Genomic DNA, 110,361 nt, shown 5'->3' with positions numbered 1-110,361 from the left:
AGCGCGGATCGTGGCCAGGGTAACGTTCGTCTTCTTTGGTCAGCTCAGGTGGGGTCACCGCGAAGCCGCGACGCCATTGTTTCACCTGCTCGTCGCCGTATTTTTCCGCGGTTTCCGCTTTGTTCAGACCCTGCAGCGCGCCGTAGTGACGTTCGTTCAGCTTCCAGGATTTTTCGGTTGGCAACCAGGCCTGATCCAGCTCGTCGAGGATGTTCCACAGGGTGTGGATCGCGCGCTTCAGTACGGAGGTGTAAGCGAAGTCGAAAGTGAAACCTTCTTCTTTCAACAGCTTGCCTGCTGCTTTCGCTTCGGTGCGGCCCTTGTCGGACAGATCAACATCATACCAACCGGTGAAGCGGTTTTCTTGGTTCCACTGGCTTTCGCCGTGACGCACCAGAACCAGCTTGGTTACAGCCATAGCTTAACTCCTTAATAATCTGACATTTCAATGATAACGAAAATCATTATATTGCCGCGAGCCGGGGCTCGGCAATCGATAGTGTCTAACCATAGCCAATTTCTTGCCGCAAAGTAAGGGCTGGCGAAAGGAAAAAGCTGAATCGTTCAGGCTGAGGCGGAAGGGGGAGAAACGGCACGTCGGAATCGCTCCGGACGCGCCGTGGCGTAGGGAAAATCAGGCCGATTTTTTCAGGCAGTTGCTCATGAAGGTTTTACGCGCGTCGCCCTTCAGATCCTTGGTCTTGGCGTCGGCATTGCAGCTTTTCATTTTCTGCTGCTGCGGCGTCAGGGTTTTGCCGGACGCAGCGGCGCCTTCGGACTTCAGGCAGGTGCTCATAAAGGTGGAGCGATCGGCGCCTTTCAGCGACTTGGTGGATGCCTGCTGGTTGCAATCGGTCATGCGTTTCTGTTGGGCCGCCTGCGCCGGCGAAGGCGTTTTCGTCGCCGTCGTCGCGTCGGCCGCCATCAGATTGGTGCTCAGCATTAAGCCCGCCAGCAATGGAAGTGCAGTAATCAGACGCATAGGTGTTCCTTCAGCTATTGATTGGCCGCCATCGGCCGAAAATTGTGACGTTGCACAAGGCGTTGTGCTTATCACGGTAGCCTGAGTGTAGTGCGCGCTTTGGAATAAGGGAAGGTGGGCGCCGGTGGGGGGATGGCGCTAAAAGGTAAGCATTTATAACAAATTGCCCCCGGCCGCACGGCGAGGGGCGTAGCGGGTCAGATAGGATAAAACTGATAATGCGTGGCGCTGCGGTAGCGGCTCCCCGGTTGCAGCCAACAATCCGGCTGCGGCCACTCGGGGTGGTGCGGGCTGTCCGGCAAAAACTCGCTCTCCAGCGCCACGCCGGCATGGTTGGCGTAGCTGCCGCCATCGCGCGCCGGCGTGCCGGCCAGATAATTGCCGCTGTAGAGCTGCAGCGCAGGCGCGTCGGTGAACACGCTCATTTGCACTTGCCCGTCGGCGGACCACAAATGCGCCGCCGGGCTCTCCAGCGCCCCGCAGGTACGATGCAGCAGAAAGGCGTGATCGTAGCCTTTTACCCGCTGCTGGTCGCAATCGCGCAGGAAATCCTGCAGCAGCGTTTTCGGCTGGCGGAAATCCATGCCGCTGCCGTCCACCGGCGTCAGATCGGCGCAGGGAATGCCCTCGGCGTCAACGGGCAGATAGCGATCGGCGAACAGCTGCAGCCGTTGGGCGCGGGCGTCGGTGCCGGCGCCGTCCAGATTGAAATAGGCGTGGTTGGTCAGATTGACCGGGCAGGGGCGATCGACCTGCGCCAGATAGTTGATTTCCAGGCGATTATCCGAGGTCAGGCGGTAACAAACCTGCACGTCGAGATTGCCGGGGAAACCCTGATCGCCCTCCGCCGAATGCAGCGCATAGCAGACCTGCTGCGCATCATGCTGCACCCGGCGCCAGCGGCGGGCATGAAAACCGTCGGGGCCACCGTGCAGCTGATGGGCGCCCTGATTGGCGGCCAGCGCATGGGGTTTCCCGTCGATGGGCAGACTGGCGTTGGCGATGCGGTTGGCGTAACGGCCGACGGTGGCACCCAGATAGGCGCCCTGACGTGGGTAGTCCGCCGGGCTGTGGCAACCCAGCAACAGCTCGCGCTTTTCACCGGATTTGAGCGGCAAGACGGCGGACAGCCAGGTGGCGCCCCAGTCCATCAGCGTCATCGTCATGCCGCCGGCGTTTTGCAGCAGTGTCAGCTGGTAAGGTTGCCCATCGGGCGCCGCTTCCGTGCTCACCGTCAGCATGGGCCGGCCCCCTGCGAAGCCTGGCAGACATAGAAGGTTTCCTGCAATCCGCCGGTTTGCCGCGGATACTCGTGCGCCACGGCGGCACGCACCGTCTCCACGAGATCCTGCGGCATCAGCGCGACGATGCAGCCGCCAAAGCCGCCGCCGGTCATGCGCACGCCACCGCGCGGGCCGATCGTCGCTTTGACGATCTCGACCAACCGATCGATCGGTGGCACGGTGATTTCAAAGTCATCGCGCATCGAGGCGTGGGATTCTGCCATCAGCCGCCCCATGCGCTGCAGGTCGCCGGCCGCCAGCGCGTCGGCCGCCGCCAGCGTGCGGGCGTTCTCGCTGATGACGTGCCGCGCGCGTTTGGCCACCAACGGCTCCAACTGATGTTGACGCGCTGCAAACTGTTCGGGGCTGACGTCGCGCAGCGCCTTGACGCCGAAGAACCGCGCCGCTTCTTCGCACTGTGTGCGGCGGGTGTTGTACTCGCTGTCCACCAGCCCGCGCTGCACATTGGAGTTGACGATCACCACCGCGACGTTGTCCGGCATCGGCACCGCGCGGGTCTCCAGCGAGCGGCAGTCGATCAGCAGAGCGCTGTCGCGCCGGCCGAGCGCGGAGATCAGCTGGTCCATGATGCCGCAGTTGCAGCCGACGAACTGGTTCTCCGCCTCCTGGCCGTTCAGCGCCAGCGCCACGCCGTCCAACGGCAGCTGATAGAGCGCCTGCAGCGCCTGGCCCACCGCCACCTCCAGCGCGGCGGAGGAGCTGAGCCCCGCGCCCTGCGGTACATTGCCGGCGATCACCAGATCCGCACCGCCGAAATCGGCGTTACGGCGCTGAAGGTGCTTCACCACGCCGCGGACATAGTCGGACCAGCGCTGATCGGGGTGGCTGACGATCGGCTCGTCGAGCGAGAATTGATCCTGCTGATTCTGATAATCGGCGGCCAGCACGCGGATCTGGCGGTCGTCGCGCTTGGCGCAGGCGATGACGGTTTGGTAATCGATGGCGCAGGGCAGCACGAAGCCGTCGTTGTAATCGGTATGCTCGCCGATCAGGTTCACCCGCCCCGGCGCCTGGATGGTCAACGCCGGCGCGTAGCCGAAGTGTTCGGTAAACAGGGAATGGGTAAGCGGTTTCAGGCTCATGCTTGGGCTCCGGCTTCACGGTAATGAATATCGCTGACGGCGCGCAGACGCTCTGCGGCCTGTTCGGCGGTCAGATCGCGCTGGGTTTCCGCCAGCATCTCGTAACCGACCATAAACTTGCGCACGCTGGCTGAACGCAGCAGCGGCGGATAGAAATGGGCGTGCAGCTGCCAGTGCCGGTTGTCGGCACCGTTGAACGGCGCGCCGTGCCATCCCATCGAATAGGGGAAGGAACACTGGAACAGGTTGTCGTAGCGGCTGGTCAGCTTCTTCAGCGCCAGCGCCAGATCGCGGCTTTGCGCCGCACTGAGATCGGTAATGCGCTGCACCGCCGCTTTCGGCAACAGCAGCGTTTCAAACGGCCAGGCGGCCCAGTAGGGCACCACCGCCAGCCAGTGTTCGGTGTTCACCACGATGCGCTCGCCTACGGCCAGCTCGCGCTGCGCATAATCCAGCAGCAGCGGGGAGGCGTGTTCCCGAAAATAGTCGTGCTGCAGGCGATCTTCGCGTTCGGCCTCGTTCGGCAGAAAGCTGTTGGCCCAGACTTGCCCGTGCGGGTGCGGGTTGGAGCAGCCCATCGCCGCGCCTTTGTTTTCGAACAGCTGTACCCAGGGATAGTGCTTGCCCAGCTCATCGGTTTGCGCCTGCCAGGCGGCGACCACCTGTTCCAGCGCCGGCAGTGCCAGTTCGGGCAGGGTTTTGCTGTGATCGGGAGAGAAGCAGATCACTCGGCTGACGCCGCGCGCGCTCTGGCTGCGCATCAGCGGATCCTGGCTATCGGGCGCCGGTGGCGTATCGCTCATCAGCGCGGCGAAATCGTTGGCGAAAACATAGGTACCGCGATAATCCGGATTGCGATCGCCGGTGACGCGCGCATTGCCCGGGCACAGGAAACAGTCGGGATCGTGCGCCGGCAGCGTTTCCGTCGGGACGGCCTCTTGTTGGCCCTGCCAGGGGCGCTTGGCGCGGTGCGGTGAAACCAGCACCCACTGGCCGCTGAGCGGGTTGTAGCGGCGGTGCGGATGATCGATAGGGTTAAATTCCGTCATACGGTTCCTTTCTTGGCGCCGACGAAAGTGTAATCGCTTCCAATTACCGTCTTGAGACGCCCGTTGCTGAACAGGGAGAGGCTATTGCGCAGAAAGATAGCACGCCCGCGGCGGTAAAAAGGTGATCTAACGCGAAAAATGGAATCGTTTACACTTCATTGAAAAGCGCAGGAAGGGCGAAGAAAAGCGGGCGACAACGTGATTGAGGGCATTGCGGTGAGGTGCCGGTGATAGCGTTTTCACCCGACCAGCCGGCAGAGAGGGGGCTCTCTGCCGGCTTCAGCCGTTAAGAATGCTGGTACAGCGGATAGGTGAAGAACAGCAGATGGGTCAGGTTAAGCCCGAAATGGAACAGAATCGGCACCCACAGGCGGCCGCTCCACATCCACGCCAGGCTGTAGATCACCCCGGCGAGGGTCGCGAAGATCACCATCAGCGTACCGCCCGCCAGATGCGCGGCGCCGAACACCAGGGAGGCGACGATCAGCGCCGGCCAGGCGCCCAGCCACTGGCTGAGACGCTGTTGTAGGTAGCCGCGAAACAGAGCTTCTTCGGCCATGCAGACGAAGAACAGGTTTGCCATCACGAAAGGCAGGATCCAGGCGGGCGCATGCAACTCGATTTTTAAGCCGCCCAGCGCGACGGCCAGCAGCAACAGCGCCGGCACGGCCAGCAGCAGCGCAATCCAGCCCGCTTTGCCGGCGTTGCCGCCGCGTTCGGCGGAAAACAGCGTGGGCAAGCAGGCGAACAGCAGGAAGGGCACCATCGCCTTATCGAAGTTGTAATACATGGTGAACGGCGCGCTGAGCGGGCCGGCTTTTTCGCCGTCGATCATCAGCTGATTGTGGATGCCCGGCACCAGGTGCAAGAACAGCGCCACGCAGCCGGCGACCACCAGCCCTTCGAGCGCAATCGCCAGATTGCGTTGCGCGCGAAAATGGTGGCGCAGCCCCGCCAGTGCCACGATGGCCAACAGGCAACCCAGGCTGAGCGGCGTCAGTACCCCATGATAAAGCCCCATGCCCGCCGAGGCGGCCAGGATCACCCAGGCTATCAGCCGGTTAAACGGCAAGAAAAATAACGAAGCAGCCAGTACGCCCCACATAATATGTCCCTTTAAAATATGTACACGGCGCTCAGCGCCTTTGCGGCGTGCGATGATGGCGAAATTGAGCGCTAGAGCGGATAGTAGCACACCAAGATGACGCTAAAGGTCGGGGCAGTGATGCATTTGTGCATGATGCCGGCCCACACGACCGGCGGCGATGAGGGTTAGCCTTTCATCCATGCCTGCGAACGGGTGATTTCGGCCAGGTTTTGCAAGGTATCGAGGCTTTGCTGGTGGATCTCCTGCGTGGGGGCCGCGCACAGGTCTTGCAGCACGGTCACCTGGAAACCGGCGTCGTGCGCCTGACGCGCAGTGCTCTCGATGGCGAGCGGCGTGCTGACGCCCGCCAGCAGCAGATGGTGGCACCGATGTTGCCGCAGCCAGGCTAACAAATTGTTACCGGAGAAAGCGCTGACTGCCGTTTTTTCAAACTGCAGATCGGTCTCTTCCTGATGCAGTTCGGGCATCCAGCGGCAGCCCGGGCCGTTTAACCGCAGCGCGCCGATCTGCTTGAGATGGTTGAACAGCGGCGAATGGGGCGGAATGTCATGATAATCGTCGGCGAATCCCACCCGCACCCAAATCACCGGGATTTTTCGCACCCGGGCATAGGCCGCGGCGGCATTGACGTTGGCGAGCAGGTGGGTCGCCGCCACCTGTTCGCGGCAGTGGTTGGCGCGCCCTTTGGGCCCGATCAGATCTTCGATCAGGTTGATGATAATCAACGCAGCGGACATGGCGTCTCCAGAAATGGCCTTCTTCCTTTCTATGATAAAAGGCCAAATGTGATGTGCTGCGGTGAAGTGTTGCCGGATATGTTTACGCCGCGTTTCAGGCGGAGGCCGCCTCCAGCCGTTGCTGTTGGTAACCATAGCCGCCTTCACCGTCGGGCACGAAGCTGAGGCGGTGAGTGATGCACTGCGGCGCATCTTCGGCATGGTGCGAGACGAACAGCAGCTGGGTAGCGCCCTGGCCGATCAGCACGTCGATGAAGCGGCGCACCAGCTGGCGATTGAGCGGATCCAGCCCCTGCAGCGGCTCGTCGAGGATCAGCAGCGCCGGGTGTTTCACCAGCGCGCGGGCGATCAGCGCCAGCCGCTGTTGGCCCCAGGAAAGGCTGTGGAACGGGGCGTCACCGCGCGCGCCGTTGAGCCCGAGCAGCGCCAGCCATTGCTCTGTCAGCTGCCGCTGACGATCCGAAACCGCCTGATAAATGCCGATCGAATCGAAAAACCCTGACATCACCACGTTGCGCACGCTGGTGTTGACGCGATAATCCAGATGCAGGCTGCTGCTGACGTAGCCGATATGGCGTTTGATTTCCCAGATGGTTTCCCCGCTGCCGCGGCGGCGGCCGAATAGCGTCAGATCGTTGCTGTAGCCCTGTGGATGATCGCCGGTGATCAAGCTGAGCAATGTGGATTTGCCGGCGCCGTTCGGGCCGACGATCTGCCAGTGTTCGCCGGGATTTACCTGCCAGTCGAGGTGATTGAGGATCGGCCGATCGTTATAGCTGACCACGCCGTCACGCAGAACGATCAGCGGCCGATCCGCCGGCAGGGCTACTTTTTGCGTCGGATCCTCGGTTTCCGGCAGCGCCAGCCCGCTGAGATTTTCGCTGTGCGCCAGCTGCGCCACCAGCGCGTCCGCCATCACCTGGCTGCGCGGCCCGCGGCTGGTCAGGGTGCAGTCCGCCAGCACGCCCACCCGCCGGACAAAATCCGGGATTTCGTCGAACCGGTTGAGCACCAGCACCAGGGTCTGGCCCTGGGCGGAAAGCTCGCTCAGCAGCGTGGCGAGCTGCGCGCGTGAGTGCACGTCCAGCCCGTCGAAGGGCTCGTCGAGGATCAGCAGGTCGGGCTCGGGCATCAGCGCCCGGCACAGCAGGGTCTTGCGCGTTTCGCCGGTGGAGAGGTATTTGAAGCGGCGCGTCAGCAGGGCGGTGATGCCGAACTGTGCGGCCAGCCGCTCACAGCGCGCGGCGTCTTTCACCTCTTCCTGAATGATCTCAGCCGCGGTGCGGCCGGTGTCGTCTTCGTTCGCGCTGAGCAGATCGGTGTTGTTGCGTTGCCACTCGTCGCTGACCATTTTTTGCAGCTGTTCGAAGGAGATGCGCACCGCGTGCTGAAAGTCGCTGCGGCGCTCGCCGCTCAACAGAACCAGTTCGTCGGCCAGCGCCCGCGCCAGGGCGGATTTGCCGCTGCCGTTGGCGCCGACGAAGGCCCAGCTGTCGCCGGCCTGGATTTCCAGCGCGTCCAGCGTCAGGGTGCGGGTATCGCTTAAGCGGAATGAACCTTGCGAAATGTGCAACGACGACATCACCTGTTCCTTTTTTTGCAATTATTTGCCTTAGAAATAGGCGCATTGCAGGGGGATGTCAATCAACAAAAATGCAACGTTACGTTGCGCTTAACACAACGTGGCGACAATCACGTGGTCGGCGTTGAACAGGGCGTGTACGGCGGCGCCGACGCTCAGTTGCAGACGCTGCAGCTCCACCGTCGTCAGCGTGGCGCACAGGGTTTCGCCCCCCGCCAGCGTCACCAGCACCTCGCTGTGTTCGGCGCCTGGCTGAATGCCGGCCACCACGCCCGCCAGCGCGTTATCCGCGCCGGCATGTTCCGCCGTCTCGACGCTTAACCGCACCCAGGGCGCCTTGATCAGCGCCAGCACCTCTTTGCCTGGCGTCAGCTGCAGCCGGTCGGCGCTTTGCTGGGTAATGGCCGCCGTCAGGCGAGTGCTGCCGTCGTTCAACAAAATCGCCAGGTGCTGCTGCACCTGCTGATGATCGCGTTCGATGACGGTACCGAAGAATTGATTGCGCGCGCTGGTTTGCAGCGAGAAGCGCGAGATGGCCGCCAGCAGGCTGTCGAGCGGCAGATCGTCCTGCTGCAACACGTCGAAGGCCTTTTGCTGCACCTGGCCCAGCAGGTCATACAGCTGGATCAGCCGCTGGCCATAGTGCGTCAGCTGTGCGCCGCCGCCGCCTTTCCCGCCGGTGGCGCGGTCCACCACCGTTTGTTCCGCCAGCTGGTTCATCTCATTGATGGCATCCCAGGCGCTTTTGTAGCTGATGCCCGCCAGTTTGGCGCCCTGGCTGATGGAGCCGGTGTGCTGCACCTGTTTCAGCAGCGCGATGCGGCGCGGATCGGCGAACAGCTTTTGCTGGAGTTTGAGAGTCAGAAGAATTTCGGCCTGCATAGCGCATCCTGTCGGCGGCAAAAATCTTATTGTCGCCGATTTGGCGGTAAAGCGCCAAACGCAGTGCGCTGGAGAGCGGGGTAATAAAGACTGGCATTGCTTTGTTGTTATAATATAACATAACAGAAAAACGATAAGGCTTTACGCCGGCTGCGGCCGGTTTTTATTTCACCACAGGGATGCTCCACATGAGTACGACACGCCGGCGCTTTCGCGCGCTCAGAAAATCTTTATGCCTGGCCGCCACCTGGGTCGGTGGCGCACTGACGGCGCCGCTGGCTTTCGCCGCCGACTGCGATAAAGCCCGTAGTGCCACGGGATGCGAAGAACATCTCACCGTGGAGGCGGCGGCCCCCGCCGGGCGCTACGATGCGTTGAACGCCGTGAGCCGCAGCGCGTCACAGCTCGGGCTGACCGCTCGGGAGACGCCGCGCAGCATCGATATCATCAGCGCGCGGGCGATCCAACAGCGGGGCGATCGCTCACTGGCTGCCGCCGTCGAGCGCGCCACCGGTCTTTCCGGCGTCGCTTCGCCAACGTTGTCCAACAACTTTTCCGCGCGCGGTTTCCGGCCGATCGCCTGGCTGTATAACGGCGTAGAAATGCCCGGCAGCACGCTGCAGCTGGGCGATCCGGCGCATTACGACAGCATCGAGGTACTGCGCGGGCCGGGATCGGCCTTGAACGGCCTGAGCGCCGCAGGCGGCAGCGTCAACCTGATCTCGCGGCGGCCGACCTTCAGCCGCCAGCCGGTTGAACTCGACTATGGCTTCGGCAGCTACCGCAGCCAGCGTTTGCATCTGGGAGCCGGCGGCGCGCTGGTGGACGATGCGGTGGCGTATCGGCTGGACGTCAGCGGCAACGACAGCGGCAGCAACGTGCAGGACGAGCGCGATCGGCAGAAGCGGGTTTCCGGCTCGCTGCTGTTTAAGCTGACCGACGATGCGCTGTTGACGCTGAGCCTGGACCGCATGCTCAACCGCACCAACAACCCTTACTACGGCACGCCGCTGTTGGATGGGCGCATTGCCGGCGAGCTGCGCGACATCAATTACAACAACCTGACCGACAGCCGCATCCAGAGCAACGCCACCGCATTTCAGGCCAGTCTGGACTGGTTTATGACGCCTGAAGTGGAGTGGCATAACCAATTCTATTACTACAGCGGCTTTCGCGAATGGCGTAACGTCGAGCGTTTCCGCGTCGCGGCGGCGGCCCGGCCCGGCGACGTCAACCGCGACTCTTTCGGCGCCCTGGCGCACGACGACGATCTGATCGGCAACCGCAGTTCGCTGGTGTTCGATCGCGCCATTGTCGGTTTCGATAACCGGTTGCTGGTCGGCTTCGATCTGAGCAAGCGGCATTTTCAGTACTACTCCAACGGTTTCCCCGGTTCCGAAGACGTGCCGCTCGGCGAGCCGCCCAGAGAGCCGTTCGCGCAGGGCACCGATCGCCAACGCGCGCCGGTGCGCCACGTCATCCAGAATCAGTACGCCGCCTTTCTTGAAGATCGCTTCAGCCTGACCGAGCGTTTAGCGTTGCTGGGCCAGTTGCGCTACAACCATATGGACATGGACTGGCGCTTCCAGGGGCCGCAGGAAGAGAGCCGCGCGCACACCTATGTTTTCAGCACCTGGAGCCTGGGCCCCAGCTATGCATTGACCGATAACCTCACGCTCTACGCCAACTACACCACCGGCCAGGAGCCGGGCAACGATCTGTTCTTCCTCAGCCCGACGCAGATCGATCTGCCGCTGACGCGAGCGCGCCAGTGGGAGGCCGGTGCCAAAGGGCAATTTTGGGGTAACAAGGGCGAGGCGACGCTGGCGCTGTACGAACTGCGCAAGGACAACCTGTTTGTGCCCGACGCGCAGCGGCCGGATGCGTTGAACGCGGTAGGCAGACAGACGTCGCGCGGCATCGAGCTTGGCGTGGTGCTGCGTCCCGACGAGCGCTGGGAGCTGGCCGGCAACGCCGCCTACACGCACGCCCGCTACGACGACTATCGCGGCGGTAGCCCGCTGCGCAGCTACAACGGCAATCGCCCGGCCTATATCCCGGACTGGACCGCCAACCTCAGCGTGCATTATCAGGCGACGGAACGTTTGGGGCTGGCTTCTTCGCTGCGCTACGTCGGCAGCAGTTACAACGACGATGCCAACCGGCGCAAGATGCGCGCGTACACCACGCTTGATCTGGCGGCGGACTATCAGCTGACGCCGATCGTCGATGTCGGTTTCCGCATTCGCAACGCCACCAACCAGCTGTACGCCTATCAGCGCACCTATCCGGATCAGGCGCTGATTGCGCCGCCGCGCAGCTATGAAACCTTCGTGTCGGTCAGGTTCTGACGGCGTGAAACGTTCGCTTTACCTGTTGTTGTGCGTCCTGGGATTGGGCTGGGGCGCGCCGCTGCGTGCCGATGCCGTCAGCCTGCACAATTGCGGGGTAACGCGCGATTACCCGCAGCCGCCGCAGCGGGTGCTGGTTTACGCCAACCCGGCGCTGGAAAACCTGCTGGCGCTGGGGCTGGCCGGCCGTGCGATCGGCGTGGTCGGGTATGACCGCGCGCGCGATCCCACGCCGACGGCGCCGGCCGAGGCGCTGCGGGTGCCAGCCAGCCCGGCGCCGCCCACGGCGGAAGCGTTGCTGCTGATGCGGCCGGATTTTGTCTATTCGGCTAGCTATTACTGGCTGCACAGCCCGGAAACGCCCGATCGGGCGCGGCTGGCGGAATGGGGCATCGGCACTTATCTCTCTCCCGGCGCCTGCAGCGGCCAGCAAAGCGCGATCGCCGCCGCGCTGACGTTCGAAGACATTTTCACCGAGCTGCGGGAGCTGGCGCGTATCTTCAACGTCAGCCGCGCCGGTGAAGCGCTGATCGAACGGCTGCGCGGGCAGTTGAGGGCGCTTGAGCCGCAGCGCGCACAGCTGCCGCATTGGCGGCTGCTGTGGTGGTATGCCGGCGCGCAGACGCCCTATGTGGCCGGCTGCTGCGGCGCGCCAGGCTTGCTGAGCCGCAGCGTCGGCAGCGAGAACCTGTTCGGCGATCTGCCCGAGCTGTGGCCGACGGTGTCCTGGGAGATTATTGCCGCGCGCGATCCGGATGCGATCGTGCTTGGCGATCTGCCGCGCGGCGGCTTCGGGGACAGCGCGGCCGACAAGATCGCCTTTCTGGAGCATTACCCGCTGACCGCGACGCTGCGCGCCGTGCGTCAGCGGCGCTACGTGATCCTCCCCGGTTACGACATGGACCCTTCCGCCCGCACCGTGGCGGCGCTGGGCCGTTTGATTCGGGGCCTGGCGGCCTTGTCGCCGCAGGCTCCGACGCTTTCCAACAAGGAACCTTGATATGACTGCCGTTTCATTCTCTTCGCTGCTGGACTCCTGGGATCGCCAGCAGGCGGCCTACATCGCCGAACGCGAAGCGCGTTTTAACGCCCAGCTGGACGTGCTGGCGCTGGCCGTCGGCCAGGATTTTCACGTGCTGGATCTGGCCTGTGGCCCGGGATCGCTGAGCCTGCGTATTTTGCAGCGCTTTCCGCAGGCCAGGGTGACCGCCATCGATCTCGATCCGCTGCTGCTGGCGGTGGCGCGCGGCGCGCTGGCGGAGTATGGCGATCGGATCCGTATCCTGCAGGCCGATCTGGCGGATCCGGCCTGTTTTTCCGCGTTGTCCGGCCCCACGCCGCAGGCGGCGGTGTCCAGCACGGCGCTGCACTGGCTGATGCCGGAACAGCAGCTGGCGCTGTTCCGCAATGTCGCCGGGCTGCTGGCCGACGGCGGCGTGTTCCTCAATGCCGATCATCAGCGCTGTGACCATCGCCATCCGCGGTTGAAAGCGTTGGCGGAGCGGCACGACGAGCAGACCCAACAGCGCGCCTGGGACAGCGGCGTTGAGGATTGGGATCGTTGGTTCGCCGGTGCGCTGCAATCGCCGGCCTTGGCCGCTTATCAGGCCGAGCGCGAAGCGCTGTTCGCCGGCCGCCCGGTACCGCCGCCGACGCCGGTGGATTTCCAGCTCGCGGCCCTCAGACAAGCCGGTTTCAGCGAGGCGGGGACGGTATGGCAACTGTTGGACGACTATGTGATCGCAGGCTGGAAATAGCATGAGCCGGCGGTTACTGCCCGGCCGTGAGGCCGGCTGGTTGTTGCTGCTGGCGGCGGCGCTGCCGCTGGCCCTGCTGGGCGCCACCTTGTCGGGGCCCGCGCCGATCGCGTGGCGCGACGCCTGGCGCATTGTACTCGGCGTCAGCGGCGGCGCAGCGTCCGATGCCGAGGTGTATCAGCGCATCATCTGGTCGCTGCGGATGCCGCGCGCGCTGTTGGCGGCGCTGGCCGGCGCCGGGCTGGCGTTGGCGGGCACCGTGTTGCAGTCGCTGACCCGCAACCCGCTGGCCGATCCCTGGGTGCTGGGGATCTCCTCCGGCGCCGGCGTGGGGGCGGTGACGGTGTTGGTGTTGGGGCTGGGGGGCGGCCTGCTGTCGGTGTCCGGCGGGGCGTTTATCGGCGCGCTGGGAGCGTTTGCGTTGGTGATGCTGCTGGCCGGGCGTTCGCTGCAGGGGGAGTCCACGCTGTTTATTCTGGCCGGGGTGGCGGTGACGCAGCTGCTCTCCGCGCTGACTTCACTGATCACCCTCTGGCAGGCGGACGCCAACGCCACGCGCGGCGTGATGTTCTGGCTGCTGGGATCGTTCAGCGACGCGCGCTGGCCGCAGGTCGGGCTGTGCGGGCTGGCGATGGCGGCGGTGCTGCTGCTTTGTTGGCTGCGGGCGGGCGAACTGGACGCGCTGGCGTTTGGCGGCGTGACCGCCGCTTCGCTGGGGGTGGCGGTGGCCCCGCTGAAGCTGCTGCTGTATGTGGCGACCACCGCGCTGACGGCGGCGATCGTCGCGTTCAGCGGCGCGGTGGGGTTTATCGGGCTGACGGTGCCGCACGTCGCCCGGCGGCTGGTCGGTTCGCGGCATCGGCTGCTGTTGCCGGCCAGCGCTCTGTGCGGCGCCCTGTTCGCCGTGGCGGCGGACACGCTGGCCAGAACGCTGTTTGCGCCGCGCGAGCTGCCGGTCGGGGTGCTGACCGCACTGCTGGGGGTGCCGGTATTCCTGCTGTTGCTGTATCGGAAGGTCAATGCATGACGATTGAAAAAGCGCGATCCGGCCTGTGCGCCGAGGCGGTGAGCTGGCGAGCGGGCGCACGCACGGTGCTGGAAAATCTCAGTTTCTGCGCCTTGCCCGGTGAGGTCACCGGCGTGCTGGGCGTCAACGGCAGCGGTAAATCCACGCTGCTCAAGCTGCTGGCCGGGCTGCAGCCCGCCGCCGGGGGCCGCGTTTGGCTGGAAGGGCGCGAAATTACCGCGTTTTCCGGGCGGGAGCGCGCCAGGCGCATCGCCTTTCTCGAGCAATCCGCCCCCAGCGCCTTCGCGCTGCCGGTGAAGGAGGCGGTGCTGCTGGGGCGCCTGGCCCATACCGGCCGCTGGCGCGGTTTCGGCGCCGAGGATCGCCGCCTCGCCGGGCAGGCGATGGAGCAAGTGGGCATCAGCCACCTGGCCGATCGCGATTGGCAGCGGCTGTCCGGCGGCGAACGGCAGCGGGTGCATCTGGCGCGCGCGCTGGCGCAGCAAACGCCGTGGCTGCTGCTGGACGAGCCCGCCAATCATCTGGATATCGCCCATCAACAGCAGTTTATGGCCTTGCTGCGGCGGCTGAAACTCAGCGTGGTGGTGACGCTGCACGATCTTAATCTGGCGGCCTGTTATTGCGATCGGATCGCGCTGCTGCAGCGGGGCGGGATCTGTGCGGCGGGCGCGCCGCGGCAGGCGCTGACGCCGGAGAACATTCGCGCGGTATACGGTGTGGAGGCCAGGCTGGCGGCGCCCGCCGGCTATGCGCCGCCGTTGATCTATTACCCTGCGCCGGGATGAGGGCGGCTGAAAGGGCACGTTTGGCCGATCACAATTTCGCCTCGCTGGCTAAAATAACTCCGTTTTATCGATTTTTTTGGGTTAGAATAACCGGATATGCGGTGAAAGGTATTTGCCGCTCAATGGGCAGTTAAGCGAGGCTATCATGTTGGAATTATTGAAAAGTCTGTTGTTCGCCGTGGTGATGGTGCCGGTGGTGATGGCGCTTATTCTCGGCCTGATCTACGGTTTTGGCGAAGTGTTCAACGTCTTCTCCAAAGTGGGCCGTTCGAAAGAAAACCGCACCCAGCACTGACCGTTCCCCATCCCGATACCCGCCGGCATTCCCCGGCGGGCATTCCTCAAGTTATCTCACGCTTTGCCGATAAACCGCATGACAAGCTTTCGCGCAACGTTATATTATTTTTTATATAACGAAGAGTGATAATGCACGTTAACTTGCGGAGAAAAACAATGAAACAGCAATGGACCAAATGGGTTGGCGGGATCGTTCTGGCATCGGGCCTGGTGGCTCAGGCTTCGGCGGCGGAAAAGATCACCGTGTTCGCTGCCGCGTCGCTGACCAACGCGCTGCAGGACATCGCCACCCAATATCAAAAAGGCAAGGACGTGCAGGTGGTTTCCTCCTTTGCGTCGTCCTCGACGCTGGCGCGCCAAATTGAGCAGGGCGCTCCGGCCGATCTGTTTATCTCCGCCGATCAGCAGTGGATGGATTACGCCATCGACAAGCAGCAGATGGTGAAAGACACCCGTTACACGCTGCTGGGCAACGAACTGGTGCTGATCGCCGCCAAGAGCGATAAGCAAGACAAGATCGCCATCGACAAGCAGACCGACTGGGCCAAGCTGCTCAACGGCGGCCGCCTGGCGGTGGGCGATCCGGATCATGTGCCGGCCGGCATCTACGCTAAGGAAGCGCTGGAACACCTGGGCGCCTGGAGCGCATTGGAGCCGAAACTGGCACGCGCCAACAATGTGCGCAGCGCCATGGCGCTGGTGGAGCGCGGTGAAGCGCCGCTCGGCATCGTCTACGGCTCCGACGCGGTCGCCAGCGACAAGGTGAAAGTGGTGGGCGTGTTCCCGGAAGACAGCCACAAACCGGTTGAATATCCGATGGCGATGGTGAAAGATCGTCAAAATCCGACGGTCAGCGCTTTCTATACCTATCTGAAGAGCCCGGAAGCGGCCGCTATTTTCGAACATTATGGATTCACCCCGCGTAAATGATTCTGAGTGAGTACGAGTGGCAGGCGGTTGAGCTGAGCCTGAAAGTCTCCGGTTTGGCGGTGGTCTGCAGCCTGCCGTTCGGCATTCTGATGGCCTGGGTGCTGGTGCGTTGCCGCTTCCCCGGCAAGGCGCTGCTGGACGGCGTCATTCACCTGCCGCTGGTGCTGCCGCCGGTGGTGGTCGGCTATTTGCTGTTGATCGCCATGGGGCGGCGCGGCGTTATCGGCGAGTGGCTGTACGACTGGTTCGGTTTCAGCTTCAGTTTCAGCTGGCGCGGCGCCGCGCTGGCGTCGGCGGTGGTGGCGTTTCCGCTGATGGTGCGCGCCATCCGGCTGGCGCTGGAGGCGGTGGATACCCGGCTGGAGCAGGCGGCGCGCACGCTGGGCGCCAATCCGTGGCGGGTGTTTTTCACCATCACGCTGCCGCTGTCGCTGCCCGGCGTCATTGTCGGCGTGGTGCTGGCCTTCGCCCGTTCGCTGGGGGAGTTTGGCGCCACCATCACCTTCGTCTCCAACATTCCCGGTGAAACCCGCACCATTCCGCTGGCGATGTATACGCTGATTGAAACGCCGGGGGCGGAGGCCGCCGCCGCGCGTCTGTGCGTGATCGCCATCGTGCTGTCGCTGGCTTCGCTGATGGTGTCCGAATGGCTGGCCCGCTGGGGCCGCAAACGGATGGGGGTGTAAATGCTGGAGCTGGATTTCTCGCAGCAGCTGGGCGACCTCAATCTCAACGTCCGCGCCGATTTGCCGGCGCAGGGCATCACCGCGATTTTCGGCCTGTCCGGCGCGGGCAAAACTTCATTGATCAACGCCATCGGCGGCCTGACCCGCCTGCAGCAGGGGCGTATCGCGCTCAATGGCCGCACGCTGGCGGATACCGCCACCGGCCTCTGCCTGCCGCCGGAAAAGCGCCGTATCGGCTATGTGTTTCAGGATGCGCGCCTGTTCCCGCACTATCGGGTGCGCGGCAACCTGCAGTACGGCATGGCGGCCGGCATGCGCGCGCAGTTCAACACCATCGTCGAGCTGCTGGGCATCGGGCCGCTGCTTAATCGGCTGCCCCTGACGCTCTCCGGCGGTGAAAAACAGCGGGTGGCGATCGGCCGCGCGCTGCTGACCGCGCCGGAACTGCTGCTGATGGATGAACCGCTGGCCTCGCTCGATCTGCCGCGCAAACGCGAGCTGCTGCCGTATCTGGAGCGGTTGGCGCAGGACGTGAACATCCCCATCCTTTACGTCAGCCATAGCCTGGACGAGATCCTGCGCCTGGCCGAGCAGGTGATGGTGCTGGATCGCGGCGAGGTGCTTGCGTTCGGCGGGCTGGAAGACGTCTGGGCCAGCAGCGCGCTGCGGCCGTGGCTGCAGCGTGAAGATCAGAGCAGTGTGCTGCGCGTCAGCGTGATTGAGCATCATCAACGTTATGCCATGACCGCGCTGGCGCTTGGCGATCAAAGGCTGTGGGTCAGCGGCCTCGACGCCGAACTGGGCACCCAGCTGCGCATTCGCATCAACGCCGCCGACGTCTCGCTGGTGCTGCAGCCGCCGGTCAACAGCAGTATTCGCAACGTCTTGCCGGCCAAGGTGAGCGAGTGTCTGGACGTGGACGGGCAGGTGGAAGTGAAACTGGCGGTCGGCGAACACGTGCTGTGGGCGCGCATCACGCCCTGGGCGCGCGATGAACTGGCGATCCGCCCCGGGCAGTGGTTGTATGCGCAGGTGAAGAGCGTGTCTATCAGCCGCGAGAGCCGCTAAGGCAGGCCCTCCCGGCGGGAGGGCGAAAAGATTACAGCACGCGGGTGCGGATCACCTCGGCGATACCCGGCTGCAGGTTATCGGCGATCACCAGATCGGCGCGTTCCTTGATGGCGTCATCGGCATTGCCCATCGCCACGCCCAACCCGACCGCTTCCAGCATGCTGATGTCGTTGTAGTTGTCGCCGAACGCCACCACCTGATCCATGCTCAACCCCTGCGACTCTACCCATTGACGCAGGCGTTTGCCTTTGCTGTTGCCGCCTTTGGCGATATCCACCTGATCGTGCCAGGACCATTCGCACGCCAGCCCCAGCTCTTTCTCCACCGTGTCGGCAAACTCGCGCAGCGCGGGGATATCGGCATGCGAGGTGGCGAATTTCCAGATCGCCTGCGCGTCGTCGGCCGCCTGCGTCAGGCTGCCGACCTGCAGCAGCGTCGGGCGCTGCGCCGCCGGCAGGGTTTCGGCCCAGGCCAGCGAGCGAATCACATGGCCGCTCGGTTCCTGATACAGCATGGCGTCGTCAACGTACATCAGCCCGTGAATGTCGGTCTGTTTGAGCATCTGCAGCACCTGTTTGGCCTGCTCCTTCGCCAAGGGATCGGCGGCCAGCACCTTTTTCTGCTGAAAATCATACAGGTAGGTGCCGTTGCAGCAGATGGCCGGGGTATCTATCTGCAGCGCCTGGTAAAACGGATGGATGGCGACGTGGTGGCGGCCGGTGACCACCACCACCTGGACGCCGGCGGCGCGCGCCTGCGCCAGCGCTTCCAGCGACTGCGGTAAGATGCGTTTTTGGTTGTCCAACAGGGTGCCGTCAAGATCGAGGGCGATGACGCGGTAGCTCATAGGGTTCTCGTTATCGTTAGCCATAAAATTAATCCGATGGTACCTCTTCGCTCTGATGCAAACAATTCGGCCTGCCTGCTATCGCCGACCGATGACTTATTTGGACGCTGATGAGAACAGAGTTTTGAACATCGGTACCAGAAGTTTGTTGCCATATTCGCTAAGATGGTTATCGTCAAAATAGATGGGCCGCCCATTGTGAGTTCCCGCGCACTTGCCGTCTCGGCAGAGGTAAGGAAGCGGATCCAAAATTTTTACGCCACATTTTTTCGCCGCTTCATCTTGAGCTTGCCAGACAAAAGCATGACGTTGTCGGTAATCTGTTTCGGAGATGGATATGTCGGGCTCTGAACCGCCAAAACTCAGCAGGCGCGACAGTGTTTTTGGCACATTGACGAGCATTTCCGGCACCGGACGCACAACATAAATTTGCCGTTCTGTAGCCATTTCACACAGAGTGTCGACGAGTGAAGTTTTGAACTCGGACAAAAATCCCGGCTCAGGGGTACGATATACCTTCGAAAAATACACCGAGGGTTGGTTCAGCTTCGCGCCCGCAATTTGCTGGCCGAAGGCGTAAGCACTGGTTCTGTTAATCACGACTGCGGGGATATTGTTGTCCAGCGTGGATAGTTTTTCTTTTATCCACTGATTGAATGCGCTGCACTGAATATTATCGTCAAGCGCGCCGGGAACAACGTTGGCACCGAAGAGCGTTGGGCAGCCTGCATAAGTGAGATTGAGAAGCCCATCAGTTTGATTTGGTAGGGCGGACTCGACTGCAGAGATCATCGCATCGCCGTGGCTATCGCCAACGATGATAACCCGAATATTTTCGCCTCCATAGATACAGGATGGCGAGCTGATGCCGGACTTGGCGAAGCATTCATCTCTGTTGGCGAGCATGTTGGTACTTTCGTTGGCGATCAGATCGATTTGCTGCGGTAACCTGCCAGAGAAATTAACGGTAAACAGTGTGACACACAGCGCAGCAACCAGCATGGTAGCTATTCCGATTGTACACACTGATTGACGCGTTGTTTGCCTTGAAAGCCACTTGCGGGCAGGGTTTTCTATAAGACGAAGCGACAACTCGCCAAGCAACACGCTGGCCAGTAATCCCGCAACTACCCATTTCATCTCGGATTGAGCATTGGTGTAGACAAGCAGCACCGCAATCGGCCAATGCCAAAGGTAAATAGAGTAGGATGAAACACCCAGACGTGCAGCGACGGGGTTTGAGGTCAAGGGGGAATCCTGGCGGCCGGCGGCAAGCACCAACATGGCGCCGATAACCGGCAACAGGGCGTTATAACCGGGCCAGGGTTTACTGGCATCACATCCCACGATGGCTATCGCGATGCATAGCATCCCAAGCCATTCCGTATAAATACGTCTTTTTCCGCTGAGCGTTCGGTTTTGCGTTAACCGCCAGACGATTCCTCCGGCAAGCATTTCCCAGGCTCGGGTTGGGATAAGAAAAAAACCGGCGGAGGGCGCGAGGGAAGACATGATGATTGATAAGCCAAAGGAGACCACGCCGGCTAAAATGATGAAGCGCATGAAGCCGTTTTTGCCCCCCAATCGCCATATCAACATAAGGGCCAGCGGCAGGATAATATAGAACTGCCATTCTACGGATAACGACCAAGTATGCAGCAGCCATTTTTCATGGGATACGCTGTCAAAATAGCCGGCTTCTTTCCAAAACTTCACGTTAGACAGGAAGAGTATGGCGGTAAAGGCATGTTTTGCCAGTTGACGGTAATCCAGCGTTGGTAACCAGAACCATCCCAGGCACAGTAAGGTCGAACAGAGCGCAAGTAGGGCGGGAATGATGCGACGGGCTCGAGCCAGGTAAAAGCGCCAAAGTGAAAAACGATCTTGTTCCAGGCCGGTAATGATGATCTGCATCATCAGGAAACCGGATATGACGAAGAATACATCTACGCCGACAAAGCCGCCGGCAAAACCCGGGATGCCGAAATGAAAAAGTACGACAGCGATCACTGCCCAGGCTCTAAGCCCGTTGATGTCATGTCTGAAATTCTGTGAAGAAGAAAGCATATCTATTACTCAGTAAATGTATTTTGGGTTTTTTATAGTCATCCATAAGGAGTGCGGGCACGCTTTCCCATGGTGTTATTGCAATCGCGATTGAAGTTTTTATTAATCCCTCTTAATTATTTTCATTTTTATTTATGTAAGTAGCCAAATGCATTCATCATGAGAATTATTAAAGGGCACGCCACAGGCATAGGTGGCATGCCAGAACCGACATAACTGTTATGTCCAGCGAGTCATAGGCGTGTCTGTGTCTATCGTGGGATATAGATTAATTAATATTTATTATATTCTTAATTTTATTTATATTAATTATGATTTCTGCTTTGGTTATTTATATTAATTATGTTTCTAGTGATGCCAGGTGGTTATGTGTATTGCTAATGTAAAGAGGATTAACCGTTCGGCGGCAAATTCTATTTTAAATTTTGAGCAGGCCTTTTAATTTATCAATAATTCGTGAGTCTGTCTTCCATTCTCTATGACTGCTCGTTTCCGATAAGAAAATCGCAGCAGACGCTAGGATGATGGCTTTTGGCATTTTGAACGTAGATGTTGTCTGGGGGGAAAGTATGTGGCTTGGGGATTTAAGCGTAATGCGGTAGTGCCATGTGACGGATGTGCGGTAAGCTAGGGGCAAGCGAACGGCCTGAAACCGGTTCCTCTTTTACCCTTTGCAAGGAGAACACATGAAGCAAATCGTTTATGTCGCCAGCCCGGAGAGCCAGCAGATCCACGTCTGGCAGTTGGACGACGCCGGCGCGCTGGCGCTGCTGCAAACCGTTGACGTGCCGGGCCAGGTGCAGCCGATGACCCTTCATCCGGACAAGACTCACCTGTACGTCGGCGTGCGTCCGGCGTTCGGTATCGTCAGCTACCGCATCGAGGCGGACGGCACGTTGCAGCAGGCCGGCATGGCGCCGCTGCCGGGCAGCCCGACCCATATCTCGACCGATTTGCAGGGGCGTTACCTGTTCTCCGCCTCCTACAGCGGCAACTGCGCCAGCATCAGCCCGATCGGCCACGACGGCGTGGTCACGGCGCCGATCCAACAGATCGACGGCCTGAGCGCGCCGCACTCCGCCAACATCGATCCGACCAACCAGCTGGTGCTGGTGCCGTGTCTGAAAGAAGACCGCATCCGTCTGTTCAACCTGAGCCTGGCCGGGCAGCTGACGCCGCACGCGCAGGACGCGGTGGATATCGCCGCCGGCGCCGGTCCGCGCCATATGGCGTTCCACCACAACGACAAGTTCGCTTACTGCGTCAATGAGCTGAACGGCACGGTGGACGTGCTGGCCATTTCGGAAAACGGCGGCAAATACAGCGTGACGCAAACGCTGGACATCATGCCGAGCGATTTCGACGGCACCCGCTGGGCGGCGGACATTCATATCACGCCGAACGGCCGCTTCCTGTACACCAGCGATCGCACCGCCAGCATTCTGACCCTCTTCAGCGTCTCCGAAGACGGCGGCACGTTGAGCGTGGTCGGCTATTATCCGACCGAAGCGCAACCGCGCGGTTTCAATATCGATCACAGCGGCCGCTTCGTGATTTCGTCCGGCCAGAAGTCCGATCACATCGCGGTGCATGAAATTGATCAGGCCAGCGGCGAGCTGACGATGCTGGCGCGTTATCCGGTGGGCAAGGGCCCGATGTGGGTGAGCGTGCTGGCGAAGTAATTCGTCAGCCAGACTCGAGTGGAAAGCGCGGTGCGGTTGACCGCGCTTTTTTATTGGCGGGGGATCAGTTGAACATCACCGTCAGCGTGGCGCTGCCGAGACTGTGGAAATGGACGTTGAAGCCCACCAGCGCGCCGCTGGAACCCTCATCCACGTCAATGCGCTCCACGTCCAACGCATGCACGGTGAACTGATAGCGGTGGCTTTCGCCCTTCGGCGGCGCGGCGCCGCCGTAACCGGCCGAGCCGAAGTCGGTGCGGGTTTGCAGCGCGGCGCTCGGCAGCGGCGCTTTGCCGGAGCCTGCGCCCTGCGGCAGCTCACGCACGTCGGCCGGAATATTGGCCACCACCCAGTGCCACCAGCCGGAGCCGGTAGGGGCATCGGGATCGTATAGGGTGACGACGAAGCTCTTGGTGCCCTCGGGCACGCCGTCCCAGGCCAGGTGGGGCGACAGGTTATCGCCGTGGTAGCCCATGCCGTTGAAGACCTGCGTCTGCGGCATTGTGCCGCCGTCCTGCAGATCGTTGCTGTACAAACGAAAAGCCATAATGACTCCCAGTTGTGATAAAAGCAGAGCCCTTAAGCTAGATCTTTTCGGTGGAACAATACAACCCCTTGCGCCAGCGGCGGGCGGTTGATCTCGACGGTGACATGCACCAGTTCGGGATGAACGGCCAACAGTTGGCGCACCCGGTCGGCGGTGAGGGCGCGATCGGCGCTGCTCAGGGCGAGGATGCAATGATATTTTCCTTTACCGATGCGGCCTAAATGCAAATCGGTCAGCGTGAGTGGGTGGCCGGAGGTGGCCAGGGTCTGACGTATCTCTTGCGCCACGGGGGCGTCCATTTCGGCATCCAGCAAAATCTTCCCGCTATCGCGCATCAGGCTATAGGCCCAGGTGGCCACCATCATCGCGCCGACGATGCCCATCAACGGATCGAGCCAGGCGGCGCCCCAAAGCTTGCCGCCGAACAGCGCGACGAGGGCCAACACCGAGGTGGCGGCGTCGGCGATGACGTGGATATAGGCGGAGCGCAGGTTGAGGTCATGATGATGGTCATCGTGGTGATCCTCGTGGTGGTGATGGTGGCCGCCGCCGCGTAACAGCCAGGCGCAAAGCAGATTGACGGCCAGCCCGATCGTACCGATGGCGATGGCTTCGTTGTAATGAATCGGGCTGGGATTCAGCAGCCGCTGCGCTGACTGAAACAGCATCAGCGCTGCCACCAGCACCAACAACACCGCGCTGGTGTAACCGGCCAGCACTTCTATCTTCCAGGTGCCGAGGCTGAAGCGGCGATCCTTGGCCAACCGGCGTGCGGCGCCGTAAGCCAGCAGCGACAGGCCCAGGGCCAGCGCATGCGAGCTCATGTGCCAGCCGTCGGCCAACAATGCCATCGAGTTAAACAGCCAACCCCCGGCTATCTCGATGACCATCATACTGGCGGTGAGTATCACCGCCCATCTGGTGTTTCTTTCGGCCAATGGGTTACCATCGTCAAAAACGTGGCTGTGCTCGCGGTGCAAAGCGGGCGCGTGAGACGTCATGGTGAAGTTCCTCAGCAAAAGGTAGTGTGCTGAAATATACTATACCCCAGTATAGTAAATAACAATCAGGCGGAAATAATGAGCCATACCCTCAGAGATCAAAAGAAGCTGTTGGCGCGGGTGCGCCGCATTAAAGGGCAGGCCGAAGCGCTGGAGCGCGCGCTGGAGAGCGGCGGCGAATGTTCTGCTGTGCTGCAGCAGATCGCGGCGGTGCGCGGCGCGGTCAACGGTTTAATGGCGCAGGTGCTGGAAGGGCATGTGCGCGAACATCTGGCTGCCGCAGACGCTACGCCGCAGCAGCGCGAGCAGGACATCGAGCAATTGATGACCGTTTTACGTTCTTATATGAAGTAATCATGATTTCACTGAAAAAACGCACGCCGTGGTTCGGCTGGCTGCGCCGTTGGGCCAAAGGCATCAAGCGCGATATCTACGCGCTGTGGCTGGCCGCCCGTGATAAGCGCACCCCGTGGTACGCCAAGCTGATCGCGCTGCTGGTGGCCGGCTATGCGATCTCGCCAATCGATTTGATCCCGGATTTCATTCCAGTGCTGGGCTATCTGGACGATGTGATCATCGTGCCGTTGGGCATCATGCTGGCGGTGCGCCTGATCCCCAAGCCGCTGATGGCCGAGCTGCGCGAGAAGGCGCAACAGCGCGTCGACAACCCCACCGGCCGCATGGCGGCGGCGATGATCATTTTACTCTGGCTGCTGTGTCTGGGATTGCTGGCCCGCTATCTGGACCAGCATTGGTAAGGCATTAACGCGCGGCGGCGGCCACGGCGGCGGTCAGGCGGCTGAGCTGTTCCGCTTCGATGATGTAAGGCGGCATCAGGTAAATCAGTTTGCCGAACGGCCGGATCCACACCCCGCGCTCGACGAACCCGCGCTGCAGCTCGGCGACATCCACCGGTTCGCGCATCTCCACCACCCCAATCGCCCCCAGCACCCGCACGTCCGCCACCTTCGGCAGCGCCGCCAACGGCAGCAGTTCCTGCTTCAGCTGGGCTTCGATGGCGCTCACCTGCGCCTGCCAGCGATTTTCCGCCAGCAGCGCCAGGCTGGCGTCCGCTACCGCGCAGGCCAGCGGGTTGCCCATAAAGGTCGGCCCGTGCATAAAGCAGCCGGCCGCGCCGTTGCTGATGGTCTCCGCCACGTGGCGGGTGGTCAGGGTGGCGGACAGGGTCATGTAACCGCCGGTCAGCGCCTTGCCCAGACAGAGAATGTCCGGCACCACCTGCGCGTGTTCGCAGGCGAACAGCTTGCCGGTGCGGCCGAAGCCGGTGGCGATCTCGTCGGCGATCAGCAGCACCTGATGACGATCGCACAGCTCGCGCACCCGCTTGAGGTAGGTTGGGTGGTAGATGCGCATGCCGCCGGCGCCTTGCACCACCGGTTCCAGGATCACCGCCGCCACTTCACCGGCGTGCTGCTCCAGCAGCGCGGCGAACGGCGCAATGTCCTCTTCGCGCCATTTCTCGTCGAAGCGGCACTGCGGCGCGGTGGCGAACAGGTGCGGCGCCAGATAGCCCTGATAGAGGCTGTGCATCGAGTTGTCCGGATCGCAGACCGACATCGCGCCGAAGGTATCGCCGTGATAGCCGTGGCGCAGCGTCAGGATGCGCTGCCGGCGCTCGCCGCGCGCCTGCCAGTACTGTAGCGCCATCTTCAGTGACACTTCCACCGCCACCGAACCGGAATCTGCCAGGAACACGCACTGCAGCGCTTCCGGCGTCATCGCCACCAGCCGACGGCACAGCGAGATGGCGGCCGGATGGGTGATGCCGCCGAACATCACGTGCGACATCTTCTCCAACTGCTGGCTGGCGGCCTGATTCAGACTCGGATGGTTGTAACCGTGGATCGCCGCCCACCAGGAGGACATGCCGTCCACCAGGCGCCGGCCATCCGCCAGCTGCAGCTCGACGCCGCTGGCCGACTCGATCGGGTAACAGGGTAACGGGCGGCTCATGGAGGTGTAGGGGTGCCAGATATGACGTTGGTCAAACGCCAGGTCGGAAGCGGTGACAGACATACTTGTAAACCGAATTGAATTAAGATTGGTTGACAGTATATCCACAATATTTAAACTGGCGACACTTTTTCGTTTTGGAGACGCCATGATGGCCGACCGCATTCACTGGACAGTAGGGCAAGCCCAGGCCCTGTTTGATAAACCGCTGCTGGAACTGCTGTTCGAAGCGCAAACCGTACACCGTCAGCACTTCGACCCGCGTCAGGTGCAGGTCAGCACGCTGCTCTCGATCAAGACCGGCGCTTGCCCGGAAGACTGCAAATACTGCCCGCAGAGCTCACGCTACAAGACCGGCCTGGAGTCGGAGCGGCTGATGCAGGTCGAGCAGGTGCTGGAATCGGCGCGCAAAGCTAAAGCGAACGGCTCGACCCGTTTTTGCATGGGCGCGGCGTGGAAGAACCCGCACGAGCGCGATATGCCTTATCTGCAGCAGATGGTGCAGGGCGTGAAAGCGATGGGCATGGAAACCTGCATGACGCTGGGCACGCTTGACGGCACTCAGGCCGAGCGGCTGGCGGAGGCCGGGCTGGATTATTACAACCATAACCTCGATACCTCGCCGGAGTTCTACGGCAGCATCATCACCACCCGCAGCTACCAGGAACGCCTGGATACGCTCGACAAAGTGCGCGACGCCGGCATCAAAGTGTGCTCCGGCGGCATCGTCGGGCTGGGTGAAACGGTGCGCGACCGCGCGGGGCTGCTGGTGCAGCTGGCCAACCTGCCGAAACCGCCGGAGAGCGTGCCGATCAACATGTTGGTGAAGGTGAAAGGCACGCCGCTGGCGGATAACGATGACGTCGATCCGTTCGATTTCATCCGCACTATCGCGGTGGCGCGCATCATGATGCCGGCCTCTTATGTCCGTCTCTCCGCCGGCCGTGAACAGATGAATGAACAGACGCAGGCGATGTGCTTCATGGCCGGCGCCAACTCCATCTTCTACGGCTGCAAGCTGCTGACCACGCCGAATCCGGAAGAAGACAAAGACCTGCAGCTGTTCCGCAAGCTGGGGCTCAACCCGCAGCAGACCGCAACCGAACACGGCGACAACCAGCAACAGCAGGTGCTGGCCAAGCAACTGCTGAACGCCGATACCGCCGAGTTTTACAACGCGGCGCCGTGATGAGCTGGCAGCAACGCATCGAGCAGGCGCTGGCAGAGCGGCGCCTCAACGCCGCCTACCGCCGGCGACAGGCCACCGAGGGCGGCAATGGCCGCCAGATCAGGCTCGGCGATCGTCTCTACCTGAACTTCTCCGGTAACGACTACCTGGGGCTGAGCCAGGATGCGCGGGTGATCGCCGCCTGGCAGCAGGGCGCGCAGCGTTACGGCGTCGGCAGCGGCGGTTCGGGCCACGTCACCGGCTTTAGCGCGGCGCATCAGGCGCTGGAAGAGCAACTGGCGGCGTGGCTCGGCTATCCGCGCGCGCTGCTGTTCATCTCCGGTTACGCCGCCAACCAGGCGGTGCTGGCGGCGTTGATGCAGAAGGGCGATCGCATTTTGGCCGATCGCCTCAGCCATGCCTCGCTGCTGGAGGCGGCGGCGCAGTCGCCGGCCGAGCTGCGCCGGTTCCAGCACAATCAACCGCAAGCCTTGGCGGATCTGCTGGCCAAACCCTGCGACGGGCAGCGGCTGGCGGTGACCGAAGGGGTGTTCAGCATGGACGGCGACGGCGCACCGTTGGCGGAGCTGCATCGCTTAACCCGTGCGGCGGGCGCCTGGCTGATGGTGGACGATGCCCACGGCGTCGGCGTGCGCGGCGAGCAAGGCCGCGGCAGCTGCTGGCAGCAGGGCGTGCGCCCTGAACTGCTGGTGGCGACCTTCGGCAAGGCGTTCGGCGTCAGCGGCGCGGCAGTGCTGTGCGATGAGGCGACCGCCGAGTATCTGCTGCAGTTCGCTCGCCATCTGATCTACAGCACCGCGATGCCGCCGGCGCAGGCCTGCGCGCTGCAGGCGGCGCTGGCCTGCATTCGAGAGGGTGATGAACGGCGCGCCCGGCTGCAGGATAACATCCGGCGTTTCCGCCAGGGCGCGGCGCCGCTGGCGCTGACCCTGACGGATTCCGACACCGCCATCCAGCCGCTGCTGGTGGGGGACAATCAGCGTGCGCTCGATCTGGCGACCCGTCTGCGCGATCGCGGCCTGTGGGTGAGCGCCATCCGTCCACCGACGGTGCCCCCGGGCGGCGCGCGGCTGCGCATTACCCTGACGGCGGCGCACCAGCCGCAGGATATCGATCGGCTGCTGGAGGTATTGCATGACGTCAGCCAATGACACAGTGAACAAACAGGCGGTCGCCTCGGCCTTCAGCCGCGCGGCCGGCAGCTACGACGCCGCCGCCGCGCTGCAGCGTGACGTTGGCGAGCGCTTACTGGGGATGGGGAGTTCCCACCCGGGCGAACGGCTGCTGGATGCCGGCTGCGGCACCGGCTATTTCAGCCGTCTGTGGCGCGAGCGCGGCAAGCAGGTGACGGCGCTCGATCTGGCGCCGGGGATGTTGGCATTCGCCCGCCAGCAACAGGCGGCGCACCATTATCTGCTGGGCGATATCGAGCAGGTGCCGTTGCCCGACGCGGCGATGGACATCTGTTTCAGCAGCCTGGTGGTGCAGTGGTGCAGCGATCTGCCCGCCGCGCTGGCGGAGCTGTATCGCGTCACCCGGCCCGGCGGTGTGATCCTGTTCTCCACGCTGGCGGCGGGCTCGCTGCAGGAATTGGGGGACGCCTGGCAACAGGTGGACGGCGAACGTCACGTGAACGCCTTCCTGCCGCTGGCGCAGATCCGCGCCGCCTGTGCCGACTATCGACACGAGCTGGTGACGGAGCTGCGCACCCTGAATTACCCGGACGTGATGACGCTGATGCGTTCGCTCAAGGGCATCGGGGCGACGCATCTGCACCAGGGACGCGAGGGCGGCCTGATGTCGCGCGGCCGCCTCGCCGCGCTGCAGGCGGCTTACCCGTGCCGGCAGGGGCAGTTCCCGCTCAGCTATCATCTGGCTTATGGAGTGATTTATCGTGATTAAACGTTGGTTCGTGACCGGCACCGACACCGAGGTCGGGAAAACTGTCGCCAGCAGCGCCTTGCTGCAGGCCGCCAATCTGGCGGGCTACCGCAGCGCCGGCTATAAGCCGGTGGCTTCCGGCAGCGAGATGACCGCCGAGGGGCTGCGCAACGGCGACGCGCTGGCGCTGCAGGCCAACAGCGGCGTGGCGCTGGGGTACGACGAAGTGAACCCTTACGTTTTTGCCGAACCGACTTCGCCGCATATCGTTAGCGCCGATGAAGGCCGGCCGATAGACGCAGCGCGGCTGTCCGACGGCCTGCGCCGGCTGGAACAGCGCGCCGACTGGGTATTGGTCGAGGGCGCCGGCGGGTGGTTTACTCCGCTGTCGGCGCAGTACACCTTCGCCGACTGGGTGCAGCAGGAGCAACTGCCGGTGATCCTGGTGGTGGGTATCAAACTGGGCTGCATCAACCATGCGGTGTTGACGGCGCAGGCGGTGCAACAGGCGGGGCTGACGCTGGCCGGTTGGATCGCCAACGACGTGGCGCCGCCGGGGCGGCGGCATCAGGAATACCTGGCCACGCTGCGCCGCATGCTGCCGGCGCCGCTGCTGGGCGAAATCCCGCACCTGCCGCAGGCCGAACGAACGCCGTTGGGGCAATATCTGGATATCAGCCTGCTGGCGCAGTGAGAGGTTCTGGCTGATGAATCATAACGCCGGGTCTTATGACCCGGCGTTGGCTTTTACATGGCGGTAATACAGGCGTTATCGAGATAAAGCACGCCATTTTTCGCCAGGGCAAACAGGTTGAACGTCAGGATGACATGGGTCGCCCAGACCGGGACTTTTCGTCGATTGGCGTTGAAACGATATTCGGTGTACTCGGCGTAAGCATCGGCTTTCAAGGCGGCGTCCCAGGCTGCCGGCGCGGCTTTGGCTACGAGCGAGACGCCGTTGTCCGCATGTTCCTGGATACAGGCATATTGCAGCGTCGCGAACAGATTGCCGGTACCGCCGTTGACCGTTTTCAGGGTAAAACAGGCGCCCAACTGCTCATATTGCGCGGCGGGCACGATCACTCTCACCCCTGCGTTGGTATTGGCGTTGCCCAACTTGGTCACTTTCAGGGCATTACTGCCGTTGACGCCCGCGCCGGCTTCGATACTGATAGTCACTGCGTCTGAGGTAAAGGGTTCGCTGATCGTGCCGCCTGTTACTTCCCAGCCAAACGGCTTAGCGGAAAAGGCGAACTCACCGTCTTTTAACTTGTTATTCACGGCGCCGACCAGCGTCTGGATCCCGGCGCCACCCCCACCGCCATCCAGTCGGCTATTGACGATGACAAAGTCGCCGGTACCGCTGAAATAGCGGCCGCTGGTGGTTCTTACGCCATAGAACTTCACGCTGTCGACGATAATCCCGCTACTGCCGGCCTCGGCGTAAAACAGCGACGCTTGCGCCAGTCGGCCGCCGGCGACGATGATTTCGCCGCCGTGAATCAACAGCGATGCATTTTGATTGGCGCTGCAACGGAAGGGAATTTCCGTAAGCGGACTATTACCGTTGTTGAATTCCATATGGCAGCCATGCAATTCAATGCTACCGGCCTCAACGTCGGCGATCGAGCCGGCATAGTCGATCGAAGTGCCGAACAGGCGGAAGGCGCCGTTGGGGTTAGCGTTGCGAACGGCCAACCCCTGGGAATTGCCGAGGGTGCCACCGAAGAAGTTGATGCCTTCGCCGAAGTTTTGGGCGCCGCTGTTCGTTGAAGGCATATGCAGGCACTCAAAACAGCGAATGACTTCACAGGCGTAGTGGTGGGCGATATAGGCATTGGTGCCGTAGTACAGGCCGTAGTAGAAGCCGGAAATATAGACGTTATTGACGGAAAAGTTGCCCAGCGGGCCTTCAGGCGAATCGAAACGGACGCCGTCGATATAGGTGTATTCGATCGTCGTTTCATCTTTGCTGTTGTTAATCCTGGCGCCGATGCCCTTTACGGTGAAATCTTTCATGATAGGTGCCGGGCGAATAGGAACGTTGTTATCCAGCGCGCCGCTGCTGGTATAGCAGCGCAGGAAATAGTTATGGTCGCTTTCCGTGCCGTTGGGGATCTCGGTAGTGATGTTGACGCCGTTGCCGTCGATATAGACGAACCCGACATTGATATCGGTTTTAGGCGCCGACCAAAGGGCAAAAGGCGCGGCGAATCTGACAATCGCAGGGCGTTTTAACGTTTTGATGATAAAGTCTTGTGCGCCGACCAGTTCGTCGCGCGAACTGACGTAAATGCCTTCAATATTAAGACGTTCCTGCAGATTCCAGTTTTTGTTGCGCAAATCCGCGTATTGAATAAATGCCGCGTTGTTGTCTGTCATGCTTACATCCCTCGATATTATGGTGTCGGTGTGACCCCTATCGAGTATGAAAAGACGGCGGGCCCGTGCCTATTGGGCGCAGACCGGCCGTGGCTGATACAACAGCAACCTAATCGCTAACCCGACCACTCACTCCGCCAGCCCGGCGCCGATCAGCGCCTCATCCAACTGCGTCAGCGCGCCGTGTGCCACGGTGCGCCCGCTATCGAGCAGACAAAAGCGGTCCGCCACCCGGCGCACGAACGGCAACTGATGCTCTACCAGCAAAATGGTCATGCCCAATTCATAGTTGAGCCTGCGGATCACGTTGCCGATGTCGGCGGCGATCGAAGGCGGCACGCCCGCCGTGGGTTCGTCGAGGATCAGCAGCGCCGGTTCCTGCGCCAGCGCACGACCGATCGCCAACTGGCGTTGGGCGCCTTCGCACAGATCGCCGGCGCGGCGGGTACGCATCTGGCGCAAATTGGGAAACAGGCTGTAGATCAGCGGCGGAATGCAGCGAGGGGCGCCGCGCACGGCCATCTGCGCCACCTGCAGATTCTCTTCCACGCTCAGCTGCGAGAAGAGTTGCCGCCCTTGCGGGACGTGGCTGATGCCAAGTGCGGCGCGGCGCTCCATCGGTTGCAGCAGCAGGTTTTGCGGCGGCTGATCTGCCGGCTGCCAGGTCATGCTGCCGCTCACTACCGGCAAATGCCCCATGATGCAGTTGACCAGCGTGGTCTTACCCACGCCGTTGCGCCCGAGCAGCACGGTGCACTGGCCGCGCGGCAGCTCCAGGTTGATGTCCCACAGGGTGTGGTTTTGACCGTAGAATTGATTGACCGATCTCAGGCTCAGCATTTGGCATTCTCCTCATAGACGCTCGTTTCACTCGTTGGCGGGGGACAGCAAAGGCCGCATGCGCGGCGAATTTCCCGAGTGTGGCAATGTCTGGAACAAGATGCCGTCCGTCCGATGAGCCAGAGCAAGGTCTACGGTGGACGGAATGACAGTCAATATGTTGTTAAAAACGACGCTTGTGACGACTTGGTGTCGTTCTTGCGCTTTTACAGGCGATAGCACCGCGAGGGGTACACGCTGCGGCTGGCAGCGCATCACGCCGCCGCACCGCATTGATACGCAGGAAGATAAAGCAACTCTCAGGCCAATTTTGTCGCCGGGTGAAAACGGGGATTGTTATCGCCTTGTTAACCGCTAATCAGGCCTGACGCGCTCTGCCGCGGCGGCCTGAAAATACGCCGGGAAGTTAACCCGGACGTTTTTTGCACTCTTGTGGTGCTTTCCGGTGAGGGCGTGGTGCAAGGCATTGCGCCGCCGTCAAGCGCGATCCGCGAGAAAGGGGGCAATGCGATTTTAGCAATGGGGATTTTTAGTATTAATCGGCATAAACAAAGCGATATTTTTATGAAAAAATAACTAAAAAAGCCATTTTGGCGAGTGTAAAGGGCGAAAAGCTTTCTTTCTGTAACTCCCGCCCCGGGCGGGGCGGTGAGAGTTATCCACTATTCCTGTGGATAACCTTGTGCATTAGATTTAGAAAAACGCTGTAAAGCGAGAGCCGACGCGGGTTCTGTTCGCTTTGCCCGCATTCTCGTCTTTTTATTAAATGTCTTATATATCAATAGATTAATTAAAATCAAGACACAGGGGTATTGATCAGGTCTCTATGTATGATTTTTCGACGCGGTGCTATCAATAAGTTAATTCGCGGCAAGTTCTGGGGATAAATCTGTTATTGACAATAAAAATGTCACCCGGCTGTAACCTCACGGTGCAACGGCATCGCCGCCGTGCCGGGCGCAGCGACGAATCCGCTTGAAGCTGGTTTTATATCCAGTATCATGGGCACTGGCGCAAATCGCCGACACTTTCCATAATTAGGGGCCATGTCCGGCGCAGAGCCGGCTGGCCGCCTGAGCGCGCGCATCTCCACAGGGTAGCCGAGCAATGAGTAAACTTTTCAAACTGCATTCCGAGTTCAAACCGGCCGGCGATCAGCCGGAAGCCATCCGCAAGCTGGAAGAGGGGCTGGAAGACGGCCTGGCGCACCAGACGCTGCTGGGGGTCACCGGTTCGGGCAAAACATTCACCATCGCCAACGTGATAGCCGATCTGAATCGGCCGACCATGGTGCTGGCGCCGAACAAGACGCTGGCGGCGCAGCTGTACGGCGAGATGAAAGCGTTTTTCCCGGAGAATGCGGTGGAATACTTCGTCTCCTACTACGACTACTACCAGCCGGAAGCCTACGTGCCCAGCTCCGACACCTTCATTGAAAAAGACGCTTCGGTGAACGAGCACATCGAGCAGATGCGTCTTTCCGCCACCAAGGCGTTGCTGGAGCGGCGCGACGTGGTGGTGGTGGCGTCGGTATCGGCGATCTACGGCCTGGGCGATCCGGATCTTTACCTGAAGATGATGCTGCACCTGACCCAGGGAATGATCATCGATCAGCGCTCCATTTTGCGCCGCCTGGCGGAGCTGCAGTATTCCCGCAACGATCAGGCTTTCCAGCGCGCCACCTTCCGCGTGCGCGGCGAGGTGATCGACATCTTCCCGGCGGAATCGGACGAGCTGGCGCTGCGCGTCGAGCTGTTCGACGAAGAAGTGGAACGGCTGTCGCTGTTCGATCCGCTGACCGGGCAGATTGAGCAGGTGGTGCCGCGTTTTACCATTTACCCGAAGTCGCACTACGTGACGCCGCGCGAGCGGATCATGCAAGCGATGGAAGAGATCAAGGTCGATCTGGCGGACCGCCGCAAGGTGCTGTTGGCCAACAACAAGCTGCTGGAAGAGCAACGCCTGACGCAGCGCACCCAGTTCGATCTGGAGATGATGAACGAGCTGGGCTACTGCTCGGGCATCGAAAACTACTCGCGCTACCTTTCCGGGCGTGCCGAGGGCGAGCCGCCGCCGACGCTGTTCGACTACCTGCCGGCGGACGGCCTGCTGGTGGTCGACGAATCCCACGTCACCATTCCGCAGATCGGCGCGATGTTCAAGGGCGACCGCGCGCGCAAGGAAACGCTGGTGGAGTACGGCTTCCGTCTGCCGTCGGCGCTGGACAACCGCCCGCTGCGCTTCGAGGAATTCGAGGCGCTGGCGCCGCAGACCATCTATGTTTCCGCCACGCCGGGCAAATATGAGCTGGAGAAATCCGGCGGCGATCTGATCGATCAGGTGGTGCGCCCGACCGGGTTGCTGGATCCGATCGTGGAAGTGCGGCCGGTCGCCACTCAGGTGGACGATCTGCTCTCCGAGATCCGCAAGCGCGCGGCGATCAACGAGCGCGTGCTGGTGACCACCCTGACCAAACGCATGGCGGAAGACCTGACCGAATACCTGGAAGAGCATGGCGAGCGCGTGCGCTACCTGCACTCGGACATCGATACCGTGGAACGGGTCGAAATCATCCGTGACCTGCGTCTGGGCGAGTTCGACGTGCTGGTGGGCATCAACCTGTTGCGTGAGGGCCTCGACATGCCTGAGGTGTCGCTGGTGGCGATTCTGGACGCCGACAAGGAAGGTTTCCTGCGTTCCGAGCGTTCACTGATTCAGACCATCGGCCGCGCGGCGCGTAACCTGAACGGCAAGGCGATCCTGTATGGCGATCGCATCACCGATTCGATGGCCAAGGCGATCGGCGAAACCGAGCGGCGCCGCGCCAAGCAGCAGGCCTACAACGAAGCCAACGGCATCGTGCCGCAGGGGCTGAACAAGAAGATCGGCGATATTCTGCAGATCGGCCAGCCGGTCAACCGCGCCAAGGCTAAAGGCAAGGGCAAGGCGGCGGACAGCGGCGCTCAGCTGCAGAACCTCACGCCGAAAGCGCTGGATCAGAAAATCCGCGATCTGGAAGCGCAGATGTACACACATGCGCAAAATCTGGAGTTCGAGCAGGCGGCTGCGCTGCGCGACGAAATCCACCAGCTGCGCGAGCAGTTCATCGCGATTTCCTGACCGTTGGACGGCGCCCGCGCTGTGGGCGTCAAAATTCCTTGTCGGCCGCGTCAAAGCTGTTATGGTGTGCGGCCCGATTTGACCACGAAGAGTACCGAACATGAGCCAACACCAGTCTAAAGACCCGCTGCACGGCGTGACGCTGGAGCAACTGCTGAATAAACTGGTGGATCACTACGGTTGGTCCGAACTGGGCGCGCGCATTCGCATCAACTGCTTCCGCAGCGATCCGAGCATCAAGTCCAGCCTGAAGTTTTTGCGTCGCACGCCCTGGGCGCGCAAAGAGGTGGAAGAGCTGTATATCGATATGGTCAGCCATCCCGCCCCGGCCAGCGATAATCCCTGGCTGCGCGGGCGAGACGGTTAAATTCGGTCAGCGGCGGGCGGCCAGCTCCACCAGCGCGTGATCCAGCGCCTGGCGCAGCAGCTGGCGATCGTGGCGGTAGGGGATGTCGCTCGCTTCCAGCGGCTGTTGAATCACCACCCGATCCTGCACTTCACTGGTGTCCACCGCCGGGCCGACAATCAGCGCATCGATCATCCGGCGGCCGATCTTCTCTTCCATCAGCGTCAGCTTATCCTTTAACGACAGCGCCGCGGCGGCCACGCTCAGTTCGCGGCCGAGGTTGCCGATATAAATCATGCTGGCGCTGCTGCGGCGCAGCGCCTGGGTGAGATCGTCCAGCAGCAGCAGCGGCATCAGGCTGGTGAGGAAGCTGCCCGGCCCGATCAGGATCACGTCGGCTTGCGCGATGGCGTCCAGCGCTTCGCGCGTGGCGTTGACCGGGGGCGACAGCATCAGCTCCTGCGGCATATGGGCCAGTTGATCGACATTCACTTCACCGTAAACGTGATTGCCTTCGTGATCGTGCGCCATCAAATCCACCGGCTGCTCCGACATCGGGATCAGCGCCGCGTCCACCTTCAGCAAGCTGCGCACCAGGTTGATCGCTTCCAGCGGGCGTACGCTCAGGTGATCCAGCGCTTTCAGCATCAGGTTGCCCAGGTTATGGCCGGCCAGCTCACCGTTGCCGCTGAAACGGTATTCGAACATCGCCGAGGCGACGCTCGGTTCGGTGATCAGCTGGTTGAGGCAGTTGCGGGTATCGCCCCAGGCAATGCCGCCTTCCGAACGGCGGATGCGGCCGGTGGAACCGCCGTTGTCGGTGGTGGTGACGATGCCGGTCAGGCGGGAGCCTAAGGACGACAGGGCCGACATCACACGGCCCAGACCGTGTCCGCCGCCCAACGCCACCACGCGGTCGAGATCGGCCAGGGTACGATTACGCATAAATTTCCTTACAAAGGGGCTGAACTGCCGGCATAAGGTAGCGGATCCGGCATAAAAACGCGATAAAGAGTGTCATTTGCGTGATTCTGGTCAATTCGTCCACGCAAGCGATGTTTATCATGGTTTACCCGAATAGACGGCGTCTAAAAACGCTGTATAGACAATTATATAGCGAATTAACGCGTTGGCTATCGTTGCCGATTAGCGCTAGAATTCTGCTGAAAACCACGGTTTCATTCCGGCTACTCAAGGTAGCGGGAAGAGAAATCAAACTCCTAGCCCCTGCGCCTACGTTGTTCATCCGGAACGATATGGCGCCTGGGCCGTGGCGAAGTCAGCCACCAGGGTGCAGAGGGGAAACGCTCGCATCTCCCGACTTTGGAAAGGTGTTATGGTACCGCAACTCATTGATGCTTATGAGCGCAAGTTCTATTACCTGCGCTTGTCGATCACCGACGTGTGCAACTTTCGTTGCACCTATTGTCTGCCCGATGGCTACAAGCCGAGCGGCAGCCCGAAAAGCTTCCTGTCGCTGGATGAAATCCGCCGCGTCAGCCGCGCGTTCGCCGAACTGGGCACCGAAAAGGTGCGCCTGACCGGCGGCGAGCCTTCGCTGCGCCGTGATTTTACCGAGATCATCGCCGCCGTGCGGGAAAACCCGGCCATCCGCACGCTGGCGGTCACCACCAACGGTTACCGTCTGGCGCGCGACGTCGCCGCCTGGCGTGACGCCGGTCTGACGGCGATCAACGTCAGCATCGACAGCCTGGATCCCCGTCAGTTTCACGCCATCACCGGCCAGGACAAGTTCCGCCAGGTGATGGACGGCATCGACGCCGCCTTCAGCGCCGGTTTCAGCAAGGTCAAGGTCAACGCCGTGCTGATGCGCGACGTCAATCACCAGCAGCTTGGCGCCTTTCTCGCCTGGATCAAGGATCGGCCGATCCAGCTGCGTTTTATCGAACTGATGGAAACCGGCGAGGGCGGCGAGCTGTTTCGCAAACACCACGTTTCCGGCGAAGTGATTCGCCGGCAGCTGGAACAGCAGGGCTGGCAGCGCCAGGCACGCGGCCGCAGCGACGGCCCGGCGCAGGTGTTCAGCCACCCGGACTACCAGGGTGAGGTGGGTCTTATCATGCCGTATGAAAAAGACTTCTGCGCCAGCTGCAACCGGCTGCGCGTTTCTTCCATCGGTAATCTGCACCTGTGCCTGTTCGGCGAGCAGGGGGTGCCCCTGCGCGATCTGCTGGCGGACGACGGCCAGCTCGATGCGCTGAAGGCGCGCATCCAGAGCGGGCTGCTGAGCAAGAAGCAGACCCATTTCCTGCATCAGGGCAACAGCGGGATCACCCAGAACCTGTCGTTTATCGGCGGCTGACAGCCAATAGGAGCTTATTGAACCATGAGCCATGCGAGCAGCGAGTTTATTGCGGCGCATATCGCCATCCTGACCGTGTCCGACAGCCGCGGCGCGGCGGAAGACACCTCCGGCCAATATCTGCAGGACGCGGCGCGGGAAGCCGGCCATCAGGTGGTGGATCGCGCCATCGTCAAAGATGACATTTACCAGATCCGCGCGCGGGTTTCCGCGTGGATCGCCGATGACAACGTGCAGGCGGTGCTGATCACCGGCGGCACCGGTTTTACCGCGCGCGACAACACGCCGGAAGCGCTGTTGCCGCTGTTCGACAGAGAGGTGGAAGGGTTCGGCGAACTGTTCCGCATGGTGTCGTACGAAGAGATCGGCACCGCGACGATCCAGTCGCGCGCGCTGGCCGGCCTGGCCAACCGCACGGTGATTTTCGCCATGCCGGGTTCCACCCGCGCCTGCCGCACCGCCTGGGAGCGGATTATCGAAGAGCAGTTGGACGCGCGCCATCGGCCGTGCAACTTCCAGCCCCATTTAAAGAAGCCCTGAGTCATGACACAGCTAACCCACATTAACGCCGCCGGCGAAGCCCATATGGTCGACGTTTCCGCCAAGGCCGAAACGGTGCGCGAGGCGCGCGCCGAAGCCTTCGTCGAGATGCTGCCCGCCACGCTGGCGATGATCGTCGACGGCAGCCATCACAAGGGCGACGTGTTCGCCACGGCGCGCATCGCCGGCATTCAGGCGGCCAAACGCACCTGGGAGCTGATCCCGCTGTGCCACCCGCTGATGCTGAGCAAAGTCGAAGTGCAGCTGGAAGCGCAAACGGAGCACAGCCGGGTGCGCATCGAAACCTGCTGCCGGCTGACCGGCAAAACCGGCGTCGAGATGGAGGCGCTGACCGCCGCCTCGGTGGCGGCATTGACCATCTATGACATGTGCAAAGCGGTACAGAAAGACATGGTGATCGGCCCGGTGCGCCTGCTGGCGAAAAGCGGCGGCAAATCCGGCGATTTTAAGGTGAACGCATGATCGATATTCTTTTCTTCGCGCAGGTGCGCGAACTGGTGGGCACCGGCGCGCTGTCGATGCCGGCGGATTACCCGACCGTCGAGGCGCTGCGCCAGGCGCTGTGTGCGCGCGGCGATCGCTGGGCGCTGGCGCTGGAGTCCGGCAAACTGCTGGCGGCGGTCAATCAGTCGCTGGTGGCGGCGGATCATCCGCTGCGCGCCGGCGATGAGGTGGCCTTCTTCCCGCCGGTCACCGGGGGGTAAGCATGGAAAACACCCGCATTCGCGTGGGCGAAGCGCCGTTCAACGTCGGCGACGAGTATCAGTGGCTGGCGCAGTGCGACGCCGACGGCGCGGTGGTGACCTTCACCGGCAAGGTGCGCAACCATAACCTTGGGGACGACGTCAGCGCGCTGACGCTGGAACACTACCCCGGCATGACCGAGAAGGCGCTGGCGGAGATCGTGGCCGAGGCGCGCAGCCGCTGGCCGCTGCAGCGCGTGACGGTGATCCACCGCGTTGGCGCGCTGTATCCCGGCGACGAGATCGTGTTCGTTGGCGTGACCGGCGCGCACCGCAGCATGGCGTTCGCCGCCAGCGAGTTCATCATGGACTACCTGAAGACCCGCGCGCCGTTCTGGAAGCGCGAAGCGACCGGCCAGGGCGATCGTTGGGTGGACGCTCGCGACAGCGATCGCGAGGCCGCGCAGCGCTGGCACGACGCGGCTAAATAACGCGTCAACAGCGGAAACAAATCAAGACCTTTGCCGCTTTCGCGCGGCCTATTCTGTGGTACGCTTATAGCAGGCGAAGCCCCGTTCGCGGGGCTTCGGAATCTTGTTTACAACGCAAAAGGTAACCGTCATGGACCGATATCCACGCTCTAATGGTTCTATCGTCGAACGTGCCAACAGCGGCATTCAGGCCTACATGGCGCAGGTTTACGGCTGGATGACCTGCGGTCTGCTGCTGACGGCGTTCGTTTCCTGGTATGCGGCCAATACGCCCGCGATCCTCAACTTCATCTTCTCCAGCCAGATCACCTTCTTCGGTCTGATCATCGCCCAGTTGGCGCTGGTGTTCGTGATTTCCGGCATGGTCAACCGCCTGAGCGGCGCGGTGGCCACCTCGCTGTTCATGCTGTACTCGGCGCTGACCGGGCTGACGCTGTCGAGCATCTTCATCGCGTACACCTACAGCTCGATCGCCAGCACTTTCGTCGTCACCGCCGGCATGTTCGGCGCGATGAGCCTGTACGGCTACACCACCAAGCGCGATCTGAGCGGCTTCGGCAGCATGTTGTTCATGGCGCTGATCGGCATCGTGCTGGCTTCGCTGGTGAACATCTGGCTGAAAAGCACCGCGCTGATGTGGGCGATTACCTACATTGGGGTGGTGGTGTTCGTCGGTCTGACCGCGTACGACACGCAAAAACTCAAGGCGATGGGCGAGCAGCTGAACGCCGATGATAAAGACGGCTTCCGCAAGTACGCCATCGTTGGCGCGCTGACGCTGTATCTCGACTTTATCAACCTGTTCCTGATGTTGCTGCGCATCTTCGGCAACCGCCGCTAAATCCGTCGTCTTTCAAGCCTTAGGGTATCTGGCGATCAAAAAGCTCTGCATGTGATATGCAGAGCTTTTTTTATGCGATCTTGCGGCGGAACAGCGCGTAGGCGGCGCTGCCGGTGGTGGCGGTGATCACCAGCAGCGGCCACAGGCTGCGCCAGATGATGCTGAAGCTGGCGTCCTTCAGGTAGATCTGCTTGGTGATGTCGGTGAAGTGGCGTATCGGGTTCACCCAGGTCAGATCCTGCAGCCACACCGGCATATTCTCCACCGGCGAGACGTAACCCGAGAGCAGGATCGCCGGCATCATGAACACGAACACGCCGATAAACGCCTGCTGCTGAGTGGCGCACAGCGACGAGATCAGCAGGCCGAAACCGACCAGCGACAGCCCGTAGATCAACATGGTGGCGTAGAACAGCAGCAGCGATCCGGCGAACGGGATCTGGTACAGGAAGATGCCGATCAACAGCACGATGCTGGACTGGAAGCTGGCGACGATCAGCGCCGGCACTGCCTTGCCGATAAAGATTTGCCAGGTGGTGAGCGGCGAGACCAGCAGCTGTTCCAGCGTGCCCTGTTCGCGTTCGCGCGCCACCGACAGCGAGGTGACGATCAGCACGCCGATGGTGGTGATCATGGCGATCAGCGACGGCACCACGAACCATTTGTAGTCCAGATTCGGGTTATACCAGTTGCGCACCACCAGTTCGCTGTTGTTGGGTTTGGCGCGGTTGCCGAGCAGCTCGTTCTGATATTCCTGCACGATCTGCTGTACGTAGTTGGCGGCGATCTGCGCGCTGTTGGAGTTGCGCCCGTCGAGCAGCAGCTGCAGCGGCGCGGTGTGGCCGGCGGCGATATCGCGCGAGAACTGCGCCGGGAAGCGGATCAGCAGCAGCGCCCGCTGGTTGTCGATGGTGGTCTTTATCTCCTGCGGATTGCGCAGCAGCAGCACATGGGAGAAGGCTTTGGCCTTGGCGAAGCGTTGGGTCAGCTCCACCGAGGCCTGGCCGCTGTCCTCGCTGTAGACCGCGATGGTGGCGTTGGTGACTTCCAGCGTCGCGGCGAACGGGAACAGCAGCACCTGCAGGATCACTGGCATGATCAGGATGGCGCGGGTTTGCGGATCGCGCAGCAGCGCCTGCATTTCCTTGATGATAAGCGTCAACAGACGGTGAAACATCGCTCTTTCTCCTTAATCCAGCCGGCGCTGGGTTTTCCAGGCCGTCAGGCCGATGAACACCACGGCGGAAGCGATCAGGAACAGCAGATTGATCGCCAGTACGGTGCCGACGTTGCCCGCCAGGAACAGCGTTTGCAGCGTGCTGACGAAGTAACGCGCCGGAATGATGTAGGTCACCGCGCGCACGATGGCCGGCATGCTGTCGATCTGGAAAATGAAGCCGGACAGCATGATCGACGGCAGAAAGGCGGCGTTCAGCGCCACCATCGCCGCGTTGAACTGGTTGCGGGTGAGGGTGGAGATCAGCAGGCCCATGCCGAGGGTGCTGGCGAGGAACAGGCTGCTGATCAGCAGCAGGATCGGCAGCGAACCGCGATAGGGCACGCCGAGCACCCACACCGCCACCGCCATGCACAGCGCCATGGCGATCATGCCGAGGAAGTAATATGGGATCAGCTTGGAGAGCAGCAGCTCGCTGCGCGTCACCTGGGTGGACAGCAGGGCCTCCATGGTGCCGCGTTCCCATTCGCGGGCGATCACCAGCGAGGTGAGAATGGCGCCGATCACCGTCATGATGATGGTGATGGCGCCGGGAATGATGTAGTGCCGGCTGATGGCCGCCGGGTTGAACCAGTAGCGCATCTGCACGTCAATCAGCGGCTGGTCGCTGCTCCCCCGATCGGCGGCGCGTTGCTGCTGCCAAACTTGCCATACGCCCTGGGCATAGCCCTGCACGAAGTTGGCGGTGTTCGGCTCGCTGCCGTCGGTGATCACCTGGATAGGGGCGCTGTCGTGCGGGCGCGCCATGCGCTGGTCGAAATCCACCGGGATCACCACCAGGCCGCGGATCGTGCCGGCCTGCATCTGCTGGATCAGCTGCTGGCGGTTATCGCTGATGGTCGGTTCGATATAGGGCGAACCGGCGAAGGCGTGGGCCAAATCGCGCGCGTCTTCGCTCTGTTGTTCCATCAGAATGCCCAGATGCAGCTTGCTGGAGTCCAGGTTGATGCCGTAGCCGAAGATAAACAGCAGCATCAGCGGGATGACGAAGGCGATCAGGCCGCTGCTGGGATCGCGCAGTATCTGCCGCGTCTCCTTCAGGCACAGCGCGCGCAGCCGGCGCCAGGAGAAGCCGCCGTCATCGATTGGGGGTCGGTTATCGCTCACCGCGTTTCCTCCTCGTCGTAGCCCTGCACCAGCTCGATAAACGCCTGCTCCATCGAAGGGCTGGGATTGTTGTCGCGCGCCACCTGCTGTTTGAGATCGTCCGGCGTGCCGGCGGCGATGATCTTGCCGCGATACACCAGGCCGATGCGGTCGCAGTATTCCGCCTCGTCCATAAAGTGGGTGGTCACCATCACCGTGACGCCCTTGTCGACCATGCCGTTGATGTGCAGCCAGAACTCGCGCCGCGTCAGCGGATCGACGCCGGAGGTCGGTTCGTCGAGGAACAGAATATCCGGTTCGTGCATCAGCGCGCAGGCCAGCGCCAGGCGTTGCTTGAAGCCGAGCGGCAGGGCATCCGGCGTCTGATCGAGGATCGGCGCGAAGTTGAAGGCGCGGGACATCTCGTCGATTTTGTCGCGCTGCGCCTTGCCGCTCAGGCCGTAGACGCCGGAGAAGAACTTCAGGTTCTGCGCCACCGTCAGATTGCCGTACAGCGAGAATTTTTGCGCCATGTAGCCGAGGCGTTGGCGCGCCTTGCCGGAACTGGTCTTCAGATCCATCCCCAGCACCAGCGCCTTACCGCCGGACGGCACCAGCAGGCCGCACATCATTTTGAAGGTGGTGGACTTGCCGGCGCCGTTCGGGCCGAGCAGGCCGAAGATTTCTCCGCGCCGTACCTGAAAATCGACGTGATCGGTGGCGGCGAAATCGCCGAATTTCTTGGTCAGCTGCACCGCTTCGATCACCGTTTCACCGCTTTCACCGTTGACGGTCGGCATGATCTCCGCCAGCGCCGAGCGATGGTTGGGGCCGCCGCCGAGCAGATCGATAAACGCATCCTCGAAGCGCGGATCCGCTTCGTCCAGTTCGGCGTCCGGCAGATCCAGCGCCTGCAGCAGCTGCCGGTGATCTTCGCCTTCTTTCAGGATCAGGCGCAGGTACTTGCCCTGGATCACGCCGTCGGTGACCGCCGGCAGGCAGATCGCCCGCTGCAGCAACGATCGATGGCTGCCCGGCGGCGCGGCGATCAACACCGTGCGCCCGGCCATGCGCTGGGTCAGATCCTGCGGCGCGCCGCTGAACAGCAGCTCACCCTCGTTGAGCAACAGTACTTCGCGGCACTGCTCGGCCTCGTCGAGATAAGAGGTACTCCACAGGATCAACATGCCGTCATTGGCCAGCTCGTGCACCATGCGCCACAGCTCGCGGCGCGAGATAGGATCGACGCCGACGCCCGGCTCGTCCAGCAACAGCACCTGGGGTTCGCCGACCAGCGTGCAGGCCAGGCCGAGCTTCTGTTTCATGCCGCCGGACAGTTTGCCCGCCAGGCGCTCGGTGAAGCGGGTCAGATCGGTAAATTTCAATAGCCGTTCGAAGGTCTGGCGCCGCAGATCGCCGGTAACGCCGCGCAGATCGGCGTACAGCGTCAGGTTCTCCATCACCGTCAGATCCTCATACAGCCCGAACTTCTGCGGCATGTAGCCGAGGATCGCGTGCAGTTGACGATCCTGCGCGATCGGATCCAGCCCGGCGACCCGCAGCTTGCCGCTGCTGGGCTGCAGCAGCCCGGCCAGCATGCGCAGCAGGGTGGTTTTGCCGGCGCCGTCCGGGCCGACCAGCCCGATGACCGCGCCGCTGCGCAGGGTGGTGGTCAGGCTGGCGACCGCCGGTTTCTCAAGCGACGGGAAGCGCTTTTCCAGCCCTTCCAACTCGATGGTGTGCGCCTGTTCCATGGCCGGCCTCAGGGTTTGGCGAAGCGCAGGGTGACCGGCATGCCCTGACGCAGCGCGTCGTCGGCGTCGGTGACGATCACCCGCAGGCGGTACACCAGATCGGTGCGCAGATCCGGTGTTTCAACGCTTTTCGGCGTGAATTCCGCGGTCGGCGAGACGAAACCGATCTTGCCGTGGTAAGGCTTGCCGGGGCGGCCGTCGGTGTAAATTTCCAGCTCGGTGCCGGGCACCGCCTGGTTCAGGCTGGTCTCGTTGACGTAGGCGCGTACCCACACCGGCCGGGTCAGCGACAGGGTGAACACCGTGCCGCCGGCGCCGAGCATGGTGCCCGGCTCTACCGCGCGGGTCAGCACCGTGCCGGCGGACGGGGAGACCAGCGTGGCGTCTTGCAGATTCAATTGCGCCTGCGCCAACGCCGCTTCGCTTTGCGCCACCTCGGCCTTGGCCTGTTCAATCTCTTGCGGGCGATTGCCGCTGCGGTATTGCGACAGCTTGTCCTTCGCCGCTTGCAAATTGGCCTGCGCCTGATTGCGGGCGGTGCGCGCATCTTCCAGCGCGTCGGCGGACGTGGCGTTTTTCGCCCACAGCCCTTGCTGGCGCTTCAGGAAGCTGTCGGCGTAGGCGAAGGCGGACTGGCGCTGCGCCATTTCTGACTGCACCTGGGCGATCTCTTCGGTGCGATAGCCGGCCTGCAGCAGCGACAGTTTGGCACGCGCGCTGCCGACGTTGGCCTCGGCCTGCTGCAGCGCGTTGCGATAGGGGGCATCGTCCAGTTTGCCGAGCAGCTGGCCCGGCTGAACGGCATCGCCTTCATCCACCGTCAGCGACGCCAGGCGGCCGTCGACGCGGAAGCCGAGGTTGACCGTGCGGATATCGACGTTGCCGTACAGCGTCAGCGGCTTATCCTGCTGCTGTTGGTAATGCCAGACCGCGTAAGCGGCGGCCGCGATCAGCAGAATTAACAACACGATCAAGGCACTGCGTTTTTTGTTCATAACACTCCCTGCCTGAATTTACGCGCCGTGACGTTGGCGCAGCCCAATAACCAAAATCTCGATATGCTCGCTCAGCACCGCCGCGATTTGCGCCGCTTCACTTTCACCAATCTCTTGCCAGCCGGCCTGACGGCGGATGGTCTCTCGCGCCACGCGGAACGACAGCACCTCGCCGATCAGCGCGTGGGTATGCAGCACCAGGCGAGTGGCGTGCTCGTCAATGCCGGTGGCGGCCGACAGCAGGCGGCACAGCCGCTCGTGCATCGGCGCGATCACCTGGCGGTGGATCAGCGGATAGGCCTCGGTCGGGGCGAGCTGTTCGCGCGACATGATTTTGCTCAGGTTCAGCGTGTGCGGCTGGGTCATCAGCTCGCTGAAGGCCAGCAGGCCACGCTGCAGCAAGCGTAGCGCCGCGTCGGGTGAGCGTTGTTCGGGCACTTCTTGCCCAAAGCGATCGACCTCTTCGGCCAACGGGGCGAACGCCTGCTGGATGAAATCGGCGAGCGACTGCGCTACGGCCAGATACAGCCCCTCTTTGGAGCTGAAGTAGTAGGTGATGGCGGCGATGTTCTGGCCGGCGCGCTGGGCGATATCGCGCGTGGTGGCGCCCTGCAGGCCGAATTCGCCGAACAGTTCGGTCGCCGCGGCGAGCAGTTGCCGGCGCGTTTGCTCGCCGCGCGCCCGGCCGGCGGCCTGATGAGGTACGGAAGCTGGCATGGGTCACGCTCGAAGTTAATCAATCATATGATTAACTTTATGCCAGATTGTCTAAAACGCAACCGCTAACCACAATGAGTTATGTGATCGGCTTCAGACAATGCTGAATTTACGGCAGATTGTGCTCTGGGTGCGTAAAAGTGCTTTTTATTGCGCGACTTCTGTTACAATCGCCGCCTGGTGCACTGCAGTTTGTGCCAATCCCTCGTGGTCATGCTTAATGCCCCGTCTGATCATCCTCCCAGGAAACTGCACCGAACACCGTTAGGTTAGGGGGGATCTGGAGTTTTTCTCTTTATGTCATTTGAAACCCTCGGCTTAAGTGCTGAAATTGTGCGCGCTGTTGAAGAACAGGGCTATCGCGAACCGACGCCAATCCAGCGTCAGGCTATCCCTGTCGTGCTTGAAGGTCGTGACCTGATGGCCAGCGCCCAGACCGGCACCGGTAAAACCGCCGGTTTTACCCTGCCGCTGTTGCAGCTGCTGAGCAAGCATGACCATCCGGTCAAGGGCCGTCGCCCGGTGCGCGCGCTGATCCTGACGCCAACCCGTGAGCTGGCGGCGCAGATCGGCGAAAACGTCGATGCCTACAGCAAACACCTGCGCCTGCGTTCGCTGGTGGTGTTTGGCGGCGTGAGCATCAACCCGCAGATGATGAAGCTGCGCGGCGGCGTCGATATCCTGGTGGCGACGCCGGGCCGTCTGCTGGATCTGGAGCATCAGAACGCGGTTGACCTGTCAAAAATCGAAATTCTGGTGCTGGATGAAGCGGACCGCATGCTGGACATGGGCTTTATCCACGACATCCGCCGCGTGCTGGCCAAGCTGCCGGCCAAGCGCCAGAACCTGCTGTTCTCCGCGACCTTCTCCGACGATATCAAGGCGCTGGCCAACAAGCTGCTGCATAACCCGGCTTCGGTGGAAGTGGCGCGCCGCAACACCGCGTCCGAGCAGATTGAGCAGAGCGTGCACTTCGTCGACAAGAAGCGTAAGCGGGAACTGCTGTCGCAGATGATCGGCGAAGGCGACTGGAAACAGGTGCTGGTGTTTACCCGCACCAAGCACGGCGCCAACCACCTGGCGGAACAGCTGAACAAAGACGGCATCACCGCCGCGGCGATCCACGGTAACAAGAGCCAGGGCGCCCGTACCCGCGCGCTGGCCGATTTCAAAGACGGCCGCATCCGCGTGCTGGTGGCGACCGACATCGCGGCGCGCGGTCTGGATATCGACCAGCTGCCGCATGTGGTGAACTACGAGCTGCCTAACGTGCCGGAAGACTATGTGCACCGTATCGGCCGTACCGGCCGTGCGGAACGCACCGGCGAAGCTATCTCGCTGGTGTGCGTGGATGAGCACAAGCTGCTGCGCGACATCGAACGTCTGCTGAAGCGTGAAATTCCGCGCATTGCGCTGCCGGGCTACGAGCCGGATCCGACCATCAAGGCCGAGCCGATCATCAACGGCCGTCAGGGTGGTGGGCGCGGCGCGCCGCGCGGCAACGGCGGCGGCCAGCGTTCCGGTAACGGCGGCGGTCAGCGCAGCGGTAACGCGAACGGCGGCCAGCGTGAAAACCGTGGCAACGCTAACGGTAACGCCCGCCCGCAGGGTGATGGCCAGCGTCGTTCCGGTGCGCCGTCTTCGCGCCGCCCGCGCAACCGCAAACCGGCCGAATAAGCCTGATTGCTCAAAGAGTAAGCCGCCGATACGGGCGGCTTTTTTTTTGCCTGGCGGAACGGCATTTTCGTACTAGGCTGGACGGTGGCTACCCCTAGATTCCAGGAGACGGAGATGAAATTGAAGTGCGCAATTCTCGATGATTACCAGCAGGTGGCGCTCAAGATGGCGGACTGGTCGGCGCTGGCCGATCGGGTGGAGGTGTCGGCCATCAGCGCGCACTTTACCGATGAAGCGGAGCTGGCGGTGCATCTGCAGGAGTGCGACATTCTGGTCATCATGCGCGAGCGCACGCCGATGACCGCCTCGCTGCTGGCGCGGCTGCCGAAGCTGAAGCTGCTGATCACCTCCGGCATGCGCAACGCCGCTATCGATCTGGCCGCCGCCGCCGAGCGCGGCGTGGTGGTGTGCGGCACCGCCAGCGGCTCGGCCGCGCCGATGGAACTGACCTGGGCGCTGCTGCTCGGGCTGGCGAAGCATATCGTGCCGGAAAGCGTCGGGCTGCAAAACAATGGCCCGTGGCAGCTGGGCTTAGGCGTCACGCTGCAGGGCAAGACGCTGGGGTTGCTGGGGCTGGGCAAGATCGGCGGCCAGATGGCCCGGGTGGCGCAGGCGTTCGGCATGCGGGTGCTGGCCTGGAGCCAGAACCTGACGGCGGAACGTGCGGCGCAAGAGGGCGCTGAGCTGGCGCCGTCCAAGCGGGCGCTGTTTGAGCAGAGCGACTTTGTCTCCATTCACCTGGTGCTGAGCGATCGCAGCCGCGGGTTGGTGGGGCGTGATGAATTGGCGGCGATGAAGCCCACCGCGTACCTGATCAATACCTCGCGCGCGGGCATCGTCGATCGGGCGGCGTTGGTGGACGTCCTGCAACAGCGGAAGATCGCCGGCGCCGGGCTGGACGTGTTCGAGACGGAGCCGCTGCCGGCCGACGACGTGTTTCGCCAGCTGACCAACGTGCTGGCGACGCCGCATGTGGGTTATGTGGCGGACGACAATTACCGCGCCTACTTCACCGAGGCGGTCGAGGACATTGCGGCGTTCCTTGCCGGCCAACCGATCCGCCGGCTGGGCTGACGGCATTTTTAATGCCCGCTGAGGCTTGTCTGGCGCGGGCATTCACCCGTATCATTGCGGGTCTTTTTTTAGCTGGGATTGGTCATGCGCGTATTATTGGCTCCGATGGAGGGCGTTCTCGATTCTTTGGTGCGTGAGTTACTCACCGAAGTGAACGACTACGATCTGTGCATCACCGAATTTTTGCGCGTGGTCGATCAGCTGCTGCCGGCCAAGTCGTTCTACCGGCTGTGCCCGGAGCTGCGTCACGCCAGCCGCACGCCGTCGGGCACGCTGGTGCGGGTACAGCTGCTGGGGCAGTATCCGCAGTGGCTGGCGGAAAACGCCGCGCGTGCGGTGGAATTGGGCTCTTACGGCGTCGATCTCAACTGCGGCTGCCCGTCCAAGCTGGTGAACGGCAGCGGCGGCGGGGCGACGCTGCTCAAAGATCCGGAATTGATCTATCAGGGCGCCAAAGCGATGCGCGCGGCGGTGCCGGCCCATCTGCCGGTCACGGTGAAGGTGCGCCTGGGCTGGGACTCCTCCAATCGCAGCTTTGAAATCGCCGATGCGGTACAGCAGGCGGGCGCCAGTGAGCTGACGGTGCACGGCCGCACCAAAGAGGACGGCTACAAGGCGGATCGCATCAACTGGGCGGCGATCGGCGAGATCCGTCAGCGGCTGAGCATCCCGGTTGTCGCCAACGGCGAGATCTGGGATTACCAGAGCGCGCAGGATTGCCTGCAGACGACCGGCTGCGACGCCATCATGCTGGGGCGCGGCGCGCTCAACGTGCCGAACCTGAGCCGGGTGGTGAAATATAACGAACCGCGCATGCCCTGGCCGCAGGTGGTTGAGCTGCTGCAAAAATACGTCCATCTGGAAAAGCAGGGCGACACCGGTCTGTATCACGTGGCGCGCATTAAACAGTGGCTGGGTTATTTGCGTAAAGAATATGATGAAGCGACTGAACTGTTCAGCGAAATACGCGCGCTGACGACGTCCGGGGATATTGCGCGCGTCATCTGCCGCAGCTGAAAATAAACCCGCGCGTAGCGGGTTTATTTAAATCGGTATTATCAGGCGGCTTTGTCGAGACGGTTCAATTCTATCTCGATATCCTGAATGGTTTTTTCCAGTCCTTCCAGACAGGCGCCCTGTTTATTCAATAGGTCGTTAATGGCTTCGGCGAATGCCTTATTTTTGCATTCCCCCTGATCGAAGGCCAGCCAGTGTGCGGAGAGCGTCTCGATATTCGACTGCGCGTAGTGGCGCATTTCCTTCAGCTGGGAAGCGACATTGCGTAAATTATCCAGCTGCGCCTGTGCATTTGCATTGTTGCTCATGAATTTCTCCTTGAGTTGGCCGTTAAATAATTTCGACTGCGGGATCAAGCTTACCCTATTTAAATAAAAATATCACCCTGAGTGGTCTGGGTGGTTATTTTTGAGTGGGTGTGGCTGTATTTATTCTTCGGCTGAACAAGGACTTGGGTGGAATTGTAAAAATAGATAAATACGGTGTTTTTGGCGATTATTTTCGGCCATCCCATACGGGATGACCGTTATTCTAACGCTTAAGAGTGATGCTTATTATGCCGCGTCCGCCAGCATAAACATGCCGTAGGGGTGAATTTCCAGATAATACTGCTCGCCGACGTTCGGTTGCAGGCGGGTGGCGTTAACCTGCAGCAAAATTTGCTGCCCGTGCCACGCCACCGTTACCTCATACTGCGGCCCCATGTAGGCGACATGTTCGATCACGCAGCGCTGGCTTTCATCGCCATGCTCGCTCAGCGTGATCGCCTCCGGGCGCACGCCCACCGTGCCGGCGCCCTGGGCGGCAAAGTGCGCAGGGCGCGGCAGGCGATAGCCGCTGATGTCGACATGATCGGCGCTGAAGCTGGCCGGGAACAGGTTGGCGTCCCCCATAAAGCTCGCCATAAAGCGCGAGGCGGGCTGCCGATAGAGATCCTGCGGCGAGCCCATCTGCATGATATGCCCCTTGTTCATCACCAGCACGGTGTCGGAGACCGCAAAAGCCTCGCTCTGATCGTGGGTGACGTACAGCGACGTGATATCAAACTGCTTTTGCAGCTCGCGGATCTTTTCACGCATGCTGCGGCGCAGGTTGGCGTCGAGGTTGCTCAACGGCTCGTCGAACAGCAGCACTTTCGGCTTGAGGATCAGCGCGCGCGCCAGGGCCACGCGCTGCTGTTGGCCGCCGGAGATCTGATCGACATAGCGATCGTCGAACCCCGCCAGATCTACCATCGCCAGCGCTTCCTGCACGCGCGCTGTCACTTCGGCGCGCGGGATGCCGAGCATCTTCAGGCCATAGCCGACGTTTTCCCCCAGTGACATATGCGGGAACAGGGCATAAGACTGGAACACCATGCAGATATCACGCTGCTGGATGGAACGATGAGTGACGTCTTCACCATCAATGAATATCTGCCCGTCGCTCGGCTTTTCCAGCCCGGCGACCAGGCGCAAAATGGTGGTTTTGCCGCAGCCGGAAGGGCCGAGCAGCGTCACCATTTGCCCTCGCGGGATGGTGAGCGTGATGTTATCGATTACCGTGTTGTTGCCGAACCGTTTGGAGACGTTGCGCAGTTCAACGAAATTTTTCTGGCTCATCATGGGCTCCATTACGCCTGGTTTTTGGCTTTTGAACGGGAGATGCGTGCCTCGCCGATCAGCCAGTCAAAGAGGAAAATAATCGCCAGCATCACCACGATCAGAATTGAACCGTAGGCGATCGCCACGCCGTATTCGCCGTCTTCCACGCGGTTGAGGATGTAGGCGGTGGCCACGCGGGTATCGGGCGTCACCAGGAAGACGATGGCGCTGACGGTGGTGATGGCGCGCACGAAGCTGTAGATCAGCGCCGACAGGATCGCCGGGCGCAGCAGCGGCAGCAGGATGTGCGTGATGGTGCGCAGCGAGCCGGCGCGCAGGCTGAGCGAGGCTTCGTCCAGCGATTTGTCTATCTGGCCCAGCCCGGCGATCCCGGCGCGAATGCCCACCGGCACGTTGCGCATCACCATCGAGATAATCACGATGGCGGCCGTGCCGGTGAGGTACACCGGCGCGCCGTTAAAGGCGAGAATGTAAGAGACGCCCGCCACGGTGCCCGGCACCGCAAAGCACAGCATGGTGGTGAACTCGATGGTCTTTTTGCCCTTGAACTGCTGGCGCACCACGATCCAGGCGATCAGCAGGCCGAACGCGGCGGTGATCGGCGCGGCGATCCCGGCGTACAGCAGCGTATCGAGCAGCGAAGGCCACGCGCCGTCGCTCATGCCCTGGCCGAACAGCTTGATGAAGTTATCCAGCGTCAGCGTGTAATCCACCCCCCAGTTGACGGTGAAGCTGCCGTAGAAAATGCTGCCGTAAAGCAGGGCGTTAAAGGCTATCCACACCGCCAGCAGCGCGATCACGCTCCATACCAGCGTGACCGGCAGCGGCTGTACGTCGCCGCGATAGGATTTGCCGGACACGGTGACGTAGGAACGCTTGCCGATCCACATATACTGGATGCAGAACACCAACAGCGAGAACAGCAGCAGGAAGGCGCCGAGGGTGCTGGCGGCCTGATAATCGAGCTGTGAACCGGTAATGTAGAAATAGATTTGCGTCGCCAGCACGTCGAAGTTGCCGCCGAGCACCAGCGGGTTGCTGAAATCAGCCAGCGATTGCACCACCACGATCAGAAACGCGTTGGCCAGCGCCGGTTTCAGCAGCGGCACGAACACGCCGTTAAAGGTTTGCCAGCGGCTGGCGCGCAGGGTGTAGGAGGCCTCTTCCAGCGAAGGATGAATGGTCTTGATCGCGCCGTCGAGGATCATAAATGCCATCGGGGTGAACGCCAGCACCTGCGCCAGCCAGATGCCGGTAAAGCCGTACAGCCAGTTGGTGTTGGTCAGGCCGAACCAGGCCACCATCCACTCGGTCACGTAGCCGGAGCGCCCCATCATCAGCGTGACGCCCAGGCCGACGACGAACGGCGGCGTGACAATGGGCAGGATGGAGAAGATGCGGCCGATAATGGCGCTGCGCCTGGCGATGCGGGTAGTGTAAATCGCCAGCACCAGGCCGAAGAAGGTGCAGCCGGCGCCTACCGCGATCGACAGGGCGATGGAGTTGAGGATCACCTGGACGATGTGCGCCTGCGACAGCACGTTCATAAACGCCAGCGGCGCGAAGGCGCCCGTCTGGTCGGTGAACATCGGAATGAAAATCGCGATGCTCGGCCAGACGATGAAGACGCCGATCAGCGCCACGATGGTGACCAGCGCGCCGATAACGAAACGGTCGCCGCCCAGCCAGTCGAGGCGGGTCAGCGCCAATGTCATGATGGCGCCCAGCGCGGTCAACTGCACCAGGGTGGCGTAGCCTAAACCGCGTCCCGCCAGCGTGGCGCTGACGACGATAAAGGCCATGCACAGCAGCGCCCAGCCGGCGTCGAACGCGTGGCGCCGCCGCCGTTCACCGCCCGCCGCAGCGTAAGGGCGCAGCAGCAGCAGGCTCGGCAGCAGGCACCAAAGCCAGCTGATATTGCGATTTGACCAGCCGTAGGCCGCGAGGATCTCTTCGCCGGTGGACTCCAGCAGGCCGTAATCCAGGCTCCAGCTCGGCAGCAGGGCGAACGCCAGCCAGCCGAGCAAAACCCAAAGGAATATCGCATCTCGTTTTTTTACGAGATGGAGTGCATGTGTATGTGACATAAGTTTCCCGGATGTTCAGGCCGGGCAAACCGTGAGGCTTACCCGGCAACAGGCGCAGAATGTGGGCTTATTTACCCATCTTGACTTCGCTGACCCATTTGTTGATCAGCGCCTTGCGGACCTCGGTCGAGCCGTACTTGTCCATGTCGTAGTTGATCAGCTTCAGGTCGTCGAGCTTCAGCGAGTTCGGCGAGGTATCGGCGGTAGTGTTGGTCAGGATCTGATAGGACTTGCCTTTCTTCCACGCCAGCTCCTGCGCCTCTTTCGACAGCACCCAATCCACGAACAGCTTGGCGTTGTCGAGGTTGCGCGCGCCTTTGAGGATGCTGACGCCGCCGATTTCGTAGCCGGTGCCTTCACAAGGCGAGATCAGCTCCAGCGGCGCGCCCTGTTCTTTTTCGAGCGAGTAGTCATGCAGGAAACCGATGCCGATCGCCGTTTCGCCGCGGGCGGCGTTGCGCGCCGGGGCAATGCCGGACTTGGTGTACTGCGAGACGTTGGCGTTCAGCTGCTTGAGGTAATCGAACGCCTGATCGTCTCCCCACAGCTGGGCAAAGGTCGCCAGCGCGGTATAGGCGGTGCCGGAGCTCTGCGGATCGGCGATTTGAATCTCGCCTTTGTATTCCGGTTTGGTCAGGTCTTTCCAGCACTTGGGCACCGGCAGGTTTTTCTCTTTCAGGCGCTGGGTATTGACGCCGAAGCCGAGGATGCCGACGTAGACCGCCGAAGAGTAGTTGCCTTTCAGCTTCGCCGGGTCGCGGAATTGCGTCATCACCTGTTCGAGGTTCGGCGATTTGTACGGCTGCAGTAGCCCCATTTCACCGGCCTGGGATTGCGGATCGAGCGTGCCGCCATACCAGACGTCCGCCTGCGGGTTTTTCTTCTCGGCGTCCACTTTCGCCAGCGTGCTGCCGGAGCCGTTGCGGATGAACGAGGTTTTCACGTCATATTTCTCGCCGAAGGCTTTGGTTTCCGCTTCGCACATTTCATTGGTGGCGCTGCAGTAGACCACCAGGCGGCCCTTGGCGTGCGCGGCGCCGCTCAACGTCGCCAGCGCGATGCCGGAAGCTATCAGGGTAGTGACCCACGTTTTTTTCATTGTTTTATCCTTCTCTCGGTAGAGGTGGTAACGCTCGCCATCAGCAGCGGCATCAGCAATAAACCCATAAGAACGGCGGCGATCGACAGCAAACTGAACATGCCTGACCAGCCGTAGCTTTCGATGACCTGCGACAGCGGCCAGCCCGCCAGTGCGGCCCCCAGATAGGCGAACAGGCCGAGAAAACCGGTGATGGAGCCGGCCGCGCCTTTGTGCCCGCATTCCACGGCGGCGAGGCCAATCAGCATCTGTGGGCCGAAGACAAAAAAGCCCACCGTAAAGAAACAGCCCGCCAGCAGCGCGTAGTGGTGCACCGGCGCCAGCCACAGCGCGGCGACGGAAACCATCAGCCCGAGCGTGAACAGCAAAATCATCGGCGCGCGCTGCCCGCCGAACAGCACATCCGATCCCCAGCCGGCGAACAGCGCGCCGAGCAGACCGCCTGCCTCGAACAGCATCACCGTCGCGTTGGCGCTGAGCAGGTTGACGCCGTGGCTTTCCGTCAGCCAGAGATTGCCCCAGTCGTTCAAGGCGATGCGGATCAGGTAGACCAGCACGTAAGAGACGCCCAGCAGCCAGATCATCGGGTTCTTCAGCATCGTGGTGCGCAACATCCGCCACAGCCCCATCGGCGGGCTTTGCTGTTCCTGACGCAGCTCCAGCGGATCGTGACGCCATTGGCCGACCGACGGCAGGCCTTCTTCCTGCGGCGTGCCTTTCAGCCGCCGAGTGAGCCAGATGCCCAACACCATGCTGACGGCCCCCGGGATCAGCATCGCCGCCTGCCAGCCCCAGCGCTGGGCGGCGAAGGCGCTGATCAGCGGCACGATCGCGCCGCCGAGGTTGATCGACATATTCCAGCAGCCCCACCAGAAGCCGCGCTCGTTGCGCGAATACCAGTGGGTCAACAGCCGCGCGCAGGGCGGCCAGCCCCAGCCCTGAAAGAAGCCGTTCAGCGCCCAGACCACCAGCAGCAGCGGCAGCGATTCGCCGAAGGCGAACGCCAGGTTCAGCAGGCCGGTAGCGAACAGGCCGATCCCCATAAACCTGCGCTGTCCGTGGCCGTCGTGCCACAGTCCGGCGGCGAATTTCGACAGGCCGTAGCTCAGGTAAAACAGCGAGCCGAGCAGGCCGATGTCCCCTTTATCCAGCCCCAAATCCATTTGCAGCGCCGGCAGCACGTAATTCACGCTTTTGCGCGTCAGGTAAAAGGCGGCGTAGCCGATGACCATGTACAGCAGCAGTCGCGGGCGCAGCGCGCGGTAACGATGATCGATTTTAGATGCCGAGCGTGTCTGCATAGCCGTCTCCCTGGTGATGACTATAAGAAGGTGAAAGGGAAAGGGGATGAGAGAAAGTCCGGACTGGCTAAGACTTTTTCCTAGTTAGTCGGCGGTTTGTTGCAAATTTGTGGGCAGGTTAACAATTACCCGCGTGCCGCGCTGCGTGTCCAGCGTCAGTTCGCCGCCGAGCGCGCTGACCCGTTCGCGCATCCCCTGAATGCCGAGGCCGGGCGCCTTGTCCGCCCGGATGCCGATGCCGTTGTCCCGCACCTCGAGGTGCAAAAGTGCCCCCTGTTGATACAAAACGATGGCGACTTCGCTGGCTTCGGCGTGTTTGCACACGTTGTTGAGCAGCTCTTGCAGCAGCCGGTAGAGGGTGAAGCGCACCGTCTCGCCGGCGGGCGTGTCGATGAGCCGGTAGTCGAAACGGCAACGGATGCCCCGTTCGCTGAAGGCGAATTCATTCAGCAGGTGGTGAAGCGCGTCTTTGAACGCCAGCTCGTCCAGCGCGGGCGGGCGCAGCTGGCGCAGCAGCTGGCGCGTGGAGTGATGTATGCGCCGGGCGAGATCGGCTATCTGGTTCGCGGCGGCCTGGGTTTGCGCCGGATCGCGCGCCCGCTTGACCAGCTGCGACTGAATTTGAATCGCGGTGATGTTCTGGCCGATTTCATCGTGCAGCTCGCGCGCCAGGTTCTTTCGCGTGTCTTCTTCGGTGTGGATCAGTTTTTCGGTTAGCGCCCGCCGCGCCGCCAGCTCTTCTTCCAGCCGTCGGCGATAGTGGTGCAGGTTTTGCGCCAGGTGCTGCTGACGGCTGATGGCGATGCCCAGACCGATGCCGAGCAGCGCCTGCGTCGCCAGAAAGATTTCCAGCTCGACCAGATTGCCGAACCCCACGCCGACCTGCCGCGCGAGGGTGATCATCATGCTGCCGAGCAGGCCGGACAGCACGCCGCCCTGCCAGCCGAACTTCCACGCCATCACTACGTTCGGCAAAAACACCACGATCAGCAGCAGGCGTTCGATTTCCGGCGACAGCACCATCTGGGTGCCGATGCCGATAACGAAAAACAGGCTGCACCATATGATTAAGGACGCGCGCAGCGGCGGGTTGCTGGTGTCCAGCCCCAGCAGATGGTAGCGGTGCTGCTGGCGCAGAAATTCAAAAATCAGGTAGACGAACGGGGTCAACAAAACACCGCCGGTAAACGACGCCAGGCCGAGCAGCATCGCCGGGCTGTGTGCGAAAGGCGCAAGCAGGGCGGTATTGAGCAGCGAGGCGGCGGTCACTGCGGCCAGCAGCAGCGTCAGCCGTTGCCAGTAGAGCGGAAAACGGCGCCAGAATCGCTGTGCGAGCGCGGCCGGGAGCAGGGTGATGAACGGCGCGGCCAGCAGGCCGTAGCCGCTCAGCAGGCGTTCGCCGTGCAGCCAGAACAGCAACAGCACCGGCGGTATTATCAGGGCGGGCCAATAGCGCCGCGCCAGCAGGATCAGCAGCGCGAGATAGACGCCGTGAGGCAGAAACAGCGCCGCCTGATTGCCGTTGTGGGTCAGATAGAAACCGAGCGTCCACAGCATCAGCCAGCCGCTGCCCCAGGCCAACAGGATAAACAGCGAGATAACCCAGGGCCGGAAGCGGGGCGACATCAATGCCCCGCCAGCAGCTGATGGTCGAGGGCGAAATGCACCAGTTCAATGGTGCTGCTGCACTGCAGCTTGCCCAGGACGTTGGCGCGATGTACGTGTACCGTTTTGTGGCTGAGATCGAGCTTGAAAGCGATCTCCTTTACGCTGTCGCCTTTGACCAGCAGATCGAAGATCTCGCGCTCGCGCGGGGTCAACGCTTCCAGCGCCGTGGCCGGCTGCTCGCCGCCGCGCAGCGCCCGCAGCGCGTCGGCGCACAGGTAATGGCCGCCCATACCGACGGAGCGCACCGCCTGCACCAGTTCTTCCGGCCCGCAGCGTTTGGTCAGATAGCCGCTGGCGCCGGCATCCAGCGCGCTCTGAACGAAGGTCGGGGAGTCATAGATACTGAGGATGATCGCGCGAAACTGCGGCTTCTGCGCCCGCAGGCGTTTCAACAGGCTCAGGCCGTTTTCATCCGGCATGGCGATGTCCATCACCGCGACGCTGACGTCGTCGCGCAGCAATGCCGGCCAGGCCGCCGCCGCGCTGCTGTATTGCCCCGTCACGTCGATGTCTGCTTCGAGGCTGAGCAATTGCGCAAAGCCGGAGCGCACCACCACATGGTCATCCACCAGTATCACACGGATCATTTTTCGCACTCTGTTGCCGAATCATGATCCTATGATGCCTGCCGCCGCGGTGCTGGCAATCAGCCAAGCGCGGTTATGCAATCGGTGTAACAGAATCGTAATAAAAGGGCGCCGCCGGTGTAATGCTGGTTACTTAAGCCTGACTGGTATTTTTTATCCAGTATCTTTACGTGATGTGCAGGATGAATTGCCGTAAATACCCTGAATTTTTCTGTTACCACAATGAACGGCAATTGGAGGGGCCGAAGGCGCGGCCCCTCCACCCGCGCCTTCGCTTAACACCGTCTGTCCGCTGCGCGGATACCCTCGCAGCGTCTGCATTGTCGGGCGGGTCGGCTGCGACAAACGTCCCTGTTAGTCTCGCCTCAACCGGCCTTCCCTGGCCGGTTGCCCCTGACAATGCTGTCTTGCTCGGCAGCCGGTGATGCGCGCCAAAGGTCAACCCCGTGCTAGCAGCTCCCATCCTTTATGAGGTCATGGCAGAGAAGAGGAATCGGAGATGAGCGCGGTATTGGATGCCCTTGAAGACGCCGAACGCAGGCATAGCGTATTAGGCGAAACCGCCATGGACGGCGGTTTCAGGTGAGACAGGCAGGGACGCCTGTCGCAACCGGCCTCAATGCGGTATGGCGGAGAGAGGGACGTTGGCAAAGCCAACCGTCTGATAGGGCAAAGGCGCGGGTTGCCAGGGGCCGCGCCTTCGGCCCCTGGCTCGGTCGAGGCGTATGAGCCTCATGGCGCATCTCACCTTTATCGACCGAAAACTGCACAAATACGTTCAGAAAAACGCTAACTGATCAGCATTACGCCGCCGGCGGCGTTAACGATCCACATCGATGGCGAAATGCCGCCACAGTACGGCGCGCCGTTCCTCTTCCGAATGCAACGTCGTTTCGTGGCGCTGGTGATCTTCGGTCACGATCAGCTTCATGTCGCTGAGGGTCACCCGGCCGTGCTCCGTCGGCCGTGAACACACCAGACGCTGGGTGAAGTGCGACTGCGGCGAGGTGCTGTGGAATCGGCACATCTCGTCGAACTCAGGCAATTCGCGCGGCTGAACGGTAAAGCGATACAGGGTTTTGGCATGCGAGCGCTGGTCGCCGTTGCGGCGCTCCAGCAGGTAATACTCGCCTTCCCGCTCCAGGTGAAAGGTGCCGCTGGCCTGCGGTTGCGGCTCGGCGACGACGATCTTCAGCGGCGTCAGGAAGGAATCGCCGAAACCGACATCCACCAGCCAGGCCTGCCCCGCCAGATCCACCCGCAGCGCCAGATGGTCGTAGGGCGGGCCGAAATGGCCGTCGCGCGCGCGGATCTCGCCGGAGATAAAGCTCACCTTGAAACCGATCTCCCGCAACAGCAGGGCGAACAGCGTGTTCAGCTCATAACAGAAACCGCCGCGGTTACGCTCGACCACCTTGCTGAACAGCGCTTCGGGCGCCAGCTGAATACCCTGATGATAAATAATGCTCAGGTTCTCGAACGGGACGCTCAGCATGTGGCGATGGTGCAGCTGTTGCAACGTGGGGAGGTCAGGGCGGGCGGTGCCAGCAAAGCCGATATGCTGCAGGTAGCGTTGGGTATCCACAGGGTGTCTCGCATGAGAAAAAGTAGGCATAAAATAGCGGGCTTTGCGGCGTTTGTGAGCGCATTACGTGCTGCGTTGTCGCTGCTGCCGCAAACTGTCACTTGCCGGCGCTAGCCTGTTCCCCTTGAACTCAACTTGGCAGGAGAACGGCTATGCAAGATTTTAAACATCGGGTGGCGCTGGTGACCGGCGCGTCCACCGGCATTGGCGAAGCGATCGCCGCCGAGCTGTTTCGGCGCGGAGCCACGGTGGTGATGACCGGCCGCCACACAGCGCCTCTCACCGCCGCCGCCGCGCGGCTCGATCCCGACGGCCGGCGGGTGATGACGTTGCGAATGGACGTGCGCGACGCGCAGTCGGTGCAACAGGGTATTGAAGAGATCGTGCGGCGCTGCGGCGCGCTGCATCTGCTGGTCAACAACGCCGGGATCACCGGCCCGCACGAGGTGGATATCGATCGGTACGCGGTCGAAGATTGGCATGAGGTGATCGCCACTTGCCTGAGCGGCACGTTTTTCGGCATGAAGTACGGCCTGCCGGCGATCGTCGCCGGCGGCGGCGGGGCAGTGGTGAACCTCTCTTCCGCCAACGGCGTGGTGGGCATTGCCGGGATTGCGCCCTATACCGCCGCCAAGCATGGCGTGCTGGGCCTGACGCGCTCGGCGGCGCTGGAATTCGCTACGCTCGGCGTGCGCGTTAATGCCGTCGGGCCGGGCTATGTGGATACGCCGGCGATGGGGGAACTGCCGGCGTCGGCGCGGGCGCAGATGGCCGCTTCGCACCCGATGGGGAGAATGGCGACGCGGGAAGAAGTGGCGAAAACGGTGGCTTTCCTGCTTTCGGACGACAGCAGTTTCACCACCGGTGCGTTTTACAGCATCGACGGCGGTTATACCGCGTGCTGAGCCAGCGCCTGCAGCCAGCGGAGAAACGCCGCTGCGCCGGGTTTTTCCAGCGTGCGCGGCGGGTAAACCACGTAGTAGGGTTTGCTGAGCGGCAGCGCCGGTTCGGCCAGGGTGACCAGCCGGCCCTCCGCCAGTTCACGGGCGATCAGCCGCCGCTGGCCGAGCAGCACCCCGCGCCCTTGTACGGCGGCGTCGATGGCCAGCGAGGTCAGGTTATAGGTCAGCCCGCGCCGCGGCGGCGGCGACCGATCGGCGGCGGTGAACCACTCGTGCCAGCCCGGCAGAAACTGGCTCTCCTTGCCCCAGTCGACGTGGATCAGCGGCAGCTGCGTCCAGTCGCCGCGATCGCGCAGCGCCGGGCTGCATACCGGCTGCACCCGATCCTGAAACAGCTGCACCTTTTCCAGCAGCGGGTAATCCTGATCGCCGAAGCACAGGGCGAAATCCGCCGCCGAATGGGTGAAATCGACCGCCGCATGGGTCGCGTGCAGCCGCAGATCGCCGTCGGGGCACTGCGCCAGCCAGTCGCCCAGCGCCGGGTTCAGCCATTTGGAGGCCAACGCCGGCAAGGTGAACACCGTCAGCGTCTGCTTGCCGCGCTGGCGTTCGACGTGTTGCTGCGCCACGCGCAGCGTTTCAAACGCCTCCTGAACATAGGCCAGGTAGTCCGCGCCCTGTTCGGTCAGCGTGACGCCGCTTTTGGCGCGAATGAACAATGTGATGCCCAGATGTTGTTCGAGCTGGCGGATCTGTTGGCTGACGGCGGCGGCGGTCAGCGCCAGCGCATCCGCTGCGCGGGCCAGGCTGCCGGTGCGAGCGGCGGTTTCGAACGCCAGAATGGCGCTCAGCTTGGGCAAGCGCGCACGGGACGGTGAGTGCATGAGCAGGGCTTATCGCTAAGAATTCGTTAGCTTATCCATAACGTATTTTTGTTATGGCGGCAATGCGGCATTCGCTACAGTGAGAGGCATCCGGCTTTCGCACACGAGGGGAACGTCATGCCGCCACTTGCCGATATTATCGATCTGTCCGCCCATCCCATCGATGACGCCGCGTTCCGCGCCCGCTGCCGACAAACGCTGGCGCGCGCCGGCGCGCTGGTGCTGCCGGGATTTCTGCGTGAAGCCGCGCTGGCGACGGTGCGGCTGGAGGGCGCTGAACAGCACCATGCGGCGTTTTACGCCACCAGCAAACACAACGTGTATCTACGGCCGCAGGACGACGCGCTGCCGGCCGATCACGCGCGCAACCGGCTGGTGGTGTCGTCCAAGGGGTGCATTACCGACGAGGATATTCCGCCGCAGTCGCCGCTGCGCGCGCTGTACGACGCCCCGGCGTTTCGCGCGTTCCTGTGTGCGGTGCTGGGCGAGGCGCAGCTCTACCCCTACGCCGATCGGCTGTCGTCGATCAATCTGCATTACGCCCATACCGGTCAGGAGCTGGGCTGGCATTTTGACAACTCCTCGTTCGCCATCACACTGCTGATCCAGAAACCGCAGGCGGGCGGGCGCTTCGAATACGTGGAGAACCTGCGCGACGCCGATCGCGGCGAGATGAACTATGCCGGGGTCACGCAGGTGCTGGACGGCGAGCGGGCGGTCAAACGGCTGGCGATGGAGGAGGGGGATTTGGTGCTGTTTCGCGGGCGCAACGCCATGCACCGGGTGACGCCGACCGAAGGCGACACCACGCGCATGCTGGTGGTGTTGGCCTACAATGCGCAGCCGGACGTGATGCTGTCGGAAAGCGCCAGAATGACGTTCTACGGGCGGTTATAGCGGATAAAAAAAACCGCCCCGGAGGGCGGTTTGTCGATTCAGCGTTGGCTCTGTTCTTCGTGAGCCTGCTGTTCCAGCTTCACTTCCTGCGCGCGTTTGCGCAGGCCGAACCAGCCTAGCGTCAGCAGCACCGCCAACACCGGAATGGTGGCGATGGTCCAGGTGCCGTTCGGGTAGTCGAAGGCCATCATCACCACCACGACCAGCAGGAACGCCAGCGTCAGCCAGGAGGTGAACGGCGCGCCCGGCATTCTGAACGAGACCGGCTGCGCGCGGCCTTCGCGCACGGCTTTACGCAGGCGCATCTGGCAAACGATGATAAACGCCCAGGAGGCGATGATGCCCAGCGAGGCGATGTTCAGCACGATCTCGAACACTTGCGCCGGCACCAGGTAGTTGAGCACCACGCCGATCACATAGATGCCGCAGGTGACCAGGATGCCGGCGTAAGGCACCTGCTGGCTGCTCATTTTGGCCATCAGCTTCGGCGCGGAGCCGCCCATCGCCAGTGAACGCAGGATGCGGCCGGTGGAGTAGAGGCCGGAGTTGAGGCTGGACAGCGCGGCGGTCAACACCACGATGTTCATGATGGTGCCGATGTAAGGCACGCCCAGCTTGCTGAAGAAGGTGACGAACGGGCTTTGGCCGGCCTGATAGGCGTTCCACGGCAGCAGCAGCACCAGCAGCACCACGGAGCCGACGTAGAACAGGCCGATACGCCAGATCACGCTGTTGATCGCTTTAGGCATCATTTTGGCCGGATCTTTACACTCGCCGGCGGCGGTGCCGATAAGCTCGATGCCGGCGAAGGCGAAGATCACCCCTTGCACCAGCACCAGAGCAGGCAACAGGCCGTGCGGGAACATGCCGCCGTTTTCGGTGATCAGGTGCATGCCGGTGGTGTGGCCGGCGACCGGGGTGCCGGTGCCGAGGAAGACGACGCCGACAATCAGGAACAGCGCGATGGCGGCGACCTTGATCAGCGCGAACCAGAACTCCATCTCGGCGAACCACTTCACGCCGATCATGTTCATGGTGGCGACGATGCCGAGCGCGCCGAGGGCGAACAGCCACTGCGGCACGTCGGCGAAGGTGCCCCAGTAGTGCATGTACAGCGCCACGGCGGTGATGTCGACGATGCCGGTCATCGCCCAGTTGAGGAAATACATCCAGCCGGCGACGTAAGAGGCTTTTTCACCGAGGAATTCGCGGGCGTAAGAAACGAAGCTGCCGCTGGAAGGGCGATGCAGCACCAGTTCGCCCAGCGCGCGCAGGATGAAGAAAGAGAAGATCCCGCACACCAGATAGACCAGCGCCAGCGCCGGCCCGGCCAACTCGAGACGGCCCCCGGTCCCGAGGAACAAGCCGGTGCCGATGGAGCCGCCGATGGCGATCATTTGGATTTGCCGGTTGCCCATGCTTTTGTGATAACCGGATTCATGAGAGTCTAGCCAGCGTCTTCTGGCGGCGTGTTTGTCATCCGCCGACTTTTTTTGTGAGTGCATTATCCGTCCTGTTTACCTGTCTATGTTAACCCTGCTCTTACCGAGAGCAAACGATTGCTATGACCAATCGTCATGAGAATGAGGTCGTGGCATCATTCCGCTGTTTATTGTGTATACAGCCATCATTAAAATAACGGCGAAGCATGCTACCTTTTCTCCGTAATGGTGGCAAAAAATACTGCGCATAAAACGTGAACAAGTGTGTTTATTTTTTAATCCAAATATAAAAGAATATATTATTCAAAAAGATGTGATGTTTTATCAAGACGGAAATATCGAGGAATAAAAAGTGATTAAAATCACAAAATAATAATTACCGTGCAAATTACAGGGTGTTGTTCTTATATTTCGCGGTGAGAAATAAGGGGGGAAGGAAATGGCGACCCGCGCAGAAAATGGGATAAAGCAGCGGGTCGGTTGGCGCGTAACGAGTCTTAGGCCGATTCACCGGCCGGCAGTGCCGATGCGGGCAGACCGAACAGCTTGTCGAACGCCCAGTTAAACAGGAAGGTGTAGCAAGGAATGATGACGATCAGCGCCATATCCAGCAGCAGCGCCTGCCACAGCGTGATGCCCATCCACCAGGCGATCAGCGGGATCAGATACACCACCAGCGTTAGCTGAAAGCCGACGGCGTGCAAAATGCGGCGTTTGAGCGTGCGGGTGCGCGACACCTGGCGGCTTTCCCACCACTCGAATAAATAGTTGTAAATAAAGTTCCAGCTGACCGCGATGGTGGTGATCACCACCGCCAGCGGCCCGGTGCTGCTCGGCGCATGGCCCGACAGCAGCGCCAACCCCAGCGCCGAGATCGCCATGCCGATGATTTCATAAGCGGTGACATACACCAGTTTGCGTTTGACGCCTTGCATCGTTTTCTCCCGATCTGTTTTTAGTTGCCTCTGTGGCGACGGCGGCTAAGATAACGTCAACCACATTGATAGAAAAAGTCAGGAGTTGTCAGTTTTACTGACAGATAAAACAATGAATTTCTCCAGTGACAATATCGAACTGTTTTTGGCGGTGCTCGATCGCGGCTCGTTTTCCGCCGCCGCCCGCGCGCTGCGGCGCGTGCCCTCCGCCGTCAGCATGGCCATCGCCAACATGGAGGCGGAGCTCGGTTTCGCCTTGTTCGACCGTTCTCACCGTGAACCGACGCCGACTGCGCTGGCGCTGGCGCTGGCGCCGCACGCCCGCCTGATCGCCGGGCAGCTCAAGCAGCTGCAGGTGCACGCCATCGAACTGTCCCAGGGGCTGGAGAGTCGGCTTTCGATCGGCGTGGCGTCGGATATCAACGGCGCCGGCCTGCTGGCGGCGGTGAAAACGCTGTCGCAGCGTTATCCGCTGCTGAACATCGAAGTGCTCAGCGCGCCGCAGGACGACGTGTTGCACATGCTGCACGAGGGGCGCATCGGCGTTTGTCTGGCGTTCGGCGGGCTGAACGTTAACAGCGCGGAACAGTTCCACTTCGTCGGCGCGGAGTCGCTGGTGGCGATGCTGTCGCCGCAGCACCCGGCGCTGGACGGCGCGGCGGGCGAGCTGTTTCTCGAGGATCTGGTCAACGTGCGGCAGATCATGGTGGCCAGCCGCGATCTGCCGATCGGCGATCTGCGTCCGCAGGTGGCGGAGGCTTACTGGCGCACCGACAGCCTGCCGATGGCGCTGAACATGGTGGAAGCGGGCCTGGGGTGGGGCAATTTTCCGCTGTCGTTGGCCGAGCCGCTGCTGGCGCAGGGGCGTCTGGTGCGGCTGAAATTCAAAAACACCAAGAACGAGCTGCGCTTGCCGATGCATTTGATCTGGCTGAAGAACCGCCCGTTGGACAAAGCGGCGCGCGAGCTGGTCGAGCTGATGCGTGCGGCGCCGCAGGAAAGCTGACGCCCGCTGCGTTTGCTTACTCCGGGTGGCGTTTACGCCACCAGAAACGCACCAGCAGGATAGCGGCGATCGCCAGCGCGACAAACAGCAGGCTGGAGAGCTTTTTGTCGAAGCCGGTAACGAAGCGTTCGATCGCCTGGCCGCCAAAATAACCGAGCATGACGAAGATCGTCGCCCAGAGAATGGCGCCGAGGATATTGAGCGGTACGAAGCGCGACGGCGGCAGGCGGCTGGCGCCGATCAGCACCGGGCCGATGATGCGGAAACCGTACATAAAGCGCACCCCGATAACGAACAGCATCGGGTGGCGGGCGATCAGCCTTCTGGCGCGCGCGATGCGCTTTTCCTGCCCCTTGAGCCGCGAGATGACTTTGCCTTCGAACCGGCGGCCGGCGAAGTACAACAGCTGGTCTCCCATCATGCCGCCGAGCGCCACTACTGCGATCACCCACGGCCAGTGCAGCAGCCCTTCATGGGCGGCGATGCCGCCCAGCAGCGTGATGGTTTCCCCCTCAGCCAGGCAGCCGATAAACAACGCCCAGTAGCCATAGTCCGTAATGTAGTGGGCCAAATCGGTCATTCCTTACTCCTTATGTGACTGACGCATAAGGGCAAGTATACGCCCGATCGCTAGCCTTGGGCGATCTGGGCCACCAACGCTCTGCGCTGCGCCAGACTTTCCGCCATTTGTGCCTGTACCCTGGCGTAAATGTGCGGCGGGGCCAGTTCCGGCGTGCCGCCCGTGAACGGCGGGGCCGGGGCGTATTCCAGATAGAGTTGGATCGTTTGGGCAGTGTCTTCGCCGTGCAGTTCGGCGATCAGCGCCAGCGCGAAATCGATGCCGGCGGTAACGCCGCCGCCGCTGATCACGTTGCCGTCGCGCTCTACGCGTGCAGCGCTGGGTATGGCGCCGAACAGCTTCAGGCTGTCGCGCATCGACCAGTGGCAGGCGGCGCGTTTGCCCGGCAGCAGGCCAGCGGCGGCCAGGATCAGCGAACCGGTGCATACCGAAGTCAGATAGCGGGCATCGGCGCCCAGCCGCCGGATTTGCTGCATGAATGCTTTATCCTGCAGCGCCTGGGTGCAGCCGCTGCCGCCCGGCACGCACAGCACATCGCAGCGTGCGATCTCCGGCAGCGGGCGCAGCTGGGTGAAGTGCAAGCCTTCCGACTCGACATCCGCGCCGTCTACTGAAGCGACGATGATTTCCGCGCCCGGCATGCGGCGCAGAAACTGCAGTGGGCCAGTGAAATCGAGCTGGGTGACGCCTTGATAGATGGGAAATACAATCACGAGTGGTTCAGACATGACATTCGCCTCATTTTTATCGTTGGACCTGAGCCATAATAGCCGCCCTGCATTTGGCTGATATGACAGATAACCCTCAAAAAGCGCCATCATGAAAACGATCGGTTTTGTGGTTTTTCCCGGTTTCAACCTGCTGGACTTTGCCGGCCCGCTGGCGGCGTTCGATAACGTCAACCAGTTCACTGACCCGCCGGCCTACCGCTGCGTGGCGATCTCGCCGCAGGGCGGCATGGTCGCCAGCTCGGCCGGGGTGGAAATCGCCACGCAGCCGTGCGGCGACGAGCGTTTCGATACGTTGGTAGTGGCCGGCGGCAGCGGCAACGTGATGGCGGCGCAGTCACCGGCGCTGGTTGCGTTCCTGGCCAACCAAAGCCGACGAGCGCGGCGTATCGCCAGCGTATGCACCGGGGCGTTTATTCTGGCGGCCTGCGGGCTGCTGGATGGCAAACGCGCCACCACTCACTGGTATCATGCGGCGCGGTTGCAGCAGAGTTATCCGCGTATCCGCGTCGACAGCAACCGCATTTTCATCCGCGACGGCGATATCTGGACCTCGGCGGGCATCAGCGCCGGCATCGATCTGGCGCTGGCGCTGATCGAGGACGATCTGGGCGCCACCCTGGCGGCGGCCGTGGCGCGGCAGCTGGTGGTCTATCACCGCCGCCCCGGCGGGCAGTCGCAGTACTCGCTGCTGCTGGCGTTGAACCCGTCGTCGGATCGCATGCGCGCCGCGCTGTCGTACGCGCGTGAACATTTGCACCAGCCGCTGTCGGTGGCGGATCTGGCCGACGCCGCCTGCCTGAGCGAGCGGCAATTCGGCCGGCTGTTCCGCGCTGAAACCGGGCAGACGCCGGCCAAGGTGGTCGAGCAATTGCGGGTAGAGGCGGCCAGGGTGCGCATCGAAGAGAGCGCCGAGCCGCTGGAAGCGATCGCCCGTTCGGTGGGGTTCAGCGATCCGGAACGCATGAGGCGGGCGTTTATCCGCGTATTTGGCCTGTCGCCGCAGGCGATCCGCCGGCTCGGCCGCGCGGGATAACTTTTTTGCCACGCCTGGCGGCGGGGCACACCAGAGGAGCAACGGATGTATCAGGATTTTGACAGTGAATTGAGCTGGGCGATGCGTCATATGCCGCGCACCCGGGCGGCGGTGGCGGCGTTGCCGGACCTGCACGGGGTGCGGCTGGCGTGCAATATGCACCTGGATCTGAAAATGGCGCCGCTGGTGGCCGGCCTGCTGGACAAGGGCGCGGCGATCTTTCTGACCACCTGCAATCCCACTACGGTGCAGGACGACGTGGTGGCCTGGCTGGAACGGCGGGGCGCGCAGGCCTATGCCTGGCGTGACATGAGCGCCGGCGAATGGTCGGAATCTTTCGATCGCGCGTTGGCCTGGCAGCCGACCCACCTGTGCGAAATGGGAGCGGATTTGACCACCCGTTTGCACCAATCGCCGAACGGCCCGCAGATCGTCGCCGGGCTGGAGGCCACCGGATCGGGCATCAATCGGTTAAACGGCGTGGCGCCGCGCTACCCGATCTTCAACTGGGACGATCTGCCGGTGAAAGAAGGGCTGCACAATCGGCATATGGTTGGGCTGACCGCCTGGCACACCTTCTTCCAGACCACCCATTTGACGCTGCACGAGAAGCGCGTGCTGGTGATTGGCTACGGCCTGGTCGGGCAGGGGACGGCGGCCGCGGCCAGGGCCTACGGCGGCCAGGTGATGGTGGCGGAAATCGATCCGGCGCGTGCGCTGCAGGCGCGTTATGACGGCTGGCAGGTGGTGGATCTGGCGAGCGGGGTCGCGCAGGCGGACGTGATCGCCACCGCGACCGGCGCGAAAAACGTGCTCTCGGCGCAGCATCTGCAGCAGGCGCAGGACGGCGTGTTTATCCTCAACGTCGGCCACGTGGCGGAAGAGATCGACGTCGGCTTCCTCAAAGGCCTGCCGCACCACGAGCCGATGCCTTATGTGAACGCTTACCAACTCAATGAGAAGACGGTCTATTTGCTGGCCAACGGTTCGATGTTCAACCTGACCGCCGGCTACGGCGACAGCCTCAACGCCTTCGACGTCACGCTGGCGGTGATGGCGGCCGGCATCGGCCATATCGTCGGTGCAGGGGCGCGGCAAACGCCGGGGTTGTACCTGTTGCCGCAGTCGGCCTGGCAGCTGGCGCTGTAACTTTTTCTACGCGGGCGTTCATCCCAGAGCGCCCGCGGGCTGTGCCGATTTTCGGCCGACAGAATTTGTCACAAATCCGCCCTATAATCCCAGTGCCAAGCGCTGAACCCTCACATATAATTCGCTGAGTTCAAGCCCCCATTTCAGAGTAATGCCTGTGAAAATACGTGTTTTGGTTCTGACCCTGCTCGCTTTGCAGGCGGGCGCAGGCTTTGCGCCGCGCGCGCTGGCCAGCGACAACGCTGCCGCCCTGCACGCCACCCAGCCTGAGCTGGCCTCCGGCAGCGCGATGGTCGTCGATATGCAAACCCATAAGGTGATGTACGCGCGCAACCCGGATGAAGTGGTGCCGATCGCCTCGATCACCAAGCTGATGACCGCCATGGTCACGTTGGACGCGCACCTGCCGCTCGACGAGATGCTGTCGGTGGACATCCACCAGACGCCGGAGATGAAAGGGGTGTATTCACGGGTGCGGCTGAACAGCGAAATCAGCCGCAAGGATATGCTGCTGCTGGCGCTGATGTCGTCGGAAAACCGCGCGGCCGCCAGCCTGGCGCACCACTATCCGGGGGGCTACAACGCCTTCATCAAAGCGATGAACGCCAAGGCCAGGGCGCTGGGTATGACCAACACCCATTACGTGGAACCGACCGGGCTCTCTATTCATAACGTGTCGACGGCGCGCGATCTGACCAAACTGCTGATCGCCACCAAGCAATATCCGTTGATCGGCCAGCTCAGCACCACCACCGAGCGCATGGCCAGCTTCAAGGATCCGAACTACACGCTGCCGTTCCGCAACACCAACCATCTGGTGTACAACCCGAAATGGAACATTCAGCTGACCAAGACCGGCTTCACCAACCAGGCGGGCCACTGCCTGGCGATGCGCACCATGATCGGCAACCGCTCGGTGTCGCTGGTGGTGCTGGACGCTTTTGGCAAATATACCCACTTCGCCGACGCCAACCGTCTGCGCAGTTGGATTGAAACCGGCAAGGTGACGCCGATCCCGGCCGCCGCGCGTGACTATCGCCGCCAAAAAGACGCCCGTCTGGCGAAGAACGACAGCGAATAACCCGCCTGGCGGTCCGCCCGTTTGCGGCGGGCCGCTATCGGCCCTCGGGCCGTCTGATGACAAATCCCCGCTCGCGATCGCCGTCGAAACCCGCTTTGAGATAAAGCTGGTGCGCGCCGGTGCGTTGCTGCCCCGACAGCAGCATCACCTTGTAACAGCCTTTACGCCAGGCCAGCTGCAGCGCGTATTCAATCATGGCGAGCGCTACGCCGTGGCCGCGGTAGGGCTCCGCCGTCACCACGTGTTCGATGACGCCGAACGGCTGCGCCTGATGCGCCAGCCCCGGGATCAGCGCCAGCATGCAGGTGGCGATCGGCTGTTCCTCGTCCGCCGCCACCACCAGGCGGATCGCCGGATCGTCCAGCAGGCGTTGCAGGGTGCGGCGCGCGTCGTCGGCGCGCAGCGGCGCGTCCTGCGGGCGCAGCTCGCGATACAAGGCTAACAGGCCGTTGAGATCGTCCGCCTGCGCCAGGCGATGAATGATGCTCATGATTGCTCCTTTCTGCCGCTTCAACGGTAATCCGCTATCCTCCATTAATACCACAACGATTGTCGGAGGGGATGTTATGAGTCAGGTTTCGACCTTTGTCATGTTCCAGGGAGAGGCGCAGCGGGCGATCGACCTTTACAGCCAGGTGTTCGAGCGTTTTCGGCTCATGCAGGTGCAGCATTACGATCCGACGCCGGACGGCCGGCGGTTGATCAAGCATGCGTCCATCGATTTTGATCGGCAGAACCTGGTGTTTACCGATAGCCCGATCAGCCATGACTTCAGCTTTACCCCGGCGGTGTCGCTGTTCATCAACCTGCCTAACGAAGAAGCGTTGGAGCGGGCGTTCCACCGGCTGGCGGAAGGCGGCAAGGTGCTGATGCCGCTCGATGACTACGGCTTCAGCGCCCGGTTCGGTTGGCTGAACGATCGTTTCGGCCTCTCTTGGCAGCTCAATGTGCCGGCGGGGGATCTGCCCTGAGCTCAGCGCGCGGCGTGCAAAAGGGATGGTAGCGCCTGCGGTTGTTTCATATGCTTATCGCCATGGCTGCAGGGCTCTCTGCCGTGGGCAATTCCGACAACATCATGGAAAGGTGCGCTTTGATTGATTTTGACCGCTATGTTGAGCAAGCGAAGTCTTACGGCGAGTGGCCGGGCGGGCATGTGGACATGTCGTCCGGTTGCGTCGAGGGGTTGAGCTATCGCCTGTATCGGCACGCTGCCGAGAGTGAAGACGCGATCGTGGTTTATCACGGCGGCGGGGTTAACAGCGCCGCCGGGTATGACGTTCTTGCGCGCCAGCTGGCCGCCGAGCCAACGCTCGCGGTGTGCCTGGTCGATATTCGCGGACATGGCGATTCCACGGGAGAGCGGGGGACGGTTGAGCGGCCTGAGCGTATTTGGCGCGATGTCGATGTCATCCTGGCGGAAATGCGCCGCCGGTTTCCGTTGGCGCGCAGGCATCTGCTGGGCCATTCCAGCGGCGCCGGGATGTTGCTCAACTACCTGACCCGTTACCCTGGTGAACAGCAGGCGGACAGCCTGATCATGCTGGCACCCGAGCTGGGGCCATTTTCCGGGATGGCCCGCGATCTGGCGGCGGCGGCCCGTTTTGCCCAGGTGCGCCAATGGCCCTTTGTGGCCAATGCGCTCAGCGGTGGGCGATGGTTCGGGCAATCTCGGGCGGTCAGCCTGAATTTTCCCCCGGCCGTACTGGCCGTCGCCCCCGATTTTGTCTGCCAATACAGCGTCAATATGGCTAACGCGTTGACGCCTCGCGCCCCGGCCAGGCAACTGGCGGCGCTGCGATTACCGACCTTGCTGCTGGCGGCAGCGCAGGATGAGTTGTTCAATGCGCAAGCGATGCAGCGCTTCGTCGAACAGCATGGCAACGCCCAAACCGCCTTTGGTTTGCTTGAAGGCAGCACGCATTTATCGTGCGTATTTGATGCCCATCGCCTTGTCCTTCAACATATCTCGCGTGTGGCCGCTACCGGATCCGATTAGGGGCTGGCGGGCGAGGGGGCTTAACGCCCGCCCGGCATTTTCCGCGATCCTCCCATATCCTTTCATGACGCTTTACCGCTATGCTAAACATAGAATGGCCCGTGAATATGAAAAGGATGAATCATTTTGGCAGGAAGTAGCTTACTTACCCTTATCGACGACATCGCCTCGTTGTTGGACGATGTCTCTTTAATGAGCAAGATGGCGGCGAAAAAAACCGCCGGGGTGCTGGGGGACGATCTGGCGCTCAACGCGCAGCAGGTCACCGGCGTTAAAGCCGACCGCGAGCTGCCGGTGGTGTGGAGCGTCGCCAAAGGCTCGCTGATCAACAAGGCGATCCTGGTGCCGTTGGCGCTCTTGATCAGCGCCTTCGCGCCCTGGGCGATTACGCCGCTGCTGATGGTGGGCGGCGCCTACCTGTGTTACGAAGGGTTCGAAAAGGTGTTTCACAGCCTGAGCCACGGCAAGGCGGCGCAGGAGGAAAAATCGGACGGGCCCGGCGCCAATGAGGATGCCGCAGCCTATGAGAAGCGCAAGGTGAAAGGGGCGATACGCACCGATTTTGTGCTGTCCGCCGAGATTATCGCCATCACCTTGGGCACGGTCGCCGGCGCCACCTTCAGCCAGCAGGTGATCGTCTTGTGCGGCATCGCCGTCGTGATGACGCTCGGTGTGTACGGCATTGTCGCCGGCATCGTCAGGCTGGACGATCTGGGGCTGTATCTGAGCCGCAAAGGCAGCGCGTTGGCGCGCGCCATCGGCAGCGGCATCGTGCGCGCCGCGCCTTATCTGATGAAAACGCTGTCGATCGTCGGCACTGTCGCCATGTTTATGGTCGGCGGCGGTATTCTGACCCACGGTCTGCCGCCGGTGCATCACCTGTTCGAAGATTGGGCCTCGTACACCACCGTGGTGCCGACGTTTGGCTATCTTTTGCAGGGTGTGGTTCCGGCCTTGCTGAACGTGGCGTTCGGGCTGGTGGCCGGCGGCGTGGTGCTGGCGGTGGTATCGGCGCTGGGGGCGGTACGAGCGCGTTTCAAGGCATGATGAAAAGTCTCGCCCCGGAAGGGGCGGGACGTATTAAGCGCATTAAAAGATCAGTTTGAGAACGCCGGTAATCGTCAACAAACCCACGATAAAGATGATGGCGACTATCCACAGAATAATTTTCATTTGATTCTCCCTTACCGGTTAAAGGTGGCGTGCGATTGGCGCTAACTCAATGAAATCACTCTTCACTATAGACGCTAACTCCCTATCGTGCGTCGCCATGCCTTCAAGGATGCTGATTGTCGCCCGCGCCCAGCGCGCGCTGCATGATGTGGGTGTCGCGCCATTCCCCCAGCTTGAATCCCACGGCCTTTAACGTCCCGACGCTGGTAAAGCCGAGCGACTGGTGCAGCGCCAGCGAGCCGCGGTTGGCGGCGGAATCACCGACGATCGCCAGCATCTGGCGCCAGGGGCCTTGCTCGCAGCGGGCGATCAGTGCGCTCAGCAGCGCCTTGCCGACGCCTTTGCCCTGCTGCCCTTCGGCGATGTACACCGAGTCTTCCACTGTAAAGCGGTAAGCCGGCCGGGGGCGATACGGCGTGGCATAACAGTAACCCACAATGACGCCTGCGCTTTTCGCCACCAGCCAGGGCAGGCCGGCCTCCCGCACCTTGCTCAGACGCAGCTGCATTTCCGCCCGCGTCGGCGGTTGTTCTTCAAACGAGGCCGCTCCGTGCAGCACGTGGTGGGTGTAAATATGCTGCACGGCGGCCATATCGTCCGGTGTGGCGTCAAGGAGGCTGAGTACGGGAGCGGAGAGCGTCATGGCGGGTCTGTTTACCTTGAAAATCAGCGGATAAACGCCATTATGCGCGCCGCTTGCCGCCGGGGTAAATCGGGTTTTCTTATGGTGAGATAAGAAAATCCTATGGGGTCGTCAACCGCGCATCAGCCGGGGTAGAAAGGCTGAGGGGGCAAGAGCGGAAAGATAAGAAATCGGTGGGCGCTTGATAGGCAAAAGCCCAGCTGGATGGCTGGGCTTCGCAGGTCCCTGAAAGGGAGGGTATAGCATAAGGGCCTTTATCGGCTACGGCGACAATTTCACCTGATTTGTCTGTTTTGTCAACAACAGCGTACTGGTCAGAACAGCATATTTTTGGCGTTGATCGACTTAATGACGGCGCGTTGTATGTCAGCAACAAGCTCGCGCGACAGACACTGGGTAAGAAAGCCTCTCTCTTTACGGGCTCTGTTCAGCCGTTGGCGGCTGACTTGCTGCACCAGATCGCCCTTTGCCCAGCGCGTTTGCGGATGAAAAAATCTCATATCTTCGATGAGTTCACGCGTAATTTCGATGTGCAATCCCCGTTCGATCTTGTTCGAATCTCTGGTGGTCGACAGCGGTACGATAATGCAGGCGTTGCCGTTAATTTTGCCATTTAACACAACAACTAAACGGTTCTTCACCATTTCTGGTGGAATGTGGCCATCATAAAAGCCGGCTTCATGCGGTTGGCAGACTGATAGGGGATAGTTGCCATAGTTGCACTCAAGAATTTCCCCGACCTTGGGGGCAAATTTGATCGGCATCGAGGACACTCCTTTGTTGTGAACAATCCGTGTTATGGAGGAATGAGCATGCGGGCGTTTTGCTTTTAGAGAAAGGTGTGGCGTAAGGAAACGGGGAATGAAAGTGAAATATTGCGGATTCGTACGCAGAATCCGCCTTGATGGTGGCCGAATTTACCAGCCTTTCACCGCGCCGCCGTTGAAGATTTTTTCGGCGGCTTTGGCCACTTCATCCGACTCATAGGCCTTGATGAAGTTCTGCACGTTCGGCGCGTCCTTGTTGTCTTCGCGCGTGACGATGATGTTGGTGTACGGCGAGTCTTTATCCTCGATGAAGATGCCGTCTTTGGTCGGCGACAGGCCGGTCTGGTTGATGTAGGTGGTGCTGATGACGGCGACGGTGACTTTCGGATCGTCCAGCACGTGCGGCAGCTGCGCGCCTTCCAGCTCCATGATCTGATAACGATGCGGGTTGGCGCTGATGTCCAGGGCGGTAGGCAGCAGCCCCTTACCAGGCTTCAGGCTAATCAGCCCGGTTTTTTCCAGCAGCAGCAGGGCGCGCCCCAGGTTGGTCGGATCGAGCGGGATGGCGATCACCGCGCCGTCCGGCAGTTCTTTCAGCGATTTTATCTTTTTGGAGTAGCCGGCCATCGGGAAGACGAAGGTATTGCCGACCGCCACCAGCTTGTAGCCGTGATCTTTGTTTTGCTGTTCGAGGAATGGGCGGTGTTGGAACACGTTGGCGTCCAATTCGCCCTTGTCGGTGGCGTCGTTCGGCAACAGCGAGCCGCTGAAGCCGACCAGCTCGACGTCCAGCCCATATTTCTCTTTCGCCACCTGCCTGGCGACTTCCGCCACGTCCTGTTCCGCGCCGTTGATGACGCCGACTTTGATATGGTTTTGGTCGGTTTTTTGATCGCAGCCCTGCAGCGCCAATACGGCGGCGAAGGCTGCCGCCAGAGGGGTGATACGCCAGCGTAAGGTCATCGAAGTCTCCCTGAAAAGAACAATAAAATCAGTTGGTTTTTGTTCTTACAGCTAAGCCTGAACCGCCGATGAAGTCAAACGCTCGTTCAGCATAAACGGCTATAGCTTATAGCCGTTATGCGATGGGGGATTATCGGCTGAGTGAACGCAGCACCACGATGCCCGGCGTAGCCATCACGTAATCCATAAAGGGCGAATCGACCACCCGCATGTTGGCTTTGCGCGAAGAGGCGTTGCGCAGCACCGGGCCGTTGTCGGTCATCACGAAGATGCCGGTGTGGGTCACGTCCAGCCCGGCGAGGTTGGTGTAAATGCCGATGTAATCGCCGGTGCGCAGTTGGGCCAGCACCTTGTCGTCGACGCGGTCGCTGGGAATGTAGGTCACGCTGCGCTGCACGACGGGCAAGCCGGGCAGGTAGCTGCCGCCGTCGGCTTTCTGATTGAGGTTTTTCACGAGGTTGACGGCGTGCGGGCTGAGCTGGGCGGTGATGTCTTCAGCCACTTTTTTCGGCCGCTGCGCCCAGTCGGTGAAGAAGTGTTTGCGCTGCGGGAAGGCGATGTTGCCGTCGACATAGCGGATGTCCACCAGACGCTGAACGAACTCGCCCTCGCTGCGGGCGGTGCTGAGCGCTTCGACATAATCGATGTAGGTGAAGCAATCCAGCCCGCGGAAGTCTATCACCAGCTGCTCGGGCGTGCTCTGCGAGCCGATCAGGCGATTGGCGAGGTAGGGGGTGCCGAGAAACTCGCGCGAAATCAAATCGACGGTGCGGCCATGTGACTGCGCGGCGGGCCAACCGGCGCGCAGCGTGAGGATCTCACGCAGCTTGCTGCGGGTGCTGGCGTCCATCTCCGGCTGCACGCTCGGCGGCGCAACGGTGACGTCGGTCGGCGGCGTTGCCGGGGTGGGGCGCTCGGCGCATCCGCTCATGGCGATAGCTAACATCAGTAAAACAACCTTGTTCTGGTTCATACGGCCCTCCATGGGTGTCGCTGGCTTATCAGAGTAAGTGATAACAGTTCTCATCCGATGGTAGGGGTTAAAAAGTAAACATAGCCTCAATGGCAATCGATAAATCAGTAACCGATTTCGCTATTGAACGGCAAATACCAGAACAGCGCGATTTCGTGATCGGCGATCTCCGGCTCGGCGCGGTACAGCAAACGATCGATGCCGCCGAGAATAAACCCGTAATGCTGGTAGCAGCGGCAGGCCGCCAGATTGTTGTTCTGCGTTTCGAGCATCATACCCGAGGTTTCCTGCTGCCGCGCCCACTGTTTGGCGCAGTCCAGCAGCGCCCCGGCGATGCCCTGGCGGCGCGCGTCAGCGCTGACCGCGATCTCGTCGATCAGGGTGTAGCCGTTCCAGTTTTTGCTCAGCGTAATATGGCCAACGGCGTCGTCCTGGCGATACGCCAGGAAGGTCACGCTGTCTTCGTTGGCGAACGGCGCCAGCGGATACTGCTTGCGAAACGGCGCCACCGGGCGGGTTGGCCAGCTGTCGACCGGGCTGTCGAACTGCGGCAGGGCGTAACAGGCGATGGTAAAGCCGAAATCGCCGCGCGTCAGGTAATCATCGGGCAGCGCCTCAATGGCCGCGATGCGGATGGCCGGGATCATTACGGCAGCTCCCGCAGCAGGCGCGCCGGGTTGCCGGCATAAATCCCCTTGCGGGTGATGTCGCGGGTCACGACCGCCCCGGCGCCGATCACCGCGTCGCTGCAGATCTCCACCGCCAGGATCGTGGCGCCGGAACCGATGGACACCCGATCGCCGATGCAGGTGCGCCCCCAGCTGGCCGGATCGGCATTGGGCGCGCCGTCTTTGAACAGATCGTTGGCGAAGGTGACGCCGTGGCCGACAAAGCACGCTTCGCCGAGGGTGACGTATTCGCAGATAAAGCTGTGCGACTGAATTTTACTGCGCGCGCCGATGCTGACGTGGCGCTGGATCTCGACGAACGGGCCGACGAAGACATCGTCGCCGAGCCGGCAGCCGTAAAGATTGCAGGGTTCGATCACGGTAACGTTGCGCCCGGCTTCGACGTCGACGATCCCCGCCTGGCGGGTGATGATAGCGGATGACATAACCTTCCTCACAGCCTGGGTTTAATGGGGGGAGTATAAGACAAAGCGCCGCGGCGTTGCGCTTTCCGCACGTTTTTTCGCCGAAAGACTATAATGAGTACAGGGGAGAGAGCCCCGTGGCCGCAATCCTCGCACGGGTAGCAGTCCGTCAGAGGTGTGAAATTCGTTCGCCGATCGCGGCCTACGGCGAGATTGGAGGTGTCTCATGGTCAGTCATGTTTGGGGACTTCTGGCGCATCCCAGCGCCGAGTTCGAACAGATCAAAAGCGAGAATGAAAGCGTCTCGCACCTATACACCCATCACGTGTTGCTCTTGGCAGCCATCCCGGTGGTCTGCGCCTTTATCGGCACCACCCAGTTGGGCTGGCTCTCCGGCGAGGGACATGCCATCAGGCTCGACATGTTTACCGCGCTTTATACCGCCGTGGCGTTCTACCTGCTGATGCTGGCGGGCGTAGCGGCCATGGGGAAAGTCATTCACTGGATGGCGCGGCGTTATGAATCGCGCCCCAGCCTGCACCGTTGCATGGTGTTCGCCGGCTATGTGGCGACCCCGATGTTCCTCAGCGGGATTGTGGCGCTCTATCCGGTCGTCTGGCTGTGTCTGTTTGTCGGCATTATCGGCCTGTGCTATTCGGGCTATCTGCTGAATCTGGGGATCCCGCACTTCCTGAATATCGACAGTAAGGAAGGGTTCATCTTCTCCAGCTCGACCTTCGCTATCGGCATCCTGTTGCTCGAGCTGCTGCTTGGGGTGACGGTGCTGCTGTGGGGGTACGGTTCCTGGTTATTCTGAGTTAACGGCTGTTGTTGTCGCCCCCGCGCCGGTGGAACGGCGCGGGGGCTTTTGCTTTTATGCGCGGCGGAAAACCAGCATCACGCCGAGCACGATGCCCGCCATCCCCAACAGGCTCAGCGCGGCCAGCGCGTGGCCGAGCAGCAGATAATCCAGCAGGGCGGTCACCGCCGGGATCAGATAGAACAGGCTGGTGACCTGCACCAGGTTGCCGCGCTGGATCAGGCGATACAGCAAGAACGTCGCCAGCACCGAGATCACCACCGCCATCCACAGCAGCGGCAGCACGAACTCAGGCCGCCAGTCGACCCGCAGCGGCTCAAACGGCAGCGCCAGCGTACACATCAATAGCCCGATGGCATACTGCAGCGGCAACACCGCCAGCGGCGGCTGCGTCATGCCCTTTTGCAGCAGGGTGCCGGCGGTCATGCTCCCCAATGCGATAAAGGCGAACAGCATGCCGCTCAGCGAGAAATGGGCCACCATCAGGCTTTGGTACACCACCAGCGTCAGCCCCGCCAACGCCAGCGCCAACCCGAGCGCGCGCAGCCCGGCGCAGCGCCGTTCGGTAATGAACTGGGTCAGGATCGGCTGTACGCCGAGCAATGTGGCCAGCACGCCGGGCGTAATGCCCTGTTCCAACGCCAGCAGATAGCAGATCTGATAGCTGCCGATCATCAACACGCCGATCAGCGCGACGCGCCGGCGGGTGCCGGGGGCGGGCAGGCACTGGCGCCGCCACAGGCCGATGGCCAACAGCACCGCCAGCGCGATGGCGCAGCGGAAGAACAGAAAAGCGAAGGCGGAGGCGTGCTCCAATCCCCAACGGGAGATGATCGCGCCGCTGCTCCAGAGCAGGACGAACAGCGTAGCCAGGCCGGCATTGGCCCAGAGAGAAGGTAATCGCATATCAATTTCACCTGTCGTGAAAATTACAGGCTCCGGCGCGTGCGGCGGTCTACGCCTGAACGCAACAGATCACTAAGCCGGAGGTAAAAAGTCGGTTTGGCTTAACGCACAACCACAAGGCGTGGCGGGTAAGCGGCAACCGCAGAAACGACAGAAGAAACGGCGGGTGGGGCGGAGGAAGCACACAGCAAAACGACGGCCGGGACGGTCGCGTTTGTCGGATCTGTACTGTGCGCCAGATAGGTCATGTGAGTTCCTGAAAACCGTGAATGAAACCAGTCGCTTCAAACATAACCAAGTTCAGCGGGGCGTGCAATCGGAAATCACAGAGACATTAATGATAATGAAAATCATTATCATTAATAAAAAGGTGTGCTATGTTGCTTTAACCACGCCGTTTTGACGCAGGGCGCGGCTTGCCCTCTGCCTTGCTTCACGCAGCGCGTGCGGCATAAGAGTTTGCGATTCGCTTTTGCAGAAGGCGAGCAATCGTGGTAAAAACACTGATATGTTATAATATAACAATTTATGCATGATGAATTCAGCTCACGACATCCTCCATGTTGATGGAGTTAGCCTGACCGGACACGGCGGGGCATTGATACTCGACAACATCCATTTCGCGCTCCGCGCCGGTGAGAAGCTGGCGGTGATCGGCCCCAACGGCAGCGGCAAGTCCAGCCTGTTGCGCACCCTGATCGGCGAAACGCGGCCGGACAGCGGCGGCATTTACTGGCGAGGGCGCGCCTTGTCCGCGTGGCCGGCGGCGGAGCGCGCCAGAAGCATCGCCTTTCTGGCGCAAAACGATCTGCCGGATTTGCGGCTGTCGGTTGAGGATTACGTGGCGTTGGGCCGTTTACCGCATGGCGAACGCTCTGCGACGGGAAAGCGCATCGTTGATGAGGCCATCGGGGAAACCGGGCTGGCGCCGCTCAGGCACCACCCGTTAGGGCGGCTCTCGGGCGGCCAGCGCCAGCGCGCCGCACTGGCCCGGGCGTTGGCGCAGTCTCCCGACTTGTTGTTGCTGGATGAACCGACCAATCACCTCGATCCGCCCGGGCGTTCGGCGTTGCTGTCGTTAGTGAAAAATAAAGATATCGCCGTGATTGCGGTGCTGCACGATTTGCCCGTGGCGGAGGCGTTTGCCGATCGGATCCTGGTGCTCAACGAAAGCCGCCAGGTAGCCTGTGGTACGCCCGAGGCGGTGTTGCAGACCCCGGTGATTTTGCCGGTGTTCGGCATGAATAGTTTCAAGGTGGCGCACCCCGTCAGCGGGAAAACGCTGCGTATTTTTGACGTTCCCCATTGCGCTTGATAAACCAGAGAGAAATATGAACACACGCGTATTCCCCCTGCTCCTACTGCTGGCCGGCGGGGCGGCGGCGGCCGAAAAATTTCCCGTCACCGTAGACAGCTGCGGTTCGCCGATCGCCTTCAACCAGGCGCCTCAACGCGCCGTCATCAACGACATCAACATGGCCGAGATGGCTTTTGCGCTCCATCTGCAGGATCGCATTGTCGGGCTGACCGGCATCACCGGCTGGTACAAACTGACGCCTGACTTCAAGGCGGCGATGGGCGCCATTCCCGAACTGGCGCCGAAATATCCCGCTTTGGAAACGTTGCTGGCTGCGCAGCCGGATTTCTTCTTCGCCGGCTGGAATTACGGCATGAAGATCGGCGGCGACGTCACGCCGGAGAAGCTCGCCCCGTTCGGTATAAAAACGCTGGTGTTGAGCGAGAGCTGCGTGCAGGCCGGCGGGCGGCCGCAGAAGGCCGATATGAACCTGCTGTATGACGATGAGCTGAAGCTCGGCAAGATTTTCGGCAAGCCGCAAGAGGCCGCCGCGCTGGTTGAAGGCTGGCGGCGCCGGTTAGCCGCGCTGCCAGTCAGGCCGGCGGGTCAGACGCCGCTCAAGGTGTTCGTCTATGACTCGGGGGAGGAGAAGCCTTTTACCAGCGGCAAATACGCCATGCCGACGGCGATCATCGAAGCGGCGGGCGGCCGCAACGTGATGGACGATTTACCGGCGAGCTGGACGACGGCGTCCTGGGAGGCGGTGGCGGCGGCCGAGCCCGACTTCATTATTCTGCTGGATTACCAGACCGGTTCGGGGGCCGATGCGCTGCGGCGTTTCCTCGAGTCTCATCCGTTGATGAAGTTGACGCCTGCGGTACGGCACCACCGTTATCTGAAACTGCAGTATGCGGAGCTGACGCCGGGGCCGGCCAACATCGGCGCGGTGGAAAAGCTGGCGCGGGCGCTGTACGCGCCGGAGGCTGAATGAACTCGCCGACCCGGCGATTTATGCTGCTCGCGCCGTTGGCGCTGTTGACGTTGTGCGGATTAATGGTCTGGAGCCTGCAGCTGGGCAGTGTTGCGCTGTCATGGCGGCAGGCGTTGGCGGCGTTAGGGCTCGGTTCGGCACCCCTCTCCGGCATGCTGGATACCATCGTCGTGCAACTGCGAATGCCCAGAGCCCTGTTGGCGGCGTTGACCGGCGCCGGGCTGGCGATGACCGGCGCGTTGCTGCAGACTACCACCCGCAATGAGCTGGCCGATCCTTTTCTGTTTGGGCTCTCCTCCGGCGCCTCCGCCGGCGCGGTGCTGGTCATCACGCGCTTCGGCGATGCGCTGGGCGCGCTGACGTTGCCGCTGTCCGCTTTCGCCGGCGGCATTTTGTCCGCGATGGCGGTGATGATCCTGTTTCGCGTCAGCCGGGTCAGGCGCGCCGAGCAGCTGATCGTCTGCGGCCTGGCGGTCTCGTTTTTGTTCAGCGCGCTCACCAGCTACCTGGTGTTTTCCGGCGATCAGCGGGCGGCCAGCTCGGTGTTGTTCTGGTCGCTGGGCGGGCTGGGGCTGGCGCGTTGGGATAATCTGTTCATTCCGTTGGCGAGTTTCGTGCTGCTGGCCGGGTTTACGGCGCTGCGTTGGCGGGCGCTGGACGCGCTGCTGGCGGGCGAGCACACCGCCCATTCGATGGGGGTCAACGTTGCGCGCTTGCGCACCGAGACCTTTCTGTGCTGCGCATTGTCTACGGCGTTTCTCGTTTCGCTGACGGGCGTGATCGGTTTTGTCGGGCTGATGGTGCCTTATCTGGCACGGCGCCTGGTGGGCGTGCGCCACCGCTTGTCCGTGCCGATGTGCGGCCTGCTGGGGGCGATGCTGCTGACCGGCGGCGACATGCTCAGCCGCAGCCTGATCCCCAATCAGGAGCTGCCCATCGGCATCATTACGGCGGGGCTGGGGGGCGCGTTCATCGTCTCCTTGCTGCTGCGTGCGGAACGCTGAATGGGCCATTGAAGGTCAACAGGAAGGTGAGGTGGCCCGCCTCGGCAGGCCAATCGGGCGCTCTTAGCGGGGGTCTTCGGCCCAACCTTTGCGTTTGCTGGTTTTGCCGATGCCGGGGTTGAAGCTGTTGGTCGGATCGGCGGTGCGGTAGAACGCCTGCAGATCCGGTTTGGCGTGGTACAGGTGGCCGACGTTATGCTCCGCCGGGTACTCGGCGCCGCGCCGGTTGAGGATCTCGAGCATCTTTTCTTTCAGTGCATGGCTGTCCACGCCTTTTTTCACCACGTAGTCCTGGTGGAATACGTGGCACATAAAGTGGCCGTAATACAGCTTATGCACCAACTGACTGTCGATCTCCGGCGGCAGCGTTTCGAACCAGTCGGTGTCGTTGCGGCGCAGGGCGATGTCCAGCGCCAGAATATCCTCCACCTTGTCGGCGTGCACCGCGTGGTAGCGCACCGCGGCGCCGGCGGCGGCGAAGCGGTGCAGGAAGGCCTTTTTGCCTTCGTCAGGCGTGCAGGCGAAGAAGGCGCCTTCGGCCTGGGCGAAATAGTCGGTCAGGTAGCGCTGCGCTTCGTCTACGCCGGGGCCGGCCATCTTCAGCAGCAGGTGGTGTTCGAAACGTTCGCGGTATTCCTTCATGCGCTTCGGCAGGTGGCTCGGCGCCAGATGGCTCAGGCCCTGCATCAGCCGATCGGTCAGGTTGTGCGGCAGCAGCGGCAGCTTGTTGAGGCTGGCGTCCATGCGGCCTTTCAGGGTGAAGAAGCGCGGCATCTGATCGGTGCCGAGCTTGTCGATCATCATGAAGGTGTCTTTGCCGTACACCTCGGCGATGTCGAAGATATCGCGGTGCATGTATTCACCGGCCACCGGCAGGTTTTCGAATTTGCTCAGCATGTGGCGGCGCAGTTCGGTCAGCACCGCGGTGTCGTTGGTGCCGATATAGAACACCTGCTCTTTGCCCTCTTTCTCGAAGGTGTCAAGCCGCACCGCGAACACTGCCAGCTTGCCGGCGCAGCCGGAAGCTTCGTACAGGCGGCGTTTGTCGGCGTTGAAGCGGGAAGGGGTGTCGGCATCGACGTCGCGCACCCGGCTGGCGTATTCGTTATCCGAGGCGCGCAGCTCGCCGTATTCGACGTCGCTCGGGCGATAGTCGCCTTTTTCCAGCCGGGTGAGGATCTCTTCCGGCGTGTCGCCAAGCCGGATGCCCAGATGGTTCACCAGGCGCAGCTGGCCGTCTTCCCCTAGCTGGGCGTACAGTGCCATTTCGGTATAGGCCGGGCCGCGTTTCACCAGCGAGCCGCCGGAGTTGTTGCACACGCCGCCGATCACCGAGGCGCCGATGCAGGAAGAGCCGATCACCGAATGCGGTTCGCGGCCGTAGGGTTTGAGCAATTTCTCGAGGTGGTGCAGGGTGCTGCCGGGAAAACCGACCACCTGCTTGCCGTTGTCCAGCACCTGAATATGGTCGAGGCGCAGGGTGCTGACGATGACGATATCGCGATCATAGTCGTTGCCGCTGGGGGTTGAGCCTTCGGTCAGGCCGGTGTTGGCGGCCTGCATGATGACGATTTTATCGGCGGCCACGCAGGCCTGCAGAATGCGCCACAGCTGCAGCAGGCTGGTGGGAAACACCACCGCCAGCGCCTGGCCTTCGCCGGAGCGGAAGCCCTTGCGATAACGCTCGGTGTTGCGATCGCCGGTCAACAGCTGCGGGCCGCCGACGATGTCCTTGAGCTGATTGATAAACGTCTGATTGCCTGACTGCATGCTGCCTGTCTCCCTGTCATCCCCGTCGCCTTAACCGCGGCGCCGGTGCCGCGCAATAAGCTAAGAGGCTATCAATTAAATAACTTATTAAGCTATCGGCTTATTAAGCTATCAGCTTATTAAGCTAATGGCTTGTGGGTTTAGTAGCGCTCGGCGTAGCCGGCCCGGCGCTCTTCGTCGCGCAGCGTCAGGATCTCCACGCCGTCGGCGGTGACCGCCACGGTGTGCTCCCACTGCGCCGACAGTTTTTTGTCGCGCGTCACCACCGTCCAGCCGTCTTTCTTCTGCTTGATGCGGCGGTCGCCCTGGTTGATCATCGGCTCGATGGTGAACACCATGCCTTCCTGCAGCGCCATGCCGCTGCCGGGTTGACCGTAGTGCAGCACCGCCGGCTCTTCGTGCATGTCGCGGCCGATGCCGTGGCCGCAATATTCCCGCACGATGCTGTAGCCGGCCTGTTCGGCGTGTCGCTGGATGGCGTGGCCGATATCCCCCAGAGTGGCGCCCGGTTTGACCGCGCGAATGCCTTGCCACATCGATTCATAGACGTTGTTCACCAGCCGTTTGGCCAGCGGCGTCACTTGGCCGATGCAGTACATTTTGCTGGAGTCGGCGATGTAGCCGCCGTTTTCCAGCGTGATATCCACGTTGACGATCATGCCGGAACGCAGGATTTTGCTGGCCGACGGCACGCCGTGGCACACCACGTCGTCCACGGAGGTGTTGAGCACATAGGGGAAATCATACTGCCCCTTGCTGGCCGGGCGCGACTTCAGCTCTTCGACGATAAACGCCTCGGCGCGGTCGTTGATCTCCATGGTGGAGATGCCTTCGACGATGACCTCATCGAGCATAGCAAACACTTTAGCCAACAGAGCGCCGGAATGGCGCATTTTGGCAATCTCTTCCGGCGTTTTAATCACAATCTGTTTCACCCGACAATCTCCTTCAGCGTCAGCGCGTTATCTTTCATCATTTTTTTACCAGTTGCGGGTAAGTCAGTTCCGGATGGAACTCCGCCAGCATGCCGATCTTGATCCAGTACTCGGCCTGCGCGTTGATCGAACGCGTCATGGTCAGGCTGGCGAGGCGCAGATCGTCATGCAGCGCGTCCGAAATTTTTACGATGCCCATCGGCGTCTCCATAAATGAACAATATACGAAGTGTATACGTTTTGGATGGTCGCGATGTGGCATTCTGTGGCGTAAGAAGATTCTGGCAACAACGATTGCCGCCGCCAGGCAATGCGTTTATTGTGATAAACGACTTTTTTGCCATGATTTTTCAGAAGGATTTAAGGCGTGACTAAACTACGTGTTGGGGTGATTTTTGGCGGTAAATCGGCGGAGCATGAGGTGTCGCTGCAGTCGGCCAAAAACATTGTGGATGCAATCGACAAAGAGAAGTTTGACGTCACGCTGCTGGGGATCGACAAACAGGGGCAGTGGCACATCAACGACGCCTCCAACTATCTGCTCAATGCCGAGAACCCGGCGCTGATCGCGCTGAACCGCTCGAACAAGAACGTGGCGCTGATCCCGGGCCAGGAAAAGCAGCAGCTGATCGAAGCGGGCAGCGCCGGCGCGCTGGGGCAGCTCGACGTCATCTTCCCGATCGTGCACGGCACGCTGGGAGAGGACGGCTCGCTGCAGGGGTTGCTGCGCATGGCCAATATGCCGTTCGTCGGCGCCGGGGTGCTCGGCTCGGCGGTCAGCATGGATAAAGACGTGACCAAACGCCTGCTGCGCGACGCCGGGCTGGCGGTGGCGCCGTTCGTCACCCTGACGCGCGCCAACCGTGCCGGGTTCACGTTTGAGCAACTGAGCGAGCGCCTCGGCCTGCCGCTGTTCGTCAAGCCGGCCAACCAGGGCTCGTCGGTCGGGGTCAGCAAGGTGGAAAACCGCGCCGAGTTTGACGCGGCGGTGGCGCTGGCCTTCAGTTTCGATCACAAAGTGCTGGTGGAGTCGGCGATCGTCGGCCGCGAGATCGAGTGCGCGGTGCTGGGCAACGACGATCCGCAGGCCAGCGTGTGCGGCGAGATCGTGCTGAGCGACGCTTTCTACTCCTACGACACCAAATACATCAATGAGCAGGGCGCTCAGGTGGTGGTGCCGGCGGCGATCGCGTCGGAAGTGAGCGACCACATCCGTGAGGTGGCGCTGAAGGCGTTCCGCGCGCTGGAGTGCTTCGGGTTGGCGCGGGTGGATGTGTTCCTGACGCCGGACAACCAGGTGGTAATCAACGAAATCAACACGCTGCCGGGCTTCACCAACATCAGCATGTATCCCAAGCTGTGGGCTGCCAGCGGCGTCAGCTACCAGGCGCTGATCACGCGCCTGATCGAATTGGCGCTGGAGCGCCACCAGCAGGATCGCGCGCTGAACAGCTCGGTGTTCGATCGCTAAACGCGGCAGGGGGCGGCGGTGCCGCCCCCGTCCATCACTTCACCGTCACGTCGATGTCGCCGAAATACTTCTTCGACAGCGCCGCCACCGTGCCTTGCTGTTTCACTTTGGCGATGGCGGCATCCAGTTTCTTCTTCAGCGCCTCATCCCCTTTGCGCAGGCCGAAGGCAATGCCTTCACCGAGGATTTTGTCGTCGCGCACCGCCTCGCCGACGAAGGCGAAGCCCTTGCCGTCCGGCTGCGACAGGAAGCCGCTTTGCCCCGACGGCGCCATCACCAGTGTGGCGTCGAGCCGACCGGCCGCCAGATCGAGATAAACCTGATTCTGATCCTGGTAAGACACCACATCCACGCCCGCCGGCGCCCAATGGGTTTTGGCGTAGATCTCCTGAATTGAGCCTTGCAGCACGCCCACGTGTTTGCCCGCCAGCGCTTTGGCGTCCGGCAGCAGGCCGCTGTCGGCCTTGGCGATCAGGCGGTTCGGCACCTGATAGATGGCGTCGGTAAAGGCGATCGCCTGGCGCCGCTGTTCGGTCATGTTCATCGCCGAGTTGATGGCGTCGAACTTGCGCGCCTGCAGCGCCGGGATCAGGCTGTCGAACGAGGTTTCCACCCAGCTGCATTGCAACTGCGCGGCGGCGCACACCGCATCGCCCAGTTCAATGTCGAACCCTTCCAGTTTGCCGCTGGCGGATTTGGATTCGAACGGCGGATACAGCGCTTCCAGACCGAAGCGCAGGCTGTTTTCCGCCGCCAGAGAAGAGCCGGCGGCCAGCAGGCATCCGGCGGCGAACAGCGTTTTCAAAGCTTTCATAGGCAGTGCCCCTTTCCCATGGTCGGACAAAAAATTACACCTGGCTCAGGCGGCGCGCGCCTTCCAGCAGGGTCTCGTTATCTTTGGAAAAACTCAGCCGAATAAGGCCGGTATCGGTGCCGTCGCTGTAGAACGCCGACAGCGGGATCGTCGCCACCTTCGCTTCGCGGATCAAGCGCACGGCGAAATCATTGTCGCTTTCGTGACTGAAGCCGCTAAAGCGGGCCAGCATGAAGAAGCTGCCGCGGCTGGGCAGCAGCTCAAAGCGCGAATCCTGCAGGGCGCTGGCCAGCAGATCGCGCTTTTGTTGGTAAAACGCCGCCAGCCCCAGGTAACTCTGCGGGTTGGCGAGCGCGGCGGCGAAGGCGTGCTGCATCGGCGTATCGGCGGAGAACACCATGAATTGGTGCACCTTGCGGATCTCGTCCATCAGCGCCGCCGGCGCCAGGCAGTAACCGACGCGCCAGCCGGTGACGTGGTAGGTTTTGCCGAACGACGACACGATCACGCTGCGTTCCGCCAACTGCGGGTAGCGCGCCATGCTGTGGTGAATATCGCCGTCGAACACCACGTGCTCGTAGACCTCATCGGACAGGAGCACGATGTCGGTGTCGCGGGTCAGGGCGGTCAGGCGTTCGATGTCGTGCTCGTCGAACACCGCGCCGGTCGGGTTGTGCGGCGTGTTGACGATGATCATGCGCGTTTTGCCGTTGATGGCGGCGGCCACTTCGTCCCAGTCGACGCGAAAGTCCTGCAGCGACAGTTTGATCGCCACCGGCGTGGCGCCCTGCAGGCGCACCATCGGCGCATAGCTGTCAAACGCCGGTTCGAAATAGATCACCTCGTCGCCGGGGTGCACCAGCGCGCTGATCGCCGAGTACAGCCCTTCGCTGGCGCTGGCGATCACCGTGATTTCTTCGTCGGCGTCATAGCGCGCGCCATACAATCGTTCAGCTTTTTCCGCCAGGGCAGCACGTAACGCCGCCACGCCGCTCATCGGCGCGTATTGGTTATGACCTGCGCGCATGGCTTGCGCCGTTGCCTCGATCAGCTGCGGGTCACCGGCGAAGTTGGGCGCACCCTGCGACAGGTTGAGGGCCTGATGTTCGGCGCTGAGTTGGCCAATGACGGTGAAGATAGTGGTGCCGACGTCCGGCAGCTTCGAGCGGGATAAGCAGGCGCTCTGCATGATGGGCTCCAGGCAAACAGGGAAGTGTTGAGCGATTAAGCATCAGCCGGCGTAGGCGGACAAGGGAAAGTTTGTCATACTTGCCATGCACTGTGATCATAGCTAATCGAGGCTCGCTATGCCGATATCCCTGCCGTCGCTCGACGTGTTGAAAACCTTTGTGGTGGTGGCGCAACGCCTTAACTTTACCCATGCCGCCCGGCAGCTGCACCTGACGCAGGGGGCGGTCAGTCGGCAAATCCTCGGGCTGGAACAGCGTCTGGGCTATCCGCTGTTCAGCCGCCAGGCGCGCGGTCTGGCGCTGACGCCGCAGGGCGCGCAGCTGCTGGCGCCGGTACAGCAGGCGCTGGGGCAGTTGGATGAAGCCCTGACGCGGGCCGCCGCTCCGCCGGGGGCGCTGCGCATCAAATGCCCGACCTGCGCCATGCGCTGGGTGCTGCCGCGCATCATTCGCCTGCAAAATGAACGGCCGGACATGCATATCGAGCTGACCGCCTCGGTGTCGCACGGCCTGGATTTCAGTACTGAGCAGTTTGACGCCGCGGTGGTATTCGGCCGGCCGCCGGGTAAAAAGCTGACCGCGCACTTGCTGTTCGATGAAATCCTCACGCCGGTCTGCACGCCGACGTTCCTGCCGGCGGCGGCCCGGTTGACGGACTTGACGGACAAAACTCTGCTGCACCCGACGCGCGATCGGCGCGACTGGCTGCGCTGGCTGAAGGCGGCGGGCGCCGATGCGTTGCCGTCCGGTAAGGCCCAGCATTTCGATACCCTCGATCTGGCGATGAGCGCCGCGCTGCAGGGATTCGGCATCGCCATCGGCGATCTGTGCCTGCTGGAGGAGGATATTCAGGCGCAGCGCATCGTCACGCCGTTCCCGCTCTGCGTCAGCAGCGGCGCGGCCTATTATTTGGTCTATCCTGAACGCACGGTGGCGCCGCCGACGTTAACCGCGCTGGTCGATTTTCTGGCGGCGGAGGCCGCCGACAGCCGCGCCCGGCTGCAGAATTACCTGCCGATAACCTGTAATGCTTTGTAAACATTAGCGATGCGAATTCCCTTGGCGATGAAACAGAGTGTGGCAAACTGTTTCTTCACTCCGATTAAACTCCGCGGCGTTGGCGGCGGAAACACGCCTGAGATAAAACAAGATGAAATGGCTTTGTGTGGTGAGTATGTTGTCCGGTCTGGCCCTCAGCCCGGCTTTTGCGCAGGAAACGCCGATAACGCAGGGCATTCACGCCCAGCAGCGCGATGCCTTCGTGTCCCATTTGATGAAGCAGATGACGCTGGAAGAGAAGATCGGCCAGCTGCGGCTGATCAGCGTCGGGCCGGATAACCCGAAAGAAGCGATCCGCGAGGGGATCCGCAAAGGGCAGATCGGCGCCATCTTCAATACCGTCACTCGGCCGGATATCCGGGTGATGCAGGATCAGGCGATGCAGCTCAGCCGCCTGAAAATCCCGTTGTTCTTTGCCTATGACGTGGTGCACGGCCAGCGCACCGTGTTCCCGATCAGCCTGGGGCTGGCGGCCAGCTTCGATCTGGAAGCCATCGCGCTCAGCGCCCGCGTGGCGGCGCAGGAGGCCAGCGACGACGGCCTGAACATGACCTTCGCGCCGATGGTCGATATCACCCGCGATCCGCGCTGGGGCCGGGTCTCCGAAGGCTTCGGCGAAGACACCTGGCTGGTGTCGAAAATCGCCAAGGTGATGGTTGACGGTTTCCAGAACGGCGATCCGGCCAAACCCGGTTCGGTGATGGCCAGCGTCAAGCACTTTGCATTGTACGGCGCCGTCGAAGGCGGCCGCGATTACAACACGGTCGACATGAGCCCGCTGCGCATGCATCAGGACTATCTACCGCCTTATAAAGCGGCGGTGGACGCCGGCAGCGGCGGGGTGATGGTGTCGCTCAACGCGATCAACGGCGTGCCGGCCACCGCCAACCCGTGGCTGCTGAAAGATCTGCTGCGCGAGCAGTGGGGCTTTAAAGGCATCACCATCAGCGACCATGGCGCAATTAAAGAGCTGATTAAACACGGCGTGGCCGCCGATGCGCGCGACGCGGTGCGCCTGGCGATCACCTCCGGCGTCGACATGAGCATGAGCGACGAGTTCTACGACAAATACCTGCCGGGTCTGGTGAAGGACGGACTGGTGTCTGAAAGCGATATCGACCGCGCCTGCCGCGACGTACTGAACACCAAATACGACATGGGGCTGTTCTCCAATCCTTACGTGCATCTGGGCCCGGCGGGTTCCGATCCGCAGGACACCAACGCCGAAAGCCGTCTGCACCGCGCCGAAGCGCGGGTGGTGGCACGCAAGACGATGGTGCTGCTGAAGAACGATAAACAGACGCTGCCGTTGAGCAAGCAGGCGACCATTGCGTTGGTCGGGCCGATGGCCGACAGCCAGCGCGACGTGATGGGCAGTTGGTCGGCCGCCGGGGTGGTCAAGCAGTCGGTCACCCTGCGCGAAGGGCTGGAGCGGGCGGTGGGCGATAAGGCGCGCATTCTGTACGCCAAGGGCGCCAACGTCACGCAGGATAAAGGCATCATCGACTACCTGAATGAGTATGAGCCGGCGGTGGCGTTCGATACCCGCTCGCCGCAGCAGATGATCGACGAAGCGGTGCAGGCGGCGAACAAGGCCGACGTGGTGGTGGCGGTGGTGGGGGAATCGCAGGGCATGGCGCATGAGGCCTCCAGCCGCGCCGACATCACGATCCCGCAGAGCCAGCGTGATTTGATCGCCGCGCTGAAAGCCACCGGCAAGCCGCTGGTGCTGGTGCTGATGAACGGTCGGCCGCTGGCGCTGAGCTGGGAAAGCGAGCAGGCGGACGCGATGCTGGAAACCTGGTACAGCGGCACCGAGGGCGGCAACGCGGTGGCGGACGTGCTGTTCGGCGATTACAACCCGTCGGGCAAGCTGCCGATGACCTTCCCGCGCTCGGTCGGCCAGATCCCGATGTACTATAACCACCTGAACACCGGCCGGCCGTTCGGCAAGGAGAACCCCGGCAAGTACACCTCGCGCTACTTCGATTCGCCGAACGGCCCGCTGTATCCGTTCGGTTACGGCCTGAGCTACACCACTTTCAGTCTGTCGGATCTGAAATTATCCAGCCCGACGATGGCGCGCAACGGCAAGCTAACCGCCAGCGTTACGCTGAAGAATACCGGCAAGTACGACGGCGCCACGGTGGTGCAGCTGTACCTGCAGGACGTCACCGCCTCGGTCAGCCGGCCGGTGAAGGAGCTGCGCAACTTCAAGAAAGTGACGCTGAAGGCCGGCCAGTCGCAACAGGTTGAGCTGCCGATTAGCGAAGAGGATCTGAAGTTCTACAACGCCAGCCTGAAATGGGAGGCGGAGCCGGGCAAATTCAACGTGTTCGTCGGCCTGGACTCCGACAACGTGCAGGCGCAAAGCTTTACCCTGAAGTAACCTTTCCCCCTCTTTCACTGCGGTGGGAGAGGGGGCATCCATCCCTTTCCGCTAACGTCACCGGAGCTTGCCTCATGAAACGGTATCTGGACTGCAGCGCCAGCGATCTGGCCGATATCGGCAAAGCCGATCTGCTCTATGCCATCCGCGCCAGTGAAGGGCGCATTCTGGTCAGCGAAACCATTGCGGTCACTCAACCGCTGCTCAATAACGTCACCAACGCCGAGCTGGCGGCCAGCCAGGGCGCCGATCTGCTGCTGTTGAACCTGTTCGACGTCGATCGTCCGCATATCGCGGGCCTGCCCGCCGACGTGCCGCCGCAGGAGGCGCTGCGCACGCTGCAGCGGCTGACCGGGCGGGTGATCGGGGTGAATCTGGAGGCCGTCGATCCGGCCTTCGCCACCGAACATAACGATTTCTGGCAGATGACGGCGGGCCGCGCCGCCACCGCCGAGAATGCGCGCAAGCTGTATCAGCTCGGCGCGCGCATGCTGGTGCTGACCGGCAACCCGAACAACGGCGTCAGCAATCAGGCGATTGCCGCCGCGCTGAAAGCGATTCGCGAGGAAGTGGGCGACGAGATGGTGCTGGTGACCGGCAAGATGCACGGCGCCGGCATCGTGCGCGAAAGCGGCAGCCAGCTGATCGGCGAGCGGGACATCGCGCTGTTTGTGGAGAACGGCGCGGACATCGTGCTGTTGCCGGCGCCGGGCACCATTCCCGGCATGTCGCAGGAGAAAGTGGCGGCGCTGATCGCCTTTGCCCAGCGGCAGGGGGCGCTGGCGATGACGGCGATCGGCACCTCGCAAGAGGGGGCCGACGTGCAGACCGTGCGGCAGATTGCGCTGATGAGCAAAATGGCCGGGGCGGACCTGCACCATATCGGCGATACCGGCTATCTGGGGTTGGCGCTGCCGGAAAACATCTTCGCCTACAGCGTGGCGATCCGCGGCGTGCGCCACACCTACAGCCGCATGGCGAGATCGGTGAACCGCTAAGCCTGGGGTTTTTGCGCCGTGACGATGCTGAAATAGCCGAGCGACGGCAGCACCTGAGCGGGCCCGAAGCCGACGTCGCGCAGCAGGTCGCCGATTTCCTTGCCGGAGTATTGGCGGCCCTGCGTCCATCCCATCATCATCAGGCTGTACCCCGCGGCGGCAGGTGGGCCGTCGCCGTCATCGTTGTACAGCACTTCGTGGATCACGATCCTGCCCCCCGGGCGGGAGGGCCGCATAGCTCTTTTGCGCCAGGAAGCGGTTCTTGTTCATCGGCCAGTCGTGGAAAATATTGGAGTACAGGTGCAGATCCGCCGCCGGGTAGGGATCGCGCCACATATCGCCGCTGTGGGTGCCGATGCGCTGACTGAGGCCGTGATCGTGCGCGTAGTCGGCGGCGAGCGGGCACACCTCCGGCAGATCGAACACGGTGCACGTGAGCGCCGGCCAGTGGGTCGCCAGACTGATGGCATGGGCGCCGGAGGCGCCGCCGATATCCAGCGCCGTGCGGCAGGCACCGAGGGGCAACAGCGTAGGCCAAACGCTGGCCGAGCCCATGCTCAGGCTGTGCATGGCGTGGGTAAACAGCCGCATTCTGTCGGCGTCGAGCGTATGGGTTTCAAACAGCTCCTGCTCGCCGTACACCTGCGAGGCATTCTTTCTGATGGCGCTTTCCAGGTTTTTCAGCGTGAAAATCTCGCTGTTTTCAATCATCAAATCCCAAAAATAGCCGAAATAATGCGGGTTGTTTTTTAACAAAAAGGTTTCCGCTTCCGGCGTCAGAGAGAATGTTTCGCCGTCTCTGTCTATCAATTTCAATGCCACTAGCGCCATGACCAGCGTCTCTGTCGGGCGTCTTTCCACATTGGCCTGAGCGCATATATCGGTCAGGTTGCGGGGGCGCAATGCAATAAATTCAAAGATGCCCAGGCGGTGCGCAATAAGCGCCGCCGGATAGAGATATAAATTCATCGTGATATCGAGAATGGTTTTGTTGTCGCATGGCGGCGGCCGGACGGAATGGTTCATGTGAATCCCCTCCCACTAAGGCATGGCGCGTCTTAACAGGCTATGTTACGCCTGTGGTTTTAGCAAAGGGCGGGGGCGCGATTGACCGCAGGCCAACGCTTACGTTGTAAATAATTCCCTGGTGAGACTATTTTAAAATTGAATTGGGTGCGGTTAATGTCGAACGTAAAAACTGACGTCGGGCGGAGTAATAACCCCATCATGCATTTTTATCTTACTGGAGGTTAACTTAATCACAGTTATTAACGCATTAGGGTTGTGTTAATCTGAGCCGTCGTTATACCGTACCGACGTTCACATTATTTTTGTGAATAATTCAAAGCTAAATAATTCATTATTAAAACGAGATAACAATGAAAAAGAGCATTCTGACCGGCATGATTGCCGCGACTCTGGGCCTGTTCAATACCGCTAATGCCGAAGGGATGGACCCTGCTGCATTGAAAAACGTCTATGACATTACGCGTAATACCAGCGGGCTGATGTCTTATTGCGTCGATAAAGGTTTTCTGAAAGCGGACAGTATCGACAACGCCAAGAAAATGGTGGCCTACGTGGCCGCCATTCCCGGCGGTGTCGACACCCGCGACGGTGACAAGCGTGAAGCGATGGGCCGTGAAGGCAATGTGCTGAACGACGACGGCAAAGTGGTTGCGTTGGAAAAGGAAGCGCCACAGGGTCTGCAGACATGGTGCCAGCAGGCTGACGAAGGGATCCGCCAGGGTCTGACGTCTATCGGCCAATAAACGCCGGATGTAGCCTCCCCCTCCCTAAGGCTTCGTCTGAAGGGAATCTCCGGGCCTGACGGCCCGGAGAATCTCACCAAAACAGCGGGGTGGTGTTTTCAGCCAAAAACGCCAGCAGCGTTTCGTTGACCGCCGTCGGGTTTTCTTTGTTGCTGATATGGCCGGCGTTGGGGATCAGCACATGCCGACAGCCGAGAAGATCCGCCATGCGCTGGCCTTCCGTCGGCGGGCGCGGTTTATCCTGCGCACCGGTGATGACGATGCTGGCGGCGGTGATGTTTTCCAGCAGCGCCAGCTTGTCGGGGCGGCCGAAGATCATCCGGCCCAGCGGCACGATGCTGTCGCGCAGCCGATCGGCGGGCAGGCTTTGCAGATGGGCCAGCAAAGGCTGCGACAGCGCAGCGGGCACTTCGTCGGAATAGAACTGCGCGGCGATATATTCCAGCAGCGGTGACGTGATGGCGCCGGCCTGTTCCACGGCGGCCAGCATGCCCATGTAGCGCTGCCGCGCCTCCGGCGTTTCGTCGCCCAGGTAGCTGTCCAGCAGCGCCAGCACTTTCACCCGCTCCGGCGCCAGCGCCGCCAGTTCCGCGCCCCACATGCCGCCGACGGACAGGCCGACGATGCCGAACTCTGCAATATCCAAATGATCCATCAGCGCCAGATGATCGGCGGCGATATCCGACAGGCTGTTTCGCCCAGGCGGCAGCGCCGGGGAGTCGCCGTGGCCCCAGAGATCGGGCACGATCAGGCGGTAGCGTTTCGCCAACGCCTCGAACTGCGGTGCCCACATGTTCAGATCGAACAGATAGCTGTGGCCCAGCAACAACGGAAAGCCTGAGCCTACGTCGAGATAATGCAGGGATTTGCCCATCGTTGGCATCTTGTCGGTTCCTTATATAAAGAGAGTTCGGCTGCTTATATCACACTCATATTCAACCCACGGTATTAATTTACTTTAAATTACTCAGGTGGACGCGGGTTTTTTAATTTGCATTGCTAACAAGACGTCAATAAAAGGTGACGCTAAGGCCAATATTTTGGTGGTGAGCGGAGCCTTGGTTTATGCTGTCGCTCCTTTCGGTATGGAATAGATAAACAGGGCGTCGCGATGAAAAGACTTTTCAGACTATTAATTATTTTGCTTGTCATTTTTCTGCTGGCGGCGGTGCTGTGGTGGTTCTTCGGGCGCGGCAATCCGAATGCGCTGTGGCAAATCGTCAGCCAACAGTGCGTGCCCAATCAGCAGCAGAACAACGATCCGGCGCCCTGTTTAAAGGTTGATTTAACCGAGGGTTATGTGCTGTTTAAGGACAGCAAAGGCCCCTATCACGATCTGGTGATGCCGACCGAAAAGGTCAGCGGTATCGAGAGCCCGGCATTGCAGACGGAGCACGCGCCGCCTTATTTCGCCCAGGCCTGGAATAACCGTGAACATATATCCGGCGAGCTGGGTAAACCGTTAAAAGATGCGTGGATTTCTCTGGCGGTCAATTCGAAATATGGTCGCTCTCAGAATCAGCTGCATATTCACGTTGCCTGCTTGCGCCAGGATGTCTATAACGCGCTGGGGCAGCAGACGGAACAATTAGATCAACAGTGGCGGCCGCTGGCGGTGAAATTGCTCGGTCACCAATATCTGGCCAGAAAATTGGCGGGCACCGATTTAACCCAGGAAGATCCTTTCCGTTTACTGCAGAACTATGTGGTCGAGCAGGGCGACAGCATTGGCAATTACGGCCTGGCGCTGGCGGTCAGCCCGCAGGGCGAGATGCTGCTGTTGGCGAACCGTTTGAAGCTGACCGATCTGAACCTGGGCTCGGCCGGCGAAATTCAGGACTACCGGTGCGAGGTCGCGGGGAACTCAAGATGATAACGGCCCGCCGGCGTGGTCAGCCGGCGGCTGCCGTGCGGTCAGAGTTTTTTCAGCAATGCCAGCAGCTGCGTTTCGCTTTTCTCCGCCAGCCCGTCGATGGCGAGCTTGATGATGTCGGAGCGGGTGATGCGCACGATGCCGTTGCGCGCCGCCTGCACGATCACCTCATCGATGGCTTCGATGTGGTTGTCCGTCAGGCTGACGGAAATCGCCTTATAGGTGCGCTTGCGGCCGGCCGGCTTGGCTTCCGGCGCGGGCGCCGCAACCGGCAACGTATGCGAGGTGGCGCTGTTGATGAATTCGTCTTCCGACATGCGGTGGGTGGGGGTGCGCTTCTTCACAGGATCACCTCTTTCACCAGGCATTCGATCTCGGCCTGCGCCTTTTCGTTGTTCGCCTCATGCACGGTGATGGCTTCGCCCCAGGCGTCGCGGTAAATTTTGCGATCGCACAGGCGGTGGCTCACCAGGGTGAACTCCGGATATTCGCTCAGCACCTGCGCCGCTTCGTTGGCTTCATTAATGAAGATATTGGTCGGGCACATGTTCAACACAATGTAGCCTTTGACCTTCTCGTTGTATTCCTGCGCGGTGGAGAACATCTCCGACAGGTAGCCGATGGTGTCGAGATCCATCTGCGAAGGGCGCAGCGGCGAGAGGAACAGATCGGCGGCCAGCAGGCCGGAGCGCAGTTCGGCGCTGTCGCGGCCGGCGGTGTCGACGATCACGTAGTCGTAATGGCGATCCAGCTCCAGCAGCGTTTCCTTGATTTTGCCCGACGCGGCCACCACCGGAATGTGCGGCAGCCCCTCGACGTTCTGACGGTCGTTGTACCAGGTCATGATCGATTTCTGGTCGTCGGCATCGACGATGATCGCCGTCTTGCCTTGCTTAAGAATCAGATACCCGGCGATATTCACCGCTTTCGTCGACTTGCCGACACCGCCTTTTTGCGAGCCAATCAGAACAATCATGCTGCCATCTCTCAAGTTATTAAGCAGGTAACTTATTAAGTTAATGTGCTTATTAGGTTGATAATCAAACAGGTTAACAAGAACAACTCGCGAACAATATGCACCAACTGCGGCGGCTTGCCAAGCCAGTATGTCGTTAACTGTGCAGCTTATTTTGCGCTGGATGGCCCGGATGGGTAAGTAGGAATTCTCTGGGAAGTGGCGATGCGGAGGGTGATTTTATTAATTTAACAGCTTAATAAGTTAGTGGCTCATTAAGCTGTTGTCGACATTATTTCTTCATCATCGCCTTCAGGTTGGCGAACGGGTTGTGGGTGGCGACGCCGATATCTTTTTGCGCATCTTCACCGGCCACCACCGTCGAACCGTATTGATCGGCCTCGGTGTATTTCGAGTGTTCGTGGTCGTGGCAATACAGGCACAGCATTTCCCAGTTGCTGCCGTCTTCCGGGTTGTTGCTGTGATCGTGATCGATATGGTGCACCGTCAGCTCGCGCAGGTTGGAATAAACGAATTCGCGTGAGCAGCGCCCGCATACCCAGGGGAACAGTTTCAGCGCTTTTTCGCGGTAGCCGGTTTCCAGCTTCGCATAGTTTTTGGGGATATAGGCCATGGTGGTCGTCCGTCGGGAATCAATATGCGGCCAATAATACCACAGTGCGTGCGGCTACAACGTGCGGCTCATCACCGTGACGGTTTCACCGGCGACCTGGCGTTGCTCCAGAGGGCGCCAGCCGAGTTTCTGATACAGCGTCTGCTGGTCGGGCGTGTACAGATACAGTTCGCTGATGCCCTGGGTTCGGCCGTGCTCGATGCAGCGCGCGATCAGGTTGCAGGCGATGCCTTGGCCGCGGTGCTGCGGGTGGGTAAAGACTTCGCTCAGCCAGTATTGGCGCTCCGGTTTATCTGTCAATTCATACCGCGTCAAACTGGCGGTGCCGACGATCTGTTGCTGCGGCGACAGCGCCAGCAACACGACGCCTTGGCTCTCGGGCGCACAGCGTTCAGCCAGCCGCCGGCTGATGGCGTCGCGGTTGCTCCACTGCGCAAAGGCGCCCCATTCCTGATGCAGTAATTCGGCCAGTTCGTCAATGCGCTGACGATGTGCAAGCAGCGGTTCGATATGCATGGTTTGCCTGTTTTTATTGTCCGTAAGAGAAGCCACTATAGCCGGGGCGATCGGTTAATGAAACGTCTCCACCGCCCAGTCGATGAACGCCCGCAGCTTGCCGCTGAGGTGGCGATTGGACGGGTAGACCACGTACATCTGCTCCGGCGGCGGCTGCCAGTCGTGCAGCAGGCTGACCAGCTCGCCGCGCTCGAGGTGTGGCTGCGCCATAAACCGATAAATCTGGATGATGCCTAATCCGGCCAGGCTCGCCGCCAGCAGCGCGTTGCCTTCATTGATGCTGACCGGGTAGCGCTGCTGGATGGCGATCTCTTTGCCGCGCTCGACATAGCGTTGCGGATGGATGCGGTCGTTGACCGGATGGCGGTAGTGCACCATCGGAAAGCCCTGTTCCAGATCGCACGGGTGGCGCGGGGTGCCGTGGCGCGCCAGATAGGCCGGGGTGGCGCAGCTGACCCAGTCCAGATCGAACAGACGCCGGGCGATCAGGCTGGAGTCGGCCAATGGGCCGCTGCGGATCACGCCGTCGGCGCTGTCGCTGATCAGATCGATAACGCGATCGCCGATGCTGAGATCGATTTGGATTTGCGGGTAGCGTTCCAAAAAGCCGGGCAGCGCCGGCAACAGCAGTTGGCGAGCGGTGCCGCTGCCGGTGTCGATGCGCAGCACGCCCTGCGGAGAACTTTGCGACTCGGTCAGGCAGCCCTCCATCTGCTCCAAATCCGCCAGCCATTTCACCGTATTTTGGTAATAGCATTCGCCTTCGCGGGTGACCGACACGCTGCGAGTGGTGCGCTGAAACAGCTTGGTCTGCAGGTGATCCTCCAGATTTTGGATCAGCTTGGTGACCGTCGCTTTCGGCATGCCCAGCGAATCGGCGGCGCGGGTAAAGCCGCCGGTTTCCACCACGCGGTTAAATACCCGGATAGCGAGCAAATGATGGTCCATAGGGTTCTCAACGCCATGCCCCGGCGGTGACCGGGGCATGTTTCTGCAGATAGATAATGATTAACACTGTTTAGCGCCAATCGCGCCGGCGCGCAAGCTGAGGCCGAACACCAGCGTGGCGGAGAGGATCAGCGCGCCGCCGAACAGCATGGCGCTGCTGACGCCCTGCCAGTCCACCACCTCGCCGCCCAGCAATGCGCCGGAGGCCAGCGCGATTTGGACGACGCACACCAGCAGCGCCTGGCCGGCCTCCGGCGCCTGCGGCACCGCGGCGAACATCCAGTTGGTGGCGCACACCGGCACGGCGCCAAAGGCCAGCCCCCAGACCATCACCATCAGCGTGGCGCCGCCGAGGCCGCTGAGCAGCGGTGAGACGATCAGGATGCCTGCCAACATGGCGGCGATCAGGATAAAGGTGGCGCGCAGGCTGTATTCCCCCAGGCGTTCGCCGAGGAACGTGCCCAGCAGGCCGACGGCACCATAGGCCAACAGCTGCAGCGAGATGGCCGACGGGCTGAGCACGAACACCTGCTGCAGCAGGGGGCGCAGATAGGTATAGGCGGCGAAGTGGCCGATGAACAGCAGCACGATGGCGATAAGGCCGATGCGCGCCATCGGCAGGCGCAGCGGCAGCACCAGATCGCGCGGCGTGACCGGCCGGGACGGCGGCACCGACGTCAGTAAGCGCAGCTGCGCCAACAGTACGCCGACCGCCAGCGCCGCGCCGCCGAAGAAGGCGGCGCGCCAGCCGAACAGATCGCCGACCAGTGCGCCAATCGGCACGCCGCACACCGCGCCGACCGAAACGCCGCTGAGGATCAGCGCGGTGGCTCGCCCCTGGCTGGCTTCCGGCACCAGATGGCGGCCATAGTTGGCGGCGAACGACCAGAAGCCGCCGACGCAGACGCCCAGCAGCACGCGGCCGAGCAACATCATCGGAAAGTTGACGGCCAGCGCCGCCACCAGATTGGATACCACCAGCAGCAACGATAGCCCCAGCATCAATAAACGCCGATCCAGGCGGCCGGACATCAGGCTCAATGCGGGGGCGGCCACCGCCGCCACGATGCCGGGCATGGTGACCATCAGCCCGGCGCTGCCGGTACTGACGCCGAGCGAGGGGGCGATGTTGGTCAGCAGACCGATCGGCAGAAACTCGGTGGTGACCATGACAAAACAGGCAACCGTCAGCGAGAAGATCGCCAACCACGGGGATGATGCAGGGTTATCTTTATGATTCAGCATAATGCCGCTCTTCTCAGGTGAATGCGCAGGCCGCGCGCGGGGCGCAGCGTGACCGAAATCACAATTTACGGCAGGCGAGAGCGGCGGATAAATCCATCTTCGGTGGTTACACTGTTTCTGAGGGGGAACAATCGCGGCAGTGAGTTAAAGCGCGGCTTGCGCCGCGCCGAGGGGAAAGGAATAAAACGGCATAAGGTTATGACCGAATGCCGCGCGGCGCTTACAGCCCCGGCGCTTTCCACAGCGAGGTGGTCAGGCCGTTGTCCACCAGCGTCAACTGATCGGCGTAGATCCGCCGCCAGGTTTCTTTCTGTTCCTGATACAGCGCGTGGTGGGTCATGTCCGGCTGATGCTCGCGCTCCCAGCGCACCAGGCGCTCGCCGGTTTCGGCCAGCGATGCGTACAGCCCGGCGCCGACGCCGGCGGCGATCGCGCAGCCCAGCGCGGTGGCCTCTTTCACCACCGGCACCCGCACCGTCAGCCCTGTGACGTCGCTGAGGATCTGGCTCCACAGCTTGCCCTTGGCCCCGCCGCCGGCGAACACCAGCGAACGGGCCTGCACACCGGAGAAGGCGGCGATTTGTTCCAGATTGCAGGCGGAGACGATGGCGGCATTCTCCTCCAGCGCGCGAAACAGCGTCTGTTTGTTGCAGCGCTCCGGGTCGATCGACATGTTGATGAACGACGGCGCTGCGTGATACCAGGTTTTGAAATGCATGGCGTCGGAGAAAATCGGCATCACGCCGTAGGCGCCCGGCGGCACTCTGGCCGCCATCTCTTCCAGCAGGCTGTAGGCGTCGACCCCCAGCCGCTCCGCCAGCAGTTTTTCTTCCGCGCAGAAGGCGTCGCGGAACCAGCGCATGGTCAGGCCGGTAAAGAAGCTGATGGATTCTGCCTGCGCCATGCCGGGAATGACGTGGGGGTTGATGCGGATGTTCATCTCCGGATCGATGGCCGGCTCCGGCAGGTTGACGATTTGCTGCCAGAAGGTGCCGCCGAGCACCGCCGTCTGCCCGGCGCGCACGATGCCGAGCCCCAGGCTGCCGAGCTGCACGTCGCCGCCGCCCATCACCACCGGGGTGCCGCGCAGCAGCCCGCTCTCCTGCGCCGCCTGTTCGGTGACGCGCCCCAGCACGCTGCCGGTCTCTTTCACCGGCGACAGAATATCGGCGCGCAGGCCGGCCATGTCAAGCAACGCCGGCCGCCAGTCGCGGCTGGTCAGATCCAGCATGCCGGTAGTGCCGGCGTTGGAAGGATCGACCGCCAGTTCGCCGCTCAGCATGTTGGCCAGCCAGTCGCTGATCATGGTCAGCGTCGCCGCCTGGCGGTAGATGTCCGGCCGATGGTGCGCCAGCCACAGCAGGCGCGGCATGGCGCTCAGCGCCAGCGTCTGGCCGGAGTGCTGGTACACCTCGCGTTCGAAGCCGTGGTTGTGCAGCTCTTTCAGCTCGCTGACTTCGTGGCTGGCGCGTGCGTCGACGTTGGCGCAGGCCCAGATCGGCACGCCGTTGCGGTCGTACAGCACGATGCCTTCACGCATCGAGCAGCAGGCCACCGCGCGGATCGCCTGAGCGCTCAATCCTGCACGTTGCATCGCCTGGCGGATGCACTGGCAGGCCAGCTGCCAGTTGCGGCTGAGGTCAAACTCCATCGAGCCGGGCACGCCCGGCACCGCGAGGTGTTGCCACTCCGCCTGGCCGTGCGCGATCTGGTTACCCGCCAGATCGAAGATCACCGCGCGAATGCTGCCCGTTCCTGCGTCCAGCGCCATCAAGTAGTTATCCATAGCCTATGCTCTCAGGGGGAGGAATGTTAACTATAGATGCCGCCGCCTTACCCCGCCGGGGGAGGAGTGGGCGTCGCCGACGCGATTTGTGAGCCAGGCGGCAAAATTGCCGTTGCGGCAGGGCAATCGACGGGAATAAACCTATGGTTGGAAAGCGCCATGTTACGGCGCGCCGTTTAAACAAGGAGTTGCCATGCACGTCACATTGGTTGAGATCAACGTTAAACAAGACAAAATCGACGAATTTATCGATGTTTTCCGCGCCAATCACCTGGGCGCGATCGAAGAGCCGGGCAACCTGCGCTTCGATGTGCTGCAGGATGAACAGATCCCGACGCGGTTTTACATCTACGAAGCCTATCGCGACGAGCAGGCGGTGGCGGCGCACAAGCAGACCCCGCACTACCTGCAGTGCGTGGAGAAGCTGGAAGCGCTGATGACCGGCCCGCGCAAGAAGACCACCTTTATCGGCCTGATGCCTGAATAATCGCCGGCGTTTGCCGGTGTCCATGCGCCCGGTTTGGTTGTAACCTGCAAGGCAAAGCGAATTTTCAATGGGATAAGCGGGGCGAGGATGACATTGCGCGATCGGCTGTTGGCGCTGTTGGTGGTGGTGATCTGGGGCGTGAATTTCGTCGTGATCAAGTTCGGTTTACAGGGTATGCCGCCGTTTCTGCTGGCCGGGATGCGTTTTTTACTGGTGGCGTTGCCGGCGATCTTCTTTATCCCGCGCCCGACTATTCCGTGGAAATGGCTGCTGCTGTACGGCATGACCATGAGCTTCGCGCAGTTCGCGTTTTTGTTCGTCGCCATCAAGGTGGGCATGCCGGCGGGGCTGGCCTCGCTGGTGCTGCAGGCGCAGGTGTTCTTCACCCTGCTGTTGGGCGTTGTGCTGATGGGAGAAAAGCTGCGGATCAACCATTTCGTCGGCATCGCTATCGCCAGCGGCGGCATGCTGGTGCTGGCGCAGGCCAGCCTGCATAAGCCGGGCAGCGGCGCGGTCCCTCTGGCGGGCCTGCTGTTGACGCTGGCGGCGGCGTTTTCCTGGGCGCTGGGCAACCTGACCAACAAGAAGATCCTGGCCGGTTTCCCGCAGCGTAATATCTTATCGCTGGTGGTGTGGAGCGCGCCGATCCCGGTCGTGCCGTTCCTGGCCTGCAGCTGGCTGTTCGACGGCCCTGAGGTGGTGCTGAGCAGCCTGAGCCATGTGCAGGTTGGCACCTGGCTGGCGGTGGCCTATCTGGCGTTCGCCGCCACGCTGTTCGGTTATTCGGTGTGGGGCAGCCTGCTGGGGCGCTATGAAACCTGGCGCGTTGCGCCGCTGACGCTGCTGGTGCCGCTGGTCGGGCTGTTCGCCGCCTGGCTGTTGCTGGACGAAGCGTTGTCGCCGGCGCAGTTCGGCGGCGCATTGCTGGTGCTGGCCGGCATGGCGGTCAACACCTTCGGGCTGCCGCGCCGCCGGGCCGTCGCCGTGCGCTAAACCGAATAGGGTAATTCTGTTCAATACGCTGTCGGCGGCGGTCGGCATTCTGGCGCCTGTGAATATTTTCTCAGGTGTCCATCATGAATATCTACCTTTCCATGGCCGCGTTTGCGCTGGTGGCCTCCATCACTCCCGGCCCGGTCAACATCGTCGCATTGAGCGCCGGGGCGCAATTCGGCTTTGGCGCAACCCAGCGCCATGTGTTCGGCGCCACGCTGGGGTTTACCCTGTTGCTGGTGCTGCTGGGATTGGGCATGCACCAACTGCTGATCCTGTGGCCGGGGCTGACCCGCTTGATCCAGTGGGCCGGTGTGGCCTTTCTGCTGTTTATGGCCTATCGGCTGGCGTTTGACGACGGCAGACTGGGCAACGGCGCGGCGCAGGCGCCTTCCTGTTGGTACGGCGCGCTGATGCAATGGCTGAATCCCAAGGCATGGCTGGCGTCGGTGGCCAGCCTCGGCGCCTTTGTCGGCGACGGTGACATTCGGCTGCTGTGGCAGTTCGCCGGGCTCTACTTCGTGATTTGCTATGCCTCGGTAGCCTGCTGGGCCTATGTCGGCGCGATGCTGCGCGGCCTGCTCAGGCAGGCGCGCAACGTACAGCGCTTTAATCGCGCGATGGCGGCGTTGCTGGCGGCCAGCGCTTGCTATCTGTTGGCGGAGGGTTTTTGATACTGGCCGGGCGTGGCGGCCAACAGCTGTTTGAAGGTGCGCTGAAAGTGCGCCTGATCGGCAAAGCCGCTTTCGCTGGCGGCCGCAGCGATCGGCAGGCCGCTTTTCAAGAGCCGATGGCCGTGCTGTACGCGGCGGTTGACCAGATAGGCGTGCGGCGTCATGCCGTAACGCTGGCGGAAGGCGCGGATCAGGTAAGAAGGGGACAGCGCGGCGGCGCGGCAAATGTCGTCCAGCGTCAGCGGCCGGGTGCAGTGCGCGTCGATAAACGCCGCTGCCGCCTCCAGCCGGGTATGCGGTGGCGTCTCCGGCTGGCGGACATCGCCCAGCCCGAGCTGCAGGGCGCTGAAATACTCCACCATGGCGATCTGTTTTTCCAGCGCGCTGCACAGCGGATCCGTCAGCAGCGCATAAAGCCGGTTCAGCCCGTGGAACAGCGCCGGATCGCGGCTGAGCGGCTGGCTGAACGGAACAAAACGGTCGCCCTCGCCGCCGAGCAGCTCCTGCTGCAGCGCGCCGAGCCAGGCGAGATCGAGATAGAACATGACGTACGACCAACGGCGATCGGCGATGGGGTTGCAGGCGTGCGCCTGCTGCGGGTTGATGACAACCAGATCGCCGGCGCTGACCTGCATGCGCCGTTCGCCGTTGACATAGGTGCTGACGCCGCCGGTGATGGCGCCGATGGAAAAGAATTCGTGGCTGTGCAGGCTGTAGCACACCTGGCGGCCATCCGCGATGGCGCGGGCTTCGACGAACGGCAACTGCGGATCGCGCCAGAACTGCGGCGTTTTTTCACTCATACGCTTTCCTTTTCACTGCGGCGGCATCACAGTGTTATAGCCTGAAAGCGACGAGTGGGGGAATGGCGGATGATGATTTTTAACGTGTTCGGCCGTCTGCTGGGCGTGAAGCGCATCGGGGACGAATGGCGGCTGTTCCGCGTGACGCTGCCGGAGCGCAAATATGCTCCCAGCTACGATATCGTGCTGCCGGCGGATCTGCGCGAAGAGGAGATCGCCGGCTATCTGGGGGATATTTATCACGAGGCCGCGACGCCGCAGCGGCCGGAGGTGTTTCGCGTCGAGTAGCGCGGGCGTTACTCTTCCGTATTGCGCGCCATGAGGCGGCGCTGATGTTCCTCGCTGGCGGCCTGGATCTCTTCCAGCACCGAGCCGACGTCGGCGCGCTTCTGGATTTCGTTGAATCGGCCGCTGAGGGCGCTGTCCGGCGTCAGGTTGCCTTCCTGATACAGCGCCCAAATCTCTTTGGCGTATTGGCTGTCGCGCAGTTCCGGCGCGAACTGGCCGTAAAATTCGGCCAGATTGCCGATATCGCGCTCGAACATGCTTTTGGCGTGGTTGTTGGCGGCGGCGTCCACCACCTGCGGCAGATCGATGATCACCGGTCCGTCTTTATCCATCAGCACGTTGAATTCCGACAGGTCGCCGTGCACCAGCCCGGCGCACAGCATGCGCACCGCGTAGTTCATCATCAGGGCGTGATCGGCGCGCGCCTGTTCCGGCGTCAGGATGACATCGCTCAGGCGCGGCGCCACCAGGCCTTCTTCGTCGGTGATCAGCTCCATCAGCAGCACGCCGTCCAGGCAGATATCCGGCTGCGGCACCCGCACCCCGGCCTTGGCCAGCAGATACAGCGCGTCCACTTCGGTGTTTTGCCAGGCTTCTTCCTGCTGCTGGCGGCCGAATTTGGAGCCTTTGCTCATGGCGCGTGCGTCGCGGCTGTTGCGCACCTTGCGCCCTTCCTGATAGTGGACGGCCTGCTTGAAGTTGCGCTTCTCGGCCTCTTTGTACACTTTGGCGCAGCGGATCTCATCGCCGCAGCGCACGATAAACACGTCGGCTTCTTTGCCGCTTTTCAACCGGCGGATGACGTCGTCGATTAACCCGTCATCCACCAGCGGCTGGAGTCGTTTTGGAATTTTCATGCAGCCTTGTACCCTATTTAGGCTCCGGTGTGAATGGCTTGCGCAGTTGATAGCGTAAGTTAGACCCGAAAGGCAAACATTAGTTTTGCCGCCGCGTCATCATTACGCGGCGGCGGGCGATCAGAGGCTGGCGGCCGGCACCCAGACGCTGACGCTGCCGGCGTTAACCGGGAAATGGGCGCTGCCCTGGTCGTCGGCGGTGATTTCCTCCGGGCGGTTGCCGAGGAAATCGCGCCAGGCGGTGTGCGCGAGATCGGCGCCGAGCGTAACCGTCTTGCCGCTCTCGCCGCCGTTGGTCAGCACCACCACGCAGCCGGGAGCCTCGGCAGTGCCGGCGCGGCTGAAGGCCACGCAGTGGCTGTCGTCGAAGTAGTCGGTTTGCGGGCCGTTGGCGAAGCGCTGGCGCGCGGCGATCAGCTTCTCCAGCTCCGGGATCGCCGGCATGTCGATCTGGTATTCACCGCCGTCGCGCCCCTTGTCGCGGTAGCTGGCGCCATACAGGTCGGGGTAAAACACGCAGGGCACGCCCTGTTCGCGCAGCAAGATCAGCGCGTAGGCCAGCGGTTTGAACCAAGGTTCCACCGGCGCTTCCAGCGATTGCAGCGGCTGGGTATCGTGGTTGGCGACCAGCGTCACCGCGTGGGCCGGATCGGCGGCGGTCAGGGTATCGGTGAAGATCTGCGCCATGTCGAAGCCGTCGCCTTGCTTTGACGCCTGATGAAACTTCAGGTGCAGCGCCACGTCGAACAGCATCACCTTGCCGTCCACCAACTCGATGTATTGTTGCAGCGCGCTGAGATCGTGCGACCAGTATTCGGCAACGATAAACAGGTCGCGTTGCGCGCTGCCGCGCACGTGATCCGCCCACTCTTTGAAGAACCAGGCGGGAATGTGTTTGGCAGCGTCGAGGCGGAAGCCGTCGCACGGCAAGGTTTCCAACAGCCAGCGCGCCCAGTACTTGAGCTCCTCCGTCACGGCGGTATTGCGGAACTCCACGTCGGCGCCCATCAGATAGTCGTAGTTGCCTTTCTCGTCGTCGACCTGATCGTTCCAGCCGTCGTCGCCATAATCGTTGGCGATTTTGAACACCCCTTTGTCGTCCGGCTGCTCTACATAGTCGACGCCGCTGAAGCATTTGTAATCCCAGATAAATTCGGAATGCACGCCCTGGCGGCCGGGGAAGGTGAAGCGGGTGTAGGCCAGCGCGTCGAAGCCCTGATCGTCAATGTCGTTGCGGTTGTTGGCGTCCACCTTGAACACGTGCACCCGTTCTTTCTCGTCCGCGCCGAGCTTGTGGTTGAACACCACATCGTAAAGCACGCCCACGCCGTGTTCGCGCAGCGTATTGGCGGCATGTTCCAGCGCCGCCTTGTCGCCGTATTTGGTCGCCACGCTGCCTTTCTGGTCAAACTCGCCCAGATCGAACAGATCGTAAGTATCGTAGCCGACGGAGTAGCCGCCGGAAGCGCCCTTGCAGGCGGGCGGCAGCCACAGATCGGTGATGCCCAGTTCGGCCAGGTGCGGGGCGCGCTCGGCGGCCTCCTGCCACAGTTTGCCGCCGTCGGGGTAGTACCAGTGGAAGAATTGCAGCAGGGTGGTTTTTTTCGTCATGAGCCAGCGTCCCGGTTAGCCAGAAGGAGAGAAGCAGTTAAAGCATGGGCTACTTTTGGCAAAAGGGACAATGGCGCAGGGAAGCGCGCGAAGGCAGGCGTAAATATGTAACCGACGTTGACGAGGTAGCGCTTGAGTTGTTGCTATCAAGTTTTTACGTTTTAAATTTTATCTTTTAAATTTCAAATGGATATTTGTTTTATTTTTGTTTTACCCACTTTTGCCGTTTTTATGCTCACTTTTATTGGGTTTTTATTTCAACTTTAAATCTTAGTGTGATTTTTAATTTTATTAATTTGTTTTAAATTGGATTTAAATACTATTATATGAAATATTTTGACATATTCAGGTGCCGGATTGGTTATTCATTCGCAATTGTTTATGCGTTATCGTTATGTTCAAAATTAGATAACACTATCAACCAATAACCCATCCAACGTAGCCTGAAGGTGGGAGAACAGGGGAGCATAACGCCGTGAACATCAGGGATTTCAGAGCATTGGCGCGCAATTTGGTCAGAGAATTCGGCATGTTGAACAAGCAGAGCAACGGCTCGCGCTTTTCGCCGCTGCAGATCCATCTGATGATCGAAGTCAGCGAGCAGCCGCTGGGCGTCACCGAGCTGGCGGCCCGGCTTTGCATCGACAAGGCCAGCGCCAGCCGGGCGCTGCGCAGCCTGGTGGCCGCCGGCGTGATAGAAACGGTGGATCATCCTGATGACAAGCGGCACAACCTGCATCGGCTGAGTAAACAGGGCGGCAAGACGCTGGCCGGCATCGAGAGCGACGCCGACGGTTTTATGCAGGCGGCGCTGGCGCAGTTGGACGACGATGAGCTGGCGAGCACCACTGCGGCGATGAAAAAGATGACCGCGGCGCTGCGCAGCGCGCGCAAACAGCGCGACGCCAATCTGCGGGTGCGGCCGATCGCCGAGCGCGACGATGCGGCGATGGCGGCGATCATTCGCGACGTGTTTCGCGAGTACGGCATGGACAAAATGGAAGGGGTCAGTCTGCACGATCCGGATCTCGATCGGCTGACCGGTCTGTATCGCGACAACGGCGGCCACTACTGGGTGCTGGAGCGGGACGGACAGGTGGTGGGGGGCGTCGGCATGGCGCCGCTGGCCGGCGA

The 110,361-nt window shown here is 61.6% G+C and carries 111 protein-coding genes, 1 pseudogene and 1 riboswitch (2 of these 113 only partly in view); of the genes and pseudogenes, 51 read left to right on the top strand and 61 right to left on the bottom strand.

Translation table 11 applies throughout. The features are described from left to right. The 9 genes from gpmA to modE form a co-directional block, all read right to left on the bottom strand. On the bottom strand, nt 1-418 hold the 5' portion of the coding sequence (gene gpmA, locus L085_RS22015; RefSeq protein ID WP_004939834.1) for a 2,3-diphosphoglycerate-dependent phosphoglycerate mutase. 335 nt of this gene lie to the left of the window's left edge; only the first 418 of its 753 coding nucleotides appear in the window; its start codon is at nt 416-418; the stop codon falls past the left edge of the window. Nucleotides 419-634: 216 nt separating this feature from the next. Further along, nucleotides 635-982 carry a PsiF family protein gene (locus L085_RS22010; RefSeq protein ID WP_028127665.1) on the bottom strand — a complete coding sequence of 116 codons (348 nt, stop codon included), beginning with the start codon at nt 980-982 and terminating at the stop codon, nt 635-637. Between the two features lie 197 nt (nt 983-1,179). Further along, entirely contained in the window at nt 1,180-2,223 is a 1,044-nt protein-coding gene (gene galM / locus L085_RS22005) for a galactose-1-epimerase (protein WP_044031745.1), read from the bottom strand. Continuing rightward, nucleotides 2,217-3,368: a galactokinase gene (gene galK, locus L085_RS22000; RefSeq protein ID WP_044031744.1), complete on the bottom strand. Its 1,152-nt coding sequence runs from the start codon at nt 3,366-3,368 to the stop codon at nt 2,217-2,219. The genes galM and galK overlap by 7 nt, the downstream gene beginning before the upstream one ends. Continuing rightward, nucleotides 3,365-4,417 carry a galactose-1-phosphate uridylyltransferase gene (gene galT / locus L085_RS21995; RefSeq protein ID WP_044031743.1) on the bottom strand — a complete coding sequence of 351 codons (1,053 nt, stop codon included), beginning with the start codon at nt 4,415-4,417 and terminating at the stop codon, nt 3,365-3,367. Before galT ends, galK begins: the two co-directional genes overlap by 4 nt. Before the next feature lie 286 nt (nt 4,418-4,703). Next, complete coding sequence (locus L085_RS21990) at nt 4,704-5,522, bottom strand: CPBP family intramembrane glutamic endopeptidase (protein WP_044031742.1); 819 nt, start codon at nt 5,520-5,522, stop codon at nt 4,704-4,706. Between the two features lie 167 nt (nt 5,523-5,689). Next, the gene (locus L085_RS21985; RefSeq protein WP_044031741.1) at nt 5,690-6,262 is read right to left on the bottom strand and encodes a cysteine hydrolase; all 573 of its coding nucleotides are present in this window, start codon (nt 6,260-6,262) and stop codon (nt 5,690-5,692) included. Between the two features lie 94 nt (nt 6,263-6,356). Further along, nucleotides 6,357-7,844 carry a molybdate ABC transporter ATP-binding protein ModF gene (gene modF, locus L085_RS21980; RefSeq protein WP_044032118.1) on the bottom strand — a complete coding sequence of 496 codons (1,488 nt, stop codon included), beginning with the start codon at nt 7,842-7,844 and terminating at the stop codon, nt 6,357-6,359. Between the two features lie 90 nt (nt 7,845-7,934). Further along, nucleotides 7,935-8,726 carry a molybdenum-dependent transcriptional regulator gene (gene modE, locus L085_RS21975; RefSeq protein ID WP_044031740.1) on the bottom strand — a complete coding sequence of 264 codons (792 nt, stop codon included), beginning with the start codon at nt 8,724-8,726 and terminating at the stop codon, nt 7,935-7,937. A 188-nt stretch (nt 8,727-8,914) separates the two neighbouring features. On the opposite strand from modE, the gene L085_RS21970 reads away from it, so the two are divergent. From L085_RS21970 to modC, 9 genes are all read left to right on the top strand, one after another. Then, on the top strand, nt 8,915-11,077 hold the full coding sequence (locus L085_RS21970) for a TonB-dependent receptor (protein ID WP_044031739.1): 2,163 nt from the start codon (nt 8,915-8,917) through the stop codon (nt 11,075-11,077). Between the two features lie 4 nt (nt 11,078-11,081). After that, nucleotides 11,082-12,077: an ABC transporter substrate-binding protein gene (locus L085_RS21965; RefSeq protein WP_044031738.1), complete on the top strand. Its 996-nt coding sequence runs from the start codon at nt 11,082-11,084 to the stop codon at nt 12,075-12,077. Between the two features lies 1 nt (nt 12,078). Then, on the top strand, nt 12,079-12,834 hold the full coding sequence (locus tag L085_RS21960) for a class I SAM-dependent methyltransferase (protein ID WP_044031737.1): 756 nt from the start codon (nt 12,079-12,081) through the stop codon (nt 12,832-12,834). Nucleotide 12,835: 1 nt separating this feature from the next. Next, a complete protein-coding gene (locus tag L085_RS21955) occupies nt 12,836-13,861 on the top strand; it encodes an iron ABC transporter permease (RefSeq protein ID WP_044031736.1) in 1,026 nt (341 codons plus the stop codon). Continuing rightward, entirely contained in the window at nt 13,858-14,646 is a 789-nt protein-coding gene (locus tag L085_RS21950) for an ABC transporter ATP-binding protein (protein ID WP_044031735.1), read from the top strand. The genes L085_RS21955 and L085_RS21950 overlap by 4 nt, the downstream gene beginning before the upstream one ends. Before the next feature lie 145 nt (nt 14,647-14,791). After that, a complete protein-coding gene (locus L085_RS24900; protein ID WP_004939813.1) occupies nt 14,792-14,941 on the top strand; it encodes an AcrZ family multidrug efflux pump-associated protein in 150 nt (49 codons plus the stop codon). 158 nt (nt 14,942-15,099) lie between these two features. After that, the gene (gene modA, locus L085_RS21940) at nt 15,100-15,873 is read left to right on the top strand and encodes a molybdate ABC transporter substrate-binding protein (protein WP_015377002.1); all 774 of its coding nucleotides are present in this window, start codon (nt 15,100-15,102) and stop codon (nt 15,871-15,873) included. After that, entirely contained in the window at nt 15,870-16,559 is a 690-nt protein-coding gene (gene modB, locus L085_RS21935; protein ID WP_015377003.1) for a molybdate ABC transporter permease subunit, read from the top strand. Before modA ends, modB begins: the two co-directional genes overlap by 4 nt. After that, nucleotides 16,560-17,627: a molybdenum ABC transporter ATP-binding protein ModC gene (gene modC, locus L085_RS21930; protein WP_044031734.1), complete on the top strand. Its 1,068-nt coding sequence runs from the start codon at nt 16,560-16,562 to the stop codon at nt 17,625-17,627. It abuts the gene before it with no gap. Nucleotides 17,628-17,658: 31 nt separating this feature from the next. On the opposite strand, the gene L085_RS21925 is transcribed toward modC, so the two are convergent. Both L085_RS21925 and L085_RS21920 read right to left on the bottom strand, forming a co-directional pair. Beyond that, complete coding sequence (locus L085_RS21925; RefSeq protein ID WP_004939809.1) at nt 17,659-18,477, bottom strand: pyridoxal phosphatase; 819 nt, start codon at nt 18,475-18,477, stop codon at nt 17,659-17,661. A 96-nt stretch (nt 18,478-18,573) separates the two neighbouring features. Further along, a complete protein-coding gene (locus tag L085_RS21920; RefSeq protein ID WP_044031733.1) occupies nt 18,574-20,544 on the bottom strand; it encodes an acyltransferase family protein in 1,971 nt (656 codons plus the stop codon). Nucleotides 20,545-21,230: 686 nt separating this feature from the next. Between L085_RS21920 and pgl the strand changes: the two genes are divergently transcribed. Next, a complete protein-coding gene (pgl, locus tag L085_RS21915; protein WP_044031732.1) occupies nt 21,231-22,226 on the top strand; it encodes a 6-phosphogluconolactonase in 996 nt (331 codons plus the stop codon). A gap of 64 nt (nt 22,227-22,290) precedes the next feature. Here the strand turns inward: pgl and L085_RS21910 are convergent, their stop codons facing one another. Both L085_RS21910 and dmeF read right to left on the bottom strand, forming a co-directional pair. Then, complete coding sequence (locus L085_RS21910; RefSeq protein WP_044031731.1) at nt 22,291-22,773, bottom strand: kinase inhibitor; 483 nt, start codon at nt 22,771-22,773, stop codon at nt 22,291-22,293. A 32-nt stretch (nt 22,774-22,805) separates the two neighbouring features. After that, nucleotides 22,806-23,774 (bottom strand): CDF family Co(II)/Ni(II) efflux transporter DmeF, encoded by a 969-nt coding sequence (dmeF, locus tag L085_RS21905; RefSeq protein WP_071841654.1) that lies wholly within the window; start codon nt 23,772-23,774, stop codon nt 22,806-22,808. A gap of 78 nt (nt 23,775-23,852) precedes the next feature. On the opposite strand from dmeF, the gene L085_RS21900 reads away from it, so the two are divergent. After that, nucleotides 23,853-24,128, top strand: coding sequence for a metal/formaldehyde-sensitive transcriptional repressor (locus tag L085_RS21900; RefSeq protein WP_004939805.1), 276 nt, complete (start codon nt 23,853-23,855; stop codon nt 24,126-24,128). A 2-nt stretch (nt 24,129-24,130) separates the two neighbouring features. Next, entirely contained in the window at nt 24,131-24,532 is a 402-nt protein-coding gene (locus L085_RS21895; protein WP_004939804.1) for a YkvA family protein, read from the top strand. 4 nt (nt 24,533-24,536) lie between these two features. Here L085_RS21895 and bioA read toward each other — a convergent pair whose 3' ends face one another. Further along, entirely contained in the window at nt 24,537-25,811 is a 1,275-nt protein-coding gene (bioA, locus tag L085_RS21890; RefSeq protein ID WP_044031729.1) for an adenosylmethionine--8-amino-7-oxononanoate transaminase, read from the bottom strand. A gap of 88 nt (nt 25,812-25,899) precedes the next feature. Between bioA and bioB the strand changes: the two genes are divergently transcribed. The 4 genes from bioB to bioD are packed head-to-tail and all read left to right on the top strand — an operon-like array spanning nt 25,900 to nt 29,512. Beyond that, nucleotides 25,900-26,937, top strand: coding sequence for a biotin synthase BioB (gene bioB, locus L085_RS21885; protein WP_025160023.1), 1,038 nt, complete (start codon nt 25,900-25,902; stop codon nt 26,935-26,937). Then, entirely contained in the window at nt 26,937-28,088 is a 1,152-nt protein-coding gene (gene bioF, locus L085_RS21880; protein WP_044031728.1) for an 8-amino-7-oxononanoate synthase, read from the top strand. Before bioB ends, bioF begins: the two co-directional genes overlap by 1 nt. Further along, a complete protein-coding gene (gene bioC / locus L085_RS21875; protein WP_015377013.1) occupies nt 28,072-28,839 on the top strand; it encodes a malonyl-ACP O-methyltransferase BioC in 768 nt (255 codons plus the stop codon). The genes bioF and bioC overlap by 17 nt, the downstream gene beginning before the upstream one ends. Continuing rightward, entirely contained in the window at nt 28,832-29,512 is a 681-nt protein-coding gene (bioD, locus tag L085_RS21870; RefSeq protein WP_044031727.1) for a dethiobiotin synthase, read from the top strand. The genes bioC and bioD overlap by 8 nt, the downstream gene beginning before the upstream one ends. A gap of 53 nt (nt 29,513-29,565) precedes the next feature. On the opposite strand, the gene L085_RS21865 is transcribed toward bioD, so the two are convergent. Both L085_RS21865 and L085_RS21860 read right to left on the bottom strand, forming a co-directional pair. After that, nucleotides 29,566-31,200, bottom strand: coding sequence for a hypothetical protein (locus tag L085_RS21865; protein WP_044031726.1), 1,635 nt, complete (start codon nt 31,198-31,200; stop codon nt 29,566-29,568). Nucleotides 31,201-31,329: 129 nt separating this feature from the next. Continuing rightward, nucleotides 31,330-32,040, bottom strand: coding sequence for an ATP-binding cassette domain-containing protein (locus tag L085_RS21860; RefSeq protein ID WP_044031725.1), 711 nt, complete (start codon nt 32,038-32,040; stop codon nt 31,330-31,332). 1,107 nt (nt 32,041-33,147) lie between these two features. On the opposite strand from L085_RS21860, the gene uvrB reads away from it, so the two are divergent. Continuing rightward, complete coding sequence (gene uvrB, locus L085_RS21855; RefSeq protein ID WP_033633875.1) at nt 33,148-35,160, top strand: excinuclease ABC subunit UvrB; 2,013 nt, start codon at nt 33,148-33,150, stop codon at nt 35,158-35,160. A 100-nt stretch (nt 35,161-35,260) separates the two neighbouring features. Further along, nucleotides 35,261-35,527, top strand: coding sequence for a VF530 family protein (locus tag L085_RS21850; RefSeq protein ID WP_044031724.1), 267 nt, complete (start codon nt 35,261-35,263; stop codon nt 35,525-35,527). Between the two features lie 6 nt (nt 35,528-35,533). On the opposite strand, the gene yvcK is transcribed toward L085_RS21850, so the two are convergent. Beyond that, a complete protein-coding gene (gene yvcK / locus L085_RS21845; protein ID WP_044031723.1) occupies nt 35,534-36,451 on the bottom strand; it encodes a uridine diphosphate-N-acetylglucosamine-binding protein YvcK in 918 nt (305 codons plus the stop codon). Nucleotides 36,452-36,711: 260 nt separating this feature from the next. Further along, a riboswitch (molybdenum cofactor riboswitch) is annotated at nt 36,712-36,856 on the top strand. On the opposite strand from yvcK, the gene moaA reads away from it, so the two are divergent. From moaA to L085_RS21815, 6 genes are all read left to right on the top strand, one after another. Beyond that, nucleotides 36,843-37,829 carry a GTP 3',8-cyclase MoaA gene (gene moaA / locus L085_RS21840; protein WP_033641045.1) on the top strand — a complete coding sequence of 329 codons (987 nt, stop codon included), beginning with the start codon at nt 36,843-36,845 and terminating at the stop codon, nt 37,827-37,829. (Overlaps the previous riboswitch by 14 nt.) A 24-nt stretch (nt 37,830-37,853) precedes the next feature. Further along, nucleotides 37,854-38,369: a molybdenum cofactor biosynthesis protein B gene (gene moaB / locus L085_RS21835; protein ID WP_021503999.1), complete on the top strand. Its 516-nt coding sequence runs from the start codon at nt 37,854-37,856 to the stop codon at nt 38,367-38,369. 3 nt (nt 38,370-38,372) lie between these two features. After that, nucleotides 38,373-38,852, top strand: a complete 480-nt coding sequence (gene moaC / locus L085_RS21830; RefSeq protein WP_004939770.1) for a cyclic pyranopterin monophosphate synthase MoaC — start codon at nt 38,373-38,375, stop codon at nt 38,850-38,852. After that, entirely contained in the window at nt 38,849-39,094 is a 246-nt protein-coding gene (moaD, locus tag L085_RS21825) for a molybdopterin synthase sulfur carrier subunit (protein WP_004939768.1), read from the top strand. Before moaC ends, moaD begins: the two co-directional genes overlap by 4 nt. A 2-nt stretch (nt 39,095-39,096) precedes the next feature. Next, a complete protein-coding gene (gene moaE, locus L085_RS21820) occupies nt 39,097-39,564 on the top strand; it encodes a molybdopterin synthase catalytic subunit MoaE (protein WP_004939764.1) in 468 nt (155 codons plus the stop codon). 130 nt (nt 39,565-39,694) lie between these two features. After that, on the top strand, nt 39,695-40,405 hold the full coding sequence (locus L085_RS21815) for a Bax inhibitor-1/YccA family protein (protein WP_004939761.1): 711 nt from the start codon (nt 39,695-39,697) through the stop codon (nt 40,403-40,405). A gap of 70 nt (nt 40,406-40,475) precedes the next feature. Here L085_RS21815 and L085_RS21810 read toward each other — a convergent pair whose 3' ends face one another. Genes L085_RS21810 through cecR form a run of 5 tightly spaced genes read right to left on the bottom strand, consistent with a single transcriptional unit; the run spans nt 40,476 to nt 46,194 of the window. Further along, complete coding sequence (locus L085_RS21810; protein ID WP_044031722.1) at nt 40,476-41,582, bottom strand: ABC transporter permease; 1,107 nt, start codon at nt 41,580-41,582, stop codon at nt 40,476-40,478. A 12-nt stretch (nt 41,583-41,594) separates the two neighbouring features. Continuing rightward, nucleotides 41,595-42,749 carry an ABC transporter permease gene (locus L085_RS21805; protein ID WP_004939756.1) on the bottom strand — a complete coding sequence of 385 codons (1,155 nt, stop codon included), beginning with the start codon at nt 42,747-42,749 and terminating at the stop codon, nt 41,595-41,597. Continuing rightward, nucleotides 42,746-44,482: an ATP-binding cassette domain-containing protein gene (locus L085_RS21800; RefSeq protein ID WP_044031721.1), complete on the bottom strand. Its 1,737-nt coding sequence runs from the start codon at nt 44,480-44,482 to the stop codon at nt 42,746-42,748. The genes L085_RS21805 and L085_RS21800 overlap by 4 nt, the downstream gene beginning before the upstream one ends. Nucleotides 44,483-44,490: 8 nt before the next feature. Next, nucleotides 44,491-45,477: a secretion protein HlyD gene (gene hlyD, locus L085_RS21795; protein ID WP_044031720.1), complete on the bottom strand. Its 987-nt coding sequence runs from the start codon at nt 45,475-45,477 to the stop codon at nt 44,491-44,493. An 18-nt stretch (nt 45,478-45,495) separates the two neighbouring features. Continuing rightward, nucleotides 45,496-46,194, bottom strand: coding sequence for a transcriptional regulator CecR (gene cecR, locus L085_RS21790; protein ID WP_015377023.1), 699 nt, complete (start codon nt 46,192-46,194; stop codon nt 45,496-45,498). A gap of 297 nt (nt 46,195-46,491) precedes the next feature. Between cecR and rhlE the strand changes: the two genes are divergently transcribed. The 3 genes from rhlE (at nt 46,492) to dusC (ending at nt 49,962) form a co-directional block, all read left to right on the top strand. After that, entirely contained in the window at nt 46,492-47,871 is a 1,380-nt protein-coding gene (rhlE, locus tag L085_RS21785) for an ATP-dependent RNA helicase RhlE (protein ID WP_015377024.1), read from the top strand. Between the two features lie 114 nt (nt 47,872-47,985). Beyond that, nucleotides 47,986-48,945 carry a D-2-hydroxyacid dehydrogenase family protein gene (locus L085_RS21780; RefSeq protein ID WP_044031719.1) on the top strand — a complete coding sequence of 320 codons (960 nt, stop codon included), beginning with the start codon at nt 47,986-47,988 and terminating at the stop codon, nt 48,943-48,945. A gap of 84 nt (nt 48,946-49,029) precedes the next feature. Continuing rightward, on the top strand, nt 49,030-49,962 hold the full coding sequence (dusC, locus tag L085_RS21775; protein WP_033652368.1) for a tRNA dihydrouridine(16) synthase DusC: 933 nt from the start codon (nt 49,030-49,032) through the stop codon (nt 49,960-49,962). Between the two features lie 41 nt (nt 49,963-50,003). Here the strand turns inward: dusC and L085_RS21770 are convergent, their stop codons facing one another. The 8 genes from L085_RS21770 to L085_RS21735 all read right to left on the bottom strand — a co-directional run bounded on the left by L085_RS21770 (nt 50,004) and on the right by L085_RS21735 (nt 59,893). Further along, a complete protein-coding gene (locus L085_RS21770; RefSeq protein ID WP_033642249.1) occupies nt 50,004-50,270 on the bottom strand; it encodes a hypothetical protein in 267 nt (88 codons plus the stop codon). Nucleotides 50,271-50,516: 246 nt separating this feature from the next. After that, nucleotides 50,517-51,563, bottom strand: a complete 1,047-nt coding sequence (gene fbpC / locus L085_RS21765) for a ferric ABC transporter ATP-binding protein (protein ID WP_044031718.1) — start codon at nt 51,561-51,563, stop codon at nt 50,517-50,519. Nucleotides 51,564-51,574: 11 nt separating this feature from the next. Beyond that, nucleotides 51,575-53,653 (bottom strand): iron ABC transporter permease, encoded by a 2,079-nt coding sequence (locus tag L085_RS21760; RefSeq protein ID WP_044031717.1) that lies wholly within the window; start codon nt 53,651-53,653, stop codon nt 51,575-51,577. A gap of 67 nt (nt 53,654-53,720) precedes the next feature. Further along, nucleotides 53,721-54,752 (bottom strand): ABC transporter substrate-binding protein, encoded by a 1,032-nt coding sequence (locus L085_RS21755; protein ID WP_016928667.1) that lies wholly within the window; start codon nt 54,750-54,752, stop codon nt 53,721-53,723. Further along, nucleotides 54,749-56,071: an MFS transporter family glucose-6-phosphate receptor UhpC gene (uhpC, locus tag L085_RS21750; protein WP_226988609.1), complete on the bottom strand. Its 1,323-nt coding sequence runs from the start codon at nt 56,069-56,071 to the stop codon at nt 54,749-54,751. Before uhpC ends, L085_RS21755 begins: the two co-directional genes overlap by 4 nt. Before the next feature lie 66 nt (nt 56,072-56,137). Then, complete coding sequence (locus L085_RS21745; protein ID WP_044031715.1) at nt 56,138-57,679, bottom strand: MASE1 domain-containing protein; 1,542 nt, start codon at nt 57,677-57,679, stop codon at nt 56,138-56,140. Beyond that, nucleotides 57,679-58,308, bottom strand: a complete 630-nt coding sequence (locus L085_RS21740; protein WP_044031714.1) for a response regulator transcription factor — start codon at nt 58,306-58,308, stop codon at nt 57,679-57,681. Before L085_RS21740 ends, L085_RS21745 begins: the two co-directional genes overlap by 1 nt. A gap of 820 nt (nt 58,309-59,128) precedes the next feature. Further along, the gene (locus tag L085_RS21735) at nt 59,129-59,893 is read right to left on the bottom strand and encodes an arylamine N-acetyltransferase (RefSeq protein ID WP_044031713.1); all 765 of its coding nucleotides are present in this window, start codon (nt 59,891-59,893) and stop codon (nt 59,129-59,131) included. Between the two features lie 152 nt (nt 59,894-60,045). Here L085_RS21735 and L085_RS21730 point away from each other — a divergent pair, with 152 nt between their 5' ends. Further along, a complete protein-coding gene (locus tag L085_RS21730) occupies nt 60,046-60,798 on the top strand; it encodes an SDR family NAD(P)-dependent oxidoreductase (RefSeq protein WP_044031712.1) in 753 nt (250 codons plus the stop codon). Here the strand turns inward: L085_RS21730 and L085_RS21725 are convergent. Then, a complete protein-coding gene (locus L085_RS21725) occupies nt 60,783-61,679 on the bottom strand; it encodes a LysR substrate-binding domain-containing protein (protein ID WP_044031711.1) in 897 nt (298 codons plus the stop codon). The genes L085_RS21730 and L085_RS21725 overlap by 16 nt on opposite strands. Before the next feature lie 117 nt (nt 61,680-61,796). Between L085_RS21725 and L085_RS21720 the strand changes: the two genes are divergently transcribed. After that, nucleotides 61,797-62,576 (top strand): 2OG-Fe(II) oxygenase, encoded by a 780-nt coding sequence (locus L085_RS21720; protein WP_015377040.1) that lies wholly within the window; start codon nt 61,797-61,799, stop codon nt 62,574-62,576. Between the two features lie 38 nt (nt 62,577-62,614). Here the strand turns inward: L085_RS21720 and ansP are convergent, their stop codons facing one another. Together ansP and L085_RS21710 are read right to left on the bottom strand one after the other, a co-directional pair. After that, nucleotides 62,615-64,081 (bottom strand): L-asparagine permease, encoded by a 1,467-nt coding sequence (gene ansP / locus L085_RS21715; RefSeq protein WP_004939697.1) that lies wholly within the window; start codon nt 64,079-64,081, stop codon nt 62,615-62,617. A gap of 434 nt (nt 64,082-64,515) precedes the next feature. Beyond that, nucleotides 64,516-64,953 (bottom strand): PACE efflux transporter, encoded by a 438-nt coding sequence (locus tag L085_RS21710; RefSeq protein WP_004939694.1) that lies wholly within the window; start codon nt 64,951-64,953, stop codon nt 64,516-64,518. A 112-nt stretch (nt 64,954-65,065) separates the two neighbouring features. Here L085_RS21710 and L085_RS21705 point away from each other — a divergent pair, with 112 nt between their 5' ends. Next, complete coding sequence (locus L085_RS21705) at nt 65,066-65,959, top strand: LysR family transcriptional regulator (protein ID WP_004939692.1); 894 nt, start codon at nt 65,066-65,068, stop codon at nt 65,957-65,959. Between the two features lie 16 nt (nt 65,960-65,975). Here the strand turns inward: L085_RS21705 and L085_RS21700 are convergent, their stop codons facing one another. Together L085_RS21700 and L085_RS21695 are read right to left on the bottom strand one after the other, a co-directional pair. Next, nucleotides 65,976-66,539, bottom strand: coding sequence for a DedA family protein (locus L085_RS21700; protein ID WP_004939690.1), 564 nt, complete (start codon nt 66,537-66,539; stop codon nt 65,976-65,978). A 50-nt stretch (nt 66,540-66,589) separates the two neighbouring features. Next, entirely contained in the window at nt 66,590-67,267 is a 678-nt protein-coding gene (locus L085_RS21695) for a DJ-1/PfpI family protein (RefSeq protein WP_021503986.1), read from the bottom strand. 91 nt (nt 67,268-67,358) lie between these two features. On the opposite strand from L085_RS21695, the gene L085_RS21690 reads away from it, so the two are divergent. The 3 genes from L085_RS21690 (at nt 67,359) to pbpG (ending at nt 70,533) form a co-directional block, all read left to right on the top strand. Then, nucleotides 67,359-68,303 carry a GlxA family transcriptional regulator gene (locus tag L085_RS21690; RefSeq protein WP_015377043.1) on the top strand — a complete coding sequence of 315 codons (945 nt, stop codon included), beginning with the start codon at nt 67,359-67,361 and terminating at the stop codon, nt 68,301-68,303. Between the two features lie 45 nt (nt 68,304-68,348). Beyond that, complete coding sequence (locus L085_RS21685; RefSeq protein WP_044031710.1) at nt 68,349-69,452, top strand: adenosylhomocysteinase; 1,104 nt, start codon at nt 68,349-68,351, stop codon at nt 69,450-69,452. Nucleotides 69,453-69,603: 151 nt separating this feature from the next. After that, complete coding sequence (pbpG, locus tag L085_RS21680; protein ID WP_015377045.1) at nt 69,604-70,533, top strand: D-alanyl-D-alanine endopeptidase; 930 nt, start codon at nt 69,604-69,606, stop codon at nt 70,531-70,533. Between the two features lie 34 nt (nt 70,534-70,567). On the opposite strand, the gene L085_RS21675 is transcribed toward pbpG, so the two are convergent. Next, complete coding sequence (locus tag L085_RS21675; RefSeq protein WP_044031709.1) at nt 70,568-71,023, bottom strand: GNAT family N-acetyltransferase; 456 nt, start codon at nt 71,021-71,023, stop codon at nt 70,568-70,570. A 76-nt stretch (nt 71,024-71,099) separates the two neighbouring features. Here L085_RS21675 and L085_RS21670 point away from each other — a divergent pair, with 76 nt between their 5' ends. From L085_RS21670 to L085_RS21660, 3 genes are all read left to right on the top strand, one after another. After that, entirely contained in the window at nt 71,100-71,504 is a 405-nt protein-coding gene (locus L085_RS21670; protein ID WP_033652382.1) for a VOC family protein, read from the top strand. 50 nt (nt 71,505-71,554) lie between these two features. Next, the gene (locus tag L085_RS21665) at nt 71,555-72,529 is read left to right on the top strand and encodes an alpha/beta fold hydrolase (RefSeq protein ID WP_226988557.1); all 975 of its coding nucleotides are present in this window, start codon (nt 71,555-71,557) and stop codon (nt 72,527-72,529) included. A 126-nt stretch (nt 72,530-72,655) separates the two neighbouring features. Continuing rightward, nucleotides 72,656-73,576, top strand: a complete 921-nt coding sequence (locus L085_RS21660; RefSeq protein ID WP_044031707.1) for a DUF808 domain-containing protein — start codon at nt 72,656-72,658, stop codon at nt 73,574-73,576. Between the two features lie 229 nt (nt 73,577-73,805). On the opposite strand, the gene L085_RS21655 is transcribed toward L085_RS21660, so the two are convergent. The 6 genes from L085_RS21655 to L085_RS21630 form a co-directional block, all read right to left on the bottom strand. Next, nucleotides 73,806-74,345, bottom strand: a complete 540-nt coding sequence (locus L085_RS21655; protein WP_044031706.1) for a GNAT family N-acetyltransferase — start codon at nt 74,343-74,345, stop codon at nt 73,806-73,808. 314 nt (nt 74,346-74,659) lie between these two features. Continuing rightward, nucleotides 74,660-75,109 carry a type II toxin-antitoxin system PemK/MazF family toxin gene (locus L085_RS21650; protein WP_004939660.1) on the bottom strand — a complete coding sequence of 150 codons (450 nt, stop codon included), beginning with the start codon at nt 75,107-75,109 and terminating at the stop codon, nt 74,660-74,662. A gap of 153 nt (nt 75,110-75,262) precedes the next feature. Next, nucleotides 75,263-76,075, bottom strand: coding sequence for a MetQ/NlpA family lipoprotein (locus L085_RS21645; protein WP_015377051.1), 813 nt, complete (start codon nt 76,073-76,075; stop codon nt 75,263-75,265). Nucleotides 76,076-76,205: 130 nt separating this feature from the next. After that, nucleotides 76,206-77,048, bottom strand: coding sequence for a DUF1460 domain-containing protein (locus L085_RS21640; RefSeq protein ID WP_044031705.1), 843 nt, complete (start codon nt 77,046-77,048; stop codon nt 76,206-76,208). A 104-nt stretch (nt 77,049-77,152) separates the two neighbouring features. Continuing rightward, nucleotides 77,153-77,695: a GNAT family N-acetyltransferase gene (locus tag L085_RS21635; protein ID WP_015377053.1), complete on the bottom strand. Its 543-nt coding sequence runs from the start codon at nt 77,693-77,695 to the stop codon at nt 77,153-77,155. Then, a complete protein-coding gene (locus tag L085_RS21630) occupies nt 77,695-78,162 on the bottom strand; it encodes an acyltransferase (RefSeq protein WP_044031704.1) in 468 nt (155 codons plus the stop codon). The genes L085_RS21635 and L085_RS21630 overlap by 1 nt, the downstream gene beginning before the upstream one ends. Before the next feature lie 205 nt (nt 78,163-78,367). Between L085_RS21630 and L085_RS21625 the strand changes: the two genes are divergently transcribed. Further along, nucleotides 78,368-78,958 (top strand): Yip1 family protein, encoded by a 591-nt coding sequence (locus L085_RS21625; protein ID WP_004939641.1) that lies wholly within the window; start codon nt 78,368-78,370, stop codon nt 78,956-78,958. 57 nt (nt 78,959-79,015) lie between these two features. Here the strand turns inward: L085_RS21625 and L085_RS21620 are convergent, their stop codons facing one another. After that, the gene (locus tag L085_RS21620) at nt 79,016-79,867 is read right to left on the bottom strand and encodes a DMT family transporter (RefSeq protein ID WP_044031703.1); all 852 of its coding nucleotides are present in this window, start codon (nt 79,865-79,867) and stop codon (nt 79,016-79,018) included. Nucleotides 79,868-80,465: 598 nt separating this feature from the next. Here L085_RS21620 and L085_RS21615 point away from each other — a divergent pair. The 3 genes from L085_RS21615 to L085_RS21605 are packed head-to-tail and all read left to right on the top strand — an operon-like array spanning nt 80,466 to nt 83,159. Further along, a complete protein-coding gene (locus tag L085_RS21615; RefSeq protein ID WP_044031702.1) occupies nt 80,466-81,182 on the top strand; it encodes an ABC transporter ATP-binding protein in 717 nt (238 codons plus the stop codon). Nucleotides 81,183-81,198: 16 nt separating this feature from the next. After that, complete coding sequence (locus L085_RS21610) at nt 81,199-82,155, top strand: ABC transporter substrate-binding protein (RefSeq protein ID WP_044031701.1); 957 nt, start codon at nt 81,199-81,201, stop codon at nt 82,153-82,155. Further along, the gene (locus tag L085_RS21605; RefSeq protein WP_044031700.1) at nt 82,152-83,159 is read left to right on the top strand and encodes an iron ABC transporter permease; all 1,008 of its coding nucleotides are present in this window, start codon (nt 82,152-82,154) and stop codon (nt 83,157-83,159) included. Before L085_RS21610 ends, L085_RS21605 begins: the two co-directional genes overlap by 4 nt. 63 nt (nt 83,160-83,222) lie before the next feature. On the opposite strand, the gene dld is transcribed toward L085_RS21605, so the two are convergent. The 3 genes and pseudogenes from dld to L085_RS21590 form a co-directional block, all read right to left on the bottom strand. Then, the gene (gene dld / locus L085_RS21600) at nt 83,223-84,929 is read right to left on the bottom strand and encodes a D-lactate dehydrogenase (protein ID WP_044031699.1); all 1,707 of its coding nucleotides are present in this window, start codon (nt 84,927-84,929) and stop codon (nt 83,223-83,225) included. A 140-nt stretch (nt 84,930-85,069) separates the two neighbouring features. Beyond that, nucleotides 85,070-85,864 carry a type I methionyl aminopeptidase gene (map, locus tag L085_RS21595; RefSeq protein ID WP_033642282.1) on the bottom strand — a complete coding sequence of 265 codons (795 nt, stop codon included), beginning with the start codon at nt 85,862-85,864 and terminating at the stop codon, nt 85,070-85,072. Further along, nucleotides 85,861-86,063, bottom strand: a pseudogene (locus L085_RS21590) (ParD-like family protein). Before L085_RS21590 ends, map begins: the two are co-directional and overlap by 4 nt. A 168-nt stretch (nt 86,064-86,231) precedes the next feature. Here L085_RS21590 and ddlA point away from each other — a divergent pair. Beyond that, on the top strand, nt 86,232-87,335 hold the full coding sequence (gene ddlA, locus L085_RS21585; protein ID WP_044031698.1) for a D-alanine--D-alanine ligase: 1,104 nt from the start codon (nt 86,232-86,234) through the stop codon (nt 87,333-87,335). Between the two features lie 34 nt (nt 87,336-87,369). Here the strand turns inward: ddlA and L085_RS21580 are convergent, their stop codons facing one another. Both L085_RS21580 and L085_RS21575 read right to left on the bottom strand, forming a co-directional pair. Beyond that, nucleotides 87,370-88,149: an ABC transporter substrate-binding protein gene (locus L085_RS21580; RefSeq protein WP_044031697.1), complete on the bottom strand. Its 780-nt coding sequence runs from the start codon at nt 88,147-88,149 to the stop codon at nt 87,370-87,372. Nucleotides 88,150-88,183: 34 nt separating this feature from the next. After that, nucleotides 88,184-89,338 (bottom strand): methionine aminotransferase, encoded by a 1,155-nt coding sequence (locus tag L085_RS21575; RefSeq protein ID WP_044031696.1) that lies wholly within the window; start codon nt 89,336-89,338, stop codon nt 88,184-88,186. Between the two features lie 118 nt (nt 89,339-89,456). Here L085_RS21575 and L085_RS21570 point away from each other — a divergent pair, with 118 nt between their 5' ends. The 3 genes from L085_RS21570 (at nt 89,457) to L085_RS21560 (ending at nt 93,785) form a co-directional block, all read left to right on the top strand. Next, on the top strand, nt 89,457-90,377 hold the full coding sequence (locus L085_RS21570) for a LysR substrate-binding domain-containing protein (RefSeq protein WP_044031695.1): 921 nt from the start codon (nt 89,457-89,459) through the stop codon (nt 90,375-90,377). A 112-nt stretch (nt 90,378-90,489) separates the two neighbouring features. After that, nucleotides 90,490-92,787, top strand: coding sequence for a beta-glucosidase BglX (bglX, locus tag L085_RS21565; RefSeq protein WP_044031694.1), 2,298 nt, complete (start codon nt 90,490-90,492; stop codon nt 92,785-92,787). A gap of 74 nt (nt 92,788-92,861) precedes the next feature. Continuing rightward, a complete protein-coding gene (locus tag L085_RS21560; RefSeq protein ID WP_044031693.1) occupies nt 92,862-93,785 on the top strand; it encodes a PEP phosphonomutase in 924 nt (307 codons plus the stop codon). Here the strand turns inward: L085_RS21560 and L085_RS25910 are convergent. Further along, nucleotides 93,782-93,991 carry a hypothetical protein gene (locus L085_RS25910; RefSeq protein ID WP_255347233.1) on the bottom strand — a complete coding sequence of 70 codons (210 nt, stop codon included), beginning with the start codon at nt 93,989-93,991 and terminating at the stop codon, nt 93,782-93,784. The genes L085_RS21560 and L085_RS25910 overlap by 4 nt on opposite strands. Next, on the bottom strand, nt 93,963-94,811 hold the full coding sequence (locus L085_RS21555; RefSeq protein ID WP_255347232.1) for an acetylserotonin O-methyltransferase: 849 nt from the start codon (nt 94,809-94,811) through the stop codon (nt 93,963-93,965). Before L085_RS21555 ends, L085_RS25910 begins: the two co-directional genes overlap by 29 nt. A gap of 353 nt (nt 94,812-95,164) precedes the next feature. On the opposite strand from L085_RS21555, the gene L085_RS21550 reads away from it, so the two are divergent. After that, nucleotides 95,165-95,557 (top strand): hypothetical protein, encoded by a 393-nt coding sequence (locus L085_RS21550; protein WP_004939596.1) that lies wholly within the window; start codon nt 95,165-95,167, stop codon nt 95,555-95,557. Nucleotides 95,558-95,630: 73 nt separating this feature from the next. Here L085_RS21550 and L085_RS21545 read toward each other — a convergent pair whose 3' ends face one another. Next, nucleotides 95,631-96,431 (bottom strand): alpha/beta fold hydrolase, encoded by an 801-nt coding sequence (locus L085_RS21545; protein WP_080062472.1) that lies wholly within the window; start codon nt 96,429-96,431, stop codon nt 95,631-95,633. 237 nt (nt 96,432-96,668) lie between these two features. Between L085_RS21545 and L085_RS21540 the strand changes: the two genes are divergently transcribed. Beyond that, nucleotides 96,669-97,430 carry a CDP-diacylglycerol diphosphatase gene (locus L085_RS21540; RefSeq protein WP_044031692.1) on the top strand — a complete coding sequence of 254 codons (762 nt, stop codon included), beginning with the start codon at nt 96,669-96,671 and terminating at the stop codon, nt 97,428-97,430. 41 nt (nt 97,431-97,471) lie between these two features. Here the strand turns inward: L085_RS21540 and L085_RS21535 are convergent, their stop codons facing one another. The 7 genes from L085_RS21535 to lsrK form a co-directional block, all read right to left on the bottom strand. Then, a complete protein-coding gene (locus L085_RS21535; RefSeq protein ID WP_004939584.1) occupies nt 97,472-97,774 on the bottom strand; it encodes a hypothetical protein in 303 nt (100 codons plus the stop codon). Beyond that, nucleotides 97,771-98,406, bottom strand: coding sequence for an AAA family ATPase (locus L085_RS21530; protein ID WP_015377071.1), 636 nt, complete (start codon nt 98,404-98,406; stop codon nt 97,771-97,773). The genes L085_RS21535 and L085_RS21530 overlap by 4 nt, the downstream gene beginning before the upstream one ends. 271 nt (nt 98,407-98,677) lie before the next feature. After that, nucleotides 98,678-99,019, bottom strand: coding sequence for an HNH nuclease YajD (gene yajD, locus L085_RS21525; RefSeq protein ID WP_004939576.1), 342 nt, complete (start codon nt 99,017-99,019; stop codon nt 98,678-98,680). 54 nt (nt 99,020-99,073) lie between these two features. Further along, on the bottom strand, nt 99,074-99,535 hold the full coding sequence (locus L085_RS21520) for a GNAT family N-acetyltransferase (RefSeq protein ID WP_044031691.1): 462 nt from the start codon (nt 99,533-99,535) through the stop codon (nt 99,074-99,076). Between the two features lie 54 nt (nt 99,536-99,589). Then, complete coding sequence (locus L085_RS21515; protein WP_044031690.1) at nt 99,590-100,483, bottom strand: LysR family transcriptional regulator; 894 nt, start codon at nt 100,481-100,483, stop codon at nt 99,590-99,592. Between the two features lie 60 nt (nt 100,484-100,543). Then, nucleotides 100,544-101,728, bottom strand: coding sequence for an MFS transporter (locus L085_RS21510; protein ID WP_044031689.1), 1,185 nt, complete (start codon nt 101,726-101,728; stop codon nt 100,544-100,546). A 220-nt stretch (nt 101,729-101,948) separates the two neighbouring features. Then, the gene (gene lsrK / locus L085_RS21505; RefSeq protein ID WP_015377075.1) at nt 101,949-103,514 is read right to left on the bottom strand and encodes an autoinducer-2 kinase; all 1,566 of its coding nucleotides are present in this window, start codon (nt 103,512-103,514) and stop codon (nt 101,949-101,951) included. Nucleotides 103,515-103,707: 193 nt separating this feature from the next. Here lsrK and lsrG point away from each other — a divergent pair, with 193 nt between their 5' ends. The 3 genes from lsrG to L085_RS21490 all read left to right on the top strand — a co-directional run bounded on the left by lsrG (nt 103,708) and on the right by L085_RS21490 (nt 105,668). Further along, nucleotides 103,708-104,001, top strand: coding sequence for a (4S)-4-hydroxy-5-phosphonooxypentane-2,3-dione isomerase (gene lsrG, locus L085_RS21500; RefSeq protein ID WP_004939559.1), 294 nt, complete (start codon nt 103,708-103,710; stop codon nt 103,999-104,001). Between the two features lie 87 nt (nt 104,002-104,088). After that, nucleotides 104,089-104,994, top strand: a complete 906-nt coding sequence (locus L085_RS21495) for an EamA family transporter (RefSeq protein WP_021503964.1) — start codon at nt 104,089-104,091, stop codon at nt 104,992-104,994. 83 nt (nt 104,995-105,077) lie between these two features. Then, entirely contained in the window at nt 105,078-105,668 is a 591-nt protein-coding gene (locus L085_RS21490) for a LysE family translocator (protein WP_044031688.1), read from the top strand. Here L085_RS21490 and L085_RS21485 read toward each other — a convergent pair. Beyond that, complete coding sequence (locus L085_RS21485) at nt 105,644-106,471, bottom strand: AraC family transcriptional regulator (protein WP_015377078.1); 828 nt, start codon at nt 106,469-106,471, stop codon at nt 105,644-105,646. The genes L085_RS21490 and L085_RS21485 overlap by 25 nt on opposite strands. A 69-nt stretch (nt 106,472-106,540) precedes the next feature. On the opposite strand from L085_RS21485, the gene L085_RS21480 reads away from it, so the two are divergent. Then, complete coding sequence (locus L085_RS21480) at nt 106,541-106,759, top strand: hypothetical protein (RefSeq protein WP_015377079.1); 219 nt, start codon at nt 106,541-106,543, stop codon at nt 106,757-106,759. Between the two features lie 8 nt (nt 106,760-106,767). Here the strand turns inward: L085_RS21480 and L085_RS21475 are convergent, their stop codons facing one another. Continuing rightward, nucleotides 106,768-107,616 carry a PA4780 family RIO1-like protein kinase gene (locus tag L085_RS21475; RefSeq protein ID WP_021503963.1) on the bottom strand — a complete coding sequence of 283 codons (849 nt, stop codon included), beginning with the start codon at nt 107,614-107,616 and terminating at the stop codon, nt 106,768-106,770. A 120-nt stretch (nt 107,617-107,736) separates the two neighbouring features. Continuing rightward, nucleotides 107,737-109,227, bottom strand: a complete 1,491-nt coding sequence (amyA, locus tag L085_RS21470) for an alpha-amylase (protein ID WP_021503962.1) — start codon at nt 109,225-109,227, stop codon at nt 107,737-107,739. A 475-nt stretch (nt 109,228-109,702) separates the two neighbouring features. On the opposite strand from amyA, the gene L085_RS21465 reads away from it, so the two are divergent. Beyond that, nucleotides 109,703-110,361 carry the 5' portion of a helix-turn-helix domain-containing GNAT family N-acetyltransferase gene (locus tag L085_RS21465; RefSeq protein WP_015377082.1) on the top strand. The gene runs 271 nt beyond the window's last position, so 659 of the gene's 930 nt are visible here — the first part of the coding sequence; it begins with the start codon at nt 109,703-109,705; its stop codon lies off the right edge, out of view.

The organism is Serratia sp. FS14, from assembly GCF_000695995.1.
GTDB lineage: Bacteria > Pseudomonadota > Gammaproteobacteria > Enterobacterales > Enterobacteriaceae > Serratia > Serratia nematodiphila.
The sequence above is the reverse complement of the archived record's forward strand: the minus strand, read 5'-3'. Positions and strand labels throughout refer to the sequence as shown.

What these genes read in the sequence shown, in the direction of transcription:
- L085_RS21950 (WP_044031735.1), top strand. Translation starts at nt 13,858, where the DNA reads ATGACGATTGAAAAAGCGCGATCCGGCCTGTGCGCCGAGGCGGTGAGC.
- L085_RS21900 (WP_004939805.1), top strand. Translation starts at nt 23,853, where the DNA reads ATGAGCCATACCCTCAGAGATCAAAAGAAGCTGTTGGCGCGGGTGCGC.
- modE (WP_044031740.1), bottom strand. Translation starts at nt 8,726, where the DNA reads ATGCAGGCCGAAATTCTTCTGACTCTCAAACTCCAGCAAAAGCTGTTC.
- L085_RS21640 (WP_044031705.1), bottom strand. Translation starts at nt 77,048, where the DNA reads ATGAACCAGAACAAGGTTGTTTTACTGATGTTAGCTATCGCCATGAGC.
- lsrG (WP_004939559.1), top strand. Translation starts at nt 103,708, where the DNA reads ATGCACGTCACATTGGTTGAGATCAACGTTAAACAAGACAAAATCGAC.
- L085_RS21555 (WP_255347232.1), bottom strand. Translation starts at nt 94,811, where the DNA reads ATGAACCATTCCGTCCGGCCGCCGCCATGCGACAACAAAACCATTCTC.
- L085_RS21495 (WP_021503964.1), top strand. Translation starts at nt 104,089, where the DNA reads ATGACATTGCGCGATCGGCTGTTGGCGCTGTTGGTGGTGGTGATCTGG.
- cecR (WP_015377023.1), bottom strand. Translation starts at nt 46,194, where the DNA reads ATGCCAGCTTCCGTACCTCATCAGGCCGCCGGCCGGGCGCGCGGCGAG.
- modF (WP_044032118.1), bottom strand. Translation starts at nt 7,844, where the DNA reads ATGTCGTCGTTGCACATTTCGCAAGGTTCATTCCGCTTAAGCGATACC.
- fbpC (WP_044031718.1), bottom strand. Translation starts at nt 51,563, where the DNA reads ATGAGCCAGAAAAATTTCGTTGAACTGCGCAACGTCTCCAAACGGTTC.
- modB (WP_015377003.1), top strand. Translation starts at nt 15,870, where the DNA reads ATGATTCTGAGTGAGTACGAGTGGCAGGCGGTTGAGCTGAGCCTGAAA.
- L085_RS21755 (WP_016928667.1), bottom strand. Translation starts at nt 54,752, where the DNA reads ATGAAAAAAACGTGGGTCACTACCCTGATAGCTTCCGGCATCGCGCTG.
- L085_RS21620 (WP_044031703.1), bottom strand. Translation starts at nt 79,867, where the DNA reads ATGCGATTACCTTCTCTCTGGGCCAATGCCGGCCTGGCTACGCTGTTC.
- L085_RS21850 (WP_044031724.1), top strand. Translation starts at nt 35,261, where the DNA reads ATGAGCCAACACCAGTCTAAAGACCCGCTGCACGGCGTGACGCTGGAG.
- bioB (WP_025160023.1), top strand. Translation starts at nt 25,900, where the DNA reads ATGGCCGACCGCATTCACTGGACAGTAGGGCAAGCCCAGGCCCTGTTT.
- L085_RS21560 (WP_044031693.1), top strand. Translation starts at nt 92,862, where the DNA reads ATGAAACGGTATCTGGACTGCAGCGCCAGCGATCTGGCCGATATCGGC.
- L085_RS21925 (WP_004939809.1), bottom strand. Translation starts at nt 18,477, where the DNA reads ATGAGCTACCGCGTCATCGCCCTCGATCTTGACGGCACCCTGTTGGAC.
- modA (WP_015377002.1), top strand. Translation starts at nt 15,100, where the DNA reads ATGAAACAGCAATGGACCAAATGGGTTGGCGGGATCGTTCTGGCATCG.
- L085_RS21510 (WP_044031689.1), bottom strand. Translation starts at nt 101,728, where the DNA reads ATGCTGAATCATAAAGATAACCCTGCATCATCCCCGTGGTTGGCGATC.
- L085_RS21860 (WP_044031725.1), bottom strand. Translation starts at nt 32,040, where the DNA reads ATGCTGAGCCTGAGATCGGTCAATCAATTCTACGGTCAAAACCACACC.
- modC (WP_044031734.1), top strand. Translation starts at nt 16,560, where the DNA reads ATGCTGGAGCTGGATTTCTCGCAGCAGCTGGGCGACCTCAATCTCAAC.
- L085_RS21650 (WP_004939660.1), bottom strand. Translation starts at nt 75,109, where the DNA reads ATGCCGATCAAATTTGCCCCCAAGGTCGGGGAAATTCTTGAGTGCAAC.
- L085_RS21665 (WP_226988557.1), top strand. Translation starts at nt 71,555, where the DNA reads ATGCTTATCGCCATGGCTGCAGGGCTCTCTGCCGTGGGCAATTCCGAC.
- L085_RS21705 (WP_004939692.1), top strand. Translation starts at nt 65,066, where the DNA reads ATGAATTTCTCCAGTGACAATATCGAACTGTTTTTGGCGGTGCTCGAT.
- dmeF (WP_071841654.1), bottom strand. Translation starts at nt 23,774, where the DNA reads ATGACGTCTCACGCGCCCGCTTTGCACCGCGAGCACAGCCACGTTTTT.
- L085_RS21575 (WP_044031696.1), bottom strand. Translation starts at nt 89,338, where the DNA reads ATGCAGAGCGCCTGCTTATCCCGCTCGAAGCTGCCGGACGTCGGCACC.
- L085_RS21490 (WP_044031688.1), top strand. Translation starts at nt 105,078, where the DNA reads ATGAATATCTACCTTTCCATGGCCGCGTTTGCGCTGGTGGCCTCCATC.
- bioC (WP_015377013.1), top strand. Translation starts at nt 28,072, where the DNA reads ATGACGTCAGCCAATGACACAGTGAACAAACAGGCGGTCGCCTCGGCC.
- L085_RS21985 (WP_044031741.1), bottom strand. Translation starts at nt 6,262, where the DNA reads ATGTCCGCTGCGTTGATTATCATCAACCTGATCGAAGATCTGATCGGG.
- L085_RS21780 (WP_044031719.1), top strand. Translation starts at nt 47,986, where the DNA reads ATGAAATTGAAGTGCGCAATTCTCGATGATTACCAGCAGGTGGCGCTC.
- L085_RS21610 (WP_044031701.1), top strand. Translation starts at nt 81,199, where the DNA reads ATGAACACACGCGTATTCCCCCTGCTCCTACTGCTGGCCGGCGGGGCG.
- L085_RS21540 (WP_044031692.1), top strand. Translation starts at nt 96,669, where the DNA reads ATGAAAAGACTTTTCAGACTATTAATTATTTTGCTTGTCATTTTTCTG.
- L085_RS21545 (WP_080062472.1), bottom strand. Translation starts at nt 96,431, where the DNA reads ATGGGCAAATCCCTGCATTATCTCGACGTAGGCTCAGGCTTTCCGTTG.
- L085_RS21685 (WP_044031710.1), top strand. Translation starts at nt 68,349, where the DNA reads ATGTATCAGGATTTTGACAGTGAATTGAGCTGGGCGATGCGTCATATG.
- L085_RS21960 (WP_044031737.1), top strand. Translation starts at nt 12,079, where the DNA reads ATGACTGCCGTTTCATTCTCTTCGCTGCTGGACTCCTGGGATCGCCAG.
- L085_RS21645 (WP_015377051.1), bottom strand. Translation starts at nt 76,075, where the DNA reads ATGACCTTACGCTGGCGTATCACCCCTCTGGCGGCAGCCTTCGCCGCC.
- L085_RS21550 (WP_004939596.1), top strand. Translation starts at nt 95,165, where the DNA reads ATGAAAAAGAGCATTCTGACCGGCATGATTGCCGCGACTCTGGGCCTG.
- yajD (WP_004939576.1), bottom strand. Translation starts at nt 99,019, where the DNA reads ATGGCCTATATCCCCAAAAACTATGCGAAGCTGGAAACCGGCTACCGC.
- galM (WP_044031745.1), bottom strand. Translation starts at nt 2,223, where the DNA reads ATGCTGACGGTGAGCACGGAAGCGGCGCCCGATGGGCAACCTTACCAG.
- L085_RS21770 (WP_033642249.1), bottom strand. Translation starts at nt 50,270, where the DNA reads ATGAGCAACAATGCAAATGCACAGGCGCAGCTGGATAATTTACGCAAT.
- L085_RS21955 (WP_044031736.1), top strand. Translation starts at nt 12,836, where the DNA reads ATGAGCCGGCGGTTACTGCCCGGCCGTGAGGCCGGCTGGTTGTTGCTG.
- L085_RS21475 (WP_021503963.1), bottom strand. Translation starts at nt 107,616, where the DNA reads ATGAAAATTCCAAAACGACTCCAGCCGCTGGTGGATGACGGGTTAATC.
- L085_RS21815 (WP_004939761.1), top strand. Translation starts at nt 39,695, where the DNA reads ATGGACCGATATCCACGCTCTAATGGTTCTATCGTCGAACGTGCCAAC.
- L085_RS21485 (WP_015377078.1), bottom strand. Translation starts at nt 106,471, where the DNA reads ATGAGTGAAAAAACGCCGCAGTTCTGGCGCGATCCGCAGTTGCCGTTC.
- moaB (WP_021503999.1), top strand. Translation starts at nt 37,854, where the DNA reads ATGAGCCATGCGAGCAGCGAGTTTATTGCGGCGCATATCGCCATCCTG.
- moaE (WP_004939764.1), top strand. Translation starts at nt 39,097, where the DNA reads ATGGAAAACACCCGCATTCGCGTGGGCGAAGCGCCGTTCAACGTCGGC.
- L085_RS21895 (WP_004939804.1), top strand. Translation starts at nt 24,131, where the DNA reads ATGATTTCACTGAAAAAACGCACGCCGTGGTTCGGCTGGCTGCGCCGT.
- L085_RS21690 (WP_015377043.1), top strand. Translation starts at nt 67,359, where the DNA reads ATGAAAACGATCGGTTTTGTGGTTTTTCCCGGTTTCAACCTGCTGGAC.
- L085_RS21625 (WP_004939641.1), top strand. Translation starts at nt 78,368, where the DNA reads ATGGTCAGTCATGTTTGGGGACTTCTGGCGCATCCCAGCGCCGAGTTC.
- moaA (WP_033641045.1), top strand. Translation starts at nt 36,843, where the DNA reads ATGGTACCGCAACTCATTGATGCTTATGAGCGCAAGTTCTATTACCTG.
- L085_RS21675 (WP_044031709.1), bottom strand. Translation starts at nt 71,023, where the DNA reads ATGAGCATCATTCATCGCCTGGCGCAGGCGGACGATCTCAACGGCCTG.
- moaD (WP_004939768.1), top strand. Translation starts at nt 38,849, where the DNA reads ATGATCGATATTCTTTTCTTCGCGCAGGTGCGCGAACTGGTGGGCACC.
- L085_RS21655 (WP_044031706.1), bottom strand. Translation starts at nt 74,345, where the DNA reads ATGACGCTCTCCGCTCCCGTACTCAGCCTCCTTGACGCCACACCGGAC.
- L085_RS21810 (WP_044031722.1), bottom strand. Translation starts at nt 41,582, where the DNA reads ATGTTTCACCGTCTGTTGACGCTTATCATCAAGGAAATGCAGGCGCTG.
- L085_RS21745 (WP_044031715.1), bottom strand. Translation starts at nt 57,679, where the DNA reads ATGTCGCCCCGCTTCCGGCCCTGGGTTATCTCGCTGTTTATCCTGTTG.
- bglX (WP_044031694.1), top strand. Translation starts at nt 90,490, where the DNA reads ATGAAATGGCTTTGTGTGGTGAGTATGTTGTCCGGTCTGGCCCTCAGC.
- L085_RS21570 (WP_044031695.1), top strand. Translation starts at nt 89,457, where the DNA reads ATGCCGATATCCCTGCCGTCGCTCGACGTGTTGAAAACCTTTGTGGTG.
- amyA (WP_021503962.1), bottom strand. Translation starts at nt 109,227, where the DNA reads ATGACGAAAAAAACCACCCTGCTGCAATTCTTCCACTGGTACTACCCC.
- L085_RS22010 (WP_028127665.1), bottom strand. Translation starts at nt 982, where the DNA reads ATGCGTCTGATTACTGCACTTCCATTGCTGGCGGGCTTAATGCTGAGC.
- bioF (WP_044031728.1), top strand. Translation starts at nt 26,937, where the DNA reads ATGAGCTGGCAGCAACGCATCGAGCAGGCGCTGGCAGAGCGGCGCCTC.
- L085_RS21630 (WP_044031704.1), bottom strand. Translation starts at nt 78,162, where the DNA reads ATGTCATCCGCTATCATCACCCGCCAGGCGGGGATCGTCGACGTCGAA.
- L085_RS21670 (WP_033652382.1), top strand. Translation starts at nt 71,100, where the DNA reads ATGAGTCAGGTTTCGACCTTTGTCATGTTCCAGGGAGAGGCGCAGCGG.
- L085_RS21970 (WP_044031739.1), top strand. Translation starts at nt 8,915, where the DNA reads ATGAGTACGACACGCCGGCGCTTTCGCGCGCTCAGAAAATCTTTATGC.
- L085_RS21710 (WP_004939694.1), bottom strand. Translation starts at nt 64,953, where the DNA reads ATGCAAGGCGTCAAACGCAAACTGGTGTATGTCACCGCTTATGAAATC.
- galT (WP_044031743.1), bottom strand. Translation starts at nt 4,417, where the DNA reads ATGACGGAATTTAACCCTATCGATCATCCGCACCGCCGCTACAACCCG.
- bioA (WP_044031729.1), bottom strand. Translation starts at nt 25,811, where the DNA reads ATGTCTGTCACCGCTTCCGACCTGGCGTTTGACCAACGTCATATCTGG.
- L085_RS21635 (WP_015377053.1), bottom strand. Translation starts at nt 77,695, where the DNA reads ATGATCCCGGCCATCCGCATCGCGGCCATTGAGGCGCTGCCCGATGAT.
- L085_RS21730 (WP_044031712.1), top strand. Translation starts at nt 60,046, where the DNA reads ATGCAAGATTTTAAACATCGGGTGGCGCTGGTGACCGGCGCGTCCACC.
- L085_RS21740 (WP_044031714.1), bottom strand. Translation starts at nt 58,308, where the DNA reads ATGATCCGTGTGATACTGGTGGATGACCATGTGGTGGTGCGCTCCGGC.
- yvcK (WP_044031723.1), bottom strand. Translation starts at nt 36,451, where the DNA reads ATGCGTAATCGTACCCTGGCCGATCTCGACCGCGTGGTGGCGTTGGGC.
- hlyD (WP_044031720.1), bottom strand. Translation starts at nt 45,477, where the DNA reads ATGAACAAAAAACGCAGTGCCTTGATCGTGTTGTTAATTCTGCTGATC.
- uvrB (WP_033633875.1), top strand. Translation starts at nt 33,148, where the DNA reads ATGAGTAAACTTTTCAAACTGCATTCCGAGTTCAAACCGGCCGGCGAT.
- L085_RS21530 (WP_015377071.1), bottom strand. Translation starts at nt 98,406, where the DNA reads ATGATTGTTCTGATTGGCTCGCAAAAAGGCGGTGTCGGCAAGTCGACG.
- L085_RS21720 (WP_015377040.1), top strand. Translation starts at nt 61,797, where the DNA reads ATGCCGCCACTTGCCGATATTATCGATCTGTCCGCCCATCCCATCGAT.
- L085_RS21800 (WP_044031721.1), bottom strand. Translation starts at nt 44,482, where the DNA reads ATGGAACAGGCGCACACCATCGAGTTGGAAGGGCTGGAAAAGCGCTTC.
- L085_RS21910 (WP_044031731.1), bottom strand. Translation starts at nt 22,773, where the DNA reads ATGGCTTTTCGTTTGTACAGCAACGATCTGCAGGACGGCGGCACAATG.
- L085_RS21480 (WP_015377079.1), top strand. Translation starts at nt 106,541, where the DNA reads ATGATGATTTTTAACGTGTTCGGCCGTCTGCTGGGCGTGAAGCGCATC.
- L085_RS21990 (WP_044031742.1), bottom strand. Translation starts at nt 5,522, where the DNA reads ATGTGGGGCGTACTGGCTGCTTCGTTATTTTTCTTGCCGTTTAACCGG.
- galK (WP_044031744.1), bottom strand. Translation starts at nt 3,368, where the DNA reads ATGAGCCTGAAACCGCTTACCCATTCCCTGTTTACCGAACACTTCGGC.
- L085_RS24900 (WP_004939813.1), top strand. Translation starts at nt 14,792, where the DNA reads ATGTTGGAATTATTGAAAAGTCTGTTGTTCGCCGTGGTGATGGTGCCG.
- dld (WP_044031699.1), bottom strand. Translation starts at nt 84,929, where the DNA reads ATGCAGTCAGGCAATCAGACGTTTATCAATCAGCTCAAGGACATCGTC.
- L085_RS21520 (WP_044031691.1), bottom strand. Translation starts at nt 99,535, where the DNA reads ATGCATATCGAACCGCTGCTTGCACATCGTCAGCGCATTGACGAACTG.
- L085_RS21725 (WP_044031711.1), bottom strand. Translation starts at nt 61,679, where the DNA reads ATGCACTCACCGTCCCGTGCGCGCTTGCCCAAGCTGAGCGCCATTCTG.
- lsrK (WP_015377075.1), bottom strand. Translation starts at nt 103,514, where the DNA reads ATGGATAACTACTTGATGGCGCTGGACGCAGGAACGGGCAGCATTCGC.
- L085_RS21865 (WP_044031726.1), bottom strand. Translation starts at nt 31,200, where the DNA reads ATGACAGACAACAACGCGGCATTTATTCAATACGCGGATTTGCGCAAC.
- L085_RS21695 (WP_021503986.1), bottom strand. Translation starts at nt 67,267, where the DNA reads ATGTCTGAACCACTCGTGATTGTATTTCCCATCTATCAAGGCGTCACC.
- L085_RS21760 (WP_044031717.1), bottom strand. Translation starts at nt 53,653, where the DNA reads ATGTCACATACACATGCACTCCATCTCGTAAAAAAACGAGATGCGATA.
- moaC (WP_004939770.1), top strand. Translation starts at nt 38,373, where the DNA reads ATGACACAGCTAACCCACATTAACGCCGCCGGCGAAGCCCATATGGTC.
- L085_RS21920 (WP_044031733.1), bottom strand. Translation starts at nt 20,544, where the DNA reads ATGCTTTCTTCTTCACAGAATTTCAGACATGACATCAACGGGCTTAGA.
- dusC (WP_033652368.1), top strand. Translation starts at nt 49,030, where the DNA reads ATGCGCGTATTATTGGCTCCGATGGAGGGCGTTCTCGATTCTTTGGTG.
- rhlE (WP_015377024.1), top strand. Translation starts at nt 46,492, where the DNA reads ATGTCATTTGAAACCCTCGGCTTAAGTGCTGAAATTGTGCGCGCTGTT.
- L085_RS21515 (WP_044031690.1), bottom strand. Translation starts at nt 100,483, where the DNA reads ATGGACCATCATTTGCTCGCTATCCGGGTATTTAACCGCGTGGTGGAA.
- L085_RS21580 (WP_044031697.1), bottom strand. Translation starts at nt 88,149, where the DNA reads ATGAAAGCTTTGAAAACGCTGTTCGCCGCCGGATGCCTGCTGGCCGCC.
- pbpG (WP_015377045.1), top strand. Translation starts at nt 69,604, where the DNA reads ATGCCTGTGAAAATACGTGTTTTGGTTCTGACCCTGCTCGCTTTGCAG.
- L085_RS21700 (WP_004939690.1), bottom strand. Translation starts at nt 66,539, where the DNA reads ATGACCGATTTGGCCCACTACATTACGGACTATGGCTACTGGGCGTTG.
- L085_RS21605 (WP_044031700.1), top strand. Translation starts at nt 82,152, where the DNA reads ATGAACTCGCCGACCCGGCGATTTATGCTGCTCGCGCCGTTGGCGCTG.
- ansP (WP_004939697.1), bottom strand. Translation starts at nt 64,081, where the DNA reads ATGCACTCACAAAAAAAGTCGGCGGATGACAAACACGCCGCCAGAAGA.
- pgl (WP_044031732.1), top strand. Translation starts at nt 21,231, where the DNA reads ATGAAGCAAATCGTTTATGTCGCCAGCCCGGAGAGCCAGCAGATCCAC.